The 114,833-nt window shown below is 58.0% G+C and carries 101 protein-coding genes, 6 tRNA genes and 2 riboswitches (1 of these 109 running past the window's edge); of the genes, 42 read left to right on the top strand and 65 right to left on the bottom strand.

Annotated elements, in window-relative coordinates:
- Window positions 1-131: 131 nt before the first annotated feature.
- The 9 genes from rfaH to ACYVIA_RS09725 all read right to left on the bottom strand — a co-directional run bounded on the left by rfaH (window position 132) and on the right by ACYVIA_RS09725 (window position 11,301).
- The gene (rfaH, locus tag ACYVIA_RS09765; RefSeq protein ID WP_460840255.1) at window positions 132-599 is read right to left on the bottom strand and encodes a transcription/translation regulatory transformer protein RfaH; all 468 of its coding nucleotides are present in this window, start codon (window positions 597-599) and stop codon (window positions 132-134) included.
- Window positions 600-637: 38 nt separating this feature from the next.
- Window positions 638-1,810 carry an MraY family glycosyltransferase gene (locus ACYVIA_RS09760; RefSeq protein WP_460840253.1) on the bottom strand — a complete coding sequence of 391 codons (1,173 nt, stop codon included), beginning with the start codon at window positions 1,808-1,810 and terminating at the stop codon, window positions 638-640.
- Between the two features lie 807 nt (window positions 1,811-2,617).
- Window positions 2,618-4,843: a polysaccharide biosynthesis tyrosine autokinase gene (locus tag ACYVIA_RS09755; protein WP_460840251.1), complete on the bottom strand. Its 2,226-nt coding sequence runs from the start codon at window positions 4,841-4,843 to the stop codon at window positions 2,618-2,620.
- 746 nt (window positions 4,844-5,589) lie between these two features.
- A tRNA-Arg gene (locus ACYVIA_RS09750) sits at window positions 5,590-5,666 on the bottom strand.
- Window positions 5,667-6,172: 506 nt separating this feature from the next.
- Window positions 6,173-6,249, bottom strand: a tRNA-Pro gene (locus ACYVIA_RS09745).
- 124 nt (window positions 6,250-6,373) lie between these two features.
- Window positions 6,374-7,711: a phosphoglucosamine mutase gene (glmM, locus tag ACYVIA_RS09740; RefSeq protein WP_460840249.1), complete on the bottom strand. Its 1,338-nt coding sequence runs from the start codon at window positions 7,709-7,711 to the stop codon at window positions 6,374-6,376.
- 9 nt (window positions 7,712-7,720) lie between these two features.
- On the bottom strand, window positions 7,721-8,563 hold the full coding sequence (gene folP / locus ACYVIA_RS09735) for a dihydropteroate synthase (RefSeq protein WP_460840248.1): 843 nt from the start codon (window positions 8,561-8,563) through the stop codon (window positions 7,721-7,723).
- A 70-nt stretch (window positions 8,564-8,633) separates the two neighbouring features.
- Window positions 8,634-10,520, bottom strand: coding sequence for an ATP-dependent zinc metalloprotease FtsH (gene ftsH / locus ACYVIA_RS09730; protein WP_460840246.1), 1,887 nt, complete (start codon window positions 10,518-10,520; stop codon window positions 8,634-8,636).
- A 136-nt stretch (window positions 10,521-10,656) separates the two neighbouring features.
- On the bottom strand, window positions 10,657-11,301 hold the full coding sequence (locus tag ACYVIA_RS09725) for an RlmE family RNA methyltransferase (RefSeq protein WP_460840244.1): 645 nt from the start codon (window positions 11,299-11,301) through the stop codon (window positions 10,657-10,659).
- Between the two features lie 35 nt (window positions 11,302-11,336).
- On the opposite strand from ACYVIA_RS09725, the gene ACYVIA_RS09720 reads away from it, so the two are divergent.
- A complete protein-coding gene (locus ACYVIA_RS09720) occupies window positions 11,337-11,807 on the top strand; it encodes a YhbY family RNA-binding protein (protein ID WP_460840242.1) in 471 nt (156 codons plus the stop codon).
- Window positions 11,808-11,894: 87 nt separating this feature from the next.
- Here ACYVIA_RS09720 and ACYVIA_RS09715 read toward each other — a convergent pair whose 3' ends face one another.
- The 6 genes from ACYVIA_RS09715 to ACYVIA_RS09690 form a co-directional block, all read right to left on the bottom strand.
- Entirely contained in the window at window positions 11,895-12,329 is a 435-nt protein-coding gene (locus ACYVIA_RS09715; protein ID WP_460840240.1) for a DUF4149 domain-containing protein, read from the bottom strand.
- A gap of 12 nt (window positions 12,330-12,341) precedes the next feature.
- Entirely contained in the window at window positions 12,342-12,818 is a 477-nt protein-coding gene (gene greA, locus ACYVIA_RS09710) for a transcription elongation factor GreA (RefSeq protein ID WP_460840239.1), read from the bottom strand.
- Between the two features lie 100 nt (window positions 12,819-12,918).
- Window positions 12,919-16,149, bottom strand: coding sequence for a carbamoyl-phosphate synthase large subunit (gene carB / locus ACYVIA_RS09705; RefSeq protein ID WP_460840237.1), 3,231 nt, complete (start codon window positions 16,147-16,149; stop codon window positions 12,919-12,921).
- Window positions 16,142-17,296 (bottom strand): glutamine-hydrolyzing carbamoyl-phosphate synthase small subunit, encoded by a 1,155-nt coding sequence (carA, locus tag ACYVIA_RS09700; RefSeq protein WP_460840236.1) that lies wholly within the window; start codon window positions 17,294-17,296, stop codon window positions 16,142-16,144. Before carA ends, carB begins: the two co-directional genes overlap by 8 nt.
- 260 nt (window positions 17,297-17,556) lie before the next feature.
- Complete coding sequence (locus ACYVIA_RS09695; protein ID WP_460840234.1) at window positions 17,557-17,964, bottom strand: GlcG/HbpS family heme-binding protein; 408 nt, start codon at window positions 17,962-17,964, stop codon at window positions 17,557-17,559.
- 96 nt (window positions 17,965-18,060) lie between these two features.
- Window positions 18,061-19,209 (bottom strand): response regulator, encoded by a 1,149-nt coding sequence (locus ACYVIA_RS09690; RefSeq protein WP_460840233.1) that lies wholly within the window; start codon window positions 19,207-19,209, stop codon window positions 18,061-18,063.
- 127 nt (window positions 19,210-19,336) lie between these two features.
- Here ACYVIA_RS09690 and ACYVIA_RS09685 point away from each other — a divergent pair, with 127 nt between their 5' ends.
- On the top strand, window positions 19,337-19,864 hold the full coding sequence (locus ACYVIA_RS09685; protein ID WP_460840534.1) for a C40 family peptidase: 528 nt from the start codon (window positions 19,337-19,339) through the stop codon (window positions 19,862-19,864).
- 36 nt (window positions 19,865-19,900) lie between these two features.
- Here ACYVIA_RS09685 and ACYVIA_RS09680 read toward each other — a convergent pair whose 3' ends face one another.
- Window positions 19,901-20,818 (bottom strand): patatin-like phospholipase family protein, encoded by a 918-nt coding sequence (locus ACYVIA_RS09680; protein ID WP_460840231.1) that lies wholly within the window; start codon window positions 20,816-20,818, stop codon window positions 19,901-19,903.
- 204 nt (window positions 20,819-21,022) lie between these two features.
- On the opposite strand from ACYVIA_RS09680, the gene ACYVIA_RS09675 reads away from it, so the two are divergent.
- Window positions 21,023-22,063 carry a Fe(3+) ABC transporter substrate-binding protein gene (locus ACYVIA_RS09675; protein ID WP_460840228.1) on the top strand — a complete coding sequence of 347 codons (1,041 nt, stop codon included), beginning with the start codon at window positions 21,023-21,025 and terminating at the stop codon, window positions 22,061-22,063.
- A 131-nt stretch (window positions 22,064-22,194) separates the two neighbouring features.
- Here ACYVIA_RS09675 and phoR read toward each other — a convergent pair whose 3' ends face one another.
- The 8 genes from phoR to ACYVIA_RS09635 all read right to left on the bottom strand — a co-directional run bounded on the left by phoR (window position 22,195) and on the right by ACYVIA_RS09635 (window position 30,271).
- On the bottom strand, window positions 22,195-23,493 hold the full coding sequence (gene phoR, locus ACYVIA_RS09670; protein ID WP_460840226.1) for a phosphate regulon sensor histidine kinase PhoR: 1,299 nt from the start codon (window positions 23,491-23,493) through the stop codon (window positions 22,195-22,197).
- A 12-nt stretch (window positions 23,494-23,505) separates the two neighbouring features.
- Window positions 23,506-24,195: a response regulator gene (locus ACYVIA_RS09665; RefSeq protein ID WP_460840225.1), complete on the bottom strand. Its 690-nt coding sequence runs from the start codon at window positions 24,193-24,195 to the stop codon at window positions 23,506-23,508.
- 2 nt (window positions 24,196-24,197) lie between these two features.
- Entirely contained in the window at window positions 24,198-24,890 is a 693-nt protein-coding gene (gene phoU / locus ACYVIA_RS09660) for a phosphate signaling complex protein PhoU (protein WP_460840223.1), read from the bottom strand.
- A 44-nt stretch (window positions 24,891-24,934) separates the two neighbouring features.
- Window positions 24,935-25,708: a phosphate ABC transporter ATP-binding protein PstB gene (gene pstB, locus ACYVIA_RS09655; protein WP_460840221.1), complete on the bottom strand. Its 774-nt coding sequence runs from the start codon at window positions 25,706-25,708 to the stop codon at window positions 24,935-24,937.
- An 11-nt stretch (window positions 25,709-25,719) separates the two neighbouring features.
- Window positions 25,720-26,565, bottom strand: a complete 846-nt coding sequence (gene pstA, locus ACYVIA_RS09650; protein WP_460840219.1) for a phosphate ABC transporter permease PstA — start codon at window positions 26,563-26,565, stop codon at window positions 25,720-25,722.
- Window positions 26,562-27,539: a phosphate ABC transporter permease subunit PstC gene (gene pstC, locus ACYVIA_RS09645; protein ID WP_460840218.1), complete on the bottom strand. Its 978-nt coding sequence runs from the start codon at window positions 27,537-27,539 to the stop codon at window positions 26,562-26,564. Before pstC ends, pstA begins: the two co-directional genes overlap by 4 nt.
- 210 nt (window positions 27,540-27,749) lie before the next feature.
- The gene (pstS, locus tag ACYVIA_RS09640; RefSeq protein WP_460840215.1) at window positions 27,750-28,793 is read right to left on the bottom strand and encodes a phosphate ABC transporter substrate-binding protein PstS; all 1,044 of its coding nucleotides are present in this window, start codon (window positions 28,791-28,793) and stop codon (window positions 27,750-27,752) included.
- 185 nt (window positions 28,794-28,978) lie between these two features.
- Entirely contained in the window at window positions 28,979-30,271 is a 1,293-nt protein-coding gene (locus ACYVIA_RS09635; protein ID WP_460840214.1) for a DUF445 domain-containing protein, read from the bottom strand.
- A gap of 161 nt (window positions 30,272-30,432) precedes the next feature.
- Between ACYVIA_RS09635 and ACYVIA_RS09630 the strand changes: the two genes are divergently transcribed.
- Complete coding sequence (locus tag ACYVIA_RS09630) at window positions 30,433-31,563, top strand: ABC transporter substrate-binding protein (protein WP_460840212.1); 1,131 nt, start codon at window positions 30,433-30,435, stop codon at window positions 31,561-31,563.
- A gap of 230 nt (window positions 31,564-31,793) precedes the next feature.
- On the opposite strand, the gene ACYVIA_RS09625 is transcribed toward ACYVIA_RS09630, so the two are convergent.
- The 3 genes from ACYVIA_RS09625 to ACYVIA_RS09615 form a co-directional block, all read right to left on the bottom strand.
- Window positions 31,794-31,883: transfer RNA gene (locus ACYVIA_RS09625), tRNA-Ser, on the bottom strand.
- 182 nt (window positions 31,884-32,065) lie between these two features.
- Entirely contained in the window at window positions 32,066-33,361 is a 1,296-nt protein-coding gene (gene serS, locus ACYVIA_RS09620) for a serine--tRNA ligase (protein ID WP_460840209.1), read from the bottom strand.
- Window positions 33,362-33,465: 104 nt separating this feature from the next.
- Window positions 33,466-33,819 (bottom strand): winged helix-turn-helix domain-containing protein, encoded by a 354-nt coding sequence (locus tag ACYVIA_RS09615; RefSeq protein ID WP_460840207.1) that lies wholly within the window; start codon window positions 33,817-33,819, stop codon window positions 33,466-33,468.
- A gap of 105 nt (window positions 33,820-33,924) precedes the next feature.
- On the opposite strand from ACYVIA_RS09615, the gene ACYVIA_RS09610 reads away from it, so the two are divergent.
- Window positions 33,925-34,476 (top strand): hypothetical protein, encoded by a 552-nt coding sequence (locus tag ACYVIA_RS09610; RefSeq protein ID WP_460840205.1) that lies wholly within the window; start codon window positions 33,925-33,927, stop codon window positions 34,474-34,476.
- Here the strand turns inward: ACYVIA_RS09610 and ACYVIA_RS09605 are convergent.
- The 4 genes from ACYVIA_RS09605 to ACYVIA_RS09590 all read right to left on the bottom strand — a co-directional run bounded on the left by ACYVIA_RS09605 (window position 34,473) and on the right by ACYVIA_RS09590 (window position 39,366).
- Window positions 34,473-34,712, bottom strand: a complete 240-nt coding sequence (locus tag ACYVIA_RS09605) for a DUF1488 family protein (protein ID WP_460840204.1) — start codon at window positions 34,710-34,712, stop codon at window positions 34,473-34,475. The genes ACYVIA_RS09610 and ACYVIA_RS09605 overlap by 4 nt on opposite strands.
- 268 nt (window positions 34,713-34,980) lie before the next feature.
- Window positions 34,981-36,276, bottom strand: a complete 1,296-nt coding sequence (locus ACYVIA_RS09600) for a replication-associated recombination protein A (RefSeq protein WP_460840202.1) — start codon at window positions 36,274-36,276, stop codon at window positions 34,981-34,983.
- A gap of 66 nt (window positions 36,277-36,342) precedes the next feature.
- Window positions 36,343-36,957 (bottom strand): outer membrane lipoprotein chaperone LolA, encoded by a 615-nt coding sequence (gene lolA, locus ACYVIA_RS09595; protein WP_460840532.1) that lies wholly within the window; start codon window positions 36,955-36,957, stop codon window positions 36,343-36,345.
- Between the two features lie 72 nt (window positions 36,958-37,029).
- Entirely contained in the window at window positions 37,030-39,366 is a 2,337-nt protein-coding gene (locus ACYVIA_RS09590; RefSeq protein ID WP_460840200.1) for a DNA translocase FtsK, read from the bottom strand.
- A 252-nt stretch (window positions 39,367-39,618) separates the two neighbouring features.
- Here ACYVIA_RS09590 and trxB point away from each other — a divergent pair, with 252 nt between their 5' ends.
- The 3 genes from trxB to ACYVIA_RS09575 all read left to right on the top strand — a co-directional run bounded on the left by trxB (window position 39,619) and on the right by ACYVIA_RS09575 (window position 42,007).
- A complete protein-coding gene (gene trxB, locus ACYVIA_RS09585; RefSeq protein ID WP_460840198.1) occupies window positions 39,619-40,575 on the top strand; it encodes a thioredoxin-disulfide reductase in 957 nt (318 codons plus the stop codon).
- Window positions 40,576-40,650: 75 nt separating this feature from the next.
- Complete coding sequence (locus ACYVIA_RS09580; RefSeq protein WP_460840196.1) at window positions 40,651-41,289, top strand: Smr/MutS family protein; 639 nt, start codon at window positions 40,651-40,653, stop codon at window positions 41,287-41,289.
- Window positions 41,290-41,404: 115 nt separating this feature from the next.
- On the top strand, window positions 41,405-42,007 hold the full coding sequence (locus ACYVIA_RS09575; protein ID WP_460840195.1) for a trimeric intracellular cation channel family protein: 603 nt from the start codon (window positions 41,405-41,407) through the stop codon (window positions 42,005-42,007).
- 31 nt (window positions 42,008-42,038) lie between these two features.
- On the opposite strand, the gene ACYVIA_RS09570 is transcribed toward ACYVIA_RS09575, so the two are convergent.
- Window positions 42,039-42,377, bottom strand: a complete 339-nt coding sequence (locus ACYVIA_RS09570) for a P-II family nitrogen regulator (protein ID WP_460840193.1) — start codon at window positions 42,375-42,377, stop codon at window positions 42,039-42,041.
- 19 nt (window positions 42,378-42,396) lie between these two features.
- On the bottom strand, window positions 42,397-44,010 hold the full coding sequence (locus ACYVIA_RS09565; protein WP_460840191.1) for an NAD+ synthase: 1,614 nt from the start codon (window positions 44,008-44,010) through the stop codon (window positions 42,397-42,399).
- Window positions 44,011-44,061: 51 nt separating this feature from the next.
- Here ACYVIA_RS09565 and ACYVIA_RS09560 point away from each other — a divergent pair, with 51 nt between their 5' ends.
- Together ACYVIA_RS09560 and ACYVIA_RS09555 are read left to right on the top strand one after the other, a co-directional pair.
- Window positions 44,062-45,210: a GNAT family N-acetyltransferase gene (locus ACYVIA_RS09560; RefSeq protein WP_460840189.1), complete on the top strand. Its 1,149-nt coding sequence runs from the start codon at window positions 44,062-44,064 to the stop codon at window positions 45,208-45,210.
- Between the two features lie 98 nt (window positions 45,211-45,308).
- Window positions 45,309-46,364, top strand: coding sequence for a serine/threonine-protein kinase (locus ACYVIA_RS09555; protein ID WP_460840188.1), 1,056 nt, complete (start codon window positions 45,309-45,311; stop codon window positions 46,362-46,364).
- 80 nt (window positions 46,365-46,444) lie between these two features.
- Here ACYVIA_RS09555 and ACYVIA_RS09550 read toward each other — a convergent pair whose 3' ends face one another.
- The 6 genes from ACYVIA_RS09550 to hemC all read right to left on the bottom strand — a co-directional run bounded on the left by ACYVIA_RS09550 (window position 46,445) and on the right by hemC (window position 53,098).
- Window positions 46,445-48,049 (bottom strand): HDOD domain-containing protein, encoded by a 1,605-nt coding sequence (locus ACYVIA_RS09550; protein WP_460840186.1) that lies wholly within the window; start codon window positions 48,047-48,049, stop codon window positions 46,445-46,447.
- Between the two features lie 139 nt (window positions 48,050-48,188).
- Complete coding sequence (gene ppa, locus ACYVIA_RS09545; protein WP_460840185.1) at window positions 48,189-48,728, bottom strand: inorganic diphosphatase; 540 nt, start codon at window positions 48,726-48,728, stop codon at window positions 48,189-48,191.
- A 173-nt stretch (window positions 48,729-48,901) separates the two neighbouring features.
- The gene (locus ACYVIA_RS09540) at window positions 48,902-50,098 is read right to left on the bottom strand and encodes a heme biosynthesis HemY N-terminal domain-containing protein (RefSeq protein WP_460840183.1); all 1,197 of its coding nucleotides are present in this window, start codon (window positions 50,096-50,098) and stop codon (window positions 48,902-48,904) included.
- Window positions 50,099-50,100: 2 nt separating this feature from the next.
- A complete protein-coding gene (locus tag ACYVIA_RS09535) occupies window positions 50,101-51,228 on the bottom strand; it encodes a uroporphyrinogen-III C-methyltransferase (protein ID WP_460840182.1) in 1,128 nt (375 codons plus the stop codon).
- Between the two features lie 2 nt (window positions 51,229-51,230).
- Window positions 51,231-52,022: a uroporphyrinogen-III synthase gene (locus ACYVIA_RS09530; protein ID WP_460840180.1), complete on the bottom strand. Its 792-nt coding sequence runs from the start codon at window positions 52,020-52,022 to the stop codon at window positions 51,231-51,233.
- A gap of 128 nt (window positions 52,023-52,150) precedes the next feature.
- Complete coding sequence (gene hemC, locus ACYVIA_RS09525; protein WP_460840179.1) at window positions 52,151-53,098, bottom strand: hydroxymethylbilane synthase; 948 nt, start codon at window positions 53,096-53,098, stop codon at window positions 52,151-52,153.
- 137 nt (window positions 53,099-53,235) lie between these two features.
- Between hemC and ppc the strand changes: the two genes are divergently transcribed.
- Window positions 53,236-56,097, top strand: a complete 2,862-nt coding sequence (gene ppc, locus ACYVIA_RS09520) for a phosphoenolpyruvate carboxylase (protein ID WP_460840177.1) — start codon at window positions 53,236-53,238, stop codon at window positions 56,095-56,097.
- A 57-nt stretch (window positions 56,098-56,154) separates the two neighbouring features.
- Here ppc and ACYVIA_RS09515 read toward each other — a convergent pair whose 3' ends face one another.
- Both ACYVIA_RS09515 and ACYVIA_RS09510 read right to left on the bottom strand, forming a co-directional pair.
- Window positions 56,155-56,949 carry a LytR/AlgR family response regulator transcription factor gene (locus ACYVIA_RS09515; protein ID WP_460840176.1) on the bottom strand — a complete coding sequence of 265 codons (795 nt, stop codon included), beginning with the start codon at window positions 56,947-56,949 and terminating at the stop codon, window positions 56,155-56,157.
- Window positions 56,946-57,995 carry a sensor histidine kinase gene (locus tag ACYVIA_RS09510; RefSeq protein ID WP_460840174.1) on the bottom strand — a complete coding sequence of 350 codons (1,050 nt, stop codon included), beginning with the start codon at window positions 57,993-57,995 and terminating at the stop codon, window positions 56,946-56,948. The genes ACYVIA_RS09515 and ACYVIA_RS09510 overlap by 4 nt, the downstream gene beginning before the upstream one ends.
- Before the next feature lie 66 nt (window positions 57,996-58,061).
- Here ACYVIA_RS09510 and argH point away from each other — a divergent pair, with 66 nt between their 5' ends.
- From argH to ACYVIA_RS09495, 3 genes are all read left to right on the top strand, one after another.
- Window positions 58,062-59,456, top strand: a complete 1,395-nt coding sequence (argH, locus tag ACYVIA_RS09505) for an argininosuccinate lyase (RefSeq protein ID WP_460840172.1) — start codon at window positions 58,062-58,064, stop codon at window positions 59,454-59,456.
- A gap of 448 nt (window positions 59,457-59,904) precedes the next feature.
- Window positions 59,905-60,489, top strand: coding sequence for a TRAP transporter small permease subunit (locus tag ACYVIA_RS09500; RefSeq protein WP_460840170.1), 585 nt, complete (start codon window positions 59,905-59,907; stop codon window positions 60,487-60,489).
- Between the two features lie 18 nt (window positions 60,490-60,507).
- A complete protein-coding gene (locus ACYVIA_RS09495; RefSeq protein WP_460840168.1) occupies window positions 60,508-62,190 on the top strand; it encodes a TRAP transporter large permease in 1,683 nt (560 codons plus the stop codon).
- A 647-nt stretch (window positions 62,191-62,837) separates the two neighbouring features.
- Here ACYVIA_RS09495 and ACYVIA_RS09490 read toward each other — a convergent pair.
- On the bottom strand, window positions 62,838-63,917 hold the full coding sequence (locus ACYVIA_RS09490) for a TRAP transporter substrate-binding protein (protein ID WP_460840167.1): 1,080 nt from the start codon (window positions 63,915-63,917) through the stop codon (window positions 62,838-62,840).
- A 465-nt stretch (window positions 63,918-64,382) separates the two neighbouring features.
- Window positions 64,383-65,462 (bottom strand): TRAP transporter substrate-binding protein, encoded by a 1,080-nt coding sequence (locus tag ACYVIA_RS09485; protein ID WP_460840165.1) that lies wholly within the window; start codon window positions 65,460-65,462, stop codon window positions 64,383-64,385.
- Between the two features lie 572 nt (window positions 65,463-66,034).
- On the opposite strand from ACYVIA_RS09485, the gene ACYVIA_RS09480 reads away from it, so the two are divergent.
- Complete coding sequence (locus ACYVIA_RS09480; RefSeq protein ID WP_460840164.1) at window positions 66,035-67,369, top strand: dicarboxylate/amino acid:cation symporter; 1,335 nt, start codon at window positions 66,035-66,037, stop codon at window positions 67,367-67,369.
- Window positions 67,370-67,607: 238 nt separating this feature from the next.
- Here the strand turns inward: ACYVIA_RS09480 and pmbA are convergent, their stop codons facing one another.
- Entirely contained in the window at window positions 67,608-68,972 is a 1,365-nt protein-coding gene (gene pmbA / locus ACYVIA_RS09475) for a metalloprotease PmbA (RefSeq protein WP_460840163.1), read from the bottom strand.
- A gap of 72 nt (window positions 68,973-69,044) precedes the next feature.
- Here pmbA and yjgA point away from each other — a divergent pair, with 72 nt between their 5' ends.
- Genes yjgA through ACYVIA_RS09460 form a run of 3 tightly spaced genes read left to right on the top strand, consistent with a single transcriptional unit; the run spans window position 69,045 to window position 70,944 of the window.
- Entirely contained in the window at window positions 69,045-69,638 is a 594-nt protein-coding gene (yjgA, locus tag ACYVIA_RS09470; protein WP_460840162.1) for a ribosome biogenesis factor YjgA, read from the top strand.
- Window positions 69,610-70,227, top strand: a complete 618-nt coding sequence (mog, locus tag ACYVIA_RS09465) for a molybdopterin adenylyltransferase (protein WP_460840160.1) — start codon at window positions 69,610-69,612, stop codon at window positions 70,225-70,227. The genes yjgA and mog overlap by 29 nt, the downstream gene beginning before the upstream one ends.
- A 48-nt stretch (window positions 70,228-70,275) precedes the next feature.
- Window positions 70,276-70,944 (top strand): alpha/beta hydrolase, encoded by a 669-nt coding sequence (locus tag ACYVIA_RS09460; RefSeq protein WP_460840158.1) that lies wholly within the window; start codon window positions 70,276-70,278, stop codon window positions 70,942-70,944.
- 91 nt (window positions 70,945-71,035) lie between these two features.
- Here ACYVIA_RS09460 and purU read toward each other — a convergent pair whose 3' ends face one another.
- On the bottom strand, window positions 71,036-71,905 hold the full coding sequence (gene purU / locus ACYVIA_RS09455) for a formyltetrahydrofolate deformylase (RefSeq protein ID WP_460840156.1): 870 nt from the start codon (window positions 71,903-71,905) through the stop codon (window positions 71,036-71,038).
- A 166-nt stretch (window positions 71,906-72,071) separates the two neighbouring features.
- On the bottom strand, window positions 72,072-72,590 hold the full coding sequence (locus ACYVIA_RS09450; RefSeq protein ID WP_460840154.1) for a bactofilin family protein: 519 nt from the start codon (window positions 72,588-72,590) through the stop codon (window positions 72,072-72,074).
- A gap of 313 nt (window positions 72,591-72,903) precedes the next feature.
- Here ACYVIA_RS09450 and ACYVIA_RS09445 point away from each other — a divergent pair, with 313 nt between their 5' ends.
- A complete protein-coding gene (locus ACYVIA_RS09445) occupies window positions 72,904-73,938 on the top strand; it encodes an NADP-dependent oxidoreductase (RefSeq protein ID WP_460840152.1) in 1,035 nt (344 codons plus the stop codon).
- 68 nt (window positions 73,939-74,006) lie between these two features.
- On the opposite strand, the gene ACYVIA_RS09440 is transcribed toward ACYVIA_RS09445, so the two are convergent.
- Window positions 74,007-74,399, bottom strand: a complete 393-nt coding sequence (locus ACYVIA_RS09440) for a hypothetical protein (RefSeq protein WP_460840150.1) — start codon at window positions 74,397-74,399, stop codon at window positions 74,007-74,009.
- A 230-nt stretch (window positions 74,400-74,629) separates the two neighbouring features.
- On the opposite strand from ACYVIA_RS09440, the gene ACYVIA_RS09435 reads away from it, so the two are divergent.
- Window positions 74,630-75,235 (top strand): GbsR/MarR family transcriptional regulator, encoded by a 606-nt coding sequence (locus ACYVIA_RS09435; protein ID WP_460840149.1) that lies wholly within the window; start codon window positions 74,630-74,632, stop codon window positions 75,233-75,235.
- 137 nt (window positions 75,236-75,372) lie between these two features.
- On the opposite strand, the gene ACYVIA_RS09430 is transcribed toward ACYVIA_RS09435, so the two are convergent.
- The 7 genes from ACYVIA_RS09430 to apbC all read right to left on the bottom strand — a co-directional run bounded on the left by ACYVIA_RS09430 (window position 75,373) and on the right by apbC (window position 80,533).
- Window positions 75,373-75,948, bottom strand: a complete 576-nt coding sequence (locus ACYVIA_RS09430) for an elongation factor P (protein ID WP_460840147.1) — start codon at window positions 75,946-75,948, stop codon at window positions 75,373-75,375.
- Window positions 75,949-76,054: 106 nt separating this feature from the next.
- Window positions 76,055-77,248 carry an elongation factor P maturation arginine rhamnosyltransferase EarP gene (gene earP, locus ACYVIA_RS09425; protein ID WP_460840145.1) on the bottom strand — a complete coding sequence of 398 codons (1,194 nt, stop codon included), beginning with the start codon at window positions 77,246-77,248 and terminating at the stop codon, window positions 76,055-76,057.
- A gap of 175 nt (window positions 77,249-77,423) precedes the next feature.
- Window positions 77,424-77,499, bottom strand: a tRNA-Glu gene (locus ACYVIA_RS09420).
- A gap of 205 nt (window positions 77,500-77,704) precedes the next feature.
- Window positions 77,705-77,780: transfer RNA gene (locus tag ACYVIA_RS09415), tRNA-Glu, on the bottom strand.
- A 27-nt stretch (window positions 77,781-77,807) separates the two neighbouring features.
- Window positions 77,808-77,883: transfer RNA gene (locus ACYVIA_RS09410), tRNA-Ala, on the bottom strand.
- 59 nt (window positions 77,884-77,942) lie between these two features.
- The gene (gene gltX / locus ACYVIA_RS09405) at window positions 77,943-79,337 is read right to left on the bottom strand and encodes a glutamate--tRNA ligase (RefSeq protein ID WP_460840143.1); all 1,395 of its coding nucleotides are present in this window, start codon (window positions 79,335-79,337) and stop codon (window positions 77,943-77,945) included.
- Between the two features lie 107 nt (window positions 79,338-79,444).
- On the bottom strand, window positions 79,445-80,533 hold the full coding sequence (gene apbC / locus ACYVIA_RS09400) for an iron-sulfur cluster carrier protein ApbC (protein WP_460840142.1): 1,089 nt from the start codon (window positions 80,531-80,533) through the stop codon (window positions 79,445-79,447).
- A gap of 148 nt (window positions 80,534-80,681) precedes the next feature.
- Between apbC and metG the strand changes: the two genes are divergently transcribed.
- The 7 genes from metG (at window position 80,682) to ACYVIA_RS09365 (ending at window position 88,164) form a co-directional block, all read left to right on the top strand.
- A complete protein-coding gene (gene metG, locus ACYVIA_RS09395) occupies window positions 80,682-82,754 on the top strand; it encodes a methionine--tRNA ligase (protein ID WP_460840140.1) in 2,073 nt (690 codons plus the stop codon).
- Between the two features lie 49 nt (window positions 82,755-82,803).
- Window positions 82,804-83,283: a GNAT family N-acetyltransferase gene (locus tag ACYVIA_RS09390; RefSeq protein ID WP_460840139.1), complete on the top strand. Its 480-nt coding sequence runs from the start codon at window positions 82,804-82,806 to the stop codon at window positions 83,281-83,283.
- Between the two features lie 155 nt (window positions 83,284-83,438).
- Entirely contained in the window at window positions 83,439-85,124 is a 1,686-nt protein-coding gene (locus tag ACYVIA_RS09385) for a SulP family inorganic anion transporter (protein WP_460840137.1), read from the top strand.
- Between the two features lie 128 nt (window positions 85,125-85,252).
- A complete protein-coding gene (locus ACYVIA_RS09380; RefSeq protein WP_460840135.1) occupies window positions 85,253-85,459 on the top strand; it encodes a DUF3460 family protein in 207 nt (68 codons plus the stop codon).
- A gap of 3 nt (window positions 85,460-85,462) precedes the next feature.
- Entirely contained in the window at window positions 85,463-86,341 is an 879-nt protein-coding gene (locus ACYVIA_RS09375) for a segregation and condensation protein A (RefSeq protein ID WP_460840133.1), read from the top strand.
- Window positions 86,342-86,383: 42 nt separating this feature from the next.
- The gene (gene panC / locus ACYVIA_RS09370) at window positions 86,384-87,223 is read left to right on the top strand and encodes a pantoate--beta-alanine ligase (protein ID WP_460840131.1); all 840 of its coding nucleotides are present in this window, start codon (window positions 86,384-86,386) and stop codon (window positions 87,221-87,223) included.
- 110 nt (window positions 87,224-87,333) lie between these two features.
- Window positions 87,334-88,164: a cobalamin-binding protein gene (locus ACYVIA_RS09365; protein ID WP_460840129.1), complete on the top strand. Its 831-nt coding sequence runs from the start codon at window positions 87,334-87,336 to the stop codon at window positions 88,162-88,164.
- A gap of 136 nt (window positions 88,165-88,300) precedes the next feature.
- On the opposite strand, the gene ACYVIA_RS09360 is transcribed toward ACYVIA_RS09365, so the two are convergent.
- A complete protein-coding gene (locus ACYVIA_RS09360) occupies window positions 88,301-88,909 on the bottom strand; it encodes a nucleotide-binding protein (protein ID WP_460840127.1) in 609 nt (202 codons plus the stop codon).
- A gap of 159 nt (window positions 88,910-89,068) precedes the next feature.
- Between ACYVIA_RS09360 and ACYVIA_RS09355 the strand changes: the two genes are divergently transcribed.
- The 4 genes from ACYVIA_RS09355 (at window position 89,069) to ACYVIA_RS09340 (ending at window position 94,551) form a co-directional block, all read left to right on the top strand.
- Window positions 89,069-90,403: a hypothetical protein gene (locus ACYVIA_RS09355; RefSeq protein WP_460840125.1), complete on the top strand. Its 1,335-nt coding sequence runs from the start codon at window positions 89,069-89,071 to the stop codon at window positions 90,401-90,403.
- Window positions 90,396-91,064 carry a hypothetical protein gene (locus ACYVIA_RS09350; RefSeq protein ID WP_460840123.1) on the top strand — a complete coding sequence of 223 codons (669 nt, stop codon included), beginning with the start codon at window positions 90,396-90,398 and terminating at the stop codon, window positions 91,062-91,064. The genes ACYVIA_RS09355 and ACYVIA_RS09350 overlap by 8 nt, the downstream gene beginning before the upstream one ends.
- 20 nt (window positions 91,065-91,084) lie before the next feature.
- The gene (locus ACYVIA_RS09345; protein ID WP_460840121.1) at window positions 91,085-93,907 is read left to right on the top strand and encodes an ATP-binding protein; all 2,823 of its coding nucleotides are present in this window, start codon (window positions 91,085-91,087) and stop codon (window positions 93,905-93,907) included.
- 185 nt (window positions 93,908-94,092) lie between these two features.
- Window positions 94,093-94,551: a hypothetical protein gene (locus ACYVIA_RS09340; protein ID WP_460840119.1), complete on the top strand. Its 459-nt coding sequence runs from the start codon at window positions 94,093-94,095 to the stop codon at window positions 94,549-94,551.
- Here ACYVIA_RS09340 and ACYVIA_RS09335 read toward each other — a convergent pair.
- From ACYVIA_RS09335 to ACYVIA_RS09325, 3 genes are read right to left on the bottom strand one after another with little or no spacing between them, the layout of a single operon-like run.
- The gene (locus ACYVIA_RS09335; protein ID WP_460840118.1) at window positions 94,532-95,326 is read right to left on the bottom strand and encodes an ABC transporter ATP-binding protein; all 795 of its coding nucleotides are present in this window, start codon (window positions 95,324-95,326) and stop codon (window positions 94,532-94,534) included. The genes ACYVIA_RS09340 and ACYVIA_RS09335 overlap by 20 nt on opposite strands.
- On the bottom strand, window positions 95,323-96,297 hold the full coding sequence (locus ACYVIA_RS09330; protein WP_460840116.1) for a FecCD family ABC transporter permease: 975 nt from the start codon (window positions 96,295-96,297) through the stop codon (window positions 95,323-95,325). Before ACYVIA_RS09330 ends, ACYVIA_RS09335 begins: the two co-directional genes overlap by 4 nt.
- Before the next feature lie 17 nt (window positions 96,298-96,314).
- Window positions 96,315-98,243: a TonB-dependent receptor domain-containing protein gene (locus tag ACYVIA_RS09325; RefSeq protein ID WP_460840114.1), complete on the bottom strand. Its 1,929-nt coding sequence runs from the start codon at window positions 98,241-98,243 to the stop codon at window positions 96,315-96,317.
- A gap of 82 nt (window positions 98,244-98,325) precedes the next feature.
- Window positions 98,326-98,549: riboswitch (cobalamin riboswitch) on the bottom strand.
- Window positions 98,550-98,688: 139 nt separating this feature from the next.
- Between ACYVIA_RS09325 and ACYVIA_RS09320 the strand changes: the two genes are divergently transcribed.
- From ACYVIA_RS09320 to ACYVIA_RS09310, 3 genes are all read left to right on the top strand, one after another.
- Entirely contained in the window at window positions 98,689-99,567 is an 879-nt protein-coding gene (locus ACYVIA_RS09320) for an alpha/beta hydrolase (protein ID WP_460840112.1), read from the top strand.
- A gap of 195 nt (window positions 99,568-99,762) precedes the next feature.
- Window positions 99,763-100,533 (top strand): protein phosphatase CheZ, encoded by a 771-nt coding sequence (locus ACYVIA_RS09315; RefSeq protein ID WP_460840110.1) that lies wholly within the window; start codon window positions 99,763-99,765, stop codon window positions 100,531-100,533.
- Window positions 100,533-102,371, top strand: a complete 1,839-nt coding sequence (locus ACYVIA_RS09310) for a chemotaxis protein CheA (RefSeq protein WP_460840108.1) — start codon at window positions 100,533-100,535, stop codon at window positions 102,369-102,371. Before ACYVIA_RS09315 ends, ACYVIA_RS09310 begins: the two co-directional genes overlap by 1 nt.
- Window positions 102,372-102,482: 111 nt before the next feature.
- On the opposite strand, the gene ACYVIA_RS09305 is transcribed toward ACYVIA_RS09310, so the two are convergent.
- The 3 genes from ACYVIA_RS09305 to ACYVIA_RS09295 all read right to left on the bottom strand — a co-directional run bounded on the left by ACYVIA_RS09305 (window position 102,483) and on the right by ACYVIA_RS09295 (window position 104,393).
- Window positions 102,483-102,734 (bottom strand): hypothetical protein, encoded by a 252-nt coding sequence (locus ACYVIA_RS09305; protein ID WP_460840106.1) that lies wholly within the window; start codon window positions 102,732-102,734, stop codon window positions 102,483-102,485.
- Window positions 102,735-102,820: 86 nt separating this feature from the next.
- Window positions 102,821-103,384 carry a VOC family protein gene (locus tag ACYVIA_RS09300; RefSeq protein ID WP_460840104.1) on the bottom strand — a complete coding sequence of 188 codons (564 nt, stop codon included), beginning with the start codon at window positions 103,382-103,384 and terminating at the stop codon, window positions 102,821-102,823.
- 16 nt (window positions 103,385-103,400) lie between these two features.
- Window positions 103,401-104,393: a fumarylacetoacetate hydrolase family protein gene (locus ACYVIA_RS09295; protein ID WP_460840103.1), complete on the bottom strand. Its 993-nt coding sequence runs from the start codon at window positions 104,391-104,393 to the stop codon at window positions 103,401-103,403.
- Window positions 104,394-104,533: 140 nt separating this feature from the next.
- On the opposite strand from ACYVIA_RS09295, the gene ACYVIA_RS09290 reads away from it, so the two are divergent.
- Window positions 104,534-105,403: an IclR family transcriptional regulator gene (locus tag ACYVIA_RS09290; protein ID WP_460840101.1), complete on the top strand. Its 870-nt coding sequence runs from the start codon at window positions 104,534-104,536 to the stop codon at window positions 105,401-105,403.
- Between the two features lie 54 nt (window positions 105,404-105,457).
- Here ACYVIA_RS09290 and ACYVIA_RS09285 read toward each other — a convergent pair whose 3' ends face one another.
- The gene (locus tag ACYVIA_RS09285; RefSeq protein ID WP_460840099.1) at window positions 105,458-106,027 is read right to left on the bottom strand and encodes a TMEM165/GDT1 family protein; all 570 of its coding nucleotides are present in this window, start codon (window positions 106,025-106,027) and stop codon (window positions 105,458-105,460) included.
- Window positions 106,028-106,031: 4 nt separating this feature from the next.
- A riboswitch (yybP-ykoY riboswitch) is annotated at window positions 106,032-106,215 on the bottom strand.
- Between the two features lie 51 nt (window positions 106,216-106,266).
- Window positions 106,267-107,208 (bottom strand): CysB family HTH-type transcriptional regulator, encoded by a 942-nt coding sequence (locus ACYVIA_RS09280; protein WP_460840097.1) that lies wholly within the window; start codon window positions 107,206-107,208, stop codon window positions 106,267-106,269.
- A 132-nt stretch (window positions 107,209-107,340) separates the two neighbouring features.
- Here ACYVIA_RS09280 and ACYVIA_RS09275 point away from each other — a divergent pair, with 132 nt between their 5' ends.
- From ACYVIA_RS09275 to cobA, 7 genes are read left to right on the top strand one after another with little or no spacing between them, the layout of a single operon-like run.
- Window positions 107,341-108,114, top strand: a complete 774-nt coding sequence (locus ACYVIA_RS09275) for a sulfite exporter TauE/SafE family protein (protein ID WP_460840096.1) — start codon at window positions 107,341-107,343, stop codon at window positions 108,112-108,114.
- A gap of 15 nt (window positions 108,115-108,129) precedes the next feature.
- Window positions 108,130-109,824: a nitrite/sulfite reductase gene (locus ACYVIA_RS09270; protein ID WP_460840093.1), complete on the top strand. Its 1,695-nt coding sequence runs from the start codon at window positions 108,130-108,132 to the stop codon at window positions 109,822-109,824.
- Window positions 109,817-110,344 carry a DUF934 domain-containing protein gene (locus tag ACYVIA_RS09265; protein ID WP_460840090.1) on the top strand — a complete coding sequence of 176 codons (528 nt, stop codon included), beginning with the start codon at window positions 109,817-109,819 and terminating at the stop codon, window positions 110,342-110,344. Before ACYVIA_RS09270 ends, ACYVIA_RS09265 begins: the two co-directional genes overlap by 8 nt.
- A gap of 4 nt (window positions 110,345-110,348) precedes the next feature.
- The gene (locus tag ACYVIA_RS09260; RefSeq protein ID WP_460840087.1) at window positions 110,349-111,074 is read left to right on the top strand and encodes a phosphoadenylyl-sulfate reductase; all 726 of its coding nucleotides are present in this window, start codon (window positions 110,349-110,351) and stop codon (window positions 111,072-111,074) included.
- Between the two features lie 53 nt (window positions 111,075-111,127).
- Window positions 111,128-112,063, top strand: coding sequence for a sulfate adenylyltransferase subunit CysD (cysD, locus tag ACYVIA_RS09255; protein ID WP_460840085.1), 936 nt, complete (start codon window positions 111,128-111,130; stop codon window positions 112,061-112,063).
- Window positions 112,063-113,388, top strand: a complete 1,326-nt coding sequence (locus ACYVIA_RS09250) for a sulfate adenylyltransferase subunit 1 (RefSeq protein ID WP_460840084.1) — start codon at window positions 112,063-112,065, stop codon at window positions 113,386-113,388. The genes cysD and ACYVIA_RS09250 overlap by 1 nt, the downstream gene beginning before the upstream one ends.
- A gap of 13 nt (window positions 113,389-113,401) precedes the next feature.
- A complete protein-coding gene (gene cobA, locus ACYVIA_RS09245) occupies window positions 113,402-114,130 on the top strand; it encodes a uroporphyrinogen-III C-methyltransferase (RefSeq protein ID WP_460840082.1) in 729 nt (242 codons plus the stop codon).
- A 111-nt stretch (window positions 114,131-114,241) separates the two neighbouring features.
- Here cobA and ACYVIA_RS09240 read toward each other — a convergent pair whose 3' ends face one another.
- Window positions 114,242-114,610, bottom strand: a complete 369-nt coding sequence (locus ACYVIA_RS09240; protein ID WP_460840080.1) for a sirohydrochlorin chelatase — start codon at window positions 114,608-114,610, stop codon at window positions 114,242-114,244.
- Window positions 114,611-114,619: 9 nt separating this feature from the next.
- A protein-coding gene (gene lptG, locus ACYVIA_RS09235) for an LPS export ABC transporter permease LptG (RefSeq protein WP_460840078.1) crosses the window boundary here: on the bottom strand, window positions 114,620-114,833 show its final stretch. The gene runs 914 nt beyond the window's last position; 214 of the gene's 1,128 nt are visible here — the last part of the coding sequence; its start codon lies off the right edge, out of view — the gene reads right to left on this strand; it ends in the stop codon at window positions 114,620-114,622.

Below are 114,833 nucleotides of genomic sequence, written 5' to 3'. Positions count from 1 at the left end.
CTCTGCGATGCTCGCCGTACCTCACGTACGACTGCGCTTCTCCAACCAAACTCGGACCGCTCGCTACAGTTTTCAAACAGGCTCTTAACATGCGGCGGCCTGTGAAACGGGCCGATGCGCCTTGCTGCTTCCTATGCTGCTTTCCGCAGCAATTCCACCGCAAGTCTCAGCTTCTGCGGCTGGTTCATCAAATCGATTAACACCAGTGCCCGCGCTTCGCCGTCCGGCAACTGGTAGATTCCTTCAAGGCCCGCGAACGGACCGCTGGTAATCGCAACACGCTCTCCCGGTGCGAACAACTTCTGCGGACTCATCTGCTGCATGCCGCGCAAGGCCTCGACACAAGCGTCCGGCAGCATGGCGAACCGGCCACCAAATGCGACCAGCTTGCTGACTCCGCGCGTACTTCTGATTGGCGACCAGTTTCCGCTCGCTTGACTTAACCTTACAAAGAGGTAGCGCGAGAACAACGGCTCAACGCCGGTGTCAACTTTGCCGCGAATAATTCTTTCCGTTTTGAGTGTTGGCAAAAAGCAGTTAAATCCCTGGTTCTGCAAATGTTCCAATGCGCGAAATTCCTGCCGCGGTTTGGTTTGCACGACATGCCATGCAGTGCTGTCGTCTTGTGAATGACTAGTCATGGCAGCTCCCGCACTACCGGGCGCGCATGGCGCGAGCGAAGGAAACCCAGTGCCACGACGGGGTTCAGGCACCAGTGACCGCGAACGAGCCGGGTATAGACGGCGACATATAAAACGAGATTGGCGCCAATCACAGCCAATGCCGACGGCACGGTATGTCCAAACGAGACGGCGAGAAACGCTATCGCCGCAATCCATGTCGCTGTGATGCATGCGACCGCTGCATTGCGAATCCATGGCCTCCCATCGTTGCGTGGCAGCTGCTGGCACACAACGCGCCGGTAGAGCAAGGTGTGCAGATGCAGCCGGTCAGGTGCACCCGGGCTGGTCTTGCGGATGATCTTGCGGCGATACATGCTGTACAGCACTTCAATCACCGGATAGGCGCATACAGCCAGCACCTGCCAGGTATTGACCTCGGGATTGCGAATGACCAGCAGTACGGCTACCTCTGCAACCCAGAAGCCGAGGAAGTAGGCGCCGCCGTCTCCCAGGAACAGGCGTCCGGTGGGATAGTTCATGAGCAGGAAGCCGATCGTCGCTCCGACTCCAAGAACTGCCAGGTGAGTCACGAACGCATCACCGGCACTCCATGACAGGAAGCCAAGTGCGGCAAGCATGATGGCAACCGCGCTGCCGGCGATGCCGTTGAAGCCGTCAATGATGTTGATCGAGTTCGCGACTCCACCGACCGCTACAGCGGTAATGATGATTGCCGCGAGCGGCGATGCATGAAGCAACGCGTCCACGCCCCACATATCAAGCCGTGGCAGATAGGAGCCCAGCAGCCAGCTGGCGAGCAATGCACTCGAGAACGTGGCGATGAGGCGTGCCTTGACCGATACTTTTTTCGTCATGTCTTCGATGATTCCCGCTAGAAAAGCAGGCATTCCAGACAGGACGAGCATGAATAGGCCCGCATCTTCTCCTTCGGCAGAAAACGATTGGGCCGAAACAGGAAAAATAGCGGCAATCAGGATTCCAATCAGTACCGCAATCCCGCCAATGCGCGGGACCGGTATCTTGTGAAATTTCTGGACGCCGTCGACGTCCTTGTCCAGTGAGTGCTTCCCGTGCCAGCTTTGCGTCAGCACGATCAGAACGCTGGCGATAAGGCTACCGATTGCGGCGACCGTAGCAGTGCCGACCAAGTCTGTTTCTGACATCATGGTTACACCAAGAAAGGAGATTGTTCCGATTCCCTATATTGCGCAGGGCATGATGGAGAAGTAACCTGCGCAAGCCGCCGCACAAGTCGTTCGAGAAAGGACGTGACGATTCGACTTCTTTTCCGTTGAGCATGTACAGCAGTCACGTCAGCTGCACCATGTTGATTATCTTGTCCATAACCGGCTACAGGCTGCGGGCTTCGATGCCAATGACTAATGACTGTGTTGTTTCGCATTCGACTTAATGGATGAATTAATACGCTTTGAAACATGACGACGCCCTATGCCGTAGTCGGTATAACTCTATCTAGATGAGCCCTAAAAGATAAGTACGAAATTTCGATCGTTTTTTTGAAAAGCGCGCCCATTCAATTCGTTTTTTTTATTGATTGACCGATTAGCGCAAACAAAGGGGGACTGGATGCGTTTTCAGCGTTTTCACTCCGGGGAGCACAATCCATTCTCTTGATGCACCACAAATGTATGCAGCCGTTGATTGCACGATTAATTGAATCCACGCGGAAAAACTCTGTACGTCATTCCGCGCGCCTTGCTCTCGTAGAAGCTGCACGTGTGAGTAGTTGATATGCACTTCAATGCGATCACAGGATTCGATCGAAGCAAATCAAGTCTCAGCTGCTCACCAACATGCTGCGGACATCGAGCAAAACCAGGAACGTGAAAATTTTTTCATGCGGAGGAAACCAGGTCCACAAATGAAACGGGCGCCATGTCATAGACATGGCGCCCGCCTAACGACAGATATCAAGAAGAGTTAAGCTACAAGTCTCATTCTCATCCCCTCCGCTACGCCCTACCTGCTGCCTCAGCATAGCGGCCGTAAGCGCCACCGTATTCGTAGCGCGTAGCGCGCTGCTTGGCATCGTTGAAGACGACCCCGGTGACCGTATGGCCGGCCTGATTGAGCCGCTTCACCGCCTCTTCAATCTCCCCGGCGGTGCTTATACCTCCACGCACGACATTGAAGATTGCGCCTGCGTGCGAAGCAACCGCCAAGGCATCTGAGACTGCAAGGACGGGGGCAGTGTCGATCAAAATATAGTCGTAGCGGGTCGACAAAAGCTCGAGCAGCTTTCCAAAGTTTTCATGGGCAAGGAGCTCTGCCGGCTTGCGCGGCAGCTCGCCGGTCGAAAGAAAATCGACATTCTCCGCGACGCCTTTCTGGATTGCCTGACCGAACATGACTTTTCCTGTAATGACATCCGCCAGCCCCGCCCTTCGGTCAAGACCGAAATAGCGATGCAAATGTCCCGAGCGCAGGTCGCCATCGATCAGCAGAACCTTTTTCCCGATCGAGGCAAGCACCGCCGCGAAATTTGCGGAGACAAAGGATTTGCCGACGCCAGGCGTGGGGCCGGCGATCATGACGATATTGTTCTTCGCCTCCAGCATTGCAAACTGCAACGAAGTGCGGAAACGCCGCAAGCTCTCGACAGTTCCATCCGACGGCACGTCGAGCGGAAGCATGGACGCAGCCTTCTTGTCGCTCTGCGGCCGCGCGTCCAGCAGCGCCTGGCTCGGGCTATGCGGAATCGTCGCCGTGACAGGCAGGCCGAGCAACTGTTCCACCTCATGCGGAGCATCGATTCGGCCGTAGACCATCTTTCTTGCGAACGCAACGATCACACCGAGCACGAGTCCCACCAGGCTCGACAGCACGACAAGGATCGTCCGCTTGGGCTTGACGGGTTTAATCGGCGTAACCGCCTTATCCAGCAAGCGAACCGTACCAATATTGCTTTCCGTCGCCAGACGCAGCTGCTGCGCTGCGCTGAGCAAGGCGGTATACAGCTCTGTGTTGATCTTCACATCACGACTGAGGCGAAGTACGTTCTGCTCAACGTCAGGGAGCTTCTTGATCTTGCTGTCGACACTACTCAACTCACGTCGCAGCTCGCGCATTTGCTGATCGATTGCTTGAACCGACGGATGCTCCGGTTGAAAGCGCGTCAGCAATTCTTCCCGTTTCTGCTTCAGTTCCAGCATACGTGTCTGCGTACCTAGTGACTGCTGCAATACCGACTTCGCTTCTTCGCCAAGATCGACAGTGCCGCGTGTGTTGCGGAGCTGGTTGTACTTCGACTCTGCCTTTTCGAGTTCCTGTTTGAGTTCTGGCAGCTGGGTATTGAGGAAGGCGAGCGTTTTTTCAGCCTCCTCCGTCTTGGTATCGACGTTCTGGCGGATGTACTCCCGGCCGATTTCATTCAGCACTGCGGTCGTATGCTTCGCATTCGGTCCTTCCAACGAAACGTCGATAATTCCCGATTGCTTTCCGCGCTCGGAAATGTTCAATGCCTCCTGGAGTCTTTCAATCGTTTCAAGCCTCGGCGAACGCGTCAACGCAAAGTGCGCACCGGGGTTTGCATGAAGTTGGTCAACGAGCAGTTCGATTTCACCGTCTCCGATCGGTGTTTTTAGCACTTCACCGACGCGGCCGCGGATTTCAATTTCCTGCTCTTCGTGCTTCAGGCTATACGCACCGCCTTCTTCCGCAACAAGCACAAACGGCTGCCCTTCCAGCGCTTCAGGCACATTGAAAACAGAAACCTTTGCCTGCTCCGTTCCCCATGCATAACCGCCGTACCCGAGTATTCCCGGATCAGAGAGCCCCTTGTTCCGGCGCGCCATCCATGCGCCGAAGCCGGGAAAGTACTTCGGCTCAACTTGAATATAGAATCGGCCGCTGTCAACCGCACGGGACACGACTGCGCGTGAACGCAGGACTTCCATTTCCGACGCAACGGCCGTCTTGATGTCTTGCGTCGCGTCCGGGGCCGACAGGTCACCCGGCATGTTCCTTGGCCGGGCACTTCCATCTTCGACCTTGATCAGGATATTGGCCCGGTAGATTGGTGTGGCCACCAGCGCATAAGCGAAACCCAGCAAGGTGACGACGAAGGCGACGCTCAGGATCAGCCATCGGTTGTCCGAGAAAAAGCCGAGATACTTCGTCAGATCGATCGCTTTCTCGTCTTCAATATTTTGCTGAACTTGCAGGATTGGTTGATTCATCTGTCTATTGAATGGAAAAGTGGTGGAGTCAAACCGGCACATCGCATTCCTCCAGCTCGTGTCGACTCTTGAAGGCCGACTTCATGTGGCGGGAGGAAGGCATGTATAGCTATTGCCTTCGACAGGACTGGCGCAGCTGTCGGCAACTGGAATTCTTCAATCAACCGATTCGCGCTCAGCGGCAACGCCCTACTAATGTACTTGCGCGCCAATTAGAAAATAAGTATGGAATTTCGATTGTTCCGTTGCTTGCTATGCATTTCATATCCAGTTTTTCGATTCATTGTCGGTTTAGCGCAAACAAGTTGTTTATTGGCTCTCCGGAGCAATTTGCAATTTATGCCCGTCTGCGTTTAGTGCCGAGCCAGTAGAAGAAATAGATACGGTGCCGCAATGACGCTCAAGTGCAAGCGTAGGTCAATGGCGTTTTCCGTTATTGACTTTTGACAATCGATGGATGAGCGGCTAGGGGAACGATCAAGCCCAGATATATAAAAGCAGACACATAGAAGCTGATTCCGATAAACCTGATTCTTCTTTAGATGAGCGCAAATGGAATCGTCAGAGGAGACGCTGCGCTGGCTGATGGAATGCAATGCGGGTCGCTTGGCATTTTCATCAACCGCTGTAGGTTTCGTCGTCCCTTGACGCGATCATCTGTCGAAACAAGGGACACAGGAGTTCCGAACGAAACTCGCTTGCGAGCCATGGCGGGCGATGATTCCGAGAACTAATGACGTGGAATGTGGCCTGCCCAGCAGGAGTCGAACCTGCGACCTACGGCTTAGAAGGCCGTTGCTCTATCCAGCTGAGCTATGGGCAGTGAGTGAATCAATGAGAAGAGGCGGAATGGATCGAACTACGCCATCCGATGTTGCTTACCTTGGGCTTGCCGGGTTAAGCGCGGCTTGCGGATATTACATCTAATAACGCGCTGTTTCAATGTCTGTTGCTGAGCCTAGTTAACAACAGCATCAGGATTTGAAAACCACAGCAATGCGACCTCACCACCAAGAAGGAATCCGTCGGCAAAGCCGAACGGTCGAACACTCAGCGGCTGTTCGCAAACATCCTGCGCTGCCCGATGAGAACCGATGTACCGGGCATAGATGCTTGTCGTACGTTGCCTACAACAAGTGCTCTTCTTTGTTCAAGTCGGGGGCGTTCACTACAACTCTCAAGCAGCCTCTCGAGCCAGCGAAATTTTCATCGCGGACGAGATGCGTCATGGAAGCAGGAAGTGCAATCAGCCATTGTTCAGTTCATTACAATGGCGACGTGAAAAAGAAAAAGGGCTGCATCTCTGCAACCCTTTGCTCTGTAAAGTCCTGGTCGGGGCGAGACGATTCGAACGTCCGACCACCTGATCCCAAATCAGGTGCGCTACCAGGCTGCGCTACGCCCCGAGAAGCGAGCATCATACCGGGACGGGACGCACTGGTCAAATTATTACAGCTAGCCCCGGTAAAATTCCGCATTTCAGTCACAACGGAGCGGGGGAATGCCGTCTTCGCACCGTAGCCGGAATGATTACGCTGCCACCTTGTCCGCGATCCTGCGCGCCATTTTCGCAGCGATCTCTGCATTCCGCGCCTCTACCATGACACGCACCAGAGGTTCGGTACCTGAAGCTCGAATCAGCACGCGGCCACTGTCACCAAGTTCAGCTTCGACGACTTCCTTTTCGGCGACGACCGCCATATTCTTTTGCCAGTCAAAGCCCGGAGACACCTTCACGTTCACCAGGGTCTGAGGAAACAGTGCGAGCTCCGCCGTCGCCTCCGCCAGGCTCTTGCCATTGCGCTTCAAGGCTGACAAGACCTGGAGCGCCGAAACGATGCCATCCCCCGTCGTATGCTTGTCGAGGACCAGCAGATGCCCCGAGCCCTCGCCGCCAATCAGCCAGCTGCGCTCCTGCAATACTTCCAGGACATACCGATCACCGACTTTCGCTCGCAAGAAGCCGATACCCATCTGTTTGAACGCGACTTCCAGGGCCATGTTGGTCATTAGGGTACCGACGACACCCTGAATAGGCGAATTCGCCATGCGATCCTTGACGATGACATAGAGAAGCTCATCGCCGTTATAGATGCGGCCACTGGCGTCAACCATGATCAGTCGGTCCGCATCGCCGTCAAGTGCAATGCCAAGGTCGGCGTTATGTTCCCTCACGGCCTCGGAAAGTGCCTTGGGCGCAGTCGCACCGACACCGTCATTGATATTCAATCCATTCGGCTGATTGCCGATAGCAATGACATCCGCACCAAGTTCATGGAAAACGTCAGGTGCGATGTGGTACGCCGCCCCATGTGCGCAGTCAACCACTACCTTCAAGCCGCGCAGATCGAGCTCGGTGGGGAACGTGCTTTTGCAAAACTCGATGTAACGGCCCTGCGCGTCGTTCAAGCGCTTTGCCTTGCCAAGCCTTTCGGAGGGGACGCATTCGATCGGCGCGTCCAACGCCGCTTCAATTGCAGCCTCAACCGCGTCAGGCAGCTTATTGCCCGAGGCGGAGAAAAACTTAATGCCGTTATCTTCATAGGGATTGTGCGAGGCCGATATCACCACGCCTGCGGAAAGTCGAAGTGCCCGCGTCAGGTAAGCAACTGCTGGCGTGGGGACCGGGCCAGCCAGCATGACATCGACGCCTGCTGCTGCAAATCCGGCCTCAAGCGCCGCTTCCAGCATATATCCTGAGATACGCGTGTCCTTGCCAATCAGGACTGTCGGCTTGGTACTACTCGTTTCCGCTTGGGCAAGCACCTTCCCCGCTGCATAGCCTAACTTCATCACAAGATCAGGCGTAATCGGCAGTGTTCCCACCCGTCCCCGAACGCCGTCAGTACCAAAATATTTTCGCGTCATTTTTTGCCCTTAATTACTGTTTTCGACTGCATGCCACACTTTTAGCGCATCAACTGTTTCCGCAACATCATGCACCCGGACAATCATTGCCCCGCGCGCGACTGCAGCCAACGCTGCGCCAACACTTCCCGCCATTCGCTGCTCAACCAGTTTGCCAGTCAACGTGCCGATCATCGATTTGCGCGACAAGCCTGCGAGCACTGGCAGTCCGATTTCCCCTGCAATCCTGTCCAAGTCTTTCAGCAAAGTGAGATTATGTTCCAGTGTTTTCCCAAAACCAAAACCGGGATCAATGCATAGGCGGGAACGGTCGATCCCCCGCTTTTGCACCTCACGTACCCGCTCAAGCAGAAACCGGGTCACTTCCGCAGTCACATCCTGGTATTCAGGCGTCTGCTGCATGGTCATGGGGTCTCGCTGCATGTGCATGATACATAACGCGCACTCACTCCCATTGAGTGCACTCAACGCCCCATCGGCCCTGAAACCGTTGATGTCGTTAATCATGTCGGCACCAGCGGCGATTACCTCGCGCATCACTTCAGGCTTGTATGTATCGATTGACAGAGGCTTTCCGCAATCACGCAATGCGTACAGCACTGGCATGACGCGCCGCAATTCCTCTTCCAACGGGACGGGTTGCACTCCGGGACGTGTGGACTCACCACCTATGTCGATAATGTCGACGCCTTCTGCAATCATTTGCTCGGCATGCGACAACGCAATATCAAGTGATTGAAACTTTCCGCCATCGGAAAACGAGTTCGGAGTGACGTTCAGAATTCCCATTACTAATGGCCGGGAATTCAGCGGCAAACGATAACGGCCGCACTGGAAGTACTGAGCATTCATATAAACATGCAAACAAAAAGGGCGAGGATTTCTCCTCACCCTTCATCAACAACTACCTTCCCGCAATTGCTCAAGCAGGTGCGGTTGCGTTCGGCGAAACACCACCGGACGTGCTGTCTGATGCTGACCGCTTGGCCGGAAGGCCTGCCTTGGGTGGACGCGGCTCGCGACCCTCCATGATATCGTTGATTTGTTCTGCATCGAGGGTTTCCCACTCGAGCAGCGCTTTCGCCATGATTTCGACCTTGTCACGGTTTTGCTCAAGCAACTGGCGCGACAGTGCGTACTGCGCATCAAGGATCAGACGGATTTCATTATCGACCTTCTGCTGGGTAGCCTCGGACACAGTCTTGGCGGTCATGCGGCCAAAATACGCATCCTGTTCACTGTCTTCATAGACCATTGTCCCCATTGTTTCGGACATCCCGTAGCGGGTGACCATCGCACGGGCAAGCTTCGTTGCACGTTCGAAGTCATTCGATGCTCCAGTCGACATCTGGTGCATGAAGAGTTCTTCTGCAATGCGACCGCCGAACAGAATCGCGATTTCTTCCAGCATCTTGTCCTTGTACATGTTCACGCGATCATGCTCAGGCAACTGCCAAGTCAGTCCCAATGCATAACCACGCGGCATGATCGTGACTTTATGTACCGGATCCGCCTTGGGCAGGAGCTTGGCAACCACGGCATGACCAGATTCATGATAAGCGGTATTTCGACGCTCTTCTTCGCGCATCACTGCGGACTTGCGTTCCGGCCCCATCACGATCTTGTCTTTTGCATCTTCGAAATCCTGCATTTCGACCAGACGCTTGTTACGGCGGGCAGCAAACAAAGCCGCTTCGTTCACGAGGTTCGCTAGGTCCGCGCCCGAAAATCCCGGAGTGCCGCGTGCCAGAATATCGGCTTTCACGTCCGGTGCAATCGGCACCTTGCGCATGTGCACATAGAGAATTTGCTCACGACCGCGAATGTCCGGCAGACCAACCATCACTTGGCGATCAAAACGTCCTGGACGCAACAACGCTTTGTCCAGAACGTCAGCGCGGTTTGTGGCAGCGATGACAATCACGCCCGAATTGGCTTCGAAGCCATCCATCTCCACGAGCAGCTGGTTCAGTGTCTGTTCACGCTCGTCATTGCCACCACCCATTCCAGCGCCACGGTGACGACCCACTGCATCGATCTCATCGATGAAGATAATGCATGGGGAGTGCTTCTTGGCGTTTTCGAACATGTCACGTACGCGGGAAGCACCTACACCGACAAACATTTCAACGAAGTCGGAACCGGAGATGGTGAAAAAAGGCACTTTTGCTTCGCCTGCAATTGCACGTGCAAGCAGTGTCTTACCGGTGCCCGGTGGGCCAACCATCAAAACACCACGAGGGATACGGCCGCCCAGTTTCTGGAATTTTGTCGGATCACGCAGGAAATCGACGAGCTCCTGCACTTCTTCTTTCGCTTCATCACAGCCAGCAACGTCAGCAAAGGTCACCGTGTTGCTCGCTTCATCGAGCATGCGCGCCTTGGAACGGCCAAAGGAGAATGCTCCACCTTTACCGCCGCCCTGCATCTGACGCATGAAGAAAATCCAGACGCCGATCAGCAACAGCATCGGGAACCAGGAAATAAATACTTGCGAGAGGAACGACTGCTCTTCAGGCTGCTTGACGTCAAACTTGACGCCGTTATTGACGAGATCCCCGATCAACCCGCGATCGAGATAGGTAACAGCTGTCTTGATTCGCTTTCCATCTTGCGTTGTAGCAACAATAGTGCGGTCCTCAATGGTCGCCTCGCGAATCTGCTTCGCCTTGACTTCATCTAGGAAGTCCGAATAAGGAATCGGCGTCGCGCCACCGGCCAGTGTGCGACCGTCGAATTGCTTGAAGACGGTAAACAGCACCAACGCGATAACCACCCAGATGGCGGCTTTGGAAAACATATTGTTCACTAGAACTCCTTAGACGCGGGCGCGCCCATTTACACAGCTTGCAAAAATGATTCTACTCGCAATACTCGGCGCTTGCTAGGCCGCATTTGCCGCCAAACGGCCGGAAATCAAGGGTTACCAAGCATCTAATGTGTAATTAAGAAGGGTTTTTGAGCACTTTGCCGAGCAAGAAGACTTCCGAAGATTTGTCCCTGCTGGCCTTCGGCTTCTTTTGAGTGACAACCTTGAACTCCTGCCTGAATTTTTCGACGAGCTGTGTGTAGCCGCTTCCATTGAAACATTTGACGAGCAATGCGCCGGAAGGTTTCATGTGAGCTTGCGCAAACTCTATCGCCAGATCAATGATATGCTCCACCCGCGCCGCGTCTGTCACCGCGACGCCGGACAGATTCGGCGCCATATCGGATAGAACAAGATCAACCTTGCGACCATTGAGAACTGCCGCCAACTTCTCGAGCACGTCCTGTTCTCGAAAGTCTCCCTGAATGAATTCAACGTCCGCGATCGGTTCCATCGGCAACATGTCAAGACCGATGACCGTACCGTGGATGCCGCCGCCAGCCTGTCCAGCCAGCTTGTTGCGGACATATTGAGACCAGCTGCCCGGAGCACATCCCAGGTCGACAATGACCTGTCCCGGCCTGATGAGCTTCTCGGCTTCATCGATCTCCTTCAGCTTGTAAGCAGCGCGCGCCCTGTACCCCTCCTTCTGCGCCATCTTCACATAAGGATCATTGATGTGGTCATGCAACCAGTTTTTGTTGAATTTGTTCTTTGCCATTCGCGTAGAATACCGCTTTTAAGGAATTACTAAACATGTTGAAACTGACTCCCGCAGAACGTAGTGCGCTTCGTGCCGACGCTCATGCGCTCAATCCCGTAGTCATCGTCGGCGAGGCTGGCCTGACACCAAGCGTCATGAAGGAAATCGACGCCAGCCTGAACGCGCACGGCCTGATCAAAATCCGCGTCTTTGGCGATGACCGGGAAGCACGCATTGCAATGTACGAATCGATCTGCTCGGAACTCGGCGCAGCGCCCGTTCAGCACATCGGCAAGCTGCTCGTCATCTATCGCCACAGGAAAGAGACTGCAAAGGAACGCAGCGACAAGCGCGGCAAGGGGCTTCGCGAAGTAACCATCGTCAAACCCAGCCCAAGCGGCACCAAGCGCCCCACGGTCAAGAAAGTCATATTGAAAGGGAACGAGCGGGTAACCGCTGGTGGCAACATCAAACGCGCAAAACCGCGTCAGACAAGCCCCAAGAAGTCCACCTTGGGACGCTAACTTCCGCTTCGGCCTTGGCAGACCGGGCAATAAGACAATCACGGGAGGGTACTCCGGCCAGCCACCCAAGCCACCGGCGCTTCTGCATCAGCGCCATTTCCAGATCAAGATTGCGCCGAGCATGCTCTGAATCAGGTAGAAGGCGCTGGAAATTCCATGCACGACCCCGAATTGCGTACGCAGTGCCGGGTTCATTACTCCGCCTTGCTCGGCAGACGCACGCAGGTCCGCCATAAACGGCTGCAATCCGAAATATCCTAGCAAGGTGCATGCAACCATTCCTAGCACCAGCCAATTCACACTTTTTGTTGCGGCCTCAGTCGATGCACTCCTGCTCGTAACAAGCAAGACAGCCGCACAGAAAAGAGACAGCCATGCTTCGATGCGAAACATGCTACCTGCGATACTTCCCGCAAGTGCCCTGTCGTCCAATGTGGAGAACAAGGTAGGCGCAACGAGGTAGCCGATTGTCCAAAGGCTACCTACCCACAACGTCGCGATGAGCAAGCGTGCGCGCGCCATGTTTCTGGCTGATCAGATATAACGAACTTCGAGTACTTCGTATTCGCGAATGCCGGACGGGGCGTTCACTTCCACGACATCACCGGCATATTTGCCGATCAAGGCACGTGCGATCGGCGAGGTGATGGAAACCTTCTTTTCCTTGAGATCGGCCTCGTCCTCACCCACGATCTGATAGGTCACCTTCTGTCCGGATTCCAGATCCTCAAGGTCAACGGTAGACGCGAACACGATGCGGCCTTCCGCATCAAGGGTAGTCGGGTCGATGATCTGTGCAGCACTTAACTTGCCTTCGAGTTCCGCGATTCGGCCCTCGATAAAGCTCTGCCGTTCCTTGGCCGCATCGTACTCCGCGTTTTCGGACAAGTCGCCCTGTGCACGCGCCTCGGCGATCGCATTGATCACCGCCGGACGATCTTTGGACTTAAGACGCTGCAACTCCGCTTTCAGGAGTTCTGCGCCATGCTTGGTAATAGGAACTGTGCTCATAGTTTTCTGTAGACGAAATGAAAACCACAGAGGTCACAAATAACCCCGGGATTACCCGGGATCGTCTGTGACCTCTGTGGCTGGAGTTTTACTGTACGGCTTAGTGTAAAGACTTATGCAAGCCTTGTAAATCGTAGACATGCAGCTCGTCAAGATGACGCATGCCTTCGACGGCCGCTTCTGCCCCGGCGATGGTAGTGAAGGTTGTTGCCCGCGCCAACAATGCCGAAGTACGGATCGTGCGCGAATCAAGGATGGCGTTCCGCTTTTCCTCGACCGTGTTGATGACCAAAACAATCTCGTTGTTCTTGATCATATCCACGACATGCGGACGACCCTCCACGACCTTGTTGACCGCAGTAACCGGGATGCCCGCTGCACTGATCGCAGCTGCCGTCCCCTTGGTCGCAACCAAGGTAAATCCGAGCTCAACCAGATCTTTCGCTACCTGAACAGCGCGCGGTTTGTCGCTGTTCTTGACGCTAAGGAAGACCTTGCCGGACTTTGGCAACTTTACGCCGGCTCCGAGCTGCGACTTGACGAAAGCTTCGCCGAAGGTCTTGCCAACACCCATGACCTCGCCAGTCGACTTCATCTCCGGCCCGAGGATAGTGTCCACACCAGGGAACTTGTTGAACGGGAATACGGCTTCCTTCACGCTGTAGTACGGCGGAACGACTTCGTTCTTGATTCCTTGACCGTCGAGAGACTGCCCCACCATGCAGCGAGCTGCAATCTTTGCCAGCTGCAGTCCAGTTGCCTTCGACACGTACGGAACCGTACGTGAAGCACGAGGATTTACTTCCAGCACGTAGACGATGTCCTGCAGCTTGCCATCCACTTCCTGCTGCTGAATCGCAAACTGCACGTTCATCAGGCCAACCACGTTCAGCCCCTTGGCCATCAATGCGGTCTGGCGCTTGAGTTCATCGATCGTTTCCTTAGACAGCGAATACGGCGGCAGGGAGCAGGCGGAATCGCCGGAATGAACGCCCGCCTGTTCGATATGCTCCATCACGCCACCGATAAAGGTACGCTGGCCGTCGGACAGGCAGTCGACGTCGACTTCGATCGCGTCGTTGAGGAATCGGTCGAGCAGCACTGGCGAATCGTTGGACACTTTGACCGCTTCGCGCATGTAGCGCTCGAGGTCACGCTGTTCGTGCACGATTTCCATCGCGCGGCCGCCGAGAACATACGACGGGCGAACCACGAGCGGATAGCCGATTTCCTGCGCCAATCGTAGCGCCTCTTCTTCTGTACGCGCCGTACGGTTCGGCGGCTGACGAAGGCCGAGGTCCTGGAGCAGCTTCTGGAAGCGCTCGCGGTCTTCCGCAGCGTCGATCATGTCCGGCGAAGTGCCGACAATCGGCACACCGTTCGCCTCCAGGTCGAGCGCGAGTTTCAGCGGGGTCTGGCCGCCGTACTGCACAATCACGCCGTACGGCTTTTCCTTGTCGACGATTTCCAGCACGTCTTCCAGCGTCAGCGGCTCAAAGTACAGGCGGTCGGACGTGTCGTAGTCGGTCGATACCGTTTCCGGGTTGCAGTTGACCATGATCGTTTCGTAGCCATCTTCGCGCATTGCCAACGCGGCGTGCACGCAGCAGTAGTCGAATTCGATGCCCTGGCCAATACGGTTCGGACCGCCACCGAGGACCATGATCTTTTTCTTGTTGGTTGGTTGCGATTCGCACTCTTCGTCATAGGTCGAGTACATGTACGCCGTCTTCGTCGCAAATTCCGCGGCACAGGTATCCACGCGCTTGTAGACCGGGCGCACGCCAAGTTCACGACGCAGATCACGGATCGCCTTGTCGGTGGTCTTCAGCAGCTTGGCCAGGCGACGATCAGCGAAACCTTTCTGCTTCAGCTTGAACAGGGTTGACTTGTCCAGCGCATTGATCGACTGCTTCTCGAGCCACAGTTCGATGTCGACGATCTCTTTGATCTGGACGAGGAACCACGGGTCGATGTGCGTCAGCTGATGAACTTCTTCCAGCGAAAAGCCTTGTGCGAACGCGTCGCCCACATACCAGATACGTTCCGGCCCCGGCTCGCCCAGTTGCTCTTCGATCGTCTCGCGATCGGTCGTCTTTTCGTTCATGCCGTCGACGCCGACTTCGAGACCGCGCAACGCCTTCTGGAAGGATTCCTGGAAGGTGCGGCCGATCGCCATTACCTCGCCGACCGACTTCATCTGCGTTGTCAGGTGGCTGTCGGCAGTCGGGAATTTCTCGAACGCAAAACGCGGAACTTTGGTCACGACATAGTCGATGCTCGGCTCGAACGATGCCGGCGTTGCGCCACCGGTGATCTCGTTGCGCAGCTCATCCAGCGTGAAGCCGACTGCCAGCTTGGCAGCAACCTTCGCAATCGGAAAACCGGTTGCCTTCGATGCCAGCGCGGACGAACGCGACACGCGCGGGTTCATCTCGATGACGATCATTCGACCGTCCGCCGGATTGACGGCGAACTGGACGTTCGAACCGCCAGTATCGACGCCGATTTCGCGCAGCACCGCCAGCGATGCGTTCCGCATGATCTGGTATTCCTTGTCCGTCAGGGTCTGTGCCGGAGCAACAGTGATCGAGTCGCCGGTATGCACGCCCATCGGGTCGAGGTTTTCGATCGAGCAGACGATAATGCAGTTGTCCTTTTTGTCGCGGACAACTTCCATCTCGTACTCTTTCCAGCCGATCAGGGATTCCTCGATCAGCAGTTCGGAGGTCGGCGAGGCTTCCAGGCCGCGCTTGCAGATGGTTTCGAATTCTTCAGGGTTGTAGGCGATGCCGCCGCCGGTTCCGCCCATGGTGAAGGACGGGCGGATGATGACCGGGAAGCCGATTTCCTTCTGCACAGCCCACGACTCTTCCATCGTGTGTGCCACGCCGGAACGTGCGGAACCGAGACCAATCTTGGTCATCGCCTCCTTGAACTTCTGGCGGTCTTCCGCCTTGTCGATCGCCTCAGGCGTTGCACCGATCAGTTCGCAGCCGTACTTGGTCAGGACGCCGTTACGATGCAGATCGAGCGCGCAGTTCAACGCGGTCTGGCCGCCCATGGTCGGCAGGATCGCATCGGGACGTTCCTTGTCGATGATGCGCTCCACCACTTGCCAGGTGATCGGCTCGATGTAGGTCACATCGGCCATCTCCGGGTCGGTCATGATGGTCGCCGGATTGCTGTTGACGAGGATGACCTTGTAGCCTTCCTGACGCAACGCCTTGCATGCCTGCGCACCGGAATAGTCGAATTCGCAGGCCTGGCCGATGATGATCGGGCCGGCGCCAATGATCAGAATGCTTTTGATGTCTGTGCGCTTAGGCATTTTTGTGTTTCTCCATCATCGCCACGAAGCGATCAAACAGGGGGGCGATGTCATTCGGGCCGGGCGATGCTTCCGGATGCCCCTGGAAGCAGAACGCCGGCTTGTCGGTGCGCGCAAAACCTTGCAGCGAACCATCGAACAGCGAGACGTGGGTAACCCGGCAGTTGGACGGCAGTGTTGCCGCATCGACGGCGAAGCCGTGGTTCTGCGAGGTGATCATTACCTGCTTGGTGTCGAGGTCTTGCACCGGATGGTTTGCGCCATGGTGGCCGAACTTCATCTTCAGCGTCTTTGCGCCGGATGCCAGCGCCATGATCTGGTGGCCGAGGCAGATGCCGAAGGTGGGAATACCGCGCTCGATCAATTCCTTGGACGCGGCAATCGCGTAGTCGCAGGGCTCCGGGTCGCCGGGCCCATTGGACAGGAAAATGCCGTCCGGGTTCAGGGCAAGGGCTTCCGCAGCAGACGCCTGAGCGGGAAGAACGGTCACTTTGCAGCCACGCTCGGCCAGCATGCGCAGGATGTTGTATTTGACGCCGTAGTCGAAGGCAACGACGTGGAATTTCGGCTTTTCCTGCTTGCCATAGCCGCTACCCAGCTTCCATTCGGATTCGGTCCAGACGTAAGATTTGGTGGTCGACACCACCTTTGCCAGGTCCATGCCTGCAAGCCCGGGGAAGGAGCGTGCGAGCGCCAGCGCCTCCTCAGCATTTGCGGACTCGCCTGCAACGATTGCACCGTTCTGCGCGCCTTTTTCACGCAGGATGCGGGTCAGCTTGCGTGTATCGATGCCGGCGATGCCGACGACGTTCTCGCCCTTCAGGTAATCGGAGAGGTTCTGCTTGGAGCGGAAGTTCGATACCAGCAGCGGCAGATCCTTGATGATCAGGCCGGCGGCGTGAATTTTGCTCGCCTCAACGTCTTCTTCATTGACGCCAACGTTGCCAATGTGCGGATAAGTGAGCGTAACGATTTGGCGGCTGTAGCTGGGGTCGGTCAGGATTTCCTGGTAGCCGGTCATGGACGTGTTGAACACGACCTCGCCGATCGTATGACCGGGGGCACCGATGGAAAAACCCTGGAAAATCGACCCGTCTGCAAGCGCTAGGATGGCCGGAACTGATTGGCCAGAAAAAAATGGCAGCAAGGGTAACTCCTGAGATGGTTACCGCCGCTGCGCCGCACCAGAACGACCGCCGACCAAACGGCTTTGCGCTGGGTGTCGTGGGTCTTTTTGGGACGAAATGGAAGGGGTATGCGCTACGGCGGGCTGAATTAGTTAAACCTCGAGATTATAGCCGAGATTATCTATACCCTGCAAACTTGTAAGCTTTCGGTAAGTCGCTCAACTGGCTCATGACGAGCCGTCGCCGACAATGCCTTAACCGTGCCGCAGCTGGCATTACTCTAAGCGCCCAATGCGGCAATCCCCACCCTTGCAATTTGGGCATCCTCGGTCGATTTAACGCCAGAAACACCGACGGCACCAATGCATTCGCCATTGACCATGATTGGCACACCGCCCTCGAGCATCCCCTCAAGGACCGGTGCAGACATGAAGGAAAAACGACCGTTGTTGATCATGTCTTCGTAAGCCTTGCTTTCGCGTCGCCCGAGTGCCGCAGTCTTCGCCTTCGCGGGAGCAATGCTTGCGGAAATCGGCGCCACGCCATCCATCCGCTGCAACCATAACAACTGCCCGCCGTCATCGACGATGGAAATCGTGACTTCCCAGCTGTTCGCCCGTGCTTCGGCCTCGGCTGCGGCGGCAATTTTCTTGACGTCGTCGAGTGAAAGAATCTGTTTGGACCGCATAGTGCCTCCGTAATGAGAAGGCAAAAATTCTACGCTCGCGCCTCTACAACCGACATGAAATATATTCAGGCGAGCATTCAGCAAATCGAAGTGAGATTAGTGCTTACTGCGCTGCAATGCGAGTTCGACCAATGCACGCACCCCACCGGGCAGCTGCTGCAGATGAGGCACCACTTGGTCCTGGCGCCCTTCCTTGATCCAGCGCACCATGGTGATTACATCGGGAACATCGCCGGGCAATACCGAATTTCCGCCAGTTTTCAGAACTGATGGCGAGACAGACTTTCGGTCGGGGTGGAAGGCATCCTCCTCTTCCCGGCCAATAACTCCGGTAATGCCGTTGTTTAGTCCAAGGATGGCACGCCGATGAGCGTCTTCCCGCATGGCTGCGACACCTGCAGCCCCAGTGGCGCCATCGTTACAGAGCGAAACCATGCCGCAACTCGCGATAAATGACATTCGACTGTCCTTCACCAGGTTTGCTGCGGCAATTGCGAGGCAAATGCGCTGGGCAAAAGAATGTGCGGCGTCGAAATTGATGCTTCCAGTGACAAGCGTAAACTCGGCATCGCCGGTCTTGGCCACGTGGTCGGTCTGCCGGATGGTTCGGCGCAATAGCTGGCCGATTGCATCGATCACACTTGCTGGCGGAACCGCTGCCCTTCCCTCAAGTTCGATATGCTTCAGACCGACGCAGACATTCAAAAGAACAAAATTTTTCTTATTCTGGATGGCACCCGCCAGCAGGGTTTGTGCCTGCGCGTAAAGGACCTCAGGTGAAGGCAACTGTGTTGTAGCCCCGCCTGAAACACTACTCACGAGCGCTTCAAGGCTGCGCTCAAACTCGTGTTGGGTAGCAACGAGTTTTGCCAGGATGTCGAGCCTGGATAACAATTGCGCTGTGTCCATGCCCTTTGTGATCAGGTCCGTGGCTCCGGCTGCCTTTGCTCGTTCCCGCTCTTCAAATTCATCGCTCCCAGAGACCACGACGACCGGTATGTCTCGAATGCGGCTGATCCTTGAGCCGCGAATTCGTTGCAACAGGCCATAACCATCAAGTCTGGGCATGGTGAGATCGGTAATGACCACGCGGATGCTCGGGTCGAGCAACAACGTTTCCCAAGCCTGCTCCCCGTCCAAGGCCTCCCGGAAATCGAACATCCCTTCAATATGCTTGATCAGCGTCGCTCGGACGATGCGGGAATCGTCTGCAATTAATACGCGCGGCTTGACGGGAATATCCATCAACATCTGTGTGGTCATGCCTGAAGGAGAAAGACTTGTTTGTGCAAGCATACCGTCAGGCAATATTTTTTGACAGCACTTGGCGATTCTCTTACATTTCAAGTGTGTCTTCTTCGCCATTTTAAAAATGACAACACAACGACGGCGTCTCCTGCAGCATATCTGTGCCTGCGTCTGCGCATGGGCGCTTGCTGTTTCCGGCAACGCTCTCGCCAGTGAGCAGCCGAAAGTTGAGTCGGACAAGCCTTTCGACACAGTCGAGGGACTGAGCACGCGTGCATCCGAATTGGTCATCCGCGCAATGGGGCTGATCGGAGTTCAATACAAGTACGGGGGCACGGAACCGGAAACAGGACTCGATTGCAGTGGGCTGGTGCGGTATGTATTCAAGGATGTATCCGGAACGGATCTCCCGCGCACCTCAGAAGAGATCAGTCGCGTCGGCGAACATGTCGATACGCGTAACCTGCAACCTGGAGACCTGGTGTTTTACAACACCCTTCGGCGCGCCTTTTCCCATGTGGGCGTCTACCTGGGCGATAACAAGTTCCTCCACGCACCTTCGAGAGGCGGCAAGGTACGCATCGAAAGCATGGACGTTGGCTACTGGAAGAAGCGCTTTAACGGCGCACGGCGCATCAATCAGCCCGAGTGAGCAGAGTGCCGATCAGATTGTCGGTGCGAAGTCCCGTTACTGCTCGCGCTTTGCACTCAGTTTGCGCCGGATCTCTCCCATCAAGGCAGCGGTAGCCTGTTCGCCAGCAAGAATTGCAGTGTTCCGGCCCGGGAAATCATTGCCCTTCATGCCCCCCAATTGCGGCTGAATGACGATATCCGCATCTTTCAGCTCATGCTGGTTGATGGTTTGCCCCATGATGGCGAACGTTTGCAACAAGACATCAACCGAACTGGCTGCCGCTTGCGCTTCGGGTTGGGACGAAATATTGACGGCTATAACAAAGTCGGCGCCCATTTCGCGCGCGAATCGAACCGGTACCGGTGCCACAAGGCCGCCGTCGACATAGTAGTGCTCCCCGATCTTCACAGGCTGAAAAACACTTGGCACTGCTGATGAAGCGCGCACCGCGATTCCGGTATTCCCCCTTTGAAAGAGAATAGGCGCTCCAGACTTGAGGTCTGTTGCTACGGCGCCGAATCGAATCTTCAGTTTCTCCAGCGGAACGTTATGGATCGTGCGGTTCACATAGTTCTGGAGCGCTTCGCCCTTCAACACCCCAGTGGACTTTGCGAACAAGGGCACAGACCAGTCGGAAATCGCCGCCTCGTCCATCTCCAGCGCCAGCTTATGCAGGGCAAAGCCGTTATTCCCCGCGGCATACAGGGCACCGACAAGGCTGCCCGCGCTCGTGCCCACCACCACATCCGGCACGATTCCTTGGGCCTCGAGTGCCTTGATCACGCCAATATGCGCAAAACCACGCGCTGCGCCGCCACCTAATGCCAAGCCGATCTTCACCGGCCGTGGTGGCTGCTTTGGCTGCTGCACGATCGCCGGCGTGACCGGCTGACTGACTGGCGGAGGCGCAGTCTGGCACCCGGTGGCGAGCAACAAAGCGGAAAGCAGGGCAAGGAAGGACTGAAGCATCATGACAAGGCAAAACAGGAGAAAGGACGTGAACCCTAATCCGGAAAATTATTGCCGCAAGGCTCTTTTCCGGTGGAAACAAGATTGTAGCTGAATGCCGAAGTGCAACCTTCCATCGATTCCCCATATCAATGCGAATGATTCCCATTTAAATAAAAACTGGCTATACTGTTTGTTATTGAAAATTATTCTCATCAAGGAACTTCAATGAAACCTGTCTTCACCAAGATTGCCTTCGCCGCGTTGACCTTCGTGGCTGCCACGTCCGCAAATTCACAAAATCAGGAGTTGAACCTGTACTCCGCTCGCCACTATCAGACCGACGAGCAGCTGTATACCAACTTCACCAAGCAAACCGGCATCAAGATCAATCGCATTGAAGCAGACGACAACGCAATCCTTGAGCGTCTGAAGAATGAAGGCAAGAACAGTCCGGCTGACGTCATCCTGCTTGTCGATGCGGCCCGCCTCTGGCGCGCGCAGATCGAAGGCATGTTCCAGCCCGTCAAGTCTAAAGTGCTTGACTCACGCATTCCCGCAAACCTGCGTGGCAAGGACGACGGAGAAGGCGCGGAATGGTACGGCTTTTCCACGCGCGGCCGCATCATCGTCTACAACAAGGCGACGGTGAAACCCGAAGACGTTTCGACTTACGAATCTCTGGCTGACCCAAAGAACAAGGGCAAGGTGTGCACGCGCTCCGGCTCCCATCCCTACATGTTGTCCATGATCGGCTCCATGATCGAACGTAATGGCGAAGCAGCGACCGAGAAGTGGGCTCAGGGGGTTGTCGCCAACTTTGCCCGTCCGCCGCGCGGCGGCGACACGGACCAGATCAAAGGCGTAGCCTCTGGCGAGTGCGGTGTCGCAGTGGCCAATACGTATTACTACGTGCGTCTCTTGCGTTCCACAAAGCCGGAAGACAAGGAAATGATGAACAAGGTCGGCTTCGTCTGGCCGAACCAGCAAACCTCCGGTACTCACCTGAACATCTCGGGCGGAGGCGTCGCAAAGAACGCGCCTCATCCGGAAGCTGCGAAGAAATTCCTGGAATATCTCGCCAGCGATGACGCCCAGGCCTATCTCGCAAACGGCAATAACGAGTGGCCGGTGGTTGCTTCCGCGGTCGCCAAGAATCCGGCGCTGGAGTCGCTTGGCAAGTTCAAGGCAGAGAACATCTCGATTGCGACGATCGGCAAGAATCAGATTGCTGCACAGCGCATCCTGGATCGCGTCGGCTACAAGTAATTGCCCTGCCCCGAACGCCGGACATCGCCATCTGCGGCAATGTCCGGCGTTTTGCATTCAGGCAGGAGTATCCGTCTGGCGGCGCCCCACACACCTGCGATCCCGGTCTTGGAGCATGGCTGTCCTCGAGGTCAGTTTTGGTCGTTCACTGCACTTTTCTGAAACTTGACGGTGAACGTGCTTCCCTTGTCCGGTTCCGACTGGATCAGCAGTGATGCACCATGCCGCAACAGGACGTGCTTCACGATCGCCAGCCCTAATCCTGTACCTTGCGTTTCCCGCGAGCGGCTCTTGTCGACGCGATAAAACCGTTCGGTCAGGCGTGAAAGGTGCTCCGGGCGAATGCCGATCCCATTGTCCTGCACCGCGAACTCGGGACCGTCTTCCTTCATGCACCAGGACAGGCGAATGCTTCCATGTTCGGGTGTATAGCGCACTGCATTGGAAGCGAGATTGCCAAATGCGCTGCGCAATTCCTCCGTGCCACCCTTGATGTCCGGGCCATCAAACTCGAGCGTAATCGAATGCCGGCCGGACGACAGTGCCTGCGCCTCCTGCAGGATCTGCTCAAGCAGCACCCGCATATTGACCTTTTCCGGGCGCAGCGGATAGTCGATCGATTCCAGCCGCGTCAAGGTCAGCATGTCCTCGACCAGATTCTGCATGCGCTGGCCCTGCTCTATCATCAGCTTCAGGTGCGACATGCGCGTCTGGAGATCGAGGTTAGGCTGGTTATAGGCGATTTCCAGAAAACCGTTAATCACCGTCAGCGGCGTTCGGAGCTCATGCGATGCGTTGGCAATGAAGTCGCGCCGCATCATCTCGATACGCTCGGATTCGGTCACATCGTGCGTGACGAGGATCTGGCGCCGGTTTTCGAACGGGATGATCTGGACGATCAGCTTCCGCTCGCGCACGGTCAAGGTAAGCGGCTGCTCATACCTGCCGAGGATAATGTAGTCGATGAACTCCGGCGACCTGACCAGATTGGTGACACGCATTCCCTTGTCGCGATCGAGCTGCAAGTGCAGGTGTTTTTCCGCTGCCGGATTGCACCATTCGAGGAAAAGAACGTCGTCCATGATGACAACGCCGTCTGGCAGCAGTTTCATCGCCTGGCGGAAGCGCGCCAGCCACTCCGTCAGCTCCGTCTGGTTCTTCTCATCGTCACGCCGAAGCTTGTACAAGCGTGAAAAGATGCCGGTCCATGCCCCCCATCCGTCAGGCAACCGCGCACTGGTCGGGTGATCGAGCCACGCCGACAACTGGTACAGGTAATGCAATTGCACGCCAAGCGCCAGGCACGCACCAGCCAGCGCCCCGGACAGGCCGATCAAAGGCCCGAAAAAATACCAGAGGACGCCGCCGGCAAGCAGGAGGATTGACAGGCGCAGGACGGCCGGGATCCAGAAGAGCAAGTGGGGATTCATGAGGAGGCGTGATTATTTTTCGGACAGCATATAGCCTACACTACGCACCGTCTTGATCAGCGACTCCGCATCCTTCAACGCCTTGCGCAGTCGCAGCACATGCACGTCGACGGTTCGCTCTTCAATCACAACATGGTCGCCCCACACTTTGTCCAACAGCTGGCTGCGTGAAAACACGCGGTCGGGATGCGCAAGTAAAAACTTCAGCAGTTTGAATTCCGCATGGCCGATGTCGATCTTCTGATCGTGCAGCATCACCGAGCAACTGGCCGGATCCAGTTTCACCGGGCCGGCGCTCATCATGCTTTCCGCATGCTCGGGGCTCTTGCGCCGCAATAGCGCCTTGATGCGCGAGGTGAGCTCGCGCGGTGAAAAAGGCTTGGTAATGTAGTCGTCCGCCCCCGTATCCAGGCCTGCAATCTTGTCCTCTTCCATGCTCTTTGCGGTCAGCATGATCACGGGAAGCGCTTGCAGTTGCCGGTCGCTGCGGATGCGCGACAGCAGGCGCAATCCCGTCTGGTCGGGAAGCATCCAGTCCAGCAGGACAAGATGCGGAGTGCGGCGTTGCATGAACTCCCACGCTTCGGATGCGCTGCTCACCGCGTAGGTATTCCAGCCGGCTTCCTTGAGCGTGAACGTTACCAGCTCCACGATCGAAGGTTCGTCTTCGACAATCAGGATAGTGGTTTTGTCGACTGCCATGTTCAGAGTGCGCTGCCCGGTTTGCTGTGGCGAATATCCTTGCCCTCAACGATGTAGATGACGTACTCGGCGATATTCTTTGCATGATCGCCGATGCGCTCGATCGCTTTCGCCACCCAGAGCGTGTCCAGCGCCACCGATATCGTACGCGGATCTTCCATCATGAAGGTGATCATGGTGCGCAGGATGGAACGAAACTCGTGGTCGATCGCCTCATCGTCACCAATGATCTTCACCGCCTGCTTGTCATCAAGGCGGGCAAACGCATCCAGCGCGTCATGCAGGAAGTTGGCGGTGTTGGCGGCAATGACTCGGATCGATTCATAGTGGTTCAGCGTACCGATTGTCCCGCGCTCATGCATGCTCTTCGCCGTACGTGCAATCTTGGCCGCCTCGTCGCCGATGCGCTCTAGGTCGGTAATCACTTTCAGTGTTGCCATCACAGTGCGCAAGTCGTTCGCCGCCGGCTGGCGCTTGACGATCAGGTGGCTGCAGGTGTCGTCGAGCGTGACTTCAAGGCGGTTCACGTTTTCATCCGCCCTCATCACTTGCTCCGCCTGCTCGATGTTCCCGGTGCGGAAGCAGGCAATGGCGTCGTTGAACTGGCTCTCGACCAATCCGCCCATCTGTAGCACTTTCGAGCGGATGGCTTCAAGGTCCATGTCGTACTGTTTGGAAGAATGGTCGCCTGGCATCTGGTTCTCCTGATTGATTTTGTCTTGTCGGTGGGAGGCTGGACTCAGCCAAAACGGCCGGTAATGTAGTCCTGGGTTTCCTTCTTCGCCGGCTTCATGAAGATCTGGTCGGTCTCGCCGAACTCGACCAGCTCGCCGAGATACATGTACGCCGTGTAGTCCGAGCACCGCGCAGCCTGCTGCATGTTGTGCGTGACGATGGTGATCGTGTAATCCTCTTTCAGTTCGGCGATCAGCTCTTCAATCTTCGCTGTCGAAATAGGATCCAGCGCCGATGTCGGTTCGTCAAGCAGGAGCACGTCGGGTTTGACCGCAACGCCGCGCGCGATGCACAGACGCTGCTGCTGGCCGCCGGACAGGCTGAGGCCGCTCTTGTTGAGCTTGTCCTTGACCTCGGTCCAGAGGGCGGCTTTCTTCAGCGCCCATTCGACGCGCTCGTCCATGGCGCCCTTCGACAGGTTCTCGTATAGGCGCACGCCGAAGGCGATGTTGTCGTAGACGGACATGGGAAACGGCGTCGGCTTTTGGAACACCATGCCAACCTTTGCACGCAGCATGTTCACGTCCTGGCCGTGCTCGAGGATATTGCGGCCGTTGTACATGATCTTGCCTTCGGCGCGCTGGCCGGGGTAAAGATCGTACATACGGTTAAGAGTCCGCAGCAGCGTGGACTTTCCGCAACCGGACGGACCGATGAAGGCAGTGACCTTCTTCTCGTAGATGTTCAGGTTGATATTTTTCAGCCCCTGGAAATTACCGTAAAAGAAGTTCAGGTCTGAGATTTCGAGCGTGGCTTTTGCAGGCATCGGATTATTCATCTTGGTTCGTCTTAACTTGGGACTTTCTGGCTGAACAAAGTACGCGACAGGATATTCAGGCCGAGCACGCTAAATGTGATCAACAATGCGCCGCCCCATGCCAGGGCGCGCCAGTTTTCGTACGGGCTCATTGCGAACTGATAGATCACGACCGGCAGGTTGGCCATTGGCGCGTTCATGTCGGCGCTGAAGAACTGGTTATTCAGGGCAGTAAACAACAGCGGAGCAGTCTCGCCCGAGATGCGTGCCACGGCGAGCAGGACGCCGGTAACGACACCGGCTTTCACTGCGCGCAGGCGCACCATCATCGCGACCTTCCAGCGCGGCGCACCGAGCGAGAATGCCGCCTCGCGCAGGCTGTTTGGTACCAGCTTGAGCATGTTGTCGGTGGTGCGGACGATGACCGGAATCGCGATCAGGGAGATCGCGAAGGTGCCTGCCCAGCCGGAGAAGTGCTTCACGTTCGCGACATAGATTGCGTAGACGAACAGGCCAATCACGATGGAAGGCGCCGACAGCATGATATCGGTGAAGAAACGTGTAATGCGCGCCAGCCAGCTTTCTTCGCCATACTCGGCGAGGTACATGCCGGCCAGGATACCGATGGGCGTACTGAGCAAGGTGGACGCACCCACCATCAGCAGGCTGCCGACGATCGCATTCATCAGTCCGCCGCCTTCATTGCCTGGCGCAGGGGTCGTCTCGGTAAACATCGACAGGCTAAGTGCACCGAAACCCTTGATCAGCAGCGTGAACAGGATCCACGCAAGGAAAAACAGGCCGACCGCCATGGCAAAGACGGAGAGCGCAATGCCGAAACGATGCATCCAAAGGCGCTTGCGATAAACGGGATTCATGACTTGCTTCCTTCCTTGCGTGACATGCCCATCAACATGAGCTTTGCCGCAGACAGAACGACGAAGGTAATGACGAACAGGATGAGGCCGAGCGCAAACAGCGAGGATACGTGAAGTGTGGATTCGGCTTCCGCGAACTCGTTGGCAAGCGTCGAGGCGATGCTGTTACCGGGGGCGAACAACGACCACGACAGCTTGTGCGCATTGCCAATGACGAAGGTCACTGCCATGGTTTCACCCAGTGCACGGCCCAGTCCCAGCATCACGCCCCCGACCACGCCGGTCTTGGTGTAGGGCAGCACGACCTTGCGCACCACTTCCCACCGGGTGCACCCGAGGCCGTACGCGGATTCTTTCAGTACGGCGGGAACGATCTCGAATACGTCGCGCATGACGGAGGCAATGAACGGGATAATCATGACCGCCAGGATGATTCCTGCGGTAAGAATGCCGATACCCATCATCGGTCCCTTGAACAGCTGGCCGATCACAGGCAGCTGGCCGAGTGTCTGATTGAGGAATGGCTGCACATGGTCGCCAAACAGCGGTGCAAAGATAAACAGGCCCCACATGCCGTAAATAATGCTCGGCACACCAGCAAGCAGTTCCACTGCCGTACCCATCGGGCGCCGCAGCGGCGCGGGGCAAATCTCGGTCAGGAACAGTGCAATGCCAAAGCTGATCGGAAAGGCAATCAATAGTGCAATCAGCGAAGTCGCCAGCGTGCCGACGATGGCGATCAATGCGCCGTACTGGTCATTGACGGGATCCCATTCGATGGTATTGATGAACGCCGGGCCGAACTCCTTGAAGGCGGGCCAGGCGCCGATAATCAGCGAGACAATGATGCCGACCAGGACCACCAGGACGCTGAGCGCGAAAAGGAGCGTTATTTTGTGGAACAGAAAATCCTGAAACCGCTGCATGCGCATGGTAGATACCATCGCCTTGGCAGCGGCCTGCTGTTCTTTCATTTTCTGTTCGCTATTCGTGATTGGCGCCCCAATCGAAGAGGTATGTGCATTCATAAGCGAAGTGCCCCGCAGGGCGATTGCGGCGCCGCCATGATCCTGCCCGTGCCGGATGCGCACGGATCATGACGGCTGCCTTGGAATACTACGTTGCGGTTCAGCACAGGAAGCACGGAGCCCGAGATCACATCAAGACAGGCTCCATGCAATCCCTTACCAGATCGCCTTGCCGGACGCGTCTTTCAGTTGCGCCTTCCAGGCATCCTGAACCAGCTTGACGACCGGGGCCGGCATCGCCACATAATCGAGCTCGGTCGCCATCGCGCCACCATTCTTGTACGCCCAGTCGAAGAACTTCAACACTTCCTTGCCCTTGGCCGCGTCGGCTTGCGCCTTGTGCATCAGGATGAAGGAAGCACCGGTCATCGGCCAGCTGTTCTTGCCCGGCTGGTCGGTCAGCACCACGGCGAAGCCCGGGGTCTTCACCCAGTCCGCGCCGGCGGCAGCCGCCTTGAAGGTCTCATCGTCCGGCTGCACGAACTGGCCGTCACGGTTTTTCATCTGGGTATGGCTCATCTTGTTGCGCTTGGCATAGGCGTACTCGACATAGCCGATCGAGTTCTTGATGCGCTGCACATTTGCGGCGACACCTTCATTGCCTTTGCCGCCCACGCCGGTCGGCCACTTGACTGCGGTGCCGGCGCCCACCGTGGACTTGAAGTCCGGGCTGGCCTTGGACAGGTAGTCGGTAAACAAGAAGGAAGTGCCGGAGCCGTCGGCGCGATGCACGACGGTGATTTCCTGGGCCGGAAGCTTGACGCCGGCATTCAGGTTAGCGATTTCCGGTGCATTCCACTTGGTGATCTTGCCGAGGTAGATGTTGGCGAGCACTTCGCCGCTCAGCTTCAACTGGCCGGGAGTGACACCTTCCAGATTCACGATCGGCACCACGCCGCCCATGATGGCCGGGAACTGCATCAGTCCTTCTTTCTCAAGGTCTTCCGCCTTCAGCGGCATGTCGGACGCGCCGAAATCGACGGTCTTGGCCTTGATCTGCTTGATGCCGCCGCCGGAGCCGATCGACTGGTAGTTCAGGCCGGTGTTGGTCGCCTTCTTGTACTCTTCCGCCCATTTTGCATAGATCGGATATGGGAAGGTTGCGCCGGCGCCGGTAATGTCGGCGGCTACTGCGGGGGAAAATGCCAACGCGGTACCAACAGTCACAAGCGTTGATGCCAGGAATTTGTTCAGTCGCATATCTGCTCCATGAAAAGTTGTCAAAGGAAGACAGGGCGAACTGTAGCCAACAAATATGACAGCTATATGACACTGCTAAAAAAGTATGTCACAAACTCTGCGGACATTATTTTTTGTCATTTTCCTGTAATGCTTTCACGGCAGAAAAGTTTTTGACACAGTTTTAGGCGGTGCCTCAACTACCGTCAAAGCAACAATGAGATCGCATGGAGCAAAAGCCCGACCAAGCCGCCAACCAGCGTGCCGTTGATCCGAATGTATTGCAAGTCTTTCCCCACATGCAGCTCCAGCTTGCGGGACATGGTTTCGGCGTCCCATTTCCGGATGACGCGGGACACGAGGTCGGCAATGTCTTCTCGGCGGGCAACGATTGTTTCTGTTGCAAAGATCCGTATCCATTGATTCAGCTTGCGCTGGATGTTCGCGTCCCGCAACAAGTCATTACTGAACGCGGACAAGGCCTTCTCCAGTTTTGCAGCCATCTGGGACTCTGGTGAAGCGGCATCCGCCAGCAGCCGCTCCTTGATGTCATGCCACACTTCAAGCGTGTAGTTGCGTACCAGCGGATGACCAAGGATTTCGGCCATCACAGAATCCAGTTTTTCTTCATATTCCGGCGAAGTGCGCAGGTTTTCAATGAATTCCTCCGCCGTATAGTGGAAGCGCAGGCGCCATTCGCTATCCTCGTCCCGCATTTCATCCAGCGTGCTCTGGACCGCATCAAGGATGCGCACGTAGAACTTTTCGTCAATCGCTTTCGGCATCCAACGGGGGCTGTTCTCATGGATCTTCCAGCGGATATAGGATTTGTTGTGTTCCAAGGCATTGGCGGCAAGGTTGATCATGTGACTGAACAAGGCCTGGTGATGGTTACTGGCCACCAGCACTTTCAGGATGTCGGCCAATGCGGGAGCAAACTTGGTGTGCTCCATGGCGGCGCTCAGTCGGCTGTGCATGAACTGCCGCACGTCCTCATCCTCCACGACCTGCAATATGGCGGGGATACCTCGCACGATCTGGCGCGAAACAGAGCGGCTGTTTTCCGGAAGCGCCAGCCATCCCGCCGCCGCTCCAGCGAAGTCGATGGGGCGCAACTCTTCGCGGATGATCTCCTGTGTGATGAAGTTGTGTTCCAGAAAATTCGACAGGCTGTCGCCGATGCGATCCTTATTGCGGGGAATGATCGCGGTGTGCGGAATCGGCAGCCCAAGTGGAGAGCGGAACAGCGCCGTGACGGCGAACCAGTCAGCCAACGCGCCAACCATGGCGGCCTCCGCGAATGCGGTTACGAAAGACAGCCAGGGATACTGATCGTGAAAAGGCCGCGTGGCAACAAAAAGAACCGCCATGGCCACCAGCAGGCCGGTTGCAAGCCTGCGGGTCCGGGCTAATTGTGCAACCTGTTCTTGTTCATGCATTGAAGGGCTTGGATCCGGATCGTTTTCCGATTCGAGCATCGCCGCAAGTGTTTGGTTCATATATGACAACAGCCTCGCCGCACAGCCCTCGGTTCTGCCGGAGCTCCGCCACGCCGAATATTTTCCCGTAGACGCTGTCGCCCTCCGGGCCGTTTCATCAGCCCGTCATATTCAATAGGCAAAATTCCGGCGCCCTGAAATCAACCTGCGGAAAACGCCAGATGCTGACCAGACTCATCCACTTTCTCCAACATGCAGCCTTCGCCACCCTGCTTGGCACTTCCCTCGCAGCACATGCTGCCGGCAACGACATCGTCATCGGCCAGGCAATCGACCTCTCCGGCCCCAACGCCAGCATCGGCCGCGACTATGTCGCAGGCATCAAGACCTATTTCGACATGGTGAATGCTGGAGGCGGCATCCATGGCCGGCGTGTTCAGTACATCGTTCAGGATGACCAGGGCCAGCCCGCATTTGCCGCCAAGGCAGTGAGTGAAATGCTGGATCGGCACCAGGTTGATTATCTGTTCGGCGGCGTCGGCGATGATGCCACGCGCGCCATTCTGGAAGCGCCAACCTTCCGCCGCAGCGGTCACATCCTGTTTGCGCCCTTAGCTGCGACAGAGTACGCCAATAACGCACGCGTTCTGTTCTGGCGTCCCGGCTACAGGCAGGAAGTCCGGCACATCTTTTCCCATTTCAGCAAACTGGGGCTGAAAGACGTCGGTGTCGTCTATCAGGACACACCTCTGAATCAGGATGCATATCGCAGCCTCTCTTCAGCGATCCAGGAACACGGCTTGAAGCTCGCAGGCAATGCGCGCATCGGCGCAAACGGGGAACTGCTGGCGCAGAAAGCTCGCCGGCTTGCAGCGTCGAAGCCGGGCTTCATCCTCGTGATTGCCGACACCATCGGAACGGCGCAATTCCTCAAGGAATACCGCAAGCACGACGGTCAGACCTTCGTCGCCGGCACATCCCTCACGAACCTGTCGACACTGCGTGAACTGGCCGGCGCCCGCGCGGTGGAATGGACGGTGTTTTCGCAGGTTGTTCCCAATCCGGCCGCGGGCACCACCCTGATCCAGGTTGAGCACCTGAGCATGATGAAGAAGTTCCGCGATGAATCGGTATCGTCATTGACGCTGGAAGGATTTGCCGCCGCCAAGTCCTTGGCCAAAGCCATCCAGCAAGCCAAGCGCAGCAGCCGTTCGGCACTGCAGGAGCTGATCTCGCAAAACGGAAGTATCGACCTCGGCGGCTTGTCGGCTGCGACATCGGGAGAGAGCAACCGGCTGTCGAACTATCTCGACATTGCGTTGTTCAAGAAAGGCAGCGGACTCGTTTTTTAATCAGAAGGTGGGAAGTCACGGACCGGCTGCACTCGACATGAACAAAGCCGCCCGCAAAACCCTGCCGTGCTGTGCAGCACAGGGCTATCGGAAGCAGCCAGCCTCACATCGTCAACACCGGAATACCTGTGAAGGCCTGTTGAAAGTCGACATGACGCCGAGGAGAGTTGAAGGGAAGTAGGGAGAACAGAAAAAAATAAAGCCGCTCATTGGCGGCTTTAAGGTACTACTGGCGGAGAGGGAGGGATTCGAACCCTCGGTACGGGAAACCGTACGCCTGATTTCGAGTCAGGTACATTCGACCACTCTGCCACCTCTCCTGATTCGGTCGTTCTGCAGCTGGTAAGGCCGCAAAGCGTGGAAGTATAGCAGAGTCTCCACCGGTACGGAATAGCAGCCAGACGAATTAATGCTACGCCAACTTCCTCGCCTCGATCATGCCCACTGGGTTTCCGGTCCCCTTGCGCCGCTGACAAACAGCACCAGCGCAAAGTTTATGCAATCAGGCCATGCGCGTCAGCCGCTTCGTGCCGCCCATGTAGGGCTGCAATGCTTCCGGAATGTCGACGCTGCCATCGGCTTGCTGGTAGTTCTCGAGGATGGCCACAAGGGTACGTCCGACAGCCAGACCGGAGCCATTCAAGGTATGCAGCAGTTCAGGCTTTCCCTGGGCATTGCGGAAGCGGGCCTGCATCCGGCGTGCCTGGAATGCCTCGCAGTTGGATACTGAAGAGATCTCGCGGTAGGTATTCTGCGCCGGCAGCCAGACTTCGAGGTCATAGGTCTTGGCGGCGCCGAAGCCCATGTCGCCGGTGCACAGGGTGATCACTCGATACGGCAGGCCGAGCTTCTTCAGGATGTTTTCGGCGTGGCCAACCATCTCGTCGAGCGCTTCATAGGATTTCTCCGGGTGCACGATCTGCACCATCTCCACCTTGTCGAACTGATGCTGGCGAATCATGCCGCGTGTGTCACGACCATAGCTGCCGGCCTCGGAGCGGAAGCACGGCGTATGCGCGGTCAGCCTGATCGGCAACGCATCTGCGGCAATGATCTCGTCGCGCACCATGTTGGTCAGCGGGACTTCCGAGGTCGGGATCAGGTACAGCGACTCGCCTTCTCCTTCCTGGCCGCCCTTTTTCACCGCAAACAGGTCGGCTTCAAACTTCGGCAACTGGCCGGTGCCGCGCAGTGAATCGGCATTGACGATATACGGTGTATAGCACTCGGTATAGCCATGTTCACCGGTATGCGTATCCAGCATGAACTGCGCCAGAGCGCGATGCAGGCGAGCGATGCCGCCTTTCATGACTGCAAAGCGAGAGCCGGTCAGTTTCGCGGCGATGTCGAACTCCAGTCCCAAGCCGGCGCCGACATCGACATGGTCCTTCACCTCGAAATCGAAGGTACGGGGCGTGCCCACCTTGCGTACTTCCACATTCCCAGATTCATCTGTCCCGACCGGCACTGACTCATGCGGAAGATTCGGCACGGCCTGCATGAACTCGCTCATCTTCGCCTGGATGACGTCGAGCCGCTCGGCCGATGCCTTGAGTTCATCGCCGATACCGGCAACCTCCGCCATGACTGCAGTGGTGTCCTCTCCCTTGCCTTTGAGCATGCCGATCTGCTTCGACAGCGCATTGCGCTTGCCCTGCAATTCTTCTGTGCGGGTCTGGATCTGCTTGCGCTCTGCCTCAAGCGCATTGAAGGCGGCGACGTCGAGCCGGAAATTGCGCGTTGCCAGCCGTGCAGCGACGCTTTCGATGTCCTTGCGGAGGAGTTGAATGTCGATCATGGAAATGCGGGGAAGTTAAATGCGGAAACCGCGATTGTATCAAGTGAAAGGCAATATCCATCCATGAATGATCCCCGCCTGCTTGATTATCGGCAAAGTGGACGTCATTCCTTTGTCGCCCGCACCATGCACTTGGAGAGCTTGTCGAAGTGCAGCAGTGCTGCCTGCGTCAATTCGATCTGCTTGCGCCGCGCATCTTCCGTATCGGACAGCATGATCCAGCCCTTTTCACGCATCGATTTGAGCCGGCCGTGAATCGTGGCAGGTGATCCAAGCTCTTCCTTCGCCATCATGTCCCTGACCGACAGCCGCTCCATCTGCTGGCTGGCCCGTGCCACCAGCGCAAGGATCCGCTCTTCAAGCGGATCGAGGGATGGCAAGGAAGGTAATCCGCGTATGGCTTCCGCGAGTTGCAGAAAACGCAGATAAATGTCAGCGGGGCGGGTCGTTTTCTTCATTTCAGGCCAAATGGTGATAATGTCTTTCGTCGCACAACTCCCCAGCCAATTCTGTTGTTGCAGAGTGCTATAGAGTCCAGATCGATTTTACGCCGAAACGCATCCATGCCGACCTCCCTCTCTCTCAATGCCGCCATGGCGGCTGGCTCGGCCATTCTCTTTCTTCTTGTTTTCCTTGCCAACGAATGGCTGTTCAACAGCTCGAATTTTGAACTGGTTCGGGGAGTTAACTGGATTTATCTCCCCGCCGGAATGCGACTTCTGTGTACCTTGCTGTTCGGCGGAGCGGGCGCAATCGGCATCCTGATTGCATCCTGGATAACCTGTGTTTTCTATTTCTTTCCGGATGATCCACTGCGGTCGTTCGCGGGCGGCATCGCGTCCGCCGCCGCTCCCTATCTGGTTTACAAGCTCGCGCAACACCTTTATGGCTTGCAGGCTTCACTCATCAACCTGGATCCGAAGCGGCTTCTGCTCCTGAGTATTGCCTATTCAGTTGCCAGCCCGTCGATGCACCATCTCTGGCTGCTGCTGCGTGGCGACGCGGTGGGAGCGGCATTCTTTGTGATGGTGCTCGGTGACTTGCTGGGTACGCTCGTCGTGATTTACACGATGAAACTGCTGCTGCTCCGCGTCCCCGCTCCTCCTTCACGCTAGGAAAAGTCGGAAGCCGTCAACCTGATCGGGCGATCTGCTCCTCTCAGGAATTTTTGTATTGCCACCGCGTCGATGGCATCCTGGTTCTGGTGATAGGCACGAAGAAGGCCGCGCTCGCCTCGTTGAGGAGACTTGAAGTGGATCCGAAGCGCTTCCGCAGAGACAAATGCGATGAACTCCTCGCCTTCGATATGAATCGAGAACCACAAACCTTCGGTTACGCTGACGTTACTCATGGGCTGTACCGTTTCGATAAAGCAGACAAGATCCCGGCAGCGGGCAGTCCCCTCTCAACCTCGCCACACGATCTATTTTTTATAGCGAATAAACGATACAGATTCTAGATCGATCCGTTTAAGGTGTACAGCTTAGAAAGATTGCATATGACGCATTGCCATGTCGTTCTGGCAATTATCGCGTCCATAAAGAACCCGTTGCATATTTAGGCTTGACAACCGCGGACTTGACAATCGTCTGCAAGGAAGCCAGTGCAGCAAGGCCTGTTTACTTTTTCGAGTTCTTTCTTGCTTCGCGATCCAGCGATTTCAGATACGCCAGCTTTTCCCCGATCTTCCCTTCCAGCCCGCGCGGCACGGGCTGATACCACCCCGGTTCCGCCATCCCGTCAGGGAGATAGGTTTCCCCGGCCGCATAGGCGTCAGGTTCATCGTGGGCATAGCGGTAGAGCTTGCCGTAGCCCAGTTCCTTCATCAGTTTGGTCGGTGCATTGCGCAGATGCTCCGGTACGGGGCGGGATTTGTCCTTGGCAATGAAGGCGCGCGCCGCATTATAGGCGTTGTAGACGGCGTTGGACTTTGCAGCGCAGGCAAGGAACACCACTGCTTCGGCCAGCGCAAGTTCGCCCTCGGGTGAACCGAGGCGTTCGTAGGTTTCGGCGGCATCGAGCGAAATGCGCAGCGCGCGGGGGTCGGCAAGGCCGATATCCTCGGTCGCCATGCGAATGATGCGACGTGCCAGGTAGCGTGGATCGGCACCGCCATCGAGCATGCGGACGAACCAGTACAGGGACGCGTCCGGGTTGGAACCGCGCACTGATTTGTGCAGGGCGGATATCTGGTCGTAGAAGGCGTCGCCGCCCTTGTCGAAACGGCGCAGGTTTTCTGCCAGTGCCGTGGCAAGCAGCGCTTCGTCTACAACTTCCTGGTGGTTTGCCGCTGCGGCGCGTGCAACGATCTCGAGATTGTTCAGAAGCTTGCGGCCGTCGCCATCGGCGCTCGCCACCAATGTTGATTTCGCTTCGGGCGTGAAATCCAACCCGTCGAGTTCCTGGATGCAGGCTCGGTCGATCAGCTCCTCCAGGTCCTGGTCCGACAGGGATTTCAGCACGTAGACTGCCGCCCGCGACAGCAATGCACTATTGACCTCGAACGAGGGATTCTCCGTCGTCGCGCCGATGAAGGTGAACAAGCCGCTCTCGACATGCGGCAAGAAGGCATCCTGCTGACTCTTGTTGAAGCGATGCACTTCGTCCACGAACAGAATCGTTCGTCGCTCGGTATTGGCGCGCACGACTTGCGCCCGCTCGACCGCCTCGCGGATATCTTTCACACCGGACAGCACCGCCGACAAGGCAATGAACTCGGCGTTGAAGCTGTCGGCCATCAGGCGTGCCAGCGTCGTCTTGCCCACGCCAGGCGGCCCCCACAGGATCATCGAATGCGGCTCGCCCGATTCGAAGGCGACGCGCAGGGGCTTGCCGGGGCCAAGCAAATGCTGCTGGCCGATGACGTCGTCAAGTGTTTGGGGGCGAAGCCTTTCGGCGAGGGGGATGGCGGTCATGGTGCGAGGCGGCAAGTGCCGTTCTTGTTGTTTTCTCAGCGGGCAGCACCGCCTTGTTCAGCAGGTTTATTGTTCAAAAACATCGGCGCCCTTGGGCACGACAAATTTGAATTTATCCGCGCCCATCGGCGGATTCTTTTCAAACTTCTTGAACGACAGCAGGGACACTTGGCCAAACGAATCCTGCAACTCCATGGCTTGTGGCACGCCGTCTTTGAGCCCGATGCCGATCTTGTCGAAGGTCGTGTCCTTCTGCTTCGGTGTGGCTTCAAGCCATTCCAGCCCGTCACGGCTGCCGGCATCCTTGAGGACGAAGTTCTTTTCCAGGTCGTTGCTACCGAAAAGGATTGCCGCCGGTGACGAGCCAAGCGCATCACCGAGGCGCCGTACAGTGACCTGATTCAGGTCCTTGTCATAGATGTACAGCTTTTCCCCGTCCGCTTGCAGCAGTTGTTCGTAGGGTTTCTGGTAGGTCCAGATGAACTTGCCGGGACGGGCAAAGACGAAAGTCCCGGTGGATGTGCTGGCGGCCTTTGGCGCTCCATCCGCCGTCTTCACTTGCCGCTGGATGAACTCGCCTTTGGCTGCCTTCGTCGTGCTGACGAAGGACCTGAATTGTTCCAGCGCCGATGCGCTGGCAAGGCCCGGCAGCACGAGCGTACAAACACCAATGGCACGCACTACGCGACCAAGTACAGCGTGAGTAAAAAACGAAGGGGTCTTGTTCTGTTGCGCCTGATTCAAAATGGCTTCCTATTCAGTTGTATTTCCGGCTGGCACAAGGATTTCGCGGTTTCCGTTCGACTGCATGGTCGACACGAGGCCGCTCTGCTCCATCTGTTCCAGCAACCGTGCGGCGCGATTGTAGCCGATGCGCAGGTGGCGCTGCACGAGCGAGATCGAAGCTCGGCGGTTCTTCAGGACAACCGCCACTGCTTGGTCATATAAGGCATCGGACTCGCCGCCGCCTTCACCCTCACCGCCCAATGCAGCCTCACCTCCCTCTTCCGCGACGCCACCTTCTAGGATTCCCTCAATGTAATTCGGTTCCCCCTGTGCCTTCAGGTGCTGCACCACGCGGTGCACCTCTTCATCGGACACGAAAGCGCCGTGCACGCGGTTCGGCAGGCCCGTCCCTGGCGGCATGAATAGCATGTCGCCCATGCCGAGCAACGTCTCGGCGCCCATCTGGTCGAGAATCGTGCGCGAGTCGATCTTGCTGCTGACCTGGAAGGCGATGCGCGTCGGGATGTTCGCCTTGATCAGGCCGGTGATCACGTCCACCGACGGACGCTGCGTCGCCAGGATCAGGTGGATACCGGCTGCACGCGCCTTCTGTGCGATACGTGCAATCAGTTCCTCGACCTTCTTCCCGACCACCATCATCAGGTCGGCCAGCTCGTCGATGATGATCACGATGGTCGGTAGCTTCTCAAGCGGTTCCGGCGCATCCGGCGTTAGGCTGAACGGGTTCGGAATCTTCTCTTCCTTCTTCGCTGCTTCCTCGATCTTGTGGTTGTAGCCGGCGAGGTTGCGCACGCCCAGCTTGGACATCAGCTTGTAGCGGCGTTCCATCTCCGCCACCGCCCAGTTCAACGCATTGCCCGCCTGCCGCATGTCGGTGACGACCGGCGCGAGCAAATGCGGTATGCCTTCGTACACTGACATTTCCAGCATCTTCGGATCGATCAGGATCATGCGCACGCTGTGCGGGTCAGACTTGTACAACAACGACAGGATGGTCGCGTTGATGCCGACCGACTTGCCGGAGCCCGTGGTACCGGCGACCAGCAAGTGAGGCATCTTGGCGAGATCGGCTACCACCGGATTACCGGCGATATCCTTTCCCAGCGCAACGGTCAGCGACGACGGACTGTCGTTGTACACCTTGGAACCAAGGATCTCGGTCAGGCGCACGATCTGGCGCTTCGGATTCGGCAGTTCCAGTCCCATGTAATTCTTACCCGGGATGGTTTCGACCACGCGAATCGACGTCAGCGACAGCGAGCGCGCCAAATCGCGCGCAAGGTTGACGATCTGGCTGCCTTTGACACCGGTGGCCGGCTCGATCTCGTAGCGGGTAATGACCGGCCCCGGATACGCGGCGACGACCTTCGCTTCGACGCCGAAGTCGGACAGCTTCTTCTCGATCAGGCGGCTGGTGAACTCAAGCGTCTCCACGCTGACCGTTTCCTGTGCAGGTGGCGGCTCATCAAGCAGCGATAGCGGCGGCAGGCTGGAGTCCGGCAGATCGGCAAACAACGCAACCTGCTTCTCCTTTTCCACACGCTCCGATTTGGGAACCGCAACGACCTGTGGCTCGATGCGGATCGGCGGGGCTTCGACGATCTTCGCCCGCTCCTGGACCACCGTTTCTTCACGCTTCACCGCGGCCACCTGACCTACCTTGCGATCTTCTCGGGCGGCGTACAGCGTACGGATCGCATTGATGCCATCCTCGATTGCGCCACCAATGCGCTCGGCCAGCGTCAGCCAGGAAACGTGGAAGAACAGGCTGAAGCCGACGCCGAACAGGAGCAACAGGAACAGGGTGGCGCCGGTAAAGCCGAATGCAGTCTGCGCTGCGCCGCCGAGTAGCTCACCCAGCACACCGCCAGGCGCGCGCGGCAGTTGCACCTTCAGCGTGTACATCCGCAGGTACTCGATCGCTACGCTTCCCAGCAACATCAGCACAAAGCCGATCGACCGGATCCAGATTTCATGATGATGCTCCGGTTCAGGCTCGACCTTCAGCAGGAAACGCTGCGACAGTCGGCGATAGCCGGTCCACACAGAACGCAGCAAGAAGACGCAAAACCACCATGCCGAAAAACCAAAAATGAAGAGCATCAAGTCGGCAATCCAGGCGCCGATGCGGCCGCCCCAGTTGTGCAGTTGCGGCACAACGTTGGCCTGCGACCAGCCCGGATCGGTCTTGTCGTATGTCAGAAAGATAAGCAGCAAATAAGCGGTAACGACGGTCAGTCCGATCCAGCGGGCTTCTGACAACAGGCGCACCAGCCGATTGGGTAACGGTGGAGCCTGAGTCGACGCAGTATTGCGGGTATAAGCTTGGGTTGTTCGGGTCATAACTCGTGAAAGAATCGGTGCGGCGCCGTGGCGGATGTGTCTGTGGCCGTCATCGCAGCGAATTTGGGTCGCCACTCGGCCCCGCATGGCAGGTTCGACTATAATCTTAACCAGTTTTTCGAACGCAATACCGAATAAATCGGACGACGCTTGAAAATTCGCCTTTTGGCGACATTTGCAAGACACAGAAGCCCTTTTTGAGCGGCATTGAACGCTCATTCCCGACAAATTCCTTCACTTCACCACACTGCTATGGCAACCACCAAACACGCCCACGTACTGATTATCGGTTCCGGCCCGGCCGGTTACAGCGCCGCAGTTTATGCTGCCCGCGCCAACCTGAAACCTGTCCTGATCACCGGTGTCGAACAGGGCGGCCAGTTGATGACCACGACCGACGTTGAAAACTGGCCTGGTGATCCGATGGGTGTGCAAGGTCCGGAGCTGATGCAGCGCCTGCTGCAGCATGCAGAGCGCTTCAACACCGAGATCGTGTTCGACTATATTCACACTGCAAAGCTGAACGAGAAGCCGATCCGCCTGATCGGCGACAACGGCGAGTACACCTGCGACGCGCTGATCATCGCAACCGGCGCATCGGCACAGTATCTTGGTCTGCCTTCCGAGGAAGCCTTCATGGGCAAGGGCGTATCGGCGTGCGCCACTTGTGATGGTTTCTTCTACAAGAACCAGGACGTCGCGGTGATCGGCGGCGGCAACACCGCTGTCGAGGAAGCCCTGTACCTCGCCAATATTGCCAACAAGGTGACGCTGGTCCACCGCCGCGACAAGTTCCGCGCCGAGCCAATCCTCATCGACCGCCTGATGGCTAAAGTCGCCGAGGGCAAGATTGAACTGAAGCTCGACCACACGCTCGACGAAGTCACGGGTGATGACAGCGGCGTCACCGGCATCAGCATCAAGTCCACCAAGGATGGCAGCCTCAGCAAAGTGACGGTGCACGGCGTTTTCATCGCCATCGGGCACAAGCCGAACACCGGCATTTTTGAAGGTCAGCTCGAGATGCACAACGGGTACATCAAGACGCGCGCCGGAACGGAAGGCATGGCAACGGCGACCAACATTCCGGGCGTGTTCGCGGCCGGCGATGTGCAAGACCATGTTTACCGCCAGGCCGTCACCAGCGCCGGCACCGGCTGCATGGCTGCGCTCGATGCCCAGCGTTATCTGGAAAACCTGCAAGGCTGATACGGTTGCAGTAGAAAAGCAGTAAGCCGCCGCGTCGTTTTTCACAGTCGATGCGGCGGACTCAGGAAATGCATCATGTCTGGTTCGATCAAGGACTTCGCCGCACTGAAAGCCGTGCGCGCACAAATCAAGGCCCAGGAAGAAGCGCGCAAGGCAGCGGAGGAAGAGCGCCTGCGGCGGGAAAAGGAAAGTCGGCGTGATGCCGAGCTGTTCCGGCGCAGCGTCGGCGACGTCGCCCCGCTTCCTTCTCACGGCAAGGTCGAATCCAGTCATCCCCGCCCGCTTCCCATTCCGCGCCAGCGTATGGCTGACGAACAGGCGGCACTCGAAGAATCCCTGTCGGACGAGTTCAACGTTGATACCTTGCTCGACACCGACCACGAGCTCAGCTATGCACGGAGCGGCATCGGACCGGACATTCTGCGGCGGCTGCGGCGTGGCCACTGGGTCATCCAGGCGCAACTCGACCTGCACGGCATGCGACGTGAAGAAGCGCGCGAAGCACTCGCAGAATTTCTGCGCAATTCAGTCAAGCGCGGTATGCGCTGCGTGCGCATCATCCACGGCAAGGGCTTAGGTTCAATCAATAAAGAACCCGTGCTGAAGAACAAGGTTCGCAGCTGGCTGGTCCAGAAAGAGGAAGTCATCGCATTCTGCCAGGCCCGTGCGGCAGAAGGCGGATCCGGCGCGCTCGTGGTATTGCTGCAGGCGTAAATCCCCCCACCGGGTCGTGGCGAAGTACATGCGCCGATGCGACGGATTTCGATGCATCCTGTGCATTTGTCCTGCACCGCAGTATCATGCGGGACAAACAACTCCTGTACGCTGCATGTCCTTAATCAAGATCCTCGAAATCATGGCCATTCTTGTCGGCGCATTCTCGGGCTTTATCGAGGCGCGCAACAAGAAAATGGATGTGGCGGGCATCTTCACAGTAGCGTTCATCACCGCCTTCGGCGGCGGCACGCTGCGCGACATCCTGCTCGACAAGCGCCCGCTGTTCTGGGTCACGCATCAGGAGTACGCAATCCTGATTTTCCTGCTTTCTCTCGTGGCAGTGCCCGCCATACGTGCGGTACACAGGTTTTTTTCTCAAAGGCTGATTGTGACGGCCGATGCGTTGGGTCTGGGACTGTTCTCCATTGTCGGTGTATCCCAAGCGCTGGAGGCCGGGATGCCGATCTTCATTGCATCGATGATGGGAGTAATTACGGGGATATTCGGCGGCATATTGCGCGATATCGTCTGCAACGAAGTGCCGATGGTCCTGCGTGACGGCAGGCCTTATGCGATCTGTTCGTTCGCGGGATGCTGGATGTACCTGCTGATGCAAAAATCCGGCGTGCCGCCGGATTTTTCGTTGTGGTCAAGCGCACTCACCATTACTGTGCTGCGCCTGGTGACCTGGGCCAAGGGCGTTCGGCTGGAATAGTCGAACGTCAGCGGCACGGGCGGCCACCGAATCAGACGGCGTCTGCGCCGGTTTCACCCGTACGGATGCGGATGACCTGCTCCACTTCGCGCACGAAGATCTTGCCGTCCCCGATCTTGCCGGTACGTGCCGCCTTGATGATGGCATCGATTGCCTGATCCACCAGTTTGTCGTCGATCACCGCTTCAATCTTCACTTTCGGCAGGAAATCGACCACATACTCGGCACCACGATACAACTCGGTATGCCCTTTCTGGCGGCCGAACCCCTTGACTTCAGTTACCGTCAAGCCGTTGATGCCGATCTCGCCCAAGGCTTCTCGCACCTCGTCCAGCTTGAACGGCTTGATGATTGCAGTAACCAGCTTCATAAAAACTCCTTATTGAATATCACTCGCGAAACTTTGAAGTAATCGGATAACGCCAGTCGCGACCAAAGGCGCGGTGCGTGACGCGGATTCCGACCGGCGCCTGACGCCGCTTGTATTCGTTAATTTTAATCAAACGCGTTACTCGCTCGACATCCTCGCCACGATACCCGGCAGCAATGATCTCTGCAATGCTATGGTTCTCTTCCATATACATCTGCATGATGGCGTCGAGCACCTCATACGGCGGCAGTGAATCCTGGTCGGTCTGATTCGGGCGCAGCTCAGCCGAAGGTGCGCGCGTGAGGATACGCTTCGGGATCACATCGGAAATAGAATTGCGGTAATCGCAGAGCTTGTAAACCAAGGTCTTGGCGATGTCCTTGATAACGGCAAAGCCGCCGGCCATGTCGCCATACAACGTACAGTAGCCGACTGCCATTTCACTCTTGTTTCCCGTCGTCAGCACAATCGAACCATATTTGTTCGACAAGGCCATCAGGATTGTGCCGCGGATGCGCGCCTGGATGTTTTCTTCCGTCGTGTCTTCCTGCAGCCCTCTGAACTCATTTGCCAAGGTCTTGCGGAATGCATCAAAGCAATCAACGATGGGAATTTCGTCGTAGCGCACACCGATCCGCTGAACCATCTCGCGCGAATCAATCCAGGAAATTTCGGCGGTATAAGGTGATGGCATCATCACCGCGCGCACTTTGTCCGCCCCGAGCGCATCGACTGCGATTGCCAGCGTGAGGGCTGAATCGACGCCGCCTGACAAGCCGATGATGGCCCCGGGGAAGCCATTCTTGCCAATATAGTCGCGTACGCCAAGCACAAGCGCCTGATACACCAGCGCTTCGATTGGCAGTTCTGGCGCCAGATAACCACCCCTCGGTTGTCCGTTTTCGAATTCCACGAGCTGCAGGTCTTCCTCGCAATGCTTCATCTGCATGCAGACCGTGCCGAGTGTATCCATCACAAAGGAATTGCCGTCGAAGATCAGCTCGTCCTGCCCGCCAACGAGATTGGCGTAGACGAGCGGCATGCCCTCCCCTGTGACATTCGTGCGCATCATCTCATAACGCAGGTACTGCTTTTTCATGTGGAAAGGCGAGCCGTTCGGCACCAGCAAGACCTGCGCGCCGGCCGCTTTTGCACGGCTCGGTGCATGTACGAACCACGTGTCCTCGCATATATTGATGCCGAAGCGCACGCCTTTTACGTCGAATACAAATGGCTCGTCAGCGGACGAGAAATACCGCTTTTCGTCGAATACGGTGTCGTTGGGCAGATCGTGCTTGCGGTAAGTGCCGAGCATCTTGCCATTGACGATGACAGAGGCAGCATTGAACCGTTTCCCATCCTGCAGAACGGGGTGGCCCACGACCACATGCACGTCATTGAGGTCTGCCAGCTCCTTGGCGAGTACCTCGAACTCCTGGGCAGTTTTTGCGTAGAATGAATGGCGCAGCAGGAGGTCTTCCGGCGTATAACCGGTCAAGGACAACTCCGGTGTCAATACAATGTCCGCTCCTTGTGCAGCGGCACGGCGGGAAAACTCCACGATTTTTGCACGATTGCGGGCGAAGTCGCCGACGGTGCTGTTGATTTGGGCAATGGCAACTTTGACTGTCATGATCAATGAACTGATCCTTCTGCGGATCAGGAAAAGCATTAATTATCCACAGTGAATTATCGCACGCGAATCGTTTCCTCTCTTTCCGAAATCGGCGAGCCGGCATGGAATGAGCTGGTCGGCACACAGGCGGACGCCAACCCGTTCCTCTCCTATGCCTTCCTCCATGCACTGCACGACACCGGCTGTGCATCGCCGGATACCGGATGGCAGGCCCAGTATCTGACCTTGTGGCGCGAAGCCGGCAACGAGCTCCGCCTCGATGCGGCCATGCCGCTGTATGTCAAATACCATTCCTACGGCGAGTACGTGTTCGATTGGGCCTGGGCGGACGCCTATCGGCGCAACGGCATGAAGTACTACCCCAAGCTGTTGTCGGCGATTCCCTTCACGCCGGTCGCCGGCAGCCGCCTGCTTGCCCGCGATGACGCGGCCGAGAAGGAATTGATTTCAGCCTTGTGCCGTTTGCAGGAGAACAGCGCGCTGTCGTCGACACACATCCTGTTTTCTCCTGAAGAGCAGGCGAGAAAACTCGAGGCAGCGGGATTCATGCTGCGTACAGGCGTCCAGTTCCACTGGACCAATCCTGGTTATTCCGATTTCGACGACTTCCTGTCCACGCTGGATCGCAAGAAGAGAAAGAATATCCGCGCCGAGCGCCGCAAGGTCCATGGCGCAGGTATCCGCTTTCGCCACATTCCCGGCAACGAAGCAAGCGAAGCCGACTGGCGGTTCTTCAAGCGTTGCTATGACAGTACTTATGCGGCGCATTATTCGACGCCTTACCTCAGCCTCGATTTCTTCCGGCGCATCGGCATCACCATGCCAGAACATTTATTGCTCATTGTCGCCGAACGAGACAACAAACCGGTTGCCAGCTCGCTGGTAATGCACGACGAACGCACTCTGTATGGACGTTACTGGGGTGCCGTTGAAGATGTCCCGTGCCTGCATTTCGAGACGGCCTATTACCAGCCTCTCGAATTCTGCATCACGCACAGGATCGCCGGCTTCGAAGGCGGCGCGCAAGGGGAACACAAGATGGCGCGCGGCTTCCTTCCAAAGAAAACCTGGTCCGCCCACTGGCTCGCCCACCCGGCATTCGCCGATGCCATCGACCGCTTCCTGCAGCAGGAGACTGGGGATATCGCGGCATACATCGACGAACTGGACGAGCGCAGCCCCTTCAAGGTAAGGTAACTTCTATGTGTCGATGATCCAGGCAGAACTGCATCGATAAGACAAGTACATGCGTAACTTCTTGCCAAAGGCTGCGCTTCGCGGCATGCTTTGGCATCATGACAGCACAGCACGCCGCAACGCGAACAAATGCCAGCCCCGCCGTTACCAGGGTAGGCCGCTTCTACCTGACCCGTGAACTTGGCCGTGGCACTGTAGGATGCGTTTATCTCGGCCACGATCCTGTACTCGATCGCGACATTGCGATCAAGACCTTCAATCCGCGTTTGACCCCCGCCGAACGCAGCCGCTATGAGAGCCAGCTCATCAACGAAGCGCGCGCAGCGGGACGCCTCTCCCATCCGCACATCGTCACGATTTACGAGGCATCGAGCGAAGGCGGCACGACCTATATTGCGATGGAATACCTGCAGGGGCGCGGACTGCACAGGCTCCTCGAAAGCGGACATCGCTTTACACCAGACGAGGTCGCATGGATCATCTGGAAGCTGGCTGAGGCGCTAAGTTATGCGCATCAGCGCGGCGTTGTCCACCGCGACGTCAAACCCGCCAATATCTTCATGGTGAACGACGAGCATCCGAGACTGATCGATTTCGGCATTGCCCGGGCACCGAATCGGATCGCTGAGCAGCCAGTCAGCGACGAAGAACACTTCACCTTGTACCATCCCGACAAAATGCTCGGCACGCCCAATTACATGTCGCCTGAGCAGGCACTTGGCAAGCCGGCAGACGAACGTTCCGACATTTACGCGCTCGGCGCGGTAATGTTTGAAATGCTGGCCGGTCGCACGCCATTTCGCTCCGATAGCGCACATAAGCTCCTGCAGCAGATCGCATACAAGGCACCGCCGGCGCCGCATGAGATCGATGCGAAGATTCCGATCGCCCTGTCGGAGATAGTAATGCGCGCAATGAGCAAGCGCCCGGAAAAGCGTTACCAGAATGCAGAGCAGATGGCACTCGACCTGCGGCGCTATGTCATAAAGCAGCGCCGCACGCATCAGCGCATTCAACTTGCTCTTGCACCTCTCGCGTCACCGGAACCGCGCCGCGCACCACCCGCCATGCGTCGTCAACTGCGGTGGATTGCCGTGCTGTCGCTAGGTGTGGCGGCACTCGGTGCACTCACCGCGATCCGCCTGCTACGCTGACGAATGGCTCAGCGCCTCCTTGCGAGTGGCTCAACTCGATATCGAGTTAGGTACGCCCGCGATGGCACACCGAAATCGGTTTAACGGGGATTCAACGCTACCAGGACCTGCCCCTTCAGCGTCTTGATCAGCGACGTTTCATCGCTTGGCACACCCTCCACGGCGGGTTGTGCACGATCCGCATAAAACAGCCCCAGCTGTTTCTTCTGCACGACGAGCGGCAATACGATGAAGCTGCGCGCGTCCGGAAGCAAGGCCCGATGCCAGGCAGGCAGCAGGTTGTGGATCTTCGGCGCAGTCGCATCGGAAATCATCAGGTCGGCATCATTCTCCAGCGCCAGATGAAACAGGTCACGCGATGACGCGATCGGAAAGACGAATCCTGCCTGTCGCTCGGTACTCTTTTCCCCGATCGCCAGCCTTGCGCGGAACTGGTGAGTGCTAACGTCTTTGAGGCACACGGTCGCAAAACGGAACCCCATGCTGCCGTAGAGTGTTTCCAGCACCAGGAGTATCAGGTCGTTCACCTTGCAGCGGCCGGATGCCATCATTTGCGTGACATCCTGCACGCCTGCGAGAAGAAGATCACGTGCATTGACGGGCTTGCCGCTGGGATGGCGCTCGATGATTTGTAACTGCGGCGTATCCTCGTGCGCATCCAGCAGCAATTCACCGGGCAAATCCGCCACCGGAGACCCTGCCTGCTCTTGCGACGCGTTCTCGGTCGACTCTGGATGCTCGTCTGCATGCAGCACAAGATCTGCTGTGCTCGCAAGCACCTGCGTTTCTTCGGCGACATCAGCCAGCAGCTGCGTCAGCTTTCCATAGTCAAGCCCAAGCGCACCGCCAAAGCGCGTCAGCACCGCCTTGCTTGCCGCATCCTGGCTGGCGCCCGGCTTTCCGGAAACAAGGCGGGCAGCAGCAGAGCTGAATGCCGCAACCTGCTGCAGCCATTCCTGTCTTGCCTTGGCCGGTTTCAGCACGCCCGATGGCAGGGGCGACTGCGCCTGTACGATGGAGTCCGGCATGTTCCATTCGCGCAGGACGGCATCACCCAATAACTCGAAACTGCAACCGAGAATCTGCATCGATGCCTGCGGAGGCGTATGGGTGCCTTCTTCGACAAGGGCAATGATCTTGCTGTAAGACTCATGGTCGTGCGCAGCGACCAAAAGCCTGCCGATGTTCTTGAACAAGGCAGCGATGGATGCTTCTTCGGCGTTCTTGAACTGGCTGCGTCGTGACATTTCGCGCCCGAGGATGCTTGCGCACAGCGCATGGCCGAGCTCGTTGCGGACGCTTTTTGCGTGTTTGCCGGGCATGCTGTCAACCAACAGCATCGCAAGCGCAATGGTTTTCACCGTATCAAAACCGAGCAGGAAGATCGCCTTTGACACCGTCGTTACCGACGTTCCGGATGCCGTGCGATAGGAAACGGTATTGGCGATGCGGAGGATTTTCTGGGTCAGTGCAACATCGGAAAGAATGAAGTGGGCCAGATTGCGTACCGCCTCGTCATTCGAAGATGTCATTTGGATAACGCGGGAAACTGAACTTCCCAAGGCTGGCAGATCAGCCTCCTCGCCGATTTTTTGCAGCAACCGGTTGCGCGCACTACGTGGGGAATCTTCATCAACCCCGAATCCGGCGTCAGGTTTGCTTGGCGCTGAATTATGTGAAACCACGTGCAGATACTCCAATGTGTGCAGACGCAAGCGCTCATGATGACGTATCCCGCAGAAATTGTCGATGTGACGCTGATGCTCTGCGCGAAATAAAAAAGCGCACCGTGGGTGCGCTTTTGATTTGCTTCGAAAGCAAGATTTACTTGCTGTGTTCCTTGTTGTAGTTTTCGACGCCGGCCATGATTTCGGCTTTCGCTTCCTCTGGGCCGAACCATCCCTCAATCTTGACCCACTTGCCCTTCTCGAGATCCTTGTAGTGCTCGAAGAAATGCTGGATCTGATGCAGGCGCATCTCGTTCATGTCTTCCGGCTTTTGCCAGCGACTATAGAGCGGCAGGACCTTGTCGACCGGGACTGCCAGCAGTTTTGCATCGCCGCCAGCCTCATCCTTCATCTTCAGCACGCCGATCGGACGGCAACGCACTACGACGCCGGGAATCAGCGGGAACGGCGTAACCACCAGGACGTCAACCGGGTCACCATCGTCGGAGATGGTTTGCGGAATGTAACCGTAATTGCACGGATAATGCATTGCAGTGCCCATGAAGCGATCTACGAAAATCGCGCCGGTTTCCTTGTCAACTTCATATTTGATCGGATCGGCATTCATCGGGATTTCGATGACGACGTTGAAATCATCGGGCAGATTACGTCCGGCTGGTACGTTGCTCAAACTCATGATGCTCTCTCAAAGGTAAAGAAAATTTTGCAACCGCAGATTATATCGGTTTTCGTTCGGCGTTCGTGCATTGCAGCACGCGAAGTGGCGTAACGGCGGTGAATTGTTTTCGGTAGCCTGCGATGCAGGAAACTTCGTGAGGAATTTGCAGACGGACGCGCAACAATTTCCGCCTATAGTACGGATGCCAGTGCACATTGGCGGTAATGCGCCGCAGCCTGCTCCGGCTGGCTGAGCGCCTCATGCAACTGCGCCAGCTTCAGGTGTGCCTCGCGCACGGTTTCCGGTGAAGTTGCGGAGGACAATGCCTCTTCCAGATGACGCTGAGCCTTGCCCCACAACTTCTGCCTCAGGCAAAGTGCACCAAGCGTCAATGCAAGTTCAGCATCGGTCGGCCGGGACTTTAGCCACTCCTCGCAGTGTTCGATCTGCGCCAGCAATGCCGCCGAACCTTCGTTGCCGGCAGAATTGCCATACGCGCGAACGAGACGCTCATCCCATTCGACTGCAAGCGCATTTTCTACAACCTGCCGCGCCTCGTCATGCAAACCCTTCCCATTGAACGAATTCGCTGCCCGGATTGCGACAAACGGCTTCACACGGTCTTCATTCGGAATGGACGCCCAGATACGCTGGATCGACTCGGCATCGTGTGCCTGCTTCGTCAGCAAGTCCTCATAGGCCAACTCTCGCAGGCGTCGCGATAAAGCAGGATGGAGTGCGTTGCGCTTGTCCAGCAGCCGCACGAGTCGCAGGACTTCCGGCCAATTCTTTCCACGCTGGTTGGCCTTCAAGGCAAGACGCAATGCGTGGATATGGCGGGTGCCGCTGGAATTCAATTCACGCACGGCTTCGAGTGCGTGTTCCGCCTCGTGTCCGTCGACCCACAACTCGATTGCCGTCATCAAACGCGCGGTCTTGAGCGATTGATCATCCTGAATCTTCGCCAGCCAGGCATCACGGCGTTCGGCTTGCCCCATCCGGTGTGCGGCACGCGCAGCAATCAGCACCGCGAGTCCGGCATTGTCAGGACTGTCGATGGCGCGGGACGCCGCCTTTTCTGCGTGGCCGAAACGGCCTTCGAAAAGAGCCTTCAGTGCATCGCGCAACGCACGGTTGCCCTCGCGCTCGCGCTTATCACGGCGATATGCGGCGACACGTTGCGGCATTTCCCTGGTGCTTCGGATCGCGCCAATAATCAGGTACAGCGCGACGAACAGCAGTGCCAACAGCAACAGGAAGAAATTCAGCGACAAGTCAATCCGGTACGGCGGATAGAAGAAGACGACGTTGCCGGGGTTGAAACGCGCGCCGACCGCGAGTCCGATCGCGGCAGCAAACAGGATGAGCAGCGAAAGAAAAATGCGCATCGTTATGGCTTCGCCTTGTAGTTACGCACGGCGTTCAGGCTTTCGGCCAGCGTGGGCATCTCAATGGACAGATTGCTTGCCTGCACCTGGCGTAGCAATGCCTGTGCGGTTTGCGTTTGCTTGGCACGAGTATCGAAATACCTTGCGATCGCATCTTGTGCGGCAATCAGGTCGCTGCGGAAAGCAGCCTCGTTGCGGGTCAGCAGCGCGAGGCGAGCATTCAGCAGGCGCAGCTTCAGGTTTTCGCGTGCATAGTAGGCTTGCGACGGCGAGAGCAGCAGCGCATCAGGCACATCGACATTGCGCACGCGGATAAGCTGCCGGACTTCGCCCCACATCTCGCTCGTCCAGCTGTGCCATGCATTCTCGAGGCTGGCGAGCCAGTCAGCCCGATCCGATGGCTTGTCTTCAACGGCGGCTGCCTCGGCGTTCTTCTGCGCACGGCGCGAGACCTTTGGCTCCGTCGCCGGCATTGCGGGCTTTTCGTCAGACAGCAGCGGCATGCCGTCGATCTGGCCAATCACACTATCGAGGCGAAGCGCGATGCCGGTCATGTCAACGACTGGCAATGACTTGAGCAACTCGAGATCCTTGGCGATCGCGCGGCGAATGATGATGAACTGAGGTTTGTCCGAACGCGACAATCGGTTGTCCGCATTCTGCAATGCGATCACCGCCCCCTGGATATTGCCCGCCAGCTGGAGCTGCTGGCTTGCCGTCGACAATACCTGTTCAATTTCGGCCAGCGCCCAGTCATCGCGGCTCCTCGACAGCTCCTGGTACAGCTGCTCCAGTGCAAGCTGCTGGCTTTGCGCTTCGACCTGCTTGCTCTCGAGTACGTTGACCTTCGCTTGTACCTCCTTCATGCTGTCCTGCACCGATTGGACAACGACCTTGGTTTCGGTCGCCATCATTTCGCCACCTTTAAGGCGTTGTGCCAGGTCCTGGCGCAGGTCTCCGATTTCCCGCTGCGTAGTCCACCACTGGACGCCAAGAAGGACAAGCAGGAGACCAATGGCGCCGTAGAGCAGCGTGTTGGCCGATGTACCGGCATGCGGCCGTGGGAGCGCGGCAGGTTTCAATGGCACCGAATCAGGCTGCGGAGTTGAGGAAGGTGGCAATTCGTTCATGCTCAAAATTGTAACGCGGCTAATAGTTGATCGTCGCCGGAACCGGTCTGTACAAGCCTGTCGAAACCGAGTTCGCGCGCGGATTCTGCGATCCGGACATGCGGCACGATCAGTGTCTGCTGTTGCATCTTCAGCAAACCGGAATCACCGGCAATGTCTCGCACCATCTGCATCAGGATGCGCAACGCCTCAGAGCTTGTAATTATCCAGTCGCATTGTGTATCAAGCAGGTGCGCCAGCTGCATCTTGCCTGCGGCGTCCAATACGGGAGCCGCTCGTCGATACGCTGCGACCGTCTCCACCTGCACTCCCTTTTCGCGCAGGGCGTCTGCCAGCAACTCTCTTCCAGTCTCCCCTCGCACGATCAGGACCCGCTTGTTCCGCAGCGACTCGATATCCAGCACTTCGAGCAGTGTTTGCGAATCGGTCCGATGCGGATCGACCGGGCTCACGATGGTCGTATTCGCCGGAGTCAAACCATGCTTTGCTAGCGCGGCTTTGCTGCCCTCGCCGACCACCGCGATCGTGACGTGTGCCGGCCAGGCGTCCAGCAGTGCAAAAGCAGAATTGATTGCGTTCGGGCTCACGAAGGCCACCATTGCATACTGACCGAGTCCTTCGAGGACCGGACGCAGTTGGCTCTGGTCGGGCAATGGCAGGATATCCAGGAGCGGAAAGACGATGGCTTCGCGTCCCGTAGCACTGATGCGCTGCGCCAGCGGCGTGGCTTGTGCCAGCGGGCGCGTAATCACTACTGGGCGGACTGCGGGGCGTGCATTACGGTCTGTCATCATGCGAAAGGAATTGGGTGCCTGTCATGTTGTCCGACAGTGCACTCTGACGCTCGGCATCTGCACACTGTCGAACAGGGATCGCTCGTCAAATCGCCGCGATACCGGCGCCGGACTACTCCAGCCGGACGTCAGCCGGCATCCATTGCCCTGCATGCAGCAAGGATGTCGTCTGCGCCCTGCGCCTGCAATGCCTGGGCGATCTGACGGCCGAGTGCCTCGGGTGCATTCGTCGGCCCTTCGGCCTCGGCACTGGCGATGCGCTTGCCGTCGGGCGTCGCCACCATTGCGCGCAACCGCATCGATGCACCGTTGACGGTTGCAAATGCGGCGAGGGGAATCTGGCAGCTTCCACCGAAGATGCGCGACACCGTGCGCTCGGCGGCGACCGCTTGCGCAGTCGCTTCGTGATTGAGCGGTGCAAGCACCTGCTTCAGGTCATCGCGACCTTCGAGAATCTCGATGGCCATTGCACCCTGTCCAGGTGCAGGAAGGCTTTGCTCCGGTTCGATCAGTGCGCGAATGCGCTGCGGCATGCCGAGGCGCTTCAGACCGGCAGCGGCAAGGATGATGGCCGCATACTCGCCGCGATCCAGCTTGCCGAGGCGGGTATCGAGATTGCCGCGCAGCGGACGGATGACCAGTTTGGGGAATCGTGCAGCGATTAACGCTTGCCGACGCAGGCTGCTGGTGCCGACAATCGCACCATCAGGCAACTCGTCGAGCGAGGCATAGTTATTGGAGACGAAAGCGTCGCGCGGATCTTCCCTGTCGAGGACAGCAGCGAGTGCAAATCCTTCAGGCAACTCCATCGGAACATCCTTGAGCGAGTGCACGGCCAGGTCAGCGCGTTTCTCGGCCATCGCCACTTCGAGTTCCTTCACGAACAGACCTTTGCCGCCCACCTTGGAAAGGGCGCGATCGAGAATCTGGTCGCCTTGGGTAGTCATGCCGAGAATCTCGACACTACACTGTGGATATAATGCCAAAAGCCTGTCGCGGACGTGCTCTGCTTGCCACATCGCCAGGCGGCTTTCGCGCGAGGCAATGACTAATTTTGATGGAGGGGATACTTTCACGAGGCGCTCTTTCGATTTTCTTGGATGCTAATCGCATCATCCGCGGATTCTATCATGCGTATGTTCGCAAATCGTGCCTCAAAGCCACATCCGCTTCCCCTTCTGCCCTCCTAGAAAACTGATTGCAAACATTCAACATGGCAAGAAAAAATGATATGCCACCGGCCATCGCAAAACCATCTTCCGACAAAGACGCGCCGTTAAAGGAAGACATCCGCCTGCTTGGCCGCCTGCTGGGCAATGTGCTGCGGGAACAGGAAGGCGAAACTGTATTCCAGGTGGTCGAAACGATCCGCCAGACCGCAGTACGCTTTCGCCGCGAATCGGATGCGCAGTCCGGTGCCGAGCTGAACAAATTGTTGAAGAAACTGACGCGCGACCAGACGATTTCGGTGGTTCGCGCATTTTCCTATTTCTCGCATCTGGCAAACATTGCCGAAGACCAGCACCACAACCGGCGCCGTCGTGCCCACCTGCTGGCCGGTTCCGCTCCGCAGCAAGGCAGCATCGCCTATGCGTTGGCCCGTCTGGATGATGCCGGCGTATCGGGCAATGCCGTGCGCAACTTTTTCAAGGAAGCGCTGATATCACCGGTGCTGACCGCCCATCCGACTGAGGTGCAGCGCAAGAGCATCCTGGACGCCGAACGGGAGATCGCCCGCCTGCTGGCTGAACGCGACCATCCATTGACGCCCAAGGAGATGGCGCGCAATAGCGAACTGCTGCATGCCTGCATCGCGACCTTATGGCAGACCCGCATGCTGCGCTACACGAAACTGACCGTCGCCGACGAGATCGAGAATGCGCTGTCGTATTACCGCATTACCTTCCTGCGCGAATTGCCGAATCTCTACGAGGACATCGAATGCGAGATCGCTTCGCACTTCCCGCAGCGCCATGGTACGAACGAAAAGGAAATGCCTCCATTTCTGCAAATGGGGAGCTGGATCGGCGGTGATCGCGACGGCAACCCCAACGTCAATGCCGGCACGATGCGGCATGCGCTGGTCCGGCAATCAACGGCAATCTTCGATTTCTACCTTGACGAAGTACATGCGTTGGGCGCAGAGCTTTCGATTTCCACACTTCTGGTCGGCGTGAGTCCGGAACTGCTGGCATTGGCCGAAACGTCTCCGGACCATTCCTCACATCGCACCGACGAACCTTATCGTCGCGCACTGATCGGCCTGTATGCGCGCCTTGCCGCCACGGCGCGCACGCTCGGCGTGGCGCATGTGCTGCGGCAGGAGGTCGCTCCTGCCGCTCCCTACGCGAACGCCGCCGAATTCAGCCGCGACCTGCAAATCCTCGTTGATTCACTGCGCTCCCATCACGGCGCGATGCTGATCAAGCCACGTCTGGCCGCGCTCAAGCGTGCGGCCGAGATCTTCGGATTCCATCTGGCGACCCTGGACATGCGGCAGAGTTCCGACGTGCATGAGAAGGTGCTGACCGAATTGTTCTCCCGTGCCAAGGAGCATGCGGACTACGCGTCGCTGCCGGAAGAAGAAAAGGTGGCGCTCCTGCTGGAAGAATTAGGCAAGCCGCGCCTGCTGTATTCGCCCTATCTCGACTATTCCGCCGAGACGGCCTCGGAGCTGACGATTCTGCAAACCGCGCGCGAAATCCGGCAACGCTATGGCGACCGCGCCATCCGCAACTACATCATTTCGCACACGGAAACCGTTTCCGACCTGCTCGAAGTCCTGCTGCTACAGAAGGAAACCGGCCTGCTGCACATGGAATGGGATGCGAGCACGGGGCAGGTGGCCGATGCCCGCATGGAACTGATGGTCATCCCGCTGTTCGAAACCATTCCCGACCTGCGCTGCGCGGCGCAGATCATGGAACGCTTCATGGCCCTGCCCCAGGTGCGGCACCTGATCGAACGGCAGGGCGACCTGCAGGAAGTCATGCTCGGCTATTCCGACTCCAACAAGGACGGTGGCTTCCTGACGTCGAACTGGGAGCTGTACAAGGCAGAGAACCGCCTGGTCGACTTGTTCGACAGTGCGGGTGTAAAGCTGCGCCTGTTCCATGGCCGCGGCGGCACGGTTGGACGTGGCGGCGGACCAAGCTATGAGGCGATCTTGGCGCAACCCGCCGGCACGGTGAACGGCCAGATCCGCCTGACCGAGCAGGGAGAGATCATTGCCTCGAAGTTCTCCAATCCCGAGATCGGCCATCGCAACCTGGAGCTGCTGGTCGCAGCCACACTGGAAGCGAGCCTGGCGCCGCACGCGAACGAAGGCAAACAGGCGAAGAGGCTTGTCGCCTTTGAAAGCGTGATGGAAAAACTCTCGGAACGCGCCTACCGTGCCTACCGCAACCTCGTGTATGAAACACCTGGCTTCACCGACTATTTCTTCTCCGCGACATCGATTGCAGAAATTGCAGAGCTCAACATCGGTTCACGCCCAGCCTCACGCAAGTCCACGCGCCGCATCGAGGACCTGCGGGCGATCCCATGGGGATTTTCATGGGGGCAGTGCCGCCTGCTGCTGCCGGGCTGGTATGGCTTCGGTAGTGCCGTTACGTCATGGCTGGATGAAGGTGGCGAACCGAAGGATCACAAGAAGCGCCTCGCGCTGCTGCGCGCAATGCTGAAGGAATGGCCTTTCTTCGCCACGCTCCTGTCCAACATGGACATGGTGCTTGCCAAGACCGACCTTGCCGTCGCGTCGCGCTATGCGGAGCTGGTAAGCGACAAGAAGCTGCGCAACAGCATCTTCAAGCGCATCGTGCAGGAGCATGAGCGCGCTTCCACCTGCCTGAGGATGATCACCGGCGCGAAAGTGCCGCTAGAAGGCAACCCGCTGCTGGCGCGCTCGATCAAGAACCGTTTCGCGTATCTCGATCCGCTGAATCACTTGCAGGTCGAATTGATCAAGCGCCATCGCGCTTCATCCGCGAGCGGAGTCAAGATGGACGAACGGGTGCGCCGCGGCATCCACCTGTCGATTAACGGCATTGCTGCAGGTTTGCGCAATACCGGCTGACAACGCAGAAAGAAAAACGCGGACCTGAATGTCCGCGTTTTTCACCGATGATGGAGCTTATCGAACCAAGGCCTTGATCACAGGCCACTGCCGCCGCGAAATCGGCAGGCGCTCATCCACGTCGCGCAGGATGACCTGCCACGACTCCTGCGCCTTCTCATTGTCTCCATCGCCATCGGCGTTATTGACGCCTTTTTCCACACCGACGATGGCATTGCGGGCGACGAGGGCATTGCGGTGTACGCGCACGAAATTCGCCTTCATTTCTTCTTCAATGGACGTCAGGGACTCTTCCAGCAGATAGTCTTGCGTTCTCGTGCGCAGCGTCACGTACTTCAGTTCCGCCTTGAGATAAATGACATCGGCCACCGGCACCAGCAGCACACGGCCTCGCTCTTGCACGGAAAAATGCTGGCGCACGGTATTCAGGACGTTCGCCGCACCGGCGAGCGCTTCACCTTGCGATGCTGCCGGACCGCGCATGCCGCAAACGCGACGGATCGCCTCCGCCAAGCGCGACGCGCGTACGGGTTTCAGCAGGTAATCCAGCGCATGTACTTCGAAGGCTTTCAAGGCGTATTCATCATAGGCGCTGACGAATACGATGGCGGGAGCCGGTGTCGCATTCTTCATCAGGTGGGCGGCAAGTTCAATGCCGGTCATGCCCGGCATTTGCACATCCAGCAGCACGATGTCCGGCTTTGCCATCGCGATGCCATCCAGCGCCCGTTGCGCCTGGTCCGCCTCGCCCACCAGCTCATGCGGGCATTCCGCCGCTATATCCGAGAGCAAGGTCTTCAGCCGGGCACGCGCCGGCGCTTCGTCATCGACAATGAAAAGCCGCGGTTTCATCCAGTCCCCTTCACATACGGAAAGCGCAGCCGCACTTCAAAGAATCCACGCGCGACCGTTGTTGTTAATTGTGCTTCGACATCGTACAACAGCGCCAGCCGCTCGCGAATGTTATCCAGCGCCATGTGGTTTCCTTGCCCCGCTTCCGCGTTCGGATGATACGGATTCACCACAACAATCTGAAGGCGGTCGAGCGCGCGGCTCACATGGATTTGGATCTGTACCGGTTGCGTGGAAGGCTCGACGCCGTAATGAACGGCGTTTTCCAGAAGCGGTTGTAAAAGCAGCAACGGAATTTGCGCTTTACGCAACACACTGTCGCTGATGTTCTCCGCGCGCCACTGCACTTGCAGGCGCTCGCCGAGCCGGATCTTCTCGATCGACAGGTACTGCCGGCACAACCGGATCTCGTTCTCCAGCGTCGTCATGCTGCGCGGGTCGCTCATGAATACGCGGAACAAGTCTGCCAGGTCCTCCAGCGCGTTTTCCGCTCGACGCGGCTCATCACGAATCAGGGCCAGGACCGCATTAAGGCTGTTGAACAGGAAGTGCGGCCGGATGCGCGCCTGCAGCGCCTGCAGGCGCGCCTCGACCAGTGCAGGGGAATAGGCGCGCGTGCGCAATTCAAAATAATGCTGAAACGCGGCTCCCATCACACCGCCTGTCACCACGCCTTTCAACACTGTCATTTGCCCAAAGGTCCCGAGCAGCCAGTCGATCGAAGCAAAAAAGTGGATGACCAACGCGGTCACAGCGGCGGGAGTCGCAGCGCAGGCAACACGCTGCAGCCATGGAGACACTGTGCCGGCGCCTTGCGCGCGCTCCAGCAAACGTCGCAGTCCACACACGGCGAACAGCGACCACAGGCTTGCCATTTCGATCACCATTGACGCTTCGACGAAGGTGGACAGGCCTGCGCGCAGGTCAGGAGCTTGCGCGAGGATGCCGATGAACGCAGCGGCGTTCACGCCCAGCAGCGTGCGGCATACCACGCCGATATTGCAACAATCCGGCACGACGATTTCGGTCGGCTTGTTTGCATTCATTGTGGTTGTAGGTGGCGGCATGAGGGGGAGCTTGTTCTATAATCGCGTATTCACCGGGATTCAATTATGACAGCACAACTTTCCAAAAAAAGCGAGGCCTGGTCGGCCCGCTTTTCCGAGCCGGTCTCCGACCTCGTCAAACGCTACACCGCCTCCGTCTTCTTCGATAATCGCATGGCCGATGCCGATATCCAGGGCTCGCTGGCACATGCAGAAATGCTCGCGCACCAGGGCATCATCAGCGCGCAGGATTATGCCGACATCCAGCGCGGCATGGCACAGATCCAGTCCGAGATCGCATCCGGCAAGTTCGAATGGCTGCTGGATCTGGAAGACGTCCATCTGAACATCGAGAAGCGCCTGACTGAACTGGTCGGCGACGCCGGCAAGCGCCTGCATACCGGCCGCTCGCGCAATGACCAGGTGGCCACTGACATCCGCCTTTACATGCGCGCCGCCATTGACGGCATCAGCGATCTGCTGCGCGACCTGCGCCTGGCCCTGCTGGACCTGGCCGAACAGCATGCCGATACCATCCTGCCCGGTTTTACCCATATGCAGGTGGCACAACCGATCACCTTCGGCCATCACATGCTGGCCTATGTCGAGATGTTTGGCCGCGACGCAGAACGCATGGCTGACTGCCGCAAGCGCGTCAACCGCCTGCCGCTCGGCGCTGCCGCACTGGCCGGCACCACGTTCCCTATCGATCGCGAACGTGTCGCGAAGACGCTCGGTTTCGACGACGTCTGCCGCAATTCGTTGGACGCTGTGTCGGATCGCGATTTCGCCATCGAATTCTGCGCCGCAGCAGCGCTGGTGATGACGCACATTTCCCGCATGTCGGAAGAACTGGTGATCTGGATGAGCCCGCGCGTGGGCTTCATCGATATCGCTGACCGCTTCTGCACCGGCTCGTCGATCATGCCGCAAAAGAAAAATCCGGACGTACCGGAACTGGCACGCGGCAAGACAGGTCGCGTCAATGGCCACCTGATCGGCCTGCTGACCCTGATGAAAGGCCAGCCGCTGGCCTACAACAAGGACAACCAGGAAGACAAGGAACCGCTGTTCGACACCGTCGACACCGTCACCGATACGCTGCGTATCTTCGCCGACATGGCGCGCGGCATCACGGTCAAACCGGAAGCGATGCGCTCTGCTGCACTGCAAGGCTATGCGACGGCAACCGATCTCGCCGACTACCTCGTCAAGAAAGGTCTGCCCTTCCGCGACGCGCATGAAGCTGTCGCCCATGCAGTGCGCGCCTGCGAACAACGTGGCTGCGACTTGACCGACTTGTCGCTGGACGAGCTGCGCGCATTCTCCCCGCTGATCAATGATGACGTCTTCAACGTGCTCACGCTGGAAGGCTCGGTTGCTTCCCGCAATCACATTGGCGGCACTGCACCCGTGCAGGTCCGCGCCGCCATTGCGCATTTGCGCAGCCAGTTAGGCTAATCCGCACTACCCCGCTGCGTCGATCAGTAACGGCCGACGCAGCATCCCCTCGCAGCGCATCCCAGTAATCAGATAATTTCCCCCATTCATCAGAAGACCTGCACGAGACATTGATCGCGTCGTGCGATCGCTTTTTCGTCCGACATTCGTCCCGGATGCGGGCAGCACAGACATGTCCCCATGAAGGGCAAAAAAAATCCATCGAATGTCCATACGTGTTAACACGTAAAAATCACGAAAAAATGCACAAAAATGAGGCAAAACTCGGGCAAAAAAATTCACCTTTTTGAGCACTGCATGAAAAGAATACCGCGCCCTGTCTAATTGTTCGCAGGAAAGATGAAATGACATATACTGCGGCAAAACCAAAAAATCCCCATGATTCTAGGATGTCGGTCACACTAACCGCGTGATCGATACAACGATTTTTCATAATTGGAGACACACCATGTCTTTCTTGCTTTCCTTATCGAGGCTCATTGATAAGCTCAATGAAAAGATAGGGCTCACCATCAGCTGGGCTTTGTTTGTCGCGGTGCTCATCTGTACCGGTAACGCTCTGGTTCGGTACATCTTCCATACAAGCTCAAATGCTTGGCTCGAAATCCAGTGGTATCTGTTCTCCGCAGTTTTCCTGCTTGCGACCTCGTATACCCTGCGCCGCAATGAGCATGTCCGCATCGACGTCGTCGTGGGCAGGTTCTCCAAGCGCACACAAGTCTGGATCGATATCTTCGGATTCCTGTTCTTCCTGCTTCCCATCACCATCATCATTCTGTATTACGCCGTGCCTTACGCATGGCTGTCGATCCAGAACCAGGAGGTCTCCAGCAATGCAGGCGGCCTGATCATCTGGCCGGCGAAATTGTTGATTCCTGTTGGCTTCCTGCTGCTGGCCCTGCAAGGATTCTCTGAACTGATCAAGCGTATCGGCTACCTGCAAGGCAAGGTGGATGCCAGCGAGTTCGAAAAGCATGGCGCCAATCCTCAAGAAGAAATCGAGGCGATCAAAGCCGCGAACAAACTCAACTGATCGTCGGAGACACAAAAAATGGAGCAGTTTCTCATTGCGAATATGGCGCCGATCATGTTCGGCGCCCTGGTGGTATTCCTGCTATCGGGCTTCCCGGTCGCATTTGCGCTTGCCGCGAACGGCCTGTTTTTCGGCTTGCTGGGCATTGAACTCGGCCTGCTGAAGCCCGAATTGTTGCAGGCGCTGCCGAACCGCATCTACGGCATCATGGCCAACGATACGCTGCTGGCAATTCCGTTCTTTACCTTCATGGGCCTGATCCTGGAACGCTCGGGGATGGCGGAAGACCTGCTTGACACGATTGGTCAATTATTTGGTCCGATTCGTGGCGGTGTGGCCTATGCCGTGATTTTCGTCGGCGCCCTGCTGGCGGCAACGACAGGTGTGGTGGCTGCCTCAGTGATTTCGATGGGCCTGATCTCGCTGCCGGTCATGATGCGCTATGGCTATGACAAGAAGCTCGCGACGGGTGTTATTGCCGCGTCGGGGACGCTGGCACAGATCATCCCACCATCGCTGGTGCTGATCGTGATGGCCGATCAGCTTGGCCGTTCCGTTGGCGACATGTACAAGGCCGCCTTCGTACCGGGTCTGCTGCTGACCGCAATGTATGCCGGTTGGGTCTTGTCGGTATCGATTTTCAAGCCGCATGCCGTCCCTGCCCTGCCGCCGGAAGCACGCAACCTGCGCGAGCCGAACGGCAAGAGCGGCGTCGTGTCCCTGTTGGTCCTGCTCGCCGCCGCAATCGGCGTATCGTATGCGTTTGCCACGTATTACAGCTCGACGCACCCGAAAGCCGCGTCCGATGAAGTCGGCATCTATTCCGCATCCGTCGGCATCGTTGGCGCATTCATCGTCGCGCTGCTTAACCGCAAGCTGGGCCTCGGCATGCTGTCGCGCATGGCTGAAAAAGTCGTGTTCGTACTCGTTCCGCCGCTCGCGCTGATCTTCCTGGTGCTGGGCACGATCTTCGTCGGTATCGCAACGCCGACTGAAGGCGGCGGTATGGGCGCATTCGGTGCGCTGATCCTGGCAATGATGAACCGTCGCCTGTCCTGGTCGCTGATGAAGCAGGCAATGGATTCCACCACCCGTCTGTCGTGCTTCGTGCTGTTCATCCTGATCGGCTCGTCCGTATTCGGCCTGACCTTCCGTGCGGTCAACGGTGACCTGTGGGTCGAGCACCTGCTCACCTCACTGCCGGGCGGCCAGATGGGCTTCCTGATCGTGGTGAACATCCTGTTCTTCGGCTTGGCGTTCTTCCTCGACTTCTTTGAGCTCGCGTTCATCCTGGTGCCGCTCGTCGGGCCGGTCGCGGAGAAACTGGGTATCGACCTGATCTGGTTCGGCATCCTGCTCGGCGTGAACATGCAGACCTCGTTCATGCACCCGCCGTTCGGCTTTGCGTTGTTCTATCTGCGGTCGGTAGCGCCAAAGGAGGTCAAAACTTCAGACATCTACTGGGGCGCCGTGCCCTTCGTGGCGATCCAGGTCATCATGGTAGGCCTGATCATCGCCTTCCCGGGCATCGTGTCGGTCGCCGAGAGGATCGATATGCAGGAACAGATCGAACTGAAGATCGACATCCCCATGCCTGGCGTGGGTGGTGAAATGCCGCAACTGGACTTCTCCACAGACAGTGAACCAACGGACAGCGAAGCCCCCCAGCTGAACTTCTCGACGGACGAAGAGAAGAAGTAAGCAAGACGACCTCCACGCCAACCCCGCATGGTTCTCCCTGCGGGGTTTTTTATTGCGCAAAGTCAGTGCGAAGCACCTGAGCACTGCAGGCAATCCGGTAACCTTGGATACCCGCCGGCGCATTTCCATGCCCGCATGAAGTTCTGTATTGCGCGCTCTGCCAGCGAGGCGCATTGTCGTGCTGTCATCTGGTAGATGTCGCGCTTCCCGTCATCGCGCTTGCCAACGCCATTCAGCCGCACTGCCAAACCTTTTTCAACGCAGGATCGATGAGGCCAACGGTGAAGTTGCTATCGAGAGGACTTGAGAAGGCTCGATGCCACACACCGATTCAGCACTGGCAGCGATTGTGCAATTGCTGCATGGTTTGTGCCGCAGCAACCTCGCTGGTTCCGAGTTCCAGGAAGGACGGTGTTGCACGCGTGATTCTTTGATTTTAGGTGTCGACGTCCCGTCGACCGCCTGGCCCGGGAAGCTCATGCTCGAATCGATTGCAGGAACGCGCTATCGCTGATCCAGCGTGACCTGCTATGCATTCGAAACATGCCGTTGCGCGGCAATCCACTGCAGCTGGGAGCAATCCGACAGGCAAAAAAAATCCGCCATGCTCGCGCATGGCGGATTTGCAGTCAGGTTCAGCCAAGCGGTTAGCGGCGGCTGATCATGAAGTTCTGCATTGGTGCTTCAACAACCGAGGCCCACTGGTTCTGGTCCTGGCGGAAGCGCTTCCACTGGTCGTAGATCTTCTTGAACTTGGCGTTCTTGCTGGCTTCTTCGTCGTTCACTTCGTTGGTCGCCTTCCAGCAGGCTTCCATGATCTCTTTCGAGAAGGTGCGCAGCTTGGCGCCGTTCTTCATCAAGCGGGCCAGAGCAGCCGGGTTCTTTGCGTCGTATTCAGCCTGCATCTGGACGTGCGCTTCATATGCGGCCGTTTCGATCGCGTACTGGTACTCCTTCGGCAGCTTTTCCCACTCCTTGATGCCAAGGTAGAAGGAGAACTGCGTGCTCGGTTCCCACCAGCCCGGTGTGTAGTAATTCGGCGCAACCTTGAACAGGCCGAGCTTTTCGTCGTCGTACGGACCGATCCATTCTGCAGCGTCGATGGTGCCCTTTTCCAGTGCAGGATAGATGTCGCCGGCCGCAATCTGCTGCGGCACGAGGCCGAGGCGGGCCAGCACGCGGCCGCCGTAGCCACCGACGCGCATCTTCAGGCCTTGAAGGTCCGCCACGCCCTTGATCTCTTTACGGAACCAGCCGCCCATCTGTGCGCCGCTGTTGCCACCCATGAAGTTGACGATGCCGTAATCCTTGTAGAACTCGCGCATCAGGGCCTTGCCGCCACCGAATTCCATCCAGGCGGTCTGCTGACGGGAGTTCAAGCCAAACGGTACGGAGCAGTCGAATGCGAACGTCGGATCCTTGCCGAAGAAGTAGTACGGCGCAGTGTGCGCCATTTCGACGGTGCCGGCCTGCACAGCATCCATGACCTGCAGCGCAGGAACGATCTCGCCGCCGGCGAACAGGCGGATGTTGAGCTTGTTATTGGTCAGTTGAGCGACGCGCTTGCAGAAGGTCTCGGACGCGCCGTACACGGTATCCAGCGTCTTGGGGAAGCTGGAAGCCATACGCCAGTTCAGCGTCGGCAGTGACTGCGCCAGTGCGGGAGCAGCGACTGCGCCAACCGACGCGCCAACTGCTGCCTTTTTCAGAAAGGAACGACGTTCCATTTTGTCTCCTTGGATTAAACATCATTAGCCATACGGACTCGTACGCAAGGTACATATAGGATCGCTATATGCTGGCAAAGATTGTATGAGCGTGACTATTGGATAGCAACCTGTGAACGCCTTGCATCGCACCATCACGCGCACGAAGTTTGACGGAAGATGAAAAATATTGATGCGCGGCGATTTCTGAGTAAGCTTCGCGTAAGCTACGCAGGAATTTCATAGAAAGAAAGACGTTTTTCGTCAGGTTGACGATTCATGCGTTCAGGGGTTGCTGAAAAATATTCAACGAATCTTCGCCTGCTTTTTTTGGTGAGCTCGTTATAACCGGCTTCTCGGTATATTGGTTGATCAGCCAGGTCTGCAAGTGCACGTGAGGCAGACAGAAAAGGCCAAGTAAAACGGCCCGCATGTCCAGGAACATGCGGGCCGTCTGCGTCAGTATGGCTGTCGCTTGTGTTTCGCTTACTTGCGGCTGGCCAGGTAGTTCTGCATCGGCATTTCAGCTACGGAGTTCCACTGGTTCTGCTCGCGCTGGAAGCGACGATAGGAGTCATAGACCTTCTTGAACTTGGCGTTCTTGGAGGCTTCCTCGTCCATCGTCGTCATTGCAGCCTTGTAGCAGGCGTCAAGGATCTGCTTGGAGAAGAAGCGCAGCTTTGCACCATTCTTGATCAGGCGTGCCAGAGCAGCCGGGTTCTTGGAATCGTATTCCGACTGCATCACCACGTGCGCTTCATAGGACGCAGCCTCGATCGCAGCCTGATATTCCTTCGGCAGCTTTTCCCATTCCTTCATGCCGACATAGAAAGACAGCTGTGCGCCACCTTCCCACCAGCCCGGGGCGTAGTAGTACGGCGCCACTTTCTGGAAACCGAGTTTTTCGTCGTCGTAGGGCGTGGTCCATTCGACCGCGTCCAGTGAGCCCTTCTCCAGTGCCGGGTAGATATCCGCACCAGCCAGCTGCTGCGGTACCAGGCCCAGCGGCTGCATCACCTTGCCCGCAAATGCGGAGATGCGCATCTTCAGGCCCTTGATGTCGTCAAGCGTCTTGATCTCCTTGCGGAACCAGCCGCCCATCTGCGCGCCAGTATTACCGCCGAGGAAGTTGATGATGCCGTAGTCCTTGTAGAACTCGCGCATCAACGTCATGCCGCCACCGTCATTCATCCACGCCGTTTGCTGGCGGGAGCTCATGCCGAACGGAACGGCGCAATCGAATGCGAAGGTCGGATCCTTGCCGAAATAGTAATACGGTGCGGTATGGCCCATCTCGACGGTGCCGTTTTGTACTGCATCGACCACCTGCAGCGGCGGCACGATTTCGCCACCGGCGAATACGCGGATGTTGAATTTTCCACCGGTCAGTGCTGCAACACGCTTGCTGAACACTTCAGCGGTGCCAAACAGCGTGTCCAGCGACTTCGGAAAGCTCGATGCCAGACGCCAGTTCAGCGTGGGCAGTGACTGCGCCAGTGCAGGCGCGGCGATAGCACCAGCCGTTGCGCCGACGGCTGCTTTTTTTAGAAAGGAACGACGTTCCATCTGTTCTCCTGAAGGATCAAAATGTTAGACACGCTGGCATCCGTCGCCCAAAAACGCCCCAGGCAGGAATACAGCGACGCGAAGTTCATGAAATCGGAAAAACTGCTGCGATGCAAAAGAAATGCGCAGCGTCCGCTGAACATGCCAAACAAAGTTTTAGGATTTCTTGTCTTTGCTTAGGATTCTGATTGTACTGCGGATATGAAATATTAGTCTAACAGCAGGCAACATTGCCTCAGGATTGCAATTCTGCCTACGCAGTAACACGTAGCCATCAAGTCCTCCGCTCTCCTCCAATTTCGTACCGCAATCACTAATTCCGGCTGCCGCTGGACACCTTTTAAAAAAATAATCAATACCGCAAATCAACTTCTCGCCAATCTTTACGCGTGCATCCATGCGGATGTCCACAATTGCCCCATGGAACTATCGGCGCCGACAATACGCCACCTTGCTGCTGGTTAATTCTTCGCTTTACCCCTTCCTGAACAGAAATTTCCGTCCGACTCTCTGGCATACGTTCTCGGATCATCGCGCGAGCAGTGGCAATTCATTTATCACGGAGAAGTAACATGGAAAAGAAACCGATCTACAAGTCACTGTATGTGCAGGTGGTGACCGCCATCGTCATCGGTGTACTGCTCGGGCATTTTTATCCGAGCCTTGGCGCCGAAATGAAACCGTTGGGAGACGCCTTCATCAAGCTGATCAAGATGATCATTGCTCCGATCATTTTCTGCACGGTCGTGATCGGCATTGCCGGCATGGAAGACATGAAGAAGGTCGGCAAGACTGGCGGCCTGGCACTGCTGTACTTTGAAATCGTCAGCACGGTGGCACTGATAATCGGCCTCGTGATCGTCAACTTTATCCAGCCCGGCGCCGGCATGCATGTCGACCCGAACACCCTCGACACCAAGAGCATTGCTGCCTACACGGCGCCTGGCAAGATGCAAACGACCACCGAGTTCCTGCTGAGCGTGATCCCGTCGAGCGCCATTGACGCATTCGCCAAGGGCGACATCCTGCAAGTGCTGCTCTTCTCCGTGCTGTTCGGCTTTGCACTGCACAAGTTCGGTGGCCGCGGCACACTGGTATTCGACTTCATTGAAAAATCGTCGCACGTCCTGTTCGGCATCGTCGGCATCATCATGAAAGTCGCACCGATCGGCGCATTTGGTGCAATGGCATTCACGATCGGCAAGTACGGGGTCGGCACGTTGCTGTCCCTCGGCAAGCTGATGGGTACGTTCTACCTAACCTGCCTGGTGTTCATCTTTGTCGTGCTTGGCATCATTACTGCGTTGCACGGCTTTTCGATCTGGAAGTTCATCAAGTACATCAAGGAAGAACTGTTCATCGTCCTCGGCACATCGTCATCGGAATCCGTGCTGCCGCGCATGATGGCAAAGATGGAGAACCTGGGTGTAAAGAAATCGGTCGTCGGCCTCGTCATCCCAACCGGCTACTCGTTCAACCTCGATGGCACGTCGATCTACCTGACCATGGCGGCAGTCTTCATTGCGCAGGCAACCGACACCCCGATGTCGCTGAGCCAGCAATTGACCCTGCTTGCTGTATTGCTGCTCACATCGAAGGGTGCTGCAGGCATCACCGGCAGCGGCTTCATCGTCCTGGCAGCGACGCTGTCCGCGGTCGGTGGCGTACCGGTCGCCGGCTTGGCACTGATTCTCGGCATCGACCGATTCATGTCGGAGGCACGCGCCCTGACCAACCTGATTGGTAATGGTGTGGCAACCGTGGTGGTGGGCAAGTGGACGGGGGACCTCGACGTGGAGCGCATGCGCCAGCATTTGAACAATGAGACGGTGGAAGAAGCGGAAGAGCCGGAAGCCGTGCTCGACCAGGTCGAAGCACACATGCCGCCTTCCAAGGCAAATGCCTGATCGCTGACGGCCAAGCCTGCATTCAAGGAAACAAGCGGCGCCGCCGCTCTACCAGACAATCTGGCACCAATCATTACAGCCCGTTCGCGGGCTGTTTTTTCGCCCTCCTGCAGTCGCAGTACCTGCCAAAAACCTCAGGTAAAGAGCAAGTCCATTTAAAGACAGAAAAAGAAAAAGGGGTGGATCAGCTGATCCACCCCTTTTTGCTATCCGCGCGCCCAGCCGGCAGGCCGCGTTCTTAATTACCAGCGACGGTCATACTCTCGATCAGGATCGAGCCGGTTTCCTTTGTGCCGCGAATCAGGGTATCCACACCGATAGCAACGATCTGACGGAGCATATCTTTCATATTGCCGGCGATGGTGATTTCCTCGACCGGGTACTGGATCACCCCGTTCTCGACCCAGTAACCCGACGCGCCGCGCGAATAATCACCAGTGACATAGTTGACACCCTGCCCCATCAACTCGGTCACCAGCAGTCCGGTGCCGAGCTTGGCGAGCATGGCCTTGAAATCGTCCTCCGGCTTGGTCAGGCTGGAAGTCAGCGACAGGTTATGCGAGCCACCAGCGTTGCCGGTCGTCTTCATGCCGAGCTTGCGCGCCGAGTAGGTGGACAGGAAGTAACCCTGTACCACACCATCTTTCACCACATCACGCCGCAAGGTCTTGACACCTTCTTCGTCAAACGGCGATGAACCGACGCCACCGACAATATGAGGATCCTCGACTACCTGGATATGCGAGGCAAACACTTCCTTGCCGATCGAATCGAGCAGGAAGGACGATTTGCGATACAGCGCGCCGCCCGAGACTGCCTGCACGAACGCACCCAGAAGGCCTGCGGCAAGCGGGGCCTCGAACAGCACCGGGCATTTGCGGGTATCGAGCTTGCGCGCGTTCAGGCGGGCGAGCGCGCGTTCGGCCGCATAACGGCCAATGTCCTCCGGCTTGGCAAGCCTGGCTGGGTCGCGCATCGAGGAATACCAGTCGTCGCGCTGCATGTTGGCACCCTTGCCGGCAATCGGCGACACGGAAATCGTGTGGCGGGAATACGGATAGCCGCCCATAAAGCCACGCGTGTTGGCGGCGACGAAGTGCGATTGCTGCGCATAGACGCTTGCGCCTTCGCTATTGGTCACGCGCTTGTCCACCGCAAATGCTGCCGCTTCACAGCGCTTTGCAATCTCGACCGCTTCTTCTGTCGAGATCAGCCACGGATAGCACAGGTTCAGGTCGCGCGGGTTCATCTCCAGCGTGTCGGCATCCGGCAAGCCGGCGCAATCGTCTTCCGCGGTAAAGCGCGCAATGTTATAGGCAGCCTCGACTGTGTCCTTCAGCGACTGCGTGGAGAAATCCGAGGTGCTTGCATTGCCCCTGCGGATGTGTCCCTGCTCGCCCAAGTAGACCGTTACCCCGATCCCCTTGTCCTTGTTCTGTTCGATGGTTTCGATTTTGCCTTTGCGCACCGTCACGGACAGACCATTGCCCTCGCTGATCTCCACGGATGCATCCGACGCACCTTTTTCCTTGGCGAAACGCAGCATGTCCTGCGCAAGCTCTCTCAACTGGTCCTGGGTATGGGTAAATACGGGATTGCTCATGGGCTTGTTCTTCTTTGAAGGTCGCTAAAACAGTTATCATAGCAGTCGTTTACACAATGGCTTTGATTCATCATGGTTAATCCAAACAGAGGCGCCGTCGGTTTCCGTTCCGACGAGTTCGAGCAGCAGTACGACCGCCCATCCAAGTCGCAGCTCAAGCGCGAAATGACCGCGCTGCAGGAATTGGGCGAAGAACTCGTCTCGCAGCCGAAGGAGCGCGTGATGCGCGTGCCGATGCCGGAAGATGTGCGTGAAGTGATCCTGGAATGCCAGAAGATCAAGGATCACGAAGGCCGTCGCCGCCAGATGCAGTATGTCGGCAAGAAGATGCGCTTACTGGAAGAAGATGAAGTGGCCGCGATCCAGAAAGTGCTCGACAGCTGGAAAGGCGCCTCGAAGGCGGAAACCGCTGCGATGCATGCACTGGAGCGTCGCCGCGAGAAGCTGCTGGCCGACGACAAGGCACTGACTGAACTGAAGGAGCAGTATCCCGAGGTCGATGTGCAGCAGTTGCGGACACTGATCCGCAATGCGCGCAAGGAGCAGGCGGAAAACAAGCCGCCCAAGGCGTATCGCGAGATTTTCCAGATCCTCAAACAACTCCAGGCGCAGCCTTCCACGAGCGCCCCTCAAGAAGATGACGACGCAGAAGAAGAGCAATCCTGACGATGTCCTGATCGGCCTGGTATCGATTTCCGACCGCGCCTCCAGCGGGACTTACGAAGACCAGGGCATTCCCGCCCTGCGCGACTGGTTTACCGCGGCGCTGACGAGCCCCTGGAAGATGGAAACCCGCCTGATCCCGGATGAACGGGCGCAGATCGAAAAAACCCTGATCGAGCTGGTTGACGACCTGAAGTGCGACCTGGTGCTGACAACTGGCGGCACAGGCCCGGCACGGCGCGATGTGACACCCGAGGCAACGCTTGCCGTGGCAACCAAGGAAATGCCGGGATTCGGCGAGCAGATGCGGCAGATCAGCCTGAAGTTTGTGCCAACCGCGATCCTGTCGCGACAGGTCGCGGTGATCCGCGAAACGGCGGATCATGCAGCATTGATCATGAACCTCCCCGGGCAGCCGAAGTCCATCAAGGAAACGCTGGAAGGCCTGAAGGATACAGACGGTAAGCAGGTGGTCTCCGGCATCTTCGCCGCAGTACCTTACTGTATCGACCTCATCGGCGGGCCCTATATCGAAACCGACGAGTCCGTGTGCAAGGCATTCCGGCCGAAGTCGGCGATCCGGCAGAAATAACCCTTACTTGTACCTGGCACGCTGCCCGACCAGCGACCCTGCTGAACAATGAACAAAGTGCTGGAAACCATAGAAATCGAATCCGGCCCCAATCCGGGCGTTTCCGTCATCTGGCTGCACGGCCTGGGCGCAGACGGCAACGATTTCGTGCCCATCGTGCGCGAACTTGACCTGAGCGGCTGCCCGGCAATCCGATTCGTCTTCCCGCATGCACCTGTCATGCCGGTCACGATCAACAACGGTTACATGATGCGTGCGTGGTACGACATCCTCACCATCGATATCGCCGGGCGTGAGGACGAGGTCGGGCTGCGCCGATCGCAAACCATGGTCGAGCATTTGATCGCCCAAGAGAAGGCACGTGGCATCCCGGCCGACCGCATCATCCTTGCCGGGTTCTCACAGGGCTGTGCGATGGCCTTGCAAACCGGCTTGCGGCATCCGGAGAAGCTGGCGGGATTGTTGTGCCTGTCCGGCTACCTGCCGATCCATGCGACGCTGCCAGACGAGCGTCATAGCGCCAATCACGACACGCCAATCTTTCTCGCACACGGCCGCAGCGACCCGATCGTTCCCCTTTTCACTGCAGAGAAATCACGCGACATGCTGATCTCGCTCGGTTACAACGTTGAGTGGCATGCCTACGCCATGCCGCACTCGGTGTGTGAAGAAGAAATTGCGGACATCAGCGTCTGGCTAACGCGGGTGCTGACATAGGACCTGGACGCTTCCGGTCGACTGAACGAATGAAGGGATGATGCAATGAATACGTGGGCGGCGCACGCCGCCCGTTTCAATATTGCAGCAATTACTTGAACACGACCGTCTTGTGGCCGTTGAGCAGGATGCGGTGCTCGACAAACCACTTCACCGCGCGTGCCAGCACCACGCACTCCACGTCGCGACCGATTGCGGTCAACGTGTCCGGCTCCATCGCGTGATCCACACGTTCAACGTCCTGTTCGATGATCGGTCCCTCGTCCAGATCGCTCGTCACGAAATGTGCCGTCGCACCGATCAGCTTCACGCCACGCTCATGCGCCTGGTAGTACGGCTTGGCACCCTTGAAGCTCGGCAGGAAGGAATGATGGATATTGATCGCCCGCCCTCTCAACGCGTCGCACATCTCGGGCGACAAGATCTGCATGTAGCGCGCCAGCACGACCAGGTCGATGTCGTTGGCCTTTACGATTTCCAGCACGCGTTCTTCCTGTGCACGCTTGGCTTCCGGTGACGCGCCTGTCGCCAGCGGCAGGTGATGGAAAGGAATGTTGTAGCTTGCGGACAGCTGGTAGAAGTCGGTGTGATTCGAGACGATCGCCGGAATCTCTACCGGCAACAGGCCGCTCTTGTAGCGGAACAGCAAGTCATTCAGGCAGTGTCCAATCTTCGACACCATCAGCATCATGCGCGGCTTTTTACGCGCGTCATGCAGTTGCGCATTCATCTGTAACTCTCTTGCCACTTCCGCAAAATCGGCACGCAGTTGCGCATCGCTGACTCCCGGATCTTCCGCAGCAAAATGCACGCGCATGAAGAACAGCTTCGACTGTGCATCACCAAACTGGGCGGAGTCGATGATGTTGCAGCCATGTTCGGCGAGGAAGCCGGATACGCGATGGACAATGCCGCGATGATCGGGGCAGGACAAGGTGAGAATGTATTCCGGGTGCATCATGGATGTATTGATATTGCGGCGAACCAAAGTCCGATATTGTCGCACGCCTTGCCAGCGAGACAGAATGCCGCGCAAAAGAAAAACCCGGATACGCACTGCGTAATCCGGGTTTTCTCCATCTTCGCCACTAACCAAAGGTCATGGCATGCACTACTGCCAAAAACGATCAGCCGACCTTTGCAACAGACAGCCCCTTGGCGGCTGCCGCTGCAGTGCCAACCTGGATGTCGCCGGAGAGCTGGCCGCCCTCTTCGATCACAACCTTGCCGTAGCGGACCTTGCCCGAGACCTTGCCGGTCGCGTAGATCACCAGCTTCTGGCGCACGGTCAGGTCGCCGTCGAATTCACCGCGAATTTCGGCGATATCGATTTCAGCGGAGCCCTTGAATGCGCCGCGCTCGGCGATCTGGATCACGCGTGAATCGATGGTGGCTTCCACACGGCCTTCGACAACCAGCGTGTCGCAGTCGGTGATTTCAACGCCCTTGAGCTTGATATTCGGGCCGACGATCAGTTTGCTGCCACCTTCGGCGGTGCTGGAGGAGTTCTCGGTTGCAGCTGCGCCCGCGGGTGCAGTCTTGGCAAAGCCGCCTGCACCGGCCGGCATGATGCCAGGAGCAGTGTTCAGCGGGGAATTTGGCGTATTGGATTCGCGCTTGCCAAAAAGCGTTTCGGATCGAAGCATGTGATCTCCTGAAAATGATGCGTAGTTAGAACGTGACTTTTGCGATGTAATGGAAACGCACCCAGCATTCCCATCGCGTCGAAAACGAGGCAACACTTAACTTGCGTTTGCGCTGCAGGAAGCAAACTCCCCACCTCTGTTGAACCGCAGCAATTGCGGCTCCCCACTTGGTCTGTATGCCGACCGGAAAGTTCCGTGCCCGTCTCAAACTGTTACACTTTGGCAAAAAAGCACGACCGTTTTATTTCATGTATAGTAAGCGGTCATACCCAACACGGACCCGTGCCGGTCATCGCTCACCACAGGAGACAACATGAATACAACCGCCCCCACCAATCAGCAAATCCGCCTCGCCGCACGCCCTATCGGCATGCCCAAACAGAGCGACTGGAAGTTCACCGCCGAACCAGTGCGCGACATCGCCGATGGCGAGGTACTGGTCAAGACCTTGTACTTATCCCTTGATCCTGCAATGCGCGGCTGGATGAACGAAGGAAAATCCTATATCCGCCCGGTGGCGATTGATGAAGTCATGCGTGCGGGTGGCATCGGCAAGGTCGTTGCATCGAAGTCGCCAAAGTTCGCCGTCGGAGATTATGTTTCCGGCAGCCTCGGCGTTCAGCAGTTCTGGGCAGGTCGCGCGGATGACAAAACCGCAGCACTCTACAAGGTTGATCCCAAGGCAGCTCCGTTGCCGAAATACCTGAACGCACTCGGCATGCCCGGCATGACCGCCTACTTCGGCCTGTTGGAAGTCGGCCAGCCCAAGGCCGGTGAAACCGTCGTCGTGTCCGGTGCGGCCGGCGCAGTCGGGCAGACCGTCGGACAGGTCGCAAAACACAAGGGTTGCCGTGTGGTCGGTATTGCGGGCGGCAAGGACAAGTGCGATTTCGTGGTCAACGAGCTCGGCTTCGACGCCTGCATCGATTACAAGAACGAATCGGTGCGCGAGGGATTGAAGAAGCACTGCCCGCAGGGCGTCGATGTCTATTTCGACAACGTCGGCGGCGATATCCTCGATGATGTGCTTACCCGCATCAACCTGAAGGCCCGCATCATCATTTGCGGCGCAATCTCCCAGTACAACAATACGACGCCAGTGAAAGGTCCGGCCAACTACCTGTCACTGCTGGTCAATCGTGCCCGCATGGAAGGCATCGTGGTTTTCGACTATGCAGATCGTTATCACGTTGGCGTTGCCGAAATGGCCAAGTGGATGAAGGAAGGCAGCTTCAAGACACGTGAAGACATCGTCGAAGGGCTCGACAAATTCCCCGAGGCACTATTGATGCTGTTTGAGGGCAAGAACTTCGGCAAGCTGATTCTGCAGGTTGCCAAGGACGACTGATCACATACAGCCTCCTGGCACACCAAGCCCCTTTCGCTCGCCAAGCAAGGGGCTGTTTCGCTTTCCGCCTATCGCATCGGGCGGCACTGGCGCAACTCGCATTTTGCGAGAAACGTGGTGCCGTTGTCGCATTGCATGCGGTAGACCTCAACCGGCCCTTTTTCCGTAATCAGCCCGGCACCTGCACCATTGCAGGCAAAGCGCCGTGCCAGCCGTTCGACGGTAACCGATGATATGCCGTACTGAAATTCGATCTTTTGTACCTCGACGATGCCGGTAGCGTCCCGCACCTTGACGCGATCGGCAAGAAGATCTGAATGGCGTGCATGCTTCGGTACATAGGCGCTTGCACCCCGGCTCTTGTCTGCGACTGATGCGGATTCCGCATCAGGACTTAGTGAAGTACACGAGGCGAGGACGAGTGCAGGAACCATCATCAGGATCAAAGGCAGGCGCTTCATGAACTTCAGTCTCCAAGGGCTTAAAAACACGCGTCGCACTATATACAATCTGCGCGCAAAAGGCAGCGGCAAGTTTAGCTGCATCGCAGCAATGATGCAAAGGAAGCAGTCACCCATCCTAAAACTATAAGTACCAATAATGCCCCGATGTGCTCTGCGGAGAAATAATCAGATAGGCGCCACGTTCGGGTTCTATACTTTCAGGACTTGCTGAAAACTCATTAGCCAACATGACTCCACTTAGCCCTCTCGCTCAGCGCTTCATCCTCCACTTCGGCGAAATGGGAAGCCGCTGGGGAATTAACCGTACCGTCGGGCAAATCTATGCATTGCTCTACGTGCACGGCACGCCGCTCAACGCGGATGAAATTGCCGATCGTCTCGGTTTTTCCCGATCCAATGTCAGTATGGGTTTAAAGGAGCTGCAGTCCTGGCGGCTGGTGCGACTTCTGCATCAACCAGGAGACCGACGCGAGTATTTCGAGCCGCCAAAAGACATTTGGGAAATCTTCCGCACGCTGCTCGAAGAACGCCGTCGGCGCGAGATTGAGCCTACCTTGTCCATGCTGCGCGATGCGCTGCTCGAGAACCCGACCAGCGAGGAAGATCGACTCGCCCAGGATCGCATGCGCGAAATGTACCAGCTGATTGAGCTTTCCTCCACCTGGTTCAACGAGATGCAGCGTCTGACACCGGAGACGCTGATGTCGTTGATGAAGATGGGCTCCAAGGTGAAGAAGCTGCTCGATGTGCGGGAAAAATTCCGCCACTCGGCAGGAGGAAAACCGACTAGTGATGCCTCAGCCAGTGATGCATCAAGCAGCGAGTCGGAGTGATCCAGGTCATCTCCCTGAGTTCACCGCCACGCGTTTTTCCAGCCAAGCAGGGTCGAGCAAGTCGCACGACAACAGGTAATAAATGGCATAAAAAAAGCGCTGCATGTTGCAGCGCTTTTTCTCGAACACGGATTCGATCAGTTGCGAACCACGCGCTTGTACTCGTTGGTGCGTGTATCGATTTCGATCACGTCGTCGGTGCTGACGAACAGCGGAACCTGGACAATGTGCTGGTATTTCTCGATCGCATTTTCAATCTTGGCTTCCTTCAGGACGTTGCCCGAAGTGTTGCCCTTGACTGCCGGCTCCGAGTAAACAACCTTGCGCGCGATCGTGATCGGCAGTTCAACGGAAATCGCCTTGCCGTCATAGAAAACTGCTTCGCATTCCATACCATCCTTCAGGTAATGCAATGCATCACCCAGGTTTTCCTCTTCGATCTCGTACTGGTTGTACTCTTCGTCCATGAAGACATAGAGCGGATCAGCGAAGTAGGAGAAGGTCACCGGCTTCTTGTCGAGGATAACGACATCGAACTTGTCGTCGCCGCGGAACACGTTTTCCAGAGGCGCGTTCGTCAGGAGATTCTTCATCTTCCATTTGTAGGTGAAGCCCGTGCGGCTCGACCCGTTGACGTCAGAACGCAGCACGATAAACGGCTTGCCGTCAACCATGATGATGTTGCCAACACGAATTTCTTTTGCGAATTTCATAGAGAATGTACGTAAAGATAGTTACTTGGAAACCAACTGCCGCCTCATCGCCAACGGCGCCGTAGATTACGCTTGACTGTATCAAGCGATATAGATTAACCGCGCATTATACCCCGTTTTCCTTGGGCATCGGTCGAAGTGAACTGGCGAACTTCAGTAAATTTGTTGTGAGATCGCCGTTTGCCAGCACTTGCCGCCGCCAGCTACCTGCATGTTCCTCCAACTCCGACATGTCAGCCCGGAATTGCGCCCAGAGCACCTGCCATGTCATTTGCTCATCCTCCTCAATGGCCGCATTCCAGAGCAGGGACAGTGCATTCACGCTTTCAATGCCAGGGACATACCGCTTCAGAAAAGCACGCAGCTTCACATGATGGAGATTCTTGTCCTGCGGGTAAATGTGCCAGATGAAGGGCTTGCCCGCCCACTGCGCCCGGACGAATGAATCCTCACCGCGCACGAAGTTCAGATCACACGCCCAAAGCAACCTGTCATAGTCCGGCTGCGGCACGAACGGCAGGACGCGCACGGTGAGGGCGCCAAGGTGCGCGGCATCACCTGCCCTGCCCTCTTTCCCCAGAAACGCATTCACTGCGTCCGCCGCAACACCTTCCGGCACAAGACAAGTCACCGCTGCGTCACCGCCTTGCCATGCATCGAACAATGCCGACACCGGCGCGGAGGGATAGCAGAACAAGGACACCTTCAACGACGCCATTTCCTCCGCCCTCACGCCGAACTGCGCAAGGAAAGCCGCCATGACCGTCGGATCCGACTGAAACTGCCGCCGCTGCTCCTCCAGCTTTGCCTCATGCAGCAAACCACCTGTCTTTGCGGTGAAGCCCGGGAAGAAGAAATACTTCGTCAGCGGCAAGCGCGGATGGGAAGAAGGCAAGGTGTGGCACCCCTCAACCCACTCCTCCGCCGTCAGCCCTTCGAGGTTCAGCCATATGGGACGCGGCTCGCATTCCGCCATCGCGGCAATGTAGCCCGGAGGAATATCGCAACCGAAGAACTCAATGACGACGTCCGCGATATCGTCGACCGAAAAGACACCTTCCTGGGTTTGCCAGTGGCGCACGGTCACGCCCTGTACCTGCTGGACATCGACTCCGAGAGCCACATCCGGACAAATGCGACGAAAACTGCGCAAGTCGTCCACCCATAACGTCACCGCAATGCCGCGCTCCTGCAGCAATTGCCTTGCGAGTCGCCAGCAGATGCCAATGTCACCAAAGTTATCTACAACTTTGCAGAAGATAACCAGAGAGATTGGATGGCTATTATTCTTTGCGGGCATATTTGACAAAACGAGAGCTCAAGCGAGACGGGATTGATTTGGTGGAACTGGAGCGGAGTGGCTCCTTGCTGAAGCAGGAGCGACTCGCTTTTGCAAGCGAAATGGTACCGAAGGCGGCGCAAGACGAGAACAAGCGCAAAAAGAAAAACGCCGCGCAATCGCGCGGCGTTTTATCTGGCGTCCCCACGGGGATTCGAACCCCGGTACTCACCGTGAAAGGGTGATGTCCTAGGCCTCTAGACGATGGGGACAGAAACCTGTCGAACAGAGCCGCGCATTTTACTACAGATTTCCGAATTGCACGCAAAAAACATTTACTCTGCCTTTGGATCAGCACAGGAACCAGCAAAAGCATCAACTGCTCTACGACGCCAGTCGTCTGCGCAATATCGTGCGCCACAAAGAAAAAGGACCTGATAACTTTCGCTATCAGGTCCTTCAGATGCCAGTGTAATCTGGCGTCCCCACGGGGATTCGAACCCCGGTACTCACCGTGAAAGGGTGATGTCCTAGGCCTCTAGACGATGGGGACAAAACCGTTTTATCGCACGTTTATCGCTGGTGGAGGTAAGCGGGATCGAACCGCTGACCTCTTGCATGCCATGCAAGCGCTCTCCCAGCTGAGCTATACCCCCGTGCGAAGAAACGAGAGTATAGCAAAGGTTTTTCTCGGGTGTAAATCCCTTTCGAAAAATTACTTGATAAATTTTTCGAGGCGCGCGAGGACAGTCTCCCGTCCGAACAACTCGAGTACCGCATCAATCGAAGGCGTTTGCAGCTGGCCGGTAATGATGAGGCGCAAAGGCATGGCCAGTTGCGGCATCTTCAGCTTGTGGACGGCCAGCACTTCTTTCATTGCAGCTGACAGCGACGCTTTATTCCATTCGACCGTTTCATAGAGCACAGTCAGGCGTTGCAGCGCCGGCTTGACATCTTCCGTCACATGCTGCGACAGCATGGCCAGATCCGGCGATGGCTGGCGATAGAACAGCATGGCAGCATCCGCCAGTTCATTGACCGTGTTGACGCGCTCCTTCATCAATGCGATCACGGACTGCACGTCAGGTGCCCCGTCGAACTGTGCACCGTCCTTCTCCATCAACGGCCGTGCGAGCGCTTCGAGGCGAGCATTGTCAGCCTGCCGGATGTAATGGTTATTCAACCAGGCCAGCTTTTCCGGATTGAACTGCGCCGGTGACTTGGACAGATGGTCGAGATCGAACCACTGGGTGAACTGCTCCATCGAGAAGATTTCATCGTCACCATGGCTCCAGCCGAGGCGCGCCAGATAGTTGAGCATCGCCTCCGGCAGGTAGCCCTGCGCCGGATACTCCATCACGCTGACAGCACCATGGCGCTTCGATAGCTTTTCGCCGTCGGCACCGAGGATCATCGGCACATGGCCATATTCCGGCAACGGCGCACCGAGTGCGCGCAAGATGTTGATCTGGCGCGGCGTATTGTTCACATGGTCGTCGCCACGGATCACGTGGGTGATCTTCATGTCCCAGTCGTCGATCGCAACGCAGAAGTTGTAAGTCGGCGTGCCGTCCGGACGCGCAATCACGAGGTCGTCCAGTTCGCGGTTGGAGATCGTGATCGCGCCTTTGACGACATCGTTCCACGTCACGTCGCCGTCGAGCGGGTTCTTGAAGCGCACGACCGGCTTGCGACCTTCCGGCACCGCCGGCAAGGTCTTGCCCGGCTCTGGGCGCCAGGTACCATCATAACGCGGCTTTTCGCCGATGGCGCGCTGGCGTTCACGCATCGCCTCGACTTCATCCGGCGTGCAGTAGCAATAGTAGGCGGAGCCGGCTTCCAGCATCTGCGCCACGACTTCACGATAGCGGTCCATCCGCTTCATCTGGTAGAACGGACCTTCGTCGTGATGCAGGCCGAGCCAGTTCATGCCGTCGATGATTGCCTGCACCGCTTCTGGCGTCGATCGCTCGAGGTCGGTATCTTCAATGCGGAGAATGAAGGTGCCGCCGAAATGACGGGCATAGGCCCAGGAAAAAAGCGCGGTGCGCGCGCCGCCAAGATGAAGATAACCGGTCGGGCTCGGTGCAAAACGGGTACGGACTGTCATGGCAAATAAAAACGGCCTTGGGGTGCCAAAGCCGTGTTGGGTGTTGGTAAAGGACGCGCTATTTTACCCTGCCAGCAACAGGGATGAAAACGGCGCTGGCGTCAACGTTAGTCGTTCTTGATGACAATATTCGGGAATTTGCTGGTCATGTCCTTCGCCTTCTCTGCAACCTTGACGGCGACCTTGCGCGCGATTTCCTTGTAGATCTTTGCGACAGCGCCATCCGGATCGGCGACGACGGTCGGCTTGCCGGAATCAGTCTGTTCGCGAATGGACATCGTCAGCGGCAAGGCACCGAGGAAGTCCACACCATAATCAGCGCACATCTTCTCGCCGCCGCCCTGGCCGAAAATCGGCTCTGCATGACCGCAGTTCGAGCAGATGTGCATGCTCATGTTTTCGACGATGCCAAGGATGGGAATGTCGACTTTCTCGAACATTTTCAAGCCCTTGCGCGCATCCAGCAGCGCAATATCCTGCGGCGTGGTGACGATGACGGCGCCCGTCACCGGCACTTTCTGAGAAAGCGTCAACTGGATGTCGCCGGTGCCCGGAGGCATGTCGACGATCAGGTAATCGAGGTTGCGCCAGTTGGTCTGCTCCAGCAATTGCTGCAAGGCTTGCGTGACCATCGGACCGCGCCAGACCATCGGCTGGTCGGGATCGATCATGAAGCCGATCGACGACACTTGCAGGCCATAGTTCTCCAGCGGCTCCATCGTCTTGCCGTCAAGCGATTCCGGCTGACCGGAAATACCCATCATCATCGGCTGCGACGGACCATAGATATCTGCATCCAGGATACCGACCTGCGCTCCCTCGGCAGCAAGCGCGAGCGCGAGGTTGACGGCAGTGGTTGACTTGCCGACACCGCCCTTGCCGGATGCAACGGCAATAATGTTCTTCACGTTCGACATCAGCTTGATGCCGCGCTGTACCGAGTGCGCAATGATCCTCGAATGGATATTCACCTGCACGTTGCCGATACCCTGCACCTTGCGCAGGCCGTCCACTGTTGCCTGGCGAATCATCTCGATCTGGCTTTTTGCGGGGTAGCCCAGCTCGACGTCGAGGGAGACGTCCGCACCGTTGACCTGGATATTCTTTGCAGACTTGCCGGACACCAGATCCTTGCCGGTGTTCGGATCGATCACTTGCGATAGCGCCGCCTTCACGGCTTCGATGGTAATAGTCATTACTTCTCCCGAATTTTGTTGCAACAAGTCTAAACCAATTCACAGGCGCCGCCGACCGGAACAGGATCCCTGCGTTTGACAGCGGATCGCTGCGATAAGCGCCCATGCGCTGCTAGAATGGCAGTTTTTCCTCAACAAGCATTGCCAAATGAGCACCACACCGCACCGCAAGCTGTTTGTCACCACCGCCCTGCCCTACGCCAACGGCGCATTCCACATCGGCCATATCATGGAATACATCCAGGCTGACATCTGGGTACGCTTCCAGCGAATGCAGGGCCATGAGGTGCACTTCGTCGGTGCAGACGATGCCCACGGCGCACCAATTATGATTGCCGCGGAAAAAGCCGGCGTGACACCGCAGGAATTCGTTGCCCGGATCGCTGCGGGCCGCAAGCAATATCTCGACGGCTTCCACATCAGCTTCGACAACTGGCATTCGACCGATGCGCCGGAAAACCATGAATTATCGCAGGACATCTACCGTCGCCTGCGAGATGCCGCAAAATTAATCACGACCAAGACCATCGAGCAGTTCTTTGATCCGGTCAAGAACATGTTCCTGCCGGACCGCTACATCAAGGGCGAATGCCCGAAGTGCGGCGCCAAGGACCAGTACGGCGATTCCTGCGAAGTGTGCAGCGCCGTGTACGCGCCGACCGACCTGAAGAATCCGTATTCGACGCTGTCTGGTGCCACACCGGTGTTGCGCTCATCCGAGCACTATTTCTTCCAATTGTCGAACCCGAAGTGCGTGGAATTCCTGCGCGAATGGACGCAGGCGCCGAACCGCCTGCAACCGGAAGTCGTCAACAAGGCCAAGGAATGGCTGGAAGGCGAGGAAGGCCTGGGCGACTGGGACATCAGCCGCGATGCGCCGTACTTCGGCATCGAGATCCCGGATGCACCGGGCAAGTATTTCTACGTCTGGCTGGATGCGCCGGTCGGCTACCTCGCGTCGCTGAAGAACTACTTCGCCAAGACCGGCCGCGATTACCAGGCTTTCATGAACGATGCTTCCGCCGAGCAGTATCACTTCATCGGAAAGGACATCATTTACTTCCATACGCTGTTCTGGCCGGCGATGCTGAAGTTCTCGGGCCTGAAGGTGCCGAACAATGTGTTCGTGCACGGCTTCATCACTGTTTCCGGCGAAAAGATGTCGAAATCGCGCGGCACCGGCATTTCGCCGCTGCGCTATCTGGACATCGGCATGAACCCGGAATGGCTGCGCTACTACATCGCCGCCAAGCTGAACGCAAAGGTGGAAGACGTCGACTTCAATCCCGACGATTTCGTCTTGCGGGTGAATTCCGACCTGATCGGGAAGTATGTCAACATCGCCAGCCGCGCCGCAGGCTTTATCACCAAACGTTTCGGCGGCAAACTGAGCGACCCGATCACCGGCGAAGGTGCGATGACCTGGCGCCTGCGCTTCGGCGAACAAGAAGACGCCATCAAGGAAGCTTTCGAAGCGCGCGAGTACGGCAAGGCAATCCGGCAGGTGATGGCGCTGGCTGACGAAGTGAATCAGTACGTCGACACGAAGAAGCCTTGGGAACTGGCAAAGGATCCGGCCAACAATCAGGAGCTACAGGACGTCTGCAGCAACCTGCTGCGCTCTTTCTACTGCCTGACGATTTACCTGGCACCGATCCTGCCGGCGCTGGCACGCAAAGTTTCCACGCTGTTCGGCATCGAGCGCGACCTGACGTGGGCAGACCTGCAAAACAGCCCGACCTCCATCGGCAACTTCGAACACCTGATGACGCGCGTCGATCCGAAGATGCTCGATGCACTGTTCGAGCCGCCGGCGGAAGCAGCACCTGCAGCACAGGCTTCGGCGCAGCCTGCCGGTGGCGCAATCGAGCCGCTTGCCGAGGAAATCAAGATCGACGATTTCGCGAAGATCGACCTGCGCATTGCAAAGATCGTCAACTGCGAACATGTTGAAGGTTCCGACAAGCTGCTGCGCCTGACGCTCGACGTGGGCGAAGGCCGCACGCGCAATGTTTTCTCCGGCATCAAATCGTCCTACAAACCGGAAGACCTGATCGGCAAGATGACCGTCATGGTGGCCAACCTTGCGCCACGCAAGATGAAGTTCGGCATCTCGGAGGGCATGGTACTGGCGGCCTCCGCGGCGGACGAAAAGGCCAATCCGGGCATCTATGTATTGAACCCGTGGCCGGGCGCAGAGCCGGGCATGCGGGTCCGTTGACCATGGCAACTCAGAGCAACCCAGACAGTCGCTTTCGGGCGTGGTGCAAATGAGTATCGTCGTTCGAGAAGCATCGCTCGACGATGCACCCTTGATTGCGGAGCTGACGCGTGCCGCGTGGGCGGACAAGGTGGCCGTCACTTCAAGCGGCCATCACGAGACAGAGGTGCGTGTGCTGCAGGACCTGCAGGCCGGCGGCGGTTTCATACTGCTCAAGGAAGAGCAGCCGATCGGCTCGGCACGCTGGGTGCCAGTCGAAAGCGAACCGAATGTCTGGGAAATCATGCGCATGGGTGTCGTGCCCGCCCACCGCGGCGAGCATCTTTCGCACTATCTCGTCGAGGCCATCATCCATCGTGCTCTGGCCGCCGAAGTAACGGATTTGCGGCTTGCCGTGCGCGCCGACCAGACGAGATTGCTCGATCTATATGCCGCCTTCGGATTCGAACGTGCACCGGAGCTGGAATACAGTCACGCCAATCCTCTCGAGCCCACACCGACCGTCATGAGAAAGCGGCTCGGCTACTGATCCAGGTCATGTGCGCCACAGTCCGTGCGCACAGGACTTGGCAGGCTCGGCCACTCGAGCGCACAATAACTCCCACATAACATCATTCTGCGTCGGCCAGGTCCGCTCCAGGCACTGGTTCTCATGACACAAGCAGCAAGGGGGAGGAAGACTGGATGAGCTTGGCCAACATTAGCTTTCGCCCCCGCCTGTTCGATGCCCTCCAGGGATATGACCGTACGCGATTTCTGGCGGACGCGAGCGCAGGACTGACCGTCGGCGTGGTCGCATTGCCACTTGCCATGGCATTTGCGATCGCGTCTGGCGCAAAACCGGAAGCCGGCATTTTTACCGCCATCATCGGTGGCTTTCTGATCTCCGCACTCGGTGGCTCTCGCGTCCAGATCGGCGGACCGGCAGGCGCATTCATCGTTGTCATCTACGGCATCATCGAGAAATACGGCCTCGCCAACCTGCTGATCTCGACCATACTCGCCGGCATGCTGCTCTTCGCCATGGGCATGTTCCGCCTCGGAACACTCATCCGTTACATCCCTGTACCGATCGTGATCGGCTTCACCAACGGGATTGCAGTGCTGATTGCACTCTCGCAGATGAAGGACTTCTTCGGGCTGGACATCAGCAAGATGCCGGGTGACTTCTTCGCACAAATCAAGCTGCTGGGGATGAATGCACACACGGTGAACTGGGTGACGCTGGGAATTGCCGCAGTCTCGCTCCTTGTCATGTTCAGCTGGCCGGCCGTGTTCCGCACTGTCCCCGGCCAGGCACCGCCAAAGTATCCACGCCTGTTCAAAGTGCTGAAGCCGATCCCGAGCCCGATCGTGGTTCTCGTCCTGAGCACGCTCGCCGTCAGCCTCTTCCAGCTTCCCGTGGAAACCATTGGAAGCAAGTTCGGTGGCGTCCCGCAGGCGCTGCCGAGCTTCCAGCTGCCAGAGTTCTCCTGGGAACTCGTCAAGCAGTTGATGGCGCCGACGATCACCATCGCGCTGCTGGGTGCAATCGAATCATTGTTATGCGCGCGCGTGGCCGAGAATCTAACCGGTGACCGGCACGATCCGAACCAGGAACTCATGGCGCAAGGTGCCGCCAACTTCATTGCCCCCTTCTTCGGAGGCATTCCGGCCACCGGTACCATCGCACGCACCGTCACCAACATCCGTACCGGTGCGACTTCGCCGGTTGCGGGCATCGTGCATTCACTCACCCTGCTGGTCATCGTGCTGGTCGCGGCGCCGCTCGCGAAAAATGTGCCGCTTGCAGCGTTGGCAGCCATCCTGCTGCATGTCGCATTCAACATGGGTGAATGGCATGAGTTTGTTCGCTTGATGCACTTTTCCCTCAACTACCGGATCCTGGTCGTTACCACTTTCCTGCTCACCGTCATCATCGACCTCACGGCGGCGGTGGAAGTCGGACTGGTTCTGGCATGCATTTTCTTCATCTACCGGATTTCTAGCCTTACCCGCATCGAACCCATGGCACAGTCGGCAATGCCGGCCCCACTGGCTCCCGGCGTGGCTGCCTACTCCCTCTTCGGCTCACTGTTTTTCGGTACCGTGGGAAAAATGGAGCAGCTGAACAATGAAAAAGCCGCCCCGAAGAAAGCGTTGTTACTGGAACTGCACCAGCTCATCAATCTCGACACAACCGGTCTCGACGCGCTGGAAACCTTCCACAAGTCGCTGATGAAGCAAGGTTGCCAGCTGATCATTTGCGGCGCCAACCACCAGCCGCTCAGCCTGATGCAGCGCACCGGATTTCTCGAGCGCCTCGGCAGCGAGAACTGCGTGGATGACTTGCAGCAGGCAGTAGTACGGGCAAATGCTATTGCGGCATGAATCCTGCCTGCAGCAGACCTTGCATATGTTGCAATCACATTTCCTGTTGTCACGTCGGTGATTGACTGAATCGTCAGGAAGACGGGGTAAAATAGCGCCCAACTTTCACGGCAACCCTGTTCAACATCATGAAATTCAGCAAGCAACAATCGCTCTACCAGTCCGAATTCACCAAGTTCCTGAACGAGATGAAGTCCAAGGATCCGGGGATCGAACAACGCCAGCGCGAGGGCCGTGCCCTGCTGTGGGACAAGGCGCCGATCGACCTCGACGCGACGAAGCGAGCAAGAGAGTCACGTGTAAAGCAGCAGCCTTACGTGTACCAGTCCAAGTAATCAATGAGCACGCAGCAGGACGCGCTGCTTGCGCATTTGCCGGCTGACGCCCCGGAACGTGCACTGGTGGGCCAGCCGGACTCGACACCGGATGTGATCGACGGCATGGCGTACGCAAAGTTATATGGCGAGCCGCTGTTCAAGCTCCCGACCGACCTGTACATCCCGCCGGATGCGCTGGAGGTGTTCCTCGAAGCGTTCGAAGGTCCGCTCGACCTGCTGCTTTATCTGATCCGCAAACAGAATTTCAACATCCTCGACATTCCGATGGCGCAGGTCACGCGCCAATACCTGGAGTACGTCGACCAGATCCGCGTGCACAATCTGGAGCTGGCAGCGGAATACCTGCTGATGGCAGCGATGCTCATCGAGATCAAGTCGCGCATGCTGCTGCCGGTAAAGAAGGCCGATACCGGAGAGGAAGCGGCCGACCCGCGCGCCGAACTGGTGCGCCGCCTGCTGGAATACGAGCAGATGAAGCTCGCTGCCCAGCAGCTCGACACGCTGCCGCAGCTCGGTCGCGATTATGTCCGCACGCAGGTCTATATCGAACAGAACGTCGTGACGCGCTGGCCGGATGTACACATCAGCGAATTGCAGGCGGTCTGGGCCGATATCCTCAAGCGCGCCAAGCTGACCCAGCACCACACGATCACGCGCGAAGAACTGTCCGTGCGCGAGCACATGACCAGCATCCTGCGCCGCCTGCAATCGGCCAAGTTCGTCGAATTTGCCGATTTGTTCGATCCCTCGCGCGGCGTTCCTGTCGTTGTCGTCAACTTCATCGCACTGCTCGAGCTGGCCAAGGAGACGCTGATCGAAATCACGCAGGCAGAAGCGTTTGCACCGATCTACGTCCGCCTCGCCTATTCACCCACCTGATCCCCCTGCCGTCCCGGCACTTAACCGTAGCAAGGCTGTTTCATGAAAATCATTTCTTCCATTGACGAATTGCGCGACCAGCTGCGCGGCCAACTGCGCACCGCCTTCGTGCCGACCATGGGTAACCTGCACGAAGGCCACCTGTCGCTGATGCGTCTGGCACGCAAGCACGGTGATCCGGTCGTGGCGTCGATCTTCGTCAACCGCCTGCAGTTCGGGCCGAACGAGGATTTCGACAAGTATCCGCGCACCTTCCAGGCTGACGTGGAAAAGCTTGAAAAGGAAGGCGTCTACGTTCTGTTCGCACCGACAGAAAAGGATCTGTATCCGGAGCCGCAGGAATACCGCGTACGTCCGCCGGATGACCTAGGCAACATCCTCGAAGGCGAATTTCGCCCCGGCTTCTTCACCGGCGTAACCACTGTCGTCCTGAAGCTGTTCTCCTGCGTGCAGCCGCGCGTGGCGGTGTTCGGCAAGAAGGACTACCAGCAGCTGATGATCGTGCGGAACATGGCGAAGCAGTTTGCGCTGCCGACCGAGATCATCGCCGCCGAAACTTATCGTGCGGAAGACGGTCTTGCGCTGTCCTCCCGCAACGGCTACCTGTCCACCACAGAGCGTGCCGAGGCGCCAGAGCTGTACAAACTGCTGAACGAAGTCGCCGAGGAAGTGCGCTCTGGCCATCTCGATATGTTCGAACTGGAACGCCATGCGATGGCCAAGCTGGCCGGACGTGGCTGGAAGCCGGACTACATTTCGGTGCGCAAGCGTGCCGACCTGCAGCCGCCGTCGGCAGGCGACCTCGCCCAAGGCGCACCGCTGGTGGTGCTTGCTGCTGCCAAACTGGGCACGACGCGCCTGATCGACAATCTGGAAATCTGAAAAACCGGTCGCCGGCCATCCGACCGGTGGCTGGCCGGTGACCGACATCTCTTTTTATGCGACATCGCATTGCCCGGCTGCTGACATGTTGCGCACTGGCGTTACTCCCTGTGTCAGCCGCATTGGGCGCCATCACCGTCGTGGACGACGCCAAGCGCAGCGTCACCCTCCCACAGCCGGCGCGCCGCATCGTGAGTCTGTCGCCGCATGCAACCGAGATCCTGTTTGCCGCCGGCGCCGGGCCTTATATCGTCGGCGTGGTCGAATACAGCGACTATCCCCCGGAAGCAAAACGCATCACCTCGGTCGGCAGTGGCGTCGCACTTGACCTGGAACGCGTCATGTCGCTCAAGCCTGACCTGGTTGTCTCCTGGGGCAGCGGCAATTCCGCGGCCCAGATCAGGAAGCTGCGCGAGCTCGGCATCCCCGTCTTTGAGAGCGAGCCACGCGACTTTCCCACCATTGCGACCTCACTGGAACGGCTTGCAACGCTGGCGGGCACTGACCAGACAGGCAAGGCGGCAGCATCGGTCTTCCGCGACCAACTGCAACACATTCGGTCGACATATCAGCAGCGCACGCCGGTGACCGTGTTCTACCAAATATGGCGCAATCCGCTGATGACGTTGAACGGCGAGCATCCGGTATCCATCGCACTGCGCCTTTGCGGCGCGAGGAATGTGTTCAGCGACCTGCCGCAGCTTGCCCCGACCGTCAATGTGGAGGCGGTTCTTCAGGCAAACCCGGATGTCATCATTGCCAGCACTGGCGAACAGGACGACGTGCTTTCCGGCTGGCGCCGCTTTTCAGGACTGAAAGCGGTGGAACGCGGAAATCTCTTCCTCATCGATGGTGGCCTCATGAACCGGTCCGGCCCGCGCATCCTCGATGCGACCGAAGCGCTCTGCCAGCAGCTGGATATCGCCCGGAATCGAAAATAGTGGGCCGCCTAAACGCCTCACGACAAACGTTCGAACAATGTTATAACGCAGCAGCAACCACCGTTAAAGTAAGACAACACGATTCCCATCCGCTTCGAAGAAGTCATTGTGCTGTTCGCGGGATTCGCGCTGGTCGCTAGCCGAGCCAGCTCACCATGGCCTGCCACTGTTCTACGTCCTTCTCCACGCGCGATGGCGCGACGTCCCACAGCGTCGCGCCGTGGGCGGCGAGTTGTACGTAATTCTGCGTGTCGCGCAGATAGCCAAGTACAGGCAGACCGAGATTGCCGACGTAATGTGCCAGCTGGTCTGCGGCACGCGTGCGAATGTTGATTCGCATGCCGATCACGCCAACGCTGTATTTCCCCTGTTGGGCAGCCAGGCGCTGCAGGAATTCCTGAGTTGCGAGGATATCGAACATCGATGCCTGCAACGGCACTACGACCTTGTCAGCGATGCGAAGCACCTCATCCAGCCGCGCCCCGCCGAGGCCGGCCGGCGTGTCGAGCACGATATGCGTCGTCCCTTTCGGCGGCCTGGCGACATGGCCGTTGACGATATCCCAAGGTGCGATCGGAGGCAGGCTGCCAGGACGGAGCGCCAGCCAGGCACGGGAAGACTGCTGGACATCGACGTCACCGAGCATGACCTTGTGCCCGCGCTTGGCGAAGTATCCCGCCAGATTGGTTGCTATTGTGCTTTTACCAACACCACCCTTTGGATTTGCAACGACGATGACTGGCATGGTTTCCTCCCTCTGGAATGCCACACTTCACGTTCAATCAGTGGAATTACGTGCCTGAAGACAACATTTTTAACAGAATAGCATGCTGATTTCAGACGATGGCTGTGCATGCGGTGATTTCTGGTTCTGTCAGGCAAGGCGCTGCCTTAAAATACCGGGATGCAAAATACATCGACGAATGCCGGCCTCCCGCCGCCGGACGAAGATCAACAAACGTCCCTGCAAGCCTACTTCAAGCCGGAAATCTCCCCAGACGATATCGAACAGGTATTTCGCCTGAAGCGGTCACAACCGCTGCTGCAGGCTTTTACCGCCTTGTTCCATGGCGGCTTCGATGGCGTGCTGGTGCGCCTGCTGGTGCTCGGCGAACTGGCCGCGGATGCACAGGCCGGCGCCTTGTCGCGTGCCGACATCAATACCAAGCTCGGCTATCTCGACCCGGACAGCCTGGAAACCGTGCTGGCCCGCCTGCGCGCGCACAACCTGCTTGCGTGGGATGCGGCGCAAGGCGTGTATCGCATTACACCGACCGCCCGTAACGTCCTCGCCGCCATCGAAGGTCTGATGGCAATGGACGAGGACAATGACGAAGCGGAGATGGGCTTCCTGCTGTCGCAGGTTGCAGGCGCCCAGGCCGTTGGCGGCGTCACCGTCGAGCAATTGCAGCATCTGCTGGGCCGCATGGTCGACCTGACCGAAGAATTCCGCGATGCGATCGCATCCGGCTCCGAGTTCCGCCTGCGTGCAGCGCAGGAAAAGTGGCACACCGCCTGCGACTGGGTGGACAAGGGCTCGCAGATCATCCAGGCAATCACCACCGATCCGGATGCGGACTCGGCCACGCACCGCGCGGCGCAGGCCATTGGCCGCGCACAGAGCGCATTGCTGAACATGCAGGGCATGTTCTCGCGTGCACTCAACCAGATCGAACGCCAGCGAGTACACCTCGGCCAGTCCGGCCTGTCGACGACGGACATCAAGACCTGGCTGATGCAGCATGAAGATCTCGCCGGCCTGGCGCGCAATGCGATTTCCCTGCCGGTCACGCCGATGTTCATCACGCCGTCGGAGATGATCGACGTTGCCGAGACCGAGCTGTTTACCGACCGGAACAAAGGTGTGGACGACGCGCTGCCGAGCGGCGAAGACGCGCACATCGCCCAGAGCGAAGCGGCCACCATCCCGGTGGAGCTGGATACATGGCTGACGCGCCTGTCGACCTTTGCCAATTCCACCACTGCCGCAGGCGAAGTTCACGAAACGCTGCTGCCCGCCCACTTCGCGGTAGCGTCCTATCGCGCTTCGCTATTGCCCTTGCTGGGCGATGAAAGCGAAGCTGCGCTCCAGGGCGGCACCGCAACCATGGCCCGGCTGCCGCTCGTTTTCGCGCCACGCGACGACATGGTGCAACTGAAAGACCCGCACGTGGCCGCGATCTCGCTCGCGACACTGACACCCAAACAAGACAATCAACCGGATTCCGAAGATGAGTGATGAAGCACAACTCCTGATTGCGCAACTGCTGACACACCAGACACTGGCGCGCGAGAACAAGCTGGTCAAACGCGCATTGACCGACGAAGTGTTTCGCCTTGATGTCGATAACCGGCTCGCCGCCTGCGGCATGAAATTCCTCGACAACGTCTATGCCGACAACGTCACGCTCGGACTGGCGCGGGAAATCGAGCCGAAGATTTTCGGTTCGCGTGAAGTCTGGCAGAACAACAACATGGGCCTGGCGCGCGACGGCGTTGCGCTACTCGTGGTGTTGTGGGCAATGATCATCCTGCCCAAGCGCGAGCGTCAGGAAGCGCACCAGCATGCGCTGGAAGACCAGGAAGACATGTTCGGCAAGGACAAGCCGCTGCCTCGCGCAGAGGATGCGTCAATGGGCATTTCCTACCGTGCGTTGCTGGCCGACTTCGGCGACAAGCTGGGCAAGAAGACGCGCATGGACATGAACCTCGGCATCCTCAACAAGCTCGGCTTCATCGAGCGTCGCGGCGACATGATCGTCGAAGGTCCGCTGCTGGACCTGATGATGGATACCGACGCGCTGAAGGACCGCATCATCAACGGTGCGCTGGCCGACATCTTCCATCGCCCGCCGCCGAAGGAAGCCGCCATCCTCAATTTCCCGAACGTTGAACAATAAGACTCGCGAACAGGACACGCATGTTTCATATCAAATCGCTGGAGATGGTCCACTGGGACTACTGGCAACGCGTCAAGAACATTCCGCTGGATGCGAAGATCATCACCATCGCCGGCCAGAACGGTTCCGGCAAGACCACGCTGCTCGATGCGCTGCGCACGCTGTTCGGCCTCGACTGCTCGATGGGTCGCTCGTACAAACATTACGCGCGCCACGCCGGGCAGCAGACTTCCTGGCTGCGTGCCGTGGTCGACAACCGCGCCACGGGACGCCAGTTGTCGAACCGACCTTTCCGCTCCTCAGGCTTTTTCAGCGAGGACGAAGTCACCCTGTTCTGCCAGATCCAGAAGAATGGCGGCGACTGGAAGCGCCAGTACCTGATGCGCGGCGGTGCCGTAGATATTGAAGAAGTACAGGACGCCACCGACTGGCTGGGACTGGAAACCTACCGCAAACGCCTTGCCAATGCCGGCCTGTCGCCCGCAATGGCAAAAGTGTTGGCGCTTGAGCAGGGCGAAACCGACAAGCTGTGCGAATACGCACCGCGCCAGTTGCTCGACCTCGTGTTCCAGGTGTTCGGTGACAAGGAAGTGCTCGATGCCTACGATGAGGCCAAGCGCCATCAGCGTGACACCGAACTGGAACTGCAGCGTTTCGAAGCCGAGCTGGAATCCGCACAGACCAACCTCGAACGCCTGCGCCTGCGCGCGGCGAACTATCACCAGTGGGAAGGCCTGAACAAGGAACAGCGCGACCTGCAGGAAGAAATCCTGCCGACGCTGCAATACCACGATATCCGCGAAAAGGCAGCCGCCACCAGCCAGGCGCTGCGCGAGTCCCGTTCTTCGCTGCTGGTGCAGGATGCGCAATTGTCGGACCGCCGTTCCGAAGTGGCGGAATGCGCAAACGCCTTGAGCGCCGCGCACCAGCAGGAAACCGCACTGGAAGAAGAAAAGTCGACGCTGGAAAAGCGCCTGTCCGAAATCAACAGCAAGCTCAAGCCACTGGAGAGCCTGCTGGAACAGAAAACCCGCTTGCAGAAACTGGCTGCCGACGAGGGTGCCGACATTGCCGACGTCGCGACGCAACTCGAGCAAAAGGAAGCCGAGTACATGCGCCAGCGGCAGGCGCGCGACGAACTGGCGGCGCGCATTGCCGCCGACCGTGCCGCAATCGCCGCGCTGGAAAGCAAATCCGCCCTGCCCGATCCGGAGAACGTGCGCTCCATGCGCCGCGCGCTGGCCGATGCAAAGATCGAACATGCGATGCTGCCGGATATCGTCGAGGTCACCGATCCGCGCTGGCAAGGCGCAGTCGAAGGTGTGCTGCGCGGTTTCACCTCGGTCGTGCTGCTGGAAAACCCGCGCGACGCTGCCGCCGCCTATAGCATTGGCGAAAAGGAACGCTACGGGCACTTCATCGTGTCCGACCGTGTGAAAGCGCCCGAAGTCAAGGACAAGAGCCTGCTGTCGGTGGTTCGCTTCACTGCGCCGGCGCCGGCATGGCTGATCGACCAGCTCGAGCGCATCATGCGCGTCGACTCCGTCGATGCCGGCACCAAGCTGCCGTCCAGCGAAGAATGGATCACACCGGAGGCTTACCATCGCGAGCGTCGCGGTGGCCGCTCGCTGTTCGTGGAAGCATCGCGCTACCGCTTCGGCGATGCCGGTCGCCTGCAGCGCCTCGCAGCATTGCAGGCTTCGCTGCCCAAGCTGGAAGCACAGGAAGACCAGCTCACGCTGAAGATCAACAAGCTCGCAAGTGAAGTCAGTTCATTGAAGGCGCGCATTGCAGGCGTCGACGCGGCCAAGGAACTGGTTGCGCGTCAGGCGGAATTCGATGAAGCAACACACAGCGCGACACCGCTGAAGGCGGCACGGACCGAAGTCGGTACGCGCCTTGGCGAACTGTTCCCGCTGACGAAGAAAGCAACGGAAGACCGTACGCTGGCTGACAACGCTTGGCAGAACGCCAAGCGTGCGCTGGCGGACAGCGAGGCGCATGTACGCCAGTCGCAAAAGCGCCTGCGCGAAGAACGCCAGACGCATGCGGAGAAACTGCGCGAAATCCGCCAGACCTGGCGTCATCTGCCCTTTGCATGGCGCAATCTCGCCCGCCGGCAGCAGCTGGTCGAAGAACACCAGAACGCACACCAGGTGGAGCTCCGCCTGAAGCACCTCGCCGCTGATCTCGAGCGCGACGACTGGGAAACCGACTCGACGGTGGTCGACCAGCATGTGCGCCTCAACGGTCTGCTGCAAGGCCGCCAGGCGGAAACCGAGGAACGCCGCTACCAGAACAACCGTGCAATCGAAGCAACGGAGAATGCGCGCGGTGCGTATATCGAGCGCCTGCGTTACACGATTAAGACCTATAGCAAGAACATCAAGGAGCTGGGCGAGCTGGCCGGCATTGAAGTCCATGTCGATCCGGTGCGCCTCGAGAACGACGACGTGCAGCTGGCGCAAGCCGGCTTGCATGTGCGCTTCAAGTTCGACGGCAAGGGCCCGATCGGCCTCAACGACGGTGAAGCATCCGGTGGCCAGCAGGTGATGAAATCACTGATCCTGCTGATCGGCCTGCTGAAGTCGGATGACGGCTCCGGCGGCTTCGTGTTCATCGACGAACCGTTCGCCCACCTGGACATCCGCAACATCCAGCTGGTCGGCGAGTTCCTGAAGAACACCGATGCGCAGTACCTGATGACGACGCCGCTGACACATAACACCGACGTGTATGACCCTTCGGAACTGACGCTGATCACCAGCAAGAAAAAGAAGGATACGCACTGGGCGCAGCCGATCTTTGTGCTGCAGCGGCGTGCTGAGTCAAAGGTGGCCTGAGCGGCAGCGGCCCGCCGGCCGCCTGCCCGCATCCCTCGCAAATCGGGATGCTCCTCAGCACCTAGGGTGATAACTGCCACCTATCTCACTCGACGCCCTGATAGAGCGTATTCACGTACAACTCGAGAACATGCCGCCGCACCCCACGTCTAACCCCTTTCTTTCGTCGACTAAAGGAGGCCGCCATGGGCAAGGCAAGCAGGCGCAAGCGGGAACGGCATCTTCATCTCGGGTTCGCCGATAAGGACTGGCCGGTCCAACACGAGGAGGGCAGCAAGATATCGCCCTGCTTGATCGAGTTGATCGATCCCTACATCGACGACGCCACTACCATCGACGAACTCAAGCTGATCGTAGCTGCCGGCACGATTGCATGGAATCTCGCCGCCATTCCCGAACCTTATCGTTCGGATGAACTGGAAGAACTCGTCGCACCACTGGGAGAGGAAGCAGCCTTCCTTTTTGCAACACTCATTCCCGAGCTGGTGGAGAGAAAGCTGGACCTGTTCCCTGAGGATGGGCGTCGCATCACCGGCTGGGATGTCAGGAAAAAGAATGGGCAACCCTACATCACCGTTTCCGCGGTGGCGGGTGTCCCGGCAGGAATACTCGTAGAAAACCGGGTTAATGCGCGACCGGAATAAACAGTCGCCCCTGCTCCGATTCGACCACCTCGAAACCGCAGCCGAAGGTCTGCTGCAAAACAGGCGGGAGCAGCACCTGCTCTGTCGTTCCTGCCCAGTGCTGCCCTTTCGCCAGGGCCAGAACATGTGTCGCATAGCGCGACACAAGGTTCAGGTCATGGCATGCGGCAATCACCGCCTTGCCGCGCCCTGCCGACACCGGATCACGATTGACGATCTCGCGTGCCAGCCCCATCACCGCCAGTTGCGCGGCTGCGTCCTGATGCGCAGTCGGCTCGTCGAGCATCAGAAGGTCCGGGTTCTGTGCCAGCAGGGTCGCCAATGCAACGCGCTGCCTTTCCCCGCCTGAGAGTCTCATCACATCTTTCTCTTCGATGCCTTCCAGCCCCACTGCCGACAGGGCCCAGTGTGCAATCGCGCGGTCGTCCTCGTCTTCCCAGCCAAGTCCTACCTGATAGGGATGCCGGCCAGCCATCACCGTATCCAGCGCCGTGCTGGAGAACGCATCAAGCTGTTGCTGCGCCATCAGCCCGCGCCGGCGCGCCAGAACTTCCGGCCGCAGGCTGCGCATTTCCGCACCTTCAAGAAGGATGCGCCCCGAAGCAGGATCGAGCAGCCCCGCCAGCGTGTGCAGCAAGGTGCTCTTGCCCGCCCCGTTCTTGCCGATGATGCACCAGAACTCGCCGGCACGGACGCCGAGATTGAGGCCGTCAACCAGCAGCTTGTCACCGGCCTCCACCCGCAGCGATTCGGTAGTCAGCAATAGCGTATTCATACCTTGCTCCGCGATAGCAGCCAGAGGAACACCGGCACGCCGATCAGCGCGGTAATCACGCCAACCGGTAATTGCGTTGGCGCGACGGCCGTGCGCGCCACCAAATCCGCCAGCGTCAGTACCGTGCCGCCAGCAAGCGCTGCGGCAGGCAGCAGGATGCGCTGGTCGTTACCAAAGAGAAGCCGCATTGCATGCGGCACCACCAGCCCGACGAAACCGATTGTACCTGCCACCGTCACTGCTGCTGCGGTGGCAATGGATGCCGCGCAAAGTGCTGCGATTCGCAGTCGCACTACAGGCACGCCGAGCAATTGCGCGAAGCTTTCACCCCGCGCAAGCAGGTTCAGTCGCTTCGCATTCATGACTGCCCACACCGTGACAGCAAGCAGCACGAGCCACGCTGGCAAGATGAAACGATTCCCTTCAAGGTCACCCAGCAGCCAGAACACCATGCCGCGCAATTGGGCATCCGGTGCCAGGCTCAGGATCAGGGTAATGATGGCGCCAAATCCCGAGGCGATCATGACGCCGGTGAGAATCAGGCGATGGCCCACCGCGTAAGGCGCAACAGGCAAGCGACGCAGCGGCTGGCGCACGAGGGCAAACAGCAGCAGCATCGCTGCAGCCGCCCCCACCCCGGCGCCGATACCACCTGCGCCATCCATCGGCAGGCCGAAGTACGCCGCAGCAAACATCGCCGACAGCGCACCAGCAGCCGAACCACCGGACAAGCCCAGCACATATGGATCGGCAAGCGGATTGCGCAGCAGGATCTGCATCAGCGCGCCGGCCACAGCCAGCAGGCCACCCACTGCGAATGCCGCAAGTGCGCGCGGCACACGCAGCATCCAGAACACGTCATTGCCGGCGATGCTTCGCGTGCACCCCGTACTGCCGCACAGGGTGGCGGCGGCTGCCACCAGCATGGCGATCAACGCCAGGCTGAGCAGAATGGTGATTGCGCGCCGCATCGCCGTTTTCGCCTTTCTTACGGCTGCCAGTTCACGCCGACGAATACGCCGCGTGGTGCCTGGTTGTAGCCGTAGGCGGTTTGGTAGTCGCGATCGAACAGGTTTTCGACGCGGCCGTACAAGGACACGTCTTTTTGCAGCTCATAACGCGTTGTCAGGTTGGCTGTCCAGTAAGCGCCGAGGCGGCGAGTTCCGTCGGGACGCGATCCTGTGTAGCCGACGTCACCTCCAACCTGCCACTGGCCGAAGGTATGATTGGCCGCCAACGAAGCAAGTGTCTCAGCACGACGGCGCGAGCGCTGTCCCGTCGTCTCGTCCTCGGGGTCCTGCAGCGTCAGGCTGGCGCGCAGATCGGTATCCCGCCACTTGGTGGTGGCGCTCAGCTCAAGTCCTTTGTTGCTCGCCTGGGCCACGTTCTCGAAACGACTTGTTGCGAAGTCATACTGGAACTGCTCCTTGATACGTGTCTTGAACAGGGTTGCGCGGATAAGAGCTGTAGGAGTCGCATATTGCATACCGACTTCCGCCGAGCGGGTGCGTTCCGGCTTCAGGTCCGGATTGCCGAAGAATGGTGCATATAGGTATCCGAGCGACGGCACACTGAAACCGGTCGACAGGCTTGCGGTTGCCTTGAGTGCGCTCGTCAGGTTGTAGCCATAGCCAAGGTAGCCGGTCGTTGCGGAGTCGACGTGCTGGGTATCATCATGGCGCACGTTGAACTGCAATTGATGTGCGTTGATCTTGCCTTGCAAGCCCGTGTAGACGCTGTTCGCGTAGCGATTGGCACTGAAGGTTGTCCCGAAACCATCGTTGCTGTCGAGTTCCTGCAACTGGCGCTCCAATCCGGCTGTCGTAGTCCAGTCCGTCGACAACGCGATTTCGTTATTCCACTGGAACATGCGCGTCTTGCTGGCAAAACGGTTGTCATTCACGCCGAACGTCGTGTCGTTGTGGTTTGCATTCTTGTCACGCGAGACGGCGTAGGACACGCGTGAGGACCAGTTGGATGCAAAGCGATTCTGCGAGAACAAGGTAAATGTGTCGACGTCGGTCTTGCCCTTGTGAATATCGGTAGGCGCACCAAAGCTGCTGTCGTAATCAAATTTTCCTTCAGTGTTCGAAAAGCGCAGCCCCAGCTCATGTCCTTTGCTCCACTCTTGCGCCAACATGCCGCTGACACTGGTGTTCCGATAGCCGTCCTTGTCCGGATTTCCACTTGCAAGCTGGCTGGTGTCGATCGATGAAAAACCATCCGTCCTGAAGTTCGAAGCTGCAATGGAATAACGCGTCCCGCCGGACGAGCCATTGACACCGGCAGACACGCGCGTCGTGTCGCGCGAACCCGCCTCGGCATTCACGGTGACACGCGGTGCGCCATCGCCGCGCTTGGTAAATACCTGGATCACGCCACCGACGGCACCTGAGCCATAGATGCTCGATACGTTGCCGCGTACGATTTCGATACGGTCAATCTGGTCGAGCATCAGGTGCTCGATGCTGACGGTACCGGTTGCATCCTGCTTCGTCAGCGGTACGCCATCCAGCAGGATCAGCGTCTGACGTGTTTCGGCACCGCGCACGAACAAGCCGCTTGCCTGACCATAACCACCGCTCTGCGTGAACTGGATGCCCGCCTCTCGTTTGAGCAGCGCCGGCAAATCAACGGCCTGCGATTGACGAATATCCTCCGAGGTCAGCACCGTCGTGTGGGGCAAGGCATCAACCTGTGCCTGTTCAACGCGCGATGCCGTCACGACGACTGGAGCAAGCGTCTTGTCAGCAACCTGTGCAGCAGCATTCACAGAGACTACAGCGGAGATGGCAGAAACCAGAGCGAGCGGCGTCCATGCCACAAGGCCGGGACGTGAAGTGGAAAAATACATGATGTTGTTTTCGAAAAAAGCCCCCAGCATGCTTCCCCGCATGCCGGATTCAACGAAAGGCATGACAGGGCGATCGAAAACGGATGAACGGAATAGCGGCAATGATGCCCAGGACCGATGCATGTTCGCGAGACTCCCCGTCGCAGCACTTTCCCCAGTCTTGGCCGGTATCCGGGCTAACAAGTCAGGTCGCCTCACCTTCCCATGCAGGACAGCACAGTGGCATGAAGAGACAGCCGGTCATTCGTGGAATGACGATTGTTTTACCGTTGCGGGGGCAGCACACGTTAGCTCTATGACAAGCACCGTGTTTCCCGTTTAACTGCACGCATGGACATGCGCGCGGGCACCAAAACCCCGGCAGTGTATGCGCTGCGACGTTGCTCGTCAAATAAGCATTCTCACTGTGGAAGATACGGACACCGGTTTTCCATAAAGTTTGCTACTCTCGGGTTCACTTCGTCACGCCGGGCAATATTGCACGGACAACAACACAGACTGTGCTTTCATGAACAAACAAGCCGATTACTACACCCAGCAATACAATGCCCGCGCCATGATTCCTGACCATCCGCGCATCTTCACGCGCTGGCTGAAGGAATCCACCCATGTGCGTCGTACGCATGCCGCGCTGTTCGACCTGGCCTACGGCGAATCGAGCGGTGAGCGCCTCGACTTCTTTCCGACCAATCGCGGTGATGCGCCGCTGCTGGTGTTTATCCATGGTGGCTGGTGGCGCTCGCTCGACAAGTCGGATTTCTCCTTCGTCGCACCGGCATATACACGCGCCGGATTCAACGTCGCGCTGACCAACTACACGCTGGCCCCGGATGCGTCGATCGCAGAGATCGTGCTTCAGCAATTGCGCGCCCTCGCCTGGCTCTATCGCAATGCCGAAAAATACGACTTTGACCCACAGCGCATTGTGGTTGCGGGGCATTCCGCGGGTGCGCACCTGACGGCGATGATGCTCGCGGCACTCTGGCCGTCGTTTGCACCGGACTTGCCGGCGGACCTGGTCAAGGGGGCCATTCTCCTGTCCGGCATCTACGATCTTGAACCCGTGCTGCATGCCGATTTCGTGAATGTCGACCTGAAACTGACGGGGCACGACATTGACCGCCTGTCGCCGGCATGGATGCCCAAGGCGCATGACGCACCTTTCATTACCGCCTTCGGCGGGCAGGAATCCGAGGAGTTCAAGCGCCAGACCGGACTGATTGCAGAGTCATGGAAAGACTGGCACCGCGGCGATATTGCACTGCCCGATATGAACCATTTGACTATTTGTGATGCGTTCGCAACGCCAGGCGGGCCTTTATATGAGGCCGTGGTCGCGCTGGTCAGCGACATTCCCGCTGCTTCGTCCAATCTGGCCTCGACTTGAGAAATTTTTGATCCGTGCCGGGTTTGCGGCAACACGGCGCAGCAGTATGATGTTTTAAGTTGCGCACAGGAAAGCCCTGACTGATAATTCTGCTGAACAGCCGCGCCGTCACGGCGCAAATAAAGATCTGGCAACATCACGAACCTTGGTATTTTTCGTAGAAGAATGCCACCCACGAGCACAGAGAGTACCGACATGACCGACGCAGCAGACGATCTCGAAGCATTGTTTGACGAAGTAGCCGCACAGCGGGCCGAGACAGTCGCTCAAACAGTTTCCGCGCCGGCCGCGCCTGCGATGGAAGCCGCTGCGGAAGAAGATGGAGAGGCGCAAGCCGCGCTTGCAGAGGGCAGCGAAGCTCAGTCCGACAAGCCCATGTACGAACGTCTGGGCGGCATCGTGCGCATGCTGCACGACTCGCTGCGCCAGCTCGGTTATGACCGCTCGCTGTCGAACGTTGCCAACCAGATTACCGATGCACAGGGCCGCCTCGAGCATATTGCCTCGCTGACCGAACAGGCTGCCAATAAGGTGCTGAATACCGTGGACACCGGCATTCCGGAACAGGAAGCCCTGTCGAAGAAGGCAGAGGAAATGGAGAATCGCTGGGCGATGCTGTTTGAAGGCAAGCTCAGCATCAATGAATTCAAGGCGCTTGCCGGCGACTCGAAGCAGTTTGCCGCCACCGTCATGCAGGCGTCGGAATCGGAAAAGGCGCGCCTGCTCGAAATCATGATGGCGCAGGATTTCCAGGACATCACCGGCCAGCTGATCAAGAAGATCGTTGCCATTACCAGCACTGCGGAGCAGGAGCTCGCGCAACTGCTGCGCGACAATGCCCCGCCGGAAGTGAAAGCCGCAATGGCAGAAAACAAACCAACTGAACTGATGAGTGGTCCGTCCGCACCAGGCGCAGCAATGGCACAGGACGACGTCGACAGCTTGCTTGCAGATCTGGGGTTCTGATGGATGACATGCTCAAGGAATTCGTCGTCGAGGCGCTTGACCTCGCGACGAACGTGGAAGAGCACCTGCTCACGCTGGAACGCCGTCCCGACGACAGCGATACGCTCAACGCGCTGTTCCGCTCCTTTCACACCATCAAGGGCGGCGCAGGTTTCATGAACCTCGCGGCCATCGTGTCCGCCTGCCACCTGACCGAAAACCTGTTCGATGCACTACGCACCGGCAAAGTGCCGGTGACGCCGACCGCTATCGAAGCCGGCCTGCAAGCCAGCGGTTTCGTCGCAGACCAGCTGACGCAACTGGCCAATGGTGCAGCCCCGGAAACCCTGCAACCGATGCCCGCTCCGCTCGAAGAAATCCTCAAGCAGGCTATCGATGGCAAGGCGACCACGCCGGCAGCGACACCTGCAGCACCGGAACCTGCAGTGTCCGAAGCTGCGCAGGCAAGCACCTCGCCCGACGAAATCGACTGGGATGCGCTGTATCGCGCGGTTGTTCCAGCCAGTGCCGCTTCCGCCCTCCCTGCAGCCGCATCACCCGCTGCTGCACCAGTCGCCGCTCCGCTTTCTGCTGCGGCATCGTCAGCGATTCCAGCCGCAGCTCCCAAAGGCACCGCAGACGACCATGGTGCAAAACCGATCACTGCGCAGGTCAAGGAAGACAGTATCCGTATCGACGCGGTCAAGCTGGACGCGTTGCTCGAGGTCGCGGGTGAATCGGTACAGGCGGCGAACCAGGCAGCCGTGCTGGTGGAAAAACTATCGCAGTTCAAGTTCGACGGCCAGGCGGCAACCTTGATGGCCGCACTGCAGGAAACCCTGAGCCGCGCCTCGCGCTACTCGACGGAATTGCAGCGCGCAACACTCGCCACCCGCATGCAGCCGGTCGGCCGGCTGTTCCAGAAATTTCCGCGCCTCGTGCGCGAACTCGCACGCGACCTCGGCAAGGACGTCGAACTGGTCATCGAAGGCGCCGAGACGGAAGTCGACCGCGTCGTCGTCGACAGCTTGTACGACCCGCTCGTGCATATGCTGCGCAACGCGCTTGATCACGGCATCGAGACGGCTGAAGAACGCGCAGCGACCACCAAGCCCGCCAAGGCAAAGATCCTGCTGAAGGCCTGGCAGGAAGGCAGCAGCGTCATCATTGAAGTTTCCGATGATGGCAAGGGAATGGATCCCGTCAAGCTGCGTACCAAGGCCCTCGCAAAGGGTCTCATCAGCGAAAACGTTGCGCAATCGGCGGAAGAAGCATTCCAGCTGGTGTTCCTGCCCGGATTCTCCACCAAGGAAGTGGCTTCCAGCGTGTCGGGACGCGGTGTGGGCATGGACGTCGTGAAGACGGCCGTCGAGAAGCACCGTGGCGCGATCCGCATCGACTCTGCCCTCGGCGAAGGCACACGCTTTACGATCCGCCTGCCGATCGAGCTGTCGATTGTTCCCACCATGCTGGTCCGCACTTCGGGGGCAGCACTCGCCATGCCGATGGCAGTCGTGCAGCGCGTGGTGGAATTGCCGGAAATGTTTGATGAAGTCGGCGGCGCACCGGTATTGCGCGACCAGGGAAGGCCGCTTGCGGTCCGCTCACTGGCCGGCATCCTCGGCTACGAACGTGGCAAGGAAAAGGTCGGCATCGTCATCGCCGCCCACCAGCCCTACATCCTCGCTGTCGATGCGGTGGATGGCACGGCCGACCTGGTGATCAAGCCGCTGACGGCATTGTCAGTCCCGGGGGTGAACGGAACCGCCCGTTCCGCCGAAGGCGAACTGGTGCTTGTGATCAGCCTTGCGTTCCTGCTCGACGGTTGCAAGACAAGCAGTATCCGTCTGGCCGCCTGACCTCTCCCCGCATGCTCCGGACACGCATTGTCCGGAGCCTCCCTTGCCAGTGATGCAATCCGGCCTGCAACGCAGGCCTCGCATGCATGACGGCAGTGCTTCGGACGACAGTTATTGCTGCGGGCGGCTGCTCATGACTTTGCGCACCGATACCCCACCAGCAAGAAACAGCGCCAGCATCACCGGCACCCAGCCGAAAAGCAGGTTGTAAAAGCCGAGCTTGGCAATGAAACCGTTGCAACTGACCGTCATTCCGACCAACGTACATCCATGGTCATGCGTCAGCAGCGCCAGCACACTCCAGATTGCAAGCAAAACAAGGAAAACCGTCCAGGCAACAGCAGGTTTGAATAGAGAGCTCATCGGTCAAGCCAACAGGAACAAAAACGCCACGGCATTCATCCGGTACCGTACATCGGAGAGATGCTTCCTCAGTCGGAGGCTGCGGCTTACGGCCTTGCCAGGCGCTCCGCTTTCTCCTTCGACCAGGCGGCAATTTTCTCATGAATGCCCTTCTGTTCAGTAAACATCTGCGAGTTGGAAGCCAGCTGCGCCGACAGCTCCAGCCGGATTCCGTTCGGGTCAAAGAAGTAGATAGACTTGAAAATGCGGTGGTCGGTCAAGCCCAGTACTTCGATGCCGTGCGCCTCCAGGCGTATTTTCATCGACTCCAGCTGCTCCACCGTATCCACGCGCAGCGCGATATGGTTGACCCACGCGGGCGTGTTCGGACTTGGCGCCGGCGCCATGTTGTCGCCAAGGTCGAAGAACGCAAGGCATGAGCCATCCGTCATACGAAAAAAGATGTGGACGTAAGGGCAATGCTCGCCGGTCGATGGCACGATGTCGCTGCGAATGTAATGAAACAGCGGCAAGCCAAGGATGTCCTCGTAAAAATGCCGCGTCTCTTCCGCGTCACGGCAGCGATAGGCGAAATGATGCAAACCGTTGATCGGCACCGCAGCGGGTAATGCTGCGGGCAAGCCAACCTGCGTAGTCGTCACTGCTTCCATGGTCCCTCCGGTTCTGTCATTTGGATGCGCCGCCTTGCACCACCTGCTGGTCGATGGCACCGAAGAGCGACTTGCCGTTTTCATCCAGCATCTCGATGCGAATCGTGTCGCCGAAATGCATGAACGGCGTCTTCGCCTCGCCTTCTTCGATCATCTCCAGGCAGCGCTTTTCGGCGATGCAGGTATACCCCTTCTTGCCTCCCTTGTTCGATACGGTGCCCGAGCCGATGATGGAACCAGCGCGCGCGTTGCGCGTCTTGGTCAGGTGCGCGATCAGTTGCGGAAAACTAAATACCATGTCGACACCGGCATTCGGCTGGCCGACGAGCTTGCCGTTCCACGTCGCCCGCAGCGGCAGATGCACCTTGCCGTCCTTCCACGCATCACCCAGCTCATCCGGCGTGACAGCCACCGGGGAAAAACTCGACGCCGGTTTCGACTGAAAAAATCCGAATCCCTTCGCCAGCTCAGCGGGAATCAGGTTGCGCAGTGATACATCATTCACCAGCATGAGCAGCTTGACGTGCGACAGCGCCCTTTGCGCGCTTGTGCCCATCGGCACATCGTCGGTAATCACGGCAAGCTCGCCTTCGAAATCGATTCCCCACTCTTCCGAAGCCAGCACGATGTCATCGGTCGGACCGATGAAGTCGTCCGATCCCCCCTGATACATCAAGGGATCGTGCCAGAAGGACTCCGGCATCTCTGCATTGCGTGCTTTGCGCACGAGTTCGACATGGTTCACATAGGCCGAGCCGTCGGCCCACTGGTAGGCGCGCGGCAGCGGCGCCATGCAGCGTTTCGGATCGAACTCGAAGCTGCGATGTGCCTTGCCGGCGTTGAGCTGCTCATACAACTGCTCGAGTTGGGGTGAAATGTACGGCCAGTCGTCGAGCGCGCGTTGCAGGTTCGGTGCAATGCCGTCGGCGACATGTGCAGTCTTCAGGTCGCGCGCAACAATGATCAGCTGGCCGTCTCGTGTTCCGTCTTTCAAAGTCGCAAGCTTCATCAGGAATCCTTTTCTTGTTGGGTAACCGCGTATTGGTCAGGACGTTGGTCAGGAAAGTTGGCTTAAGGCGAGAACTGATTTACCATTCAGCCTATTACGCATTCGTAAATTAATTCACCATATCGTAATCCCAGCGCACCATGAAATCAACCAGCGACGTCCTTGACGTGAGGCAAGGCATTCAGTCGGTCGAGGTAGCCGGCCCGCTGCTGCGGGCGCTGGCGCAAGCGTCCGGCCCGCTTTCGTTATCCACACTGGCTGCCAACGCCGGCATGCCGGCTGCCAAGGCGCATCGCTACCTTGTCAGCCTGATACGCGTTGGATTGGTCGAGCAGGATGCCGGCACGGGGCTGTATGACCTGGGAGCGCTGGCATTGGAGCTGGGACTGGTCTCGCTGGGCAGGCTCGATGCGGTGAAGCTGGCGGATGAGACGATGGCGAGCCTGCGGGATGCAACGAGCGAGACCGTCGCACTGGCAATCTGGGGCAATTTCGGACCGACCTATATTCGCCTGCTGCAGTCGCGACGGCCAGTCACGATCAACCTGCAGATCGGCAGCGTCATGCCAATGACTTACACGGCGACCGGATTGTGCTTTGCCGCCTTCCTGCCGGAGCGCGAAACGGAAGAGCTGCTGCGCGACGAACTCGCACTGAACCGAGGGGAGAAGCTCGATGCGCCGCGCACGCGCAAGGAACTCGCTCCCCTGCTGGAAGAAACCATCGCGCACGGCCTGGCACGCATGGTCGGCCGCCTCGATCCCACTGCAGCGCGCAAGCCTGGCGCAACACGCGCCGCGGAACGGCTGCTGGCCGGCTTCAATGCCTTTTCGGCACCAGTGTTCGACCATGACGGCCACATGCGCTTTGCCCTGACGGTGGTCGGCTCGTCGGCGCATGTTGATGAATCGTGGGAGGGAGAGATCGCGCAGCAGACGAAAGCCCATGCCCAGCGCCTGTCGCAGCGGCTCGGCTTTCGCCCGCGGGAACAGGGCGTCACGCGAGCCTGAATCGCTTGGCTCTCATGGCTCTCGTGACCTCATGGTGCCCGGGAAGCAAAGCGGTCAGAACAGGCTGCCGACGTTCAGCAAGGTCAGCACGCCGAGCACGGCAAAAATCAGCGCTGCAATCGCGTGGACCACCTTCAGCGATACTTTCTGCGTGATCTTGCCCCCCAACAGCACAGCGGGAACATTCGCGATCATCATGCCAAGCGTGGTGCCCGCCACGACCGCTGCAAATGCCGAGTACTTCGCCGCCAGTGCGATCGTCGCAATCTGGGTCTTGTCACCCATTTCGGCGAGAAAGAAGGCGACCAATGTCGCGCCGAACACCCCGAAGCGCGCAGGCTTGGCGTCAACATCATCAAGCTTGTCGGGAACCAGCATCCACGCCGCCATCGCCAGGAACGACAAGCCGAGGATCCAGCGCAATGCATCATTGCCGATCAGCGCGGTCAGCCAGCTGCCGATTGCACCGGCGAACGCATGGTTCAACAAGGTAGCGACGAGGATGCCAAGGATGATCGGAACGGGACGGCGGAATTTTGCTGCCAGCAAGAGAGACAAGAGCTGCGTCTTGTCGCCCATTTCGGCAAGGGTGACGATGCCGGTCGAGATAAGGAATGCTTCCATGAATGCTCCAGGGCCGGATCGATACCATTGACCACGCGCCCTCCGGCCCAAAGCAGGGGCAGCATGGTCAAAGGTCTCGCCAAACCTGGAGTCGCTTGCACCATGACCGAAGTCAAGTCTGTTGACGCAAGCCCCTCTCGCGATGCTTTCACAAATTCGGAGGGCGGCTACTCCCCAATGACGGGTGGGATTTTACTTCGATGCCGAACTATCTGCAAAGCAAATTACCACCACCGCTTTCAAAGCTCGTAACTATCCTTTTCGCCGCTCATCACTTTTTCGATCAACTTGCGGTTCAACGAGGGCGAAAGCAATTCGATAAAGCTGTATACATAGCTGCGCAGATAAGCCCCGTGCTTCAATGCCACGCGGGAGACGTTTGACCCGAACAGATGCCCGGCAGAAATCGCGTTGAGTCCCTTGTCCCGCTCGGCATCGAACGCCATGCCGGCAATGATGCCCACACCCATGCCGAGCTCGACATAGGTCTTGATGACGTCTGCATCAATTGCTTCGAGGAAGATATCCGGCTTGAGCCCACGGAGCGCAAAAGCGTGGTCGATCTTGGCACGGCCGGTGAAGGCACTGTCATACGTAATAAGGGGATAGGCGGCAATTTCTTCCAGGGTAATCGAGTTCGACTTGAGCAGGGCATGGTCCGGCGGGACAATTACCACATGCTCCCATTGATAACACGGCAACGAAATCAGTCCATCCGCACTGGCAATCGCTTCAGTAGCAATCGCCATGTCCGCCTGATCCTTCAAGACCATGTCCGCGATCTGGCGAGGATTCCCTTGTAACAGGGACAACCTCACTTTCGGGTACTTCTGCGTAAAAGCCTGCACAACCTTGGGCAAGGCATAACGCGCCTGTGTGTGCGTCGTCGCAATTGTGAAACTGCCGCTGTCCTGCGCTGCAAACTCCTTGCCGATGCGCTTCAAGCCATCGATCTCCTGCATGATCAGCTCAACCGAACGCAGCACCGCCCTTCCCGGTTCGGTCAGGCCACGGATCCGCTTGCCGTGCCGGGTAAAGATATCGACCCCGAGCTCCTCCTCCAGCTCGATGATGGCCTTGGAAACGCCGGGCTGGGAGGTATAGAGGGCTTTCGCCGCTTCGGTCAGATTGAAATTTTGCCGGACCGCTTCACGGACGAAGCGCAATTGATGCAGATTCATTGCTTTCCCTGATGGTTTGCTGCTTCTCAGTATTTTTACTTATACCCGGAAGGCATATAAGCAAATAAATACTAAGTAGTTTGGAATAAGGAATTAGTTTATTACGATTCACGCTACTTTGCGTGAGGTCATATGACTCTTTCTTATGTACTTTCCGGTTTTGCAGTCGGGGCGCTCGTCGGGTTGACCGGCGTTGGTGGCGGGTCGTTGATGACGCCGCTCCTGACACTACTCTTTGGCGTATCCCCTACGGTTGCCGTCGGTACCGACCTTGCCTTTGCGTCAATTACCAAAGGTGCCGGCACTCTTGCCCATCGTTTCCGGCGCACTGTACATTGGGACATCGTGCGGCACTTGTGCTTCGGCGCACTTCCCGCCGCTGTTCTCGCCGCCTTCGCATTGAAACACTTCGGCGCGCTGGATAAGGAAATCGGCCAGATCATCCGCTATTCGATCGCCGGATCGGTATTACTGACCGTCATCGCGCTGCTGTTCCGCGGCCGCATGCAAGCCTGGGTAAAAGCCCATCCGGAAAAGCAGCTTCAGGGAGCAAAACTGACTGCAATGACCATTTTTGTCGGCGCCGTGCTTGGCACGCTGGTAACAATTTCGTCGATTGGTGCCGGCGCGATTGGCGCGACAATCCTCGTATTGCTGTATCCTCGCCTGTCCCCGGCAGAGATCGCTGGCACCGACATTGCCTACGCGGTTCCGTTGACGGCCATCGCCGCTTTCGGCCACTGGTGGCTGGGCTCGATCAACTGGGAATTGCTGGGAGCGCTACTGCTTGGCTCCGTCCCAGGCATCACCATCGGCTCGCTTGCCGCGCGTGCCGTGCCCGAAAAAATTCTCCGTGGATTATTAGCAACGACGCTGACCGGCGTCGCCGCAAAACTGGTTTTTTAAGATTGGGAAAGAAAGATGTATCGTTACGACCAATATGATCACCTGATCGTCAAGGAACGCATTTCGCAGTTTCGAGATCAGGTTCGTCGTCGCCTCGCCAACGAACTGACCGAAGAAGAATTCCTGCCGCTGCGCCTGCAGAATGGCCTTTACATGCAGCGCCACGCCTACATGTATCGCATCGCGATCCCGTACGGTCTGCTGTCCTCGACGCAACTGCGCAAGCTGGCCTTCATCGCACGCAAGTACGATCGCGGTTACGGCCACTTCACCACCCGCCAGAATATTCAGTTCAACTGGATCAACCTGGAAGACGTACCGGATATTTACGAGCACCTGGCCTCGGTCGAAATGCATTCGATCCAGACCTCGGGCAACGACGTGCGCAACAACACCACCGACGAGTATGCCGGCGTGGCGCCCGACGAGCTTGTCGATCCGCGCCCCTACGCCGAAATCGTGCGCCAGTGGAGCACCTTCCATCCCGAATTCGCCTACCTGCCGCGCAAGTTCAAGATCGCCTTCAACGCAGCGGCGCAGGACCGTGCCGCGATCATGATGCACGACATCGGCATCCAGATCGTGAAGAACGACCAAGGCGAGATTGGCTACCGCGTGCTGGTCGGCGGCGGCCTCGGCCGCACCCCGATTCTCGGCAGCTTCATCCGCGAATTTCTGCCGTGGCAGCATTTGCTGACCTATATCGAAGCGATCCTGCGCGTCTATAACCAGTACGGCCGCCGCGACAACAAGTTCAAGGCGCGCATCAAGATTCTGCTGAAGGCCACCGGCGTCGACGAGTTTGCCCGCATGGTGGAAGAGGAATGGGCTGACCTAAAGGATGGTCCCGGAACGCTCACCGAAGAGGAATTCAATCGGGTCGCCGCGTACTTTGCAGCGCCGCCATATGAAACGCTGGCCAATGAAGACGCAAAGCTCAAACAGCAGCGCGCGGAAAGCAAGGCCTTCGACAACTGGTTGAAACGCAACGTCAAGCCGCACAAAGTCCCGGGTTATGCCGCCGTCGTACTGTCGTTGAAAAAACCGGGCGTGCCGCCGGGCGACGCCACCGCCGAGCAAATGGACTTCGTGGCCGACCTGGCCGACCGCTACAGCTTTGGCGAGCTGCGCGTCACGCATGAGCAGAACCTGGTGCTGGCCGACGTCAAGCAATCCGACCTGTTTGAAGTATGGCAACAGGCCAAGGCACATCATCTGGCGACGCCGAATATCGGCCTGCTGACCGATGTAATCTGCTGCCCCGGCGGCGATTTCTGCTCGCTGGCGAACGCCAAGTCGATCCCGATCGCGGCTGCCATCACGGAGCGTTTCGAGAATATCGACTTCCAGCACGACATTGGCGAAATCGAGTTGAACATGTCCGGCTGCATCAACGCCTGCGGTCATCACCATATCGGCAACATCGGCATCCTCGGTGTCGATAAGGATGGTGCCGAGTGGTACCAGATCTCGATCGGCGGTGCGCAGGGCAATCACAGCGCAATCGGCAAGATCATCGGCCCGTCGTTCTCGGCACAACAGGTGCCGGGCGTAGTCGACCGCCTGCTGCAGGTCTATGTGCGCGATCGCGTGCAGGGCGAGCGCTTCATCGACACGGTGCGCCGTATCGGCGTCGAGCCGTTCAAGGAATATGTTTATGCTTCGCCGATTGAAGGCGGCGCATTGGTAGGAGAAGACGAATATGCGTGAAATCATCAAGGACAAGGCAGTTGTCGCCGACGACTGGACAGTGTTGAAACTGGCTGAAGGCGAAACGCCGGAAACGGTTGCTGTGCCGGGCGGCAAACACATCGTGCCGCTGACCGTCTGGGAAGCGCAGCGCACCGCCCTGAAGAACCGCACGGATATCGGTGTCTGGATTGCCAGCCATGAACGCCCCGAGGTGCTGAAGGACGACGTGGCAAAGCTGCCAGTGATTGCAGTCGATTTCCCGAAGTTTTCCGATGGCCGCGGCTATTCGATCGCCTATAACCTGCGCCTGCGCCTGGGTTTCACCGGTGAACTGCGCGCCATTGGCGATGTCCTGCGCGACCAGATGTTCTACATGCAGCGCGTTGGTTTCAATGCGTTCGCAACACGCGAAGATCGCAGCATTCACGATGCACTGAAGGGCTTGTTCGATTTCTCTGAAGCGTATTCGGCCGCCTGGGATCAGAAACAGCCGCTGTTCCGTCGCGTCGAGCGCGGGCAGAAAGCGACGCAGGAATAAGGCGATGCGGACCGACGAGTTCACAGGACTGGTAGCCGCAACGCGGGGCACGCTGAATAGGATCGCCAGCGACTTCACGCCGGCCGTGTTCGCATCCAGCCTCGCTGCCGAAGACATGGTGTTGACCGACATGATCCTGCGGGCAAAGCTGCCGATCGGCATCTTCACGCTGGAGACCGGCCGCCTGCATCAGGAAACGTTGGGTATGTTGGACCGCATCAGGGAAACCTACGACTACGAAGTGAAACTGTTCAAGCCGGACCCGACCGCGGTCGACACTTATGTCCGGCAACACGGGCTGAACGCGTTCTATGACAGCGTGGAGATGCGCAAGGAATGCTGCCGCATCCGCAAGGTGGAGCCGCTTGGACGCGCACTGGCCGGCAACAAGGCCTGGGTGACCGGTCAACGCCGCGCGCAGTCGACGACCCGCGCCGAACTCGCGGTGCAGGAAGACGATCCGGCACACCGCATGACCAAATTCAACCCGCTGGCCGACTGGTCGGAAGACGACGTATGGAACTACCTCCGCGCGAACAAGGTTCCGCACAACCCCTTGCACGACAAGGGCTATCCATCGATCGGCTGTGAGCCCTGCACCCGCGCGATCCAGCCGGGTGAGGACGTCCGTGCCGGAAGGTGGTGGTGGGAGAACCCGGAATCGAAGGAATGCGGCCTGCATGTCGTCGATGGCAAGCTCGTCAGAATCAAGGCAGTCTCTCCTGCATAAAAAATATCTCCCCGTTTCAAGGGGGAAAGTTAACAACAAGGTCGGCTATAAACATGAATACACCAGTCGAAAAACCCTTTCTGGACGCCGCCAGCAACCGTCACCTGGACTGGCTTGAATCGGAAGCGATCCACATCATGCGCGAGGTCGCGGCCGAGTGCACGAATCCTGCGCTGCTATTCTCGGGCGGCAAGGACTCCGTCGTGCTGCTGCGCATCGCGGAGAAGGCCTTCCGCCCCGGCAAATTTCCCTTCCCGCTGGTGCATATCGATACCGGCCACAACTTCCCGGAAGTGATCGAGTTTCGCGATCGCCGCGCAAAGGAACTGGAAGAGCGCCTGATCGTGCGTTCCGTGGAAGACTCGATCAAGCGCGGCACAGTCCGCTTGCGTAACCCGCAGACAGATTCGCGCAATGCCGCGCAAGCCGTGACCTTGCTTGAAACCATTGCGGAATTCAATTTCGATGCCTGCATCGGCGGCGCCCGCCGCGATGAAGAGAAGGCGCGCGCCAAGGAGCGCATCTTCTCCTTCCGCGACGAATTCGGACAATGGAATCCGAAGGCACAACGCCCCGAGCTGTGGGACCTGTATAACACCCGCGTGCATCCGGGCGAAAACATGCGTGTGTTCCCGATCTCCAACTGGACCGAGCTCGATGTCTGGCAATACATCGCCCGCGAAAAGCTGGCACTACCATCGATCTACTTCGCACATGAGCGCCAGGTCATTCCGCGCAATGGCTTGCTGGTGCCGCTCACTGACCTGACGCCGGCACGCGAAGGCGAGGTGATTGAAACACGCGTGGTGCGCTTTCGCACCGTCGGGGACATCTCCTGTACCTGCCCGGTGTCGTCCGACGCCGCGGATGTGGATGCAATCATTGCAGAGACCGCCGTCACACAAATCACGGAGCGCGGCGCAACGCGCATGGATGACCAGACATCCGAAGCATCGATGGAAAAACGCAAGAAGGAAGGGTATTTCTGATGAACGCCGTAGTTGCAGAACACCTGGCAGCGGCCCACATTGCCACCGAGCGCGGCCTGCTCCGCTTTATCACCGCCGGCTCCGTCGACGACGGCAAGAGCACGCTGATCGGCCGCCTGCTGTTTGACAGCAAGGGAATCTTTGCCGACCAGCTCGATGCGATCTCGCGCGCAAAGCACAAGCGCACAGTCGGCGATACCGTTGACCTGTCGCTGCTGACCGATGGTCTGGAAGCGGAGCGCGAGCAAGGCATCACGATCGATGTCGCGTATCGTTACTTCGCCACGCCGAAGCGCAAGTTCATCATCGCCGACACGCCGGGCCATGAGCAGTACACGCGCAACATGGTGACTGGCGCTTCCACTGCCGACGCGGTGATCATCCTGGTCGATGTGTCGAAAGTGAAGCTGGGCGACGATGGCAGCGTGGAGCTGCTGACACAGACCAAGCGCCACTCCACCATTGCGCACTTGCTGCGGATCGAGCATGTGATCGTCGCGGTGAACAAGATGGACCTGGTCAATTACGACCGCACCGTCTACGAGCGCATCGTCGCTGCTTACCAGCAGTTCGCAAAGCAGCTCGGGCTGAACGATGTGCATGCGATTCCGCTGTCGGCGCTGGCGGGCGACAACGTTGTGGAAACCAGTGACAGAATGCCGTGGTATCAGGGACCGACGTTGATCGAGCTGCTGGAATCGCTCTCCGTCTACGACGACGCGCACGACGAGCCCTTCCGCTTCCCGGTGCAGCTGGTAGCACGTCATAACGGCCACGAAGCAAACGACTTCCGCGGCTACATGGGCCGCATCGAGTCGGGCAAGGTCCGCAAGGGCGACAAGCTCGTGGTCCAGCCCAGCGGACAAACCGCCACTGTGAAAGATATCCTGACGCTCGACGGCTCGCTGGAATCGGCAGTCGCGGGACAGTCCGTCACGCTGCTGCTGGAAGAGTATCTCGACATTTCGCGCGGCGACATGCTCGCTGCCGCGGATCGGCCGGCGACGTTGTTGAAGACTGTCACAGCGGATGTTTGCTGGTTATCGGAAGAGCCGCTGGATATGCGCCGCAAGTACTGGCTGAAGCACACCACCAAGCAAGTGGCTGCGCGCGTGGCGAAGATCGACACCCTGCTCGACATCAATACCCAGGAAAGGCGCCCGGCCGACGGCCTGAAGCTGAACGACATCGCCACCGTATCGATCAACGTGCAGCAACCGCTGGCAGCGGATGCCTACGATGCGATCCGTGCGACGGGCTCCTTCATCCTGATCGATGAAGTCTCGCACCAGACGGTGGCGGCCGGCATGATACGCATCGCCTGAGCCGCGTGGCCGCATGACATCCACCATCACGGGGCACAAGAAAAACGGCAAGGTGGTTCTGCTCGGCGCCGGCCCCGGCGCCGCCGACCTGATCACGGTGCGTGGCGCGCGCATTCTCGCGCGCGCCGATGCTGTCCTCTACGATGCGCTGGTGACGGAAGAAATGCTGGAGCTTTGCCCGCAAGCGTTGAAGATCTCCGTCGGCAAGCGTTCCAGGCAGCGCTCCACTGCGCAGACTGTAATCAACCAGACGCTGGTGGAGTGCGCGAAAAAATACGCTCTTGTGGTACGCCTCAAGGGTGGCGATCCAATGATGTTCGGGCGTGCTGACGAAGAATTGCGTGCACTCGAAGCGGAGGGAATTGAGGTCGACATCATTCCTGGCATTACGACCGCATTGGCCGCCGCCGCATCGACAAAACAGCCTCTTACCAAACGCGGCATTGCTCGCAGTGTCGCGTTTTTCACGTCAAGCACGGCACCGGGTCACCCCGACCAGACCACTCTGCCCGACTGCGACACGCTGATCCAATACATGGGCGGCAGGGAAGCGATTACTACTGCACAAAAGCTGCTGGTACAAGGGCGCCCGGCAACACTTCCCGTCGTTGTCATTGAGAACTGCAGCCGCGCCAATGAGCGCGTGCAGCGATTACAGCTAGGTGAACTGGAACGTGGCCTTGCGGAATGCCAGGGCCCGGTATTGGTCATGATCGGCGCAGCCATGGCGCCACGCGATTAACGGTTGGCCGGGAAAGCGCGAGAAATTTCATTTCAGACCGACGCGAGACTTCAGTTGATAGCTGCGGACAACCGAAGGGCTGCCCAGCGCAGCCGAGGCCAACACGCGTAATCAGCCTGAAATAGTCCCGATGCAGTAGCGCGCAATCGCGTTCAGCACCTCCGAATTTTCCCCGACTGCTGCTGCAGCGCTAAGCCGGACACCAGGGTAATCGAGCCGCAACTGCTCGATCATGACGGGCAAGTCACGCAGTACATGCCCTCCCTGCCCGAAGAAAATCGGGACAACCGTCACGTCGGTACAACCGCGTTGTGCCAGTTCGGCCATCAGTTCAGGCAGACGCGGTGTCATCAGCTCAAGGAATGCGAGCGAGACGACGACATCCGGCTGCTGCTTCTGGACAAGTTCCTGCAAGCGCCGGAAAGGCTCAGCCCAGCGCGGGTCGCGGGCACCATGGGCAAACAGGACAAGAGCGCGCATGTCGGTCTCCTAATGCTTTTGTACCCACAACAGGGCACTGATCGCGATCAGCAGGAAGATGCTGCTCGGCAGCACCGCCGTCGCAAGTGGCGGCCAGGTATTGAGAAGGCCGAGATGTGAAAAAAGACTATTGAGCAACTGAAAACTCACACCGATCATGATGCCGATGAAGATCTTCAGGCTCACGCCGCCTGCACGGAAGTGCAAGTAAGCAAACGGGAGT

It is taken from the genome of Noviherbaspirillum agri, from assembly GCF_054780595.1.
Note: the sequence above shows the minus strand (reverse complement) of the source record. Positions and strands in the feature narration are given on the sequence as shown.

Excerpts from the sequence above, each read along its gene's own strand:
- ACYVIA_RS09760 (WP_460840253.1), bottom strand. The coding sequence starts at position 1,810 with ATGATGTCAGAAACAGACTTGGTCGGCACTGCTACGGTCGCCGCAATC.
- ACYVIA_RS09755 (WP_460840251.1), bottom strand. The coding sequence starts at position 4,843 with ATGAATCAACCAATCCTGCAAGTTCAGCAAAATATTGAAGACGAGAAA.
- glmM (WP_460840249.1), bottom strand. The coding sequence starts at position 7,711 with ATGACGCGAAAATATTTTGGTACTGACGGCGTTCGGGGACGGGTGGGA.
- folP (WP_460840248.1), bottom strand. The coding sequence starts at position 8,563 with ATGAATGCTCAGTACTTCCAGTGCGGCCGTTATCGTTTGCCGCTGAAT.
- ACYVIA_RS09725 (WP_460840244.1), bottom strand. The coding sequence starts at position 11,301 with ATGGCAAAGAACAAATTCAACAAAAACTGGTTGCATGACCACATCAAT.
- ACYVIA_RS09720 (WP_460840242.1), top strand. The coding sequence starts at position 11,337 with ATGTTGAAACTGACTCCCGCAGAACGTAGTGCGCTTCGTGCCGACGCT.
- ACYVIA_RS09715 (WP_460840240.1), bottom strand. The coding sequence starts at position 12,329 with ATGGCGCGCGCACGCTTGCTCATCGCGACGTTGTGGGTAGGTAGCCTT.
- greA (WP_460840239.1), bottom strand. The coding sequence starts at position 12,818 with ATGAGCACAGTTCCTATTACCAAGCATGGCGCAGAACTCCTGAAAGCG.
- carB (WP_460840237.1), bottom strand. The coding sequence starts at position 16,149 with ATGCCTAAGCGCACAGACATCAAAAGCATTCTGATCATTGGCGCCGGC.
- ACYVIA_RS09695 (WP_460840234.1), bottom strand. The coding sequence starts at position 17,964 with ATGCGGTCCAAACAGATTCTTTCACTCGACGACGTCAAGAAAATTGCC.
- ACYVIA_RS09690 (WP_460840233.1), bottom strand. The coding sequence starts at position 19,209 with ATGGATATTCCCGTCAAGCCGCGCGTATTAATTGCAGACGATTCCCGC.
- ACYVIA_RS09685 (WP_460840534.1), top strand. The coding sequence starts at position 19,337 with ATGACAACACAACGACGGCGTCTCCTGCAGCATATCTGTGCCTGCGTC.
- ACYVIA_RS09680 (WP_460840231.1), bottom strand. The coding sequence starts at position 20,818 with ATGATGCTTCAGTCCTTCCTTGCCCTGCTTTCCGCTTTGTTGCTCGCC.
- ACYVIA_RS09675 (WP_460840228.1), top strand. The coding sequence starts at position 21,023 with ATGAAACCTGTCTTCACCAAGATTGCCTTCGCCGCGTTGACCTTCGTG.
- phoR (WP_460840226.1), bottom strand. The coding sequence starts at position 23,493 with ATGAATCCCCACTTGCTCTTCTGGATCCCGGCCGTCCTGCGCCTGTCA.
- ACYVIA_RS09665 (WP_460840225.1), bottom strand. The coding sequence starts at position 24,195 with ATGGCAGTCGACAAAACCACTATCCTGATTGTCGAAGACGAACCTTCG.
- phoU (WP_460840223.1), bottom strand. The coding sequence starts at position 24,890 with ATGCCAGGCGACCATTCTTCCAAACAGTACGACATGGACCTTGAAGCC.
- pstB (WP_460840221.1), bottom strand. The coding sequence starts at position 25,708 with ATGAATAATCCGATGCCTGCAAAAGCCACGCTCGAAATCTCAGACCTG.
- pstA (WP_460840219.1), bottom strand. The coding sequence starts at position 26,565 with ATGAATCCCGTTTATCGCAAGCGCCTTTGGATGCATCGTTTCGGCATT.
- pstC (WP_460840218.1), bottom strand. The coding sequence starts at position 27,539 with ATGAAAGAACAGCAGGCCGCTGCCAAGGCGATGGTATCTACCATGCGC.
- pstS (WP_460840215.1), bottom strand. The coding sequence starts at position 28,793 with ATGCGACTGAACAAATTCCTGGCATCAACGCTTGTGACTGTTGGTACC.
- ACYVIA_RS09635 (WP_460840214.1), bottom strand. The coding sequence starts at position 30,271 with ATGAACCAAACACTTGCGGCGATGCTCGAATCGGAAAACGATCCGGAT.
- ACYVIA_RS09630 (WP_460840212.1), top strand. The coding sequence starts at position 30,433 with ATGCTGACCAGACTCATCCACTTTCTCCAACATGCAGCCTTCGCCACC.
- serS (WP_460840209.1), bottom strand. The coding sequence starts at position 33,361 with ATGATCGACATTCAACTCCTCCGCAAGGACATCGAAAGCGTCGCTGCA.
- ACYVIA_RS09615 (WP_460840207.1), bottom strand. The coding sequence starts at position 33,819 with ATGAAGAAAACGACCCGCCCCGCTGACATTTATCTGCGTTTTCTGCAA.
- ACYVIA_RS09610 (WP_460840205.1), top strand. The coding sequence starts at position 33,925 with ATGCCGACCTCCCTCTCTCTCAATGCCGCCATGGCGGCTGGCTCGGCC.
- ACYVIA_RS09605 (WP_460840204.1), bottom strand. The coding sequence starts at position 34,712 with ATGAGTAACGTCAGCGTAACCGAAGGTTTGTGGTTCTCGATTCATATC.
- ACYVIA_RS09600 (WP_460840202.1), bottom strand. The coding sequence starts at position 36,276 with ATGACCGCCATCCCCCTCGCCGAAAGGCTTCGCCCCCAAACACTTGAC.
- ACYVIA_RS09590 (WP_460840200.1), bottom strand. The coding sequence starts at position 39,366 with ATGACCCGAACAACCCAAGCTTATACCCGCAATACTGCGTCGACTCAG.
- trxB (WP_460840198.1), top strand. The coding sequence starts at position 39,619 with ATGGCAACCACCAAACACGCCCACGTACTGATTATCGGTTCCGGCCCG.
- ACYVIA_RS09580 (WP_460840196.1), top strand. The coding sequence starts at position 40,651 with ATGTCTGGTTCGATCAAGGACTTCGCCGCACTGAAAGCCGTGCGCGCA.
- ACYVIA_RS09575 (WP_460840195.1), top strand. The coding sequence starts at position 41,405 with ATGTCCTTAATCAAGATCCTCGAAATCATGGCCATTCTTGTCGGCGCA.
- ACYVIA_RS09570 (WP_460840193.1), bottom strand. The coding sequence starts at position 42,377 with ATGAAGCTGGTTACTGCAATCATCAAGCCGTTCAAGCTGGACGAGGTG.
- ACYVIA_RS09565 (WP_460840191.1), bottom strand. The coding sequence starts at position 44,010 with ATGACAGTCAAAGTTGCCATTGCCCAAATCAACAGCACCGTCGGCGAC.
- ACYVIA_RS09555 (WP_460840188.1), top strand. The coding sequence starts at position 45,309 with ATGACAGCACAGCACGCCGCAACGCGAACAAATGCCAGCCCCGCCGTT.
- ppa (WP_460840185.1), bottom strand. The coding sequence starts at position 48,728 with ATGAGTTTGAGCAACGTACCAGCCGGACGTAATCTGCCCGATGATTTC.
- ACYVIA_RS09540 (WP_460840183.1), bottom strand. The coding sequence starts at position 50,098 with ATGCGCATTTTTCTTTCGCTGCTCATCCTGTTTGCTGCCGCGATCGGA.
- ACYVIA_RS09535 (WP_460840182.1), bottom strand. The coding sequence starts at position 51,228 with ATGAACGAATTGCCACCTTCCTCAACTCCGCAGCCTGATTCGGTGCCA.
- ACYVIA_RS09530 (WP_460840180.1), bottom strand. The coding sequence starts at position 52,022 with ATGATGACAGACCGTAATGCACGCCCCGCAGTCCGCCCAGTAGTGATT.
- ppc (WP_460840177.1), top strand. The coding sequence starts at position 53,236 with ATGGCAAGAAAAAATGATATGCCACCGGCCATCGCAAAACCATCTTCC.
- ACYVIA_RS09515 (WP_460840176.1), bottom strand. The coding sequence starts at position 56,949 with ATGAAACCGCGGCTTTTCATTGTCGATGACGAAGCGCCGGCGCGTGCC.
- ACYVIA_RS09510 (WP_460840174.1), bottom strand. The coding sequence starts at position 57,995 with ATGAATGCAAACAAGCCGACCGAAATCGTCGTGCCGGATTGTTGCAAT.
- argH (WP_460840172.1), top strand. The coding sequence starts at position 58,062 with ATGACAGCACAACTTTCCAAAAAAAGCGAGGCCTGGTCGGCCCGCTTT.
- ACYVIA_RS09500 (WP_460840170.1), top strand. The coding sequence starts at position 59,905 with ATGTCTTTCTTGCTTTCCTTATCGAGGCTCATTGATAAGCTCAATGAA.
- ACYVIA_RS09495 (WP_460840168.1), top strand. The coding sequence starts at position 60,508 with ATGGAGCAGTTTCTCATTGCGAATATGGCGCCGATCATGTTCGGCGCC.
- ACYVIA_RS09490 (WP_460840167.1), bottom strand. The coding sequence starts at position 63,917 with ATGGAACGTCGTTCCTTTCTGAAAAAGGCAGCAGTTGGCGCGTCGGTT.
- ACYVIA_RS09485 (WP_460840165.1), bottom strand. The coding sequence starts at position 65,462 with ATGGAACGTCGTTCCTTTCTAAAAAAAGCAGCCGTCGGCGCAACGGCT.
- ACYVIA_RS09480 (WP_460840164.1), top strand. The coding sequence starts at position 66,035 with ATGGAAAAGAAACCGATCTACAAGTCACTGTATGTGCAGGTGGTGACC.
- pmbA (WP_460840163.1), bottom strand. The coding sequence starts at position 68,972 with ATGAGCAATCCCGTATTTACCCATACCCAGGACCAGTTGAGAGAGCTT.
- yjgA (WP_460840162.1), top strand. The coding sequence starts at position 69,045 with ATGGTTAATCCAAACAGAGGCGCCGTCGGTTTCCGTTCCGACGAGTTC.
- mog (WP_460840160.1), top strand. The coding sequence starts at position 69,610 with ATGACGACGCAGAAGAAGAGCAATCCTGACGATGTCCTGATCGGCCTG.
- ACYVIA_RS09460 (WP_460840158.1), top strand. The coding sequence starts at position 70,276 with ATGAACAAAGTGCTGGAAACCATAGAAATCGAATCCGGCCCCAATCCG.
- purU (WP_460840156.1), bottom strand. The coding sequence starts at position 71,905 with ATGATGCACCCGGAATACATTCTCACCTTGTCCTGCCCCGATCATCGC.
- ACYVIA_RS09450 (WP_460840154.1), bottom strand. The coding sequence starts at position 72,590 with ATGCTTCGATCCGAAACGCTTTTTGGCAAGCGCGAATCCAATACGCCA.
- ACYVIA_RS09445 (WP_460840152.1), top strand. The coding sequence starts at position 72,904 with ATGAATACAACCGCCCCCACCAATCAGCAAATCCGCCTCGCCGCACGC.
- ACYVIA_RS09440 (WP_460840150.1), bottom strand. The coding sequence starts at position 74,399 with ATGAAGCGCCTGCCTTTGATCCTGATGATGGTTCCTGCACTCGTCCTC.
- ACYVIA_RS09435 (WP_460840149.1), top strand. The coding sequence starts at position 74,630 with ATGACTCCACTTAGCCCTCTCGCTCAGCGCTTCATCCTCCACTTCGGC.
- ACYVIA_RS09430 (WP_460840147.1), bottom strand. The coding sequence starts at position 75,948 with ATGAAATTCGCAAAAGAAATTCGTGTTGGCAACATCATCATGGTTGAC.
- earP (WP_460840145.1), bottom strand. The coding sequence starts at position 77,248 with ATGCCCGCAAAGAATAATAGCCATCCAATCTCTCTGGTTATCTTCTGC.
- gltX (WP_460840143.1), bottom strand. The coding sequence starts at position 79,337 with ATGACAGTCCGTACCCGTTTTGCACCGAGCCCGACCGGTTATCTTCAT.
- apbC (WP_460840142.1), bottom strand. The coding sequence starts at position 80,533 with ATGACTATTACCATCGAAGCCGTGAAGGCGGCGCTATCGCAAGTGATC.
- metG (WP_460840140.1), top strand. The coding sequence starts at position 80,682 with ATGAGCACCACACCGCACCGCAAGCTGTTTGTCACCACCGCCCTGCCC.
- ACYVIA_RS09390 (WP_460840139.1), top strand. The coding sequence starts at position 82,804 with ATGAGTATCGTCGTTCGAGAAGCATCGCTCGACGATGCACCCTTGATT.
- ACYVIA_RS09385 (WP_460840137.1), top strand. The coding sequence starts at position 83,439 with ATGAGCTTGGCCAACATTAGCTTTCGCCCCCGCCTGTTCGATGCCCTC.
- ACYVIA_RS09380 (WP_460840135.1), top strand. The coding sequence starts at position 85,253 with ATGAAATTCAGCAAGCAACAATCGCTCTACCAGTCCGAATTCACCAAG.
- ACYVIA_RS09375 (WP_460840133.1), top strand. The coding sequence starts at position 85,463 with ATGAGCACGCAGCAGGACGCGCTGCTTGCGCATTTGCCGGCTGACGCC.
- panC (WP_460840131.1), top strand. The coding sequence starts at position 86,384 with ATGAAAATCATTTCTTCCATTGACGAATTGCGCGACCAGCTGCGCGGC.
- ACYVIA_RS09360 (WP_460840127.1), bottom strand. The coding sequence starts at position 88,909 with ATGCCAGTCATCGTCGTTGCAAATCCAAAGGGTGGTGTTGGTAAAAGC.
- ACYVIA_RS09355 (WP_460840125.1), top strand. The coding sequence starts at position 89,069 with ATGCAAAATACATCGACGAATGCCGGCCTCCCGCCGCCGGACGAAGAT.
- ACYVIA_RS09350 (WP_460840123.1), top strand. The coding sequence starts at position 90,396 with ATGAGTGATGAAGCACAACTCCTGATTGCGCAACTGCTGACACACCAG.
- ACYVIA_RS09345 (WP_460840121.1), top strand. The coding sequence starts at position 91,085 with ATGTTTCATATCAAATCGCTGGAGATGGTCCACTGGGACTACTGGCAA.
- ACYVIA_RS09340 (WP_460840119.1), top strand. The coding sequence starts at position 94,093 with ATGGGCAAGGCAAGCAGGCGCAAGCGGGAACGGCATCTTCATCTCGGG.
- ACYVIA_RS09335 (WP_460840118.1), bottom strand. The coding sequence starts at position 95,326 with ATGAATACGCTATTGCTGACTACCGAATCGCTGCGGGTGGAGGCCGGT.
- ACYVIA_RS09330 (WP_460840116.1), bottom strand. The coding sequence starts at position 96,297 with ATGCGGCGCGCAATCACCATTCTGCTCAGCCTGGCGTTGATCGCCATG.
- ACYVIA_RS09325 (WP_460840114.1), bottom strand. The coding sequence starts at position 98,243 with ATGCCTTTCGTTGAATCCGGCATGCGGGGAAGCATGCTGGGGGCTTTT.
- ACYVIA_RS09320 (WP_460840112.1), top strand. The coding sequence starts at position 98,689 with ATGAACAAACAAGCCGATTACTACACCCAGCAATACAATGCCCGCGCC.
- ACYVIA_RS09315 (WP_460840110.1), top strand. The coding sequence starts at position 99,763 with ATGACCGACGCAGCAGACGATCTCGAAGCATTGTTTGACGAAGTAGCC.
- ACYVIA_RS09310 (WP_460840108.1), top strand. The coding sequence starts at position 100,533 with ATGGATGACATGCTCAAGGAATTCGTCGTCGAGGCGCTTGACCTCGCG.
- ACYVIA_RS09305 (WP_460840106.1), bottom strand. The coding sequence starts at position 102,734 with ATGAGCTCTCTATTCAAACCTGCTGTTGCCTGGACGGTTTTCCTTGTT.
- ACYVIA_RS09300 (WP_460840104.1), bottom strand. The coding sequence starts at position 103,384 with ATGGAAGCAGTGACGACTACGCAGGTTGGCTTGCCCGCAGCATTACCC.
- ACYVIA_RS09295 (WP_460840103.1), bottom strand. The coding sequence starts at position 104,393 with ATGAAGCTTGCGACTTTGAAAGACGGAACACGAGACGGCCAGCTGATC.
- ACYVIA_RS09290 (WP_460840101.1), top strand. The coding sequence starts at position 104,534 with ATGAAATCAACCAGCGACGTCCTTGACGTGAGGCAAGGCATTCAGTCG.
- ACYVIA_RS09285 (WP_460840099.1), bottom strand. The coding sequence starts at position 106,027 with ATGGAAGCATTCCTTATCTCGACCGGCATCGTCACCCTTGCCGAAATG.
- ACYVIA_RS09280 (WP_460840097.1), bottom strand. The coding sequence starts at position 107,208 with ATGAATCTGCATCAATTGCGCTTCGTCCGTGAAGCGGTCCGGCAAAAT.
- ACYVIA_RS09275 (WP_460840096.1), top strand. The coding sequence starts at position 107,341 with ATGACTCTTTCTTATGTACTTTCCGGTTTTGCAGTCGGGGCGCTCGTC.
- ACYVIA_RS09270 (WP_460840093.1), top strand. The coding sequence starts at position 108,130 with ATGTATCGTTACGACCAATATGATCACCTGATCGTCAAGGAACGCATT.
- ACYVIA_RS09265 (WP_460840090.1), top strand. The coding sequence starts at position 109,817 with ATGCGTGAAATCATCAAGGACAAGGCAGTTGTCGCCGACGACTGGACA.
- ACYVIA_RS09260 (WP_460840087.1), top strand. The coding sequence starts at position 110,349 with ATGCGGACCGACGAGTTCACAGGACTGGTAGCCGCAACGCGGGGCACG.
- cysD (WP_460840085.1), top strand. The coding sequence starts at position 111,128 with ATGAATACACCAGTCGAAAAACCCTTTCTGGACGCCGCCAGCAACCGT.
- ACYVIA_RS09250 (WP_460840084.1), top strand. The coding sequence starts at position 112,063 with ATGAACGCCGTAGTTGCAGAACACCTGGCAGCGGCCCACATTGCCACC.
- cobA (WP_460840082.1), top strand. The coding sequence starts at position 113,402 with ATGACATCCACCATCACGGGGCACAAGAAAAACGGCAAGGTGGTTCTG.
- ACYVIA_RS09240 (WP_460840080.1), bottom strand. The coding sequence starts at position 114,610 with ATGCGCGCTCTTGTCCTGTTTGCCCATGGTGCCCGCGACCCGCGCTGG.